The following is a 115,343-nucleotide window of genomic DNA, read 5'->3' on the forward strand; positions in this document are numbered from 1 at the left end:
GCGGCGGTCGCCGGCGCCGCTGATGACCACCGAGCGGCGCTTGGCCGGCATGCTTTCCACGGCCTGCACCAGCGCCAGGATGGCGTCCGGATTGTGGCCGTAGTCGGCGATCAGGGTGGCTCCACGATAATCGAAGACGTTGAAGCGGCCCGGCGCGTTGTCGGCTTCATTGGCGAAGGTTTTCAGGCCCAGCGCGATGGTTTTCCAGTCCAGGCCCACGGCCCAGGCGGCGGCCAGCGACGCCATGACGTTGTCGACCTGGAAGCCGATGGCGCCGTTGCGCGTGATCGGCACTTGCGACAGGGCGATTTCGTGGCGCTCGTTGCCCTGCGCCGCGACCAGCTTACCGTCTTCCACGTACACCACGCGGTTGCCTTGCGCGCGGTGCGTGGCCATCACGGGATGCGTCTTGTCGGCGGCGAAGAAGGTCACCGTGCCACTGCAATTCTTGGCCATGCGCGCCACGGCAGGGTCGGTGGCGTTCAGCACGGCCACGCCGCTGTCGGCCACGTTTTGCACGATCACGCGTTTCAGGACCGCCAGGTCTTCCACGGTGGTGATGTAATTCAGGCCCAGGTGGTCGCCCGCGCCGATATTCGTCACCACGGCGACCTGGCAGCGGTCGAAGGCCAGGCCTTCGCGCAGCATGCCGCCGCGCGCCGTCTCGAACACGGCCGCGTCCACGTCCGGATGCAGCAGCACGTTGCGCGCGCTGCGCGGGCCGCTGCAGTCGCCGCTGTCGATCTGGCGCCCTTCGATGTACACGCCATCCGTGTTCGTCATGCCCGTGCGCAGGCCGGAAGCCGTCAGCAGGTGGGCGATCAGGCGCACGGTGGTGGTCTTGCCGTTGGTGCCGGTGACGGCGACGACGGGAATGCGGCCATCGTCGCCTTCGGCGAACATGGCGGCGATGATGGCCTCGCCCACGGGGCGCGGCTTGCCGAACGACGGCGCCAGGTGCATGCGCAAGCCCGGCGCGGCGTTCACTTCCACGATGCCGGCGTTCTGCTCTTCCAGCGGTTTCAAAATGCTTTCGGAGACGACGTCGACGCCGCAGATGTCCAGGCCCACCATGTGCGCGGCCGCGACGGCGCGCGCCGCCACTTCCGGGTGCACGTCGACGGTGACGTCGGTGGCCGAGCCGCCCGTCGACAGGTTGGCGTTATTGCGCAAGATCACGCGCTGGCCCACGGGCGGCACGGATTCGGCCACGTAGCCCTGCTTGGCCAGGCTGGCCAGGGCGATGTCGTCGAAGCGGATTTTCGTCAGCGAGGTGGCGTGGCCGCTGCCGCGGCGCGGGTCCAGGTTGACCTGGTCGACCAGTTCGCGCACCGTGTGCTGACCGTCGCCCACCACTTGCGGCGGGTCGCGGCGGGCCGCCGCCACCATCTTGTTGCCGATGACGAGCAAACGGAAATCGTGGCCCGGCAGGTAGCGTTCGACGAGGATGTCGTCGCGGAATTCCTGCGCCGCGAGGAAGCCGGCCGTCAGCTGTTCGCGCGTGGTGACGTTGACGGTGACGCCCTTGCCCTGGTTGCCGTCCTTCGGCTTGACGACGACGGGCAGCCCGATCTCGCAGGCGGCGGCCCAGGCGTCGTCCGCGTCGATGGCGACACGGCCGTGCGGCACCGGCACGCCGGCAGAATCGAGCAGTTTTTTCGTCAGCTCCTTGTCTTGCGCGATGGCTTCCGCGATGGCGCTGGTGCCGTCCATTTCGGCGGCCTGGATCTTGCGCTGCTTGCTGCCCCAGCCGAACGTCACCAGGCTGCCTTCGGTCAGGCGGCGGAACGGGATGTTGCGGGCCACGGCGGCGTTGACGATGGCGCCCGTCGAGGGGCCCAGGCGCACGTCTTCATCGAGTTCCTGCAGCTGGTGCAGGGCGCCGGCCAGGTCGAACGGCGCATCGGCCAGGGCGGCCTGGCACAGCTGCTGCGCCAGTTCCAGGGCCAGGCGGCCGACGGCTTCTTCCGAATATTCGACGACGACCTGGAAGATGCCCGTTTCCAGGGTTGGCGTGGTGCGGCTGAAGGTGACGGGGCAGCCGGCTTGCGCCTGCAGGCCCAGCGCCGCCAGTTCCAGCACCTGCGCCATCGGCGCGGCGTTGTAGTTGCCCAGCGGTTGCAGCGGGCTCAGTTGCGGGAAGAGCGCGCGCAGGCGGGCTTCGAAGCCGGGCAGCTGGGCGATGTCGAGTTCCTGCGTGGTGCAGGAAACAATGGCTTCCACGGCGGTGTCGTGGCTCCAGAGGTTAGGGCCCCGCAAGGCCCGTACGCGAGATACTTCCATAATTAAACCGTAATCCTGTTGTGTTCTTGTGGGCCCGGCCGTGCTGGCCGGGCTTGAGTGCTGCTTTGCCTGTGCTGTCAGTTCCCGATGCAGCCGGGGGCCGCGTCGAAGGTGCGCAGACCTGCGCAAATGAGGTCGACGGGCAGGTTCAGGGCCCAGGCGGCGGCCGCGACGGCCAGCACGCTGTCGACATTGCCGGCCGTGGCCGGTTTCAGCAAGTCCAGGCACAGCAAGACCGTTTCGATGCTGCCTTCGGCCAGCACGATGTGGTTGCCGCGCACGAATACGGCGCGCTGGCCGGCGGCCAGTTGCGCCGCGATGGCTGCCAGGCCGCCGTCCTGCGCATACAGGATCACGCTGCCGTCGCACAGCTCGGCCAGTTCCAGCACGTGCGCGTTGGCGGCGTTGAGCACGGCCACGCCCGTCGGCACCACCACGTCGACCTGGCTGCGCACGGCCTTGTACAGGCCCGCTTCGTCCAGCACGTCGAAATCCTTGACGCTATCGAGGCTGCCCATGTCCGTGACGACGCCGATCTGGCACTTGTCGTAGGCCAGGCCTTCGGCCAGGATCATGCGCGGATTGCTTTCGAACAGGGCTGTCTGCACGGTGCGGTTGAGCAGCAGGCGCTGGCCCGCGTCCCAGTTCACGCAATCGCTGCTGACGACGCGGCGCTGGTCCAGGTACATGCCTTCGCTGCAGACGGCGCCCGTGTGCAGGCCCGACAGGTTGAGCAGCTTGCACAGCATGCGCACGATCAGGCTGGCGCCGCGCGTGCCCGTCACGCCGATCAGCGGAATGCGGCCCGTTTCCTCGGCGGCGAACAGGTGGTCGACGATGGCCGCGCCGACAGGGCGGGGCTGGCCCACGCCCGGCTTGATGTGCGCCAGCAGGCCGGGGCTGGCATTGACTTCGATGATGGCGCCGCGCTGTTCTTCCAGCGGACGCGTGATGTCGGTGGTGACCAGGTCGATGCCGGCGATATCCAGGCCCACCACGCGCGCGGCCAGCAGGGCCGCATGCACGACGGAGGGATGCACGTCGTCCGTGACGTCGATGGCCACGTTGCCGTTCGGCTGGATCAGCACTTTCTGGCCCGCCTGCGGCACGGACAGGGCGGTCATGCCCTGGCGCTGCAGTTCCAGCACGATTTCGCCCGATTCATGCGGCTTGACGGTACCCAATGGGAAATCCTCGCCTTCGCCGCGGCGCGGGTCGGTATTGATCTGCGTGTTCACCAGTTCCAGCACGGTGGAAACGCCGTCGCCGTCGACCCACAGCGATTCGCCCTTGGCGGCCGCGATCAGCTTGTTGCCGACCACGAGCAGACGGTGTTCGTCGCCCGTGATGAAGCTTTCCACCAGCACGGCCGAGCTGTCGCCCTTGCGCGCGGCCAGGTCGTAGGCCGCCTTCACGTCCGCTTCCGTCATCAGGTTGAGCGACACGCCGCGGCCATGGTTGCCGTCATACGGTTTTACCACGACAGGCACGCCGATGTCCTGCGCTTCTTCCCAGGCCGCCTCGGCGCTGCGCACCAGGCTGCCTTCGGGGACGCGCACGCCGCACGATTTGAGCAGGAATTTGGTGAGATCCTTGTCGCTGGCGATGCCTTCGGCAATCGCGCTGGTGCGGTCCGTTTCGGCCGTCCAGATGCGGCGCTGCGCGGCGCCGTGGCCCAGCTGCACCAGGTTGCCGTCGTTCAGGCGCAAGGAAGGGATGCGGCGCTCGGTGGCGGCATCGACGATGCTGGCCGTGCTCGGACCCAGGCAGCGCGAATCGACCATGTCGCGCAGGGGCGCCAGGGCCGCTTCCAGGTCATAGGCTTCATCGTTGATGGCGGCCATCAGCAGTTCGCGCGCGGCGGCCAGGGCGGCGCGGCCCACGTGCTCTTCGCGCGTGCGGAAGGCCATCTTGTAGACGCCGCGCTGACTGGTCGAGCGCGTCTGGCCGAAGCCCGTGCGCATGCCTGCCAGGTTTTGCAACTCCAGTACCACGTGTTCGAGGATGTGGGCCGACCACGTGCCTTCGCGCAGGCGCTCGAAAAAGCCGCCCCGTTCGCCCACGCCGCAGCGGTGCTCGATCATGCCGGGCAGCCACGCCACCAGGCGTTCGTACAGGCCGGGCAGGGTATTGGATGGATAGTCTTCCAGTTCGCCGATATCGACCCAGGCTTCAATCACCGGGCGGTAAGTCCAGATGTTGGGGCCGCGCAAGTGGGTGACGCGGGCAAATTCGATGTTCTTCTTCTTGATCATGTAAGTGGTTTCTTGATAACAAGCCAGGCGTCTGGGCGCCAGATACTTTATGTTGGCTCTACAGAGTCTTTTCAGGCTCGTGCTTGGTTCTTTATCCCGGGTATGCGCAGTGTGCCACTTTTAGCGGTCTCTTGTCGCGTTTGCTTCTCGTATTCTGCTGGTGTTGTCATTCTAATTGTTACTAATTGTTGCCATACTTGTTATAAAGATACCGACTCTGGGCTAAGCTGGAGCATTTGCGCAACAGCGGGCTGTTGTATACTTGCTCCCGTAATCGCGGCCGCGTTGCAAAAGCGCCGCGCCTGCCTGGCACTTCCTGCGACAGCCGTGCATTTTTTTTGCGCCGTTTTGCCATCATTCCTTACCGGCAGGCATCCATTCGATACAATACAGGAAATTGCCACTGGTGCATCCACCTCGCCATCGCGCAGTACACAAACATTGATCGGGCGTCTGCCCCATCCCCCAAATCCCGCCCTGAAGGGCTTGGCCTCGAGCCGGAGTATGCTTTACGATGACAACTGAACTGAGTGTTCCTGCAACAACTATTCCCCTCACCTCGCTGCCGGAACACTGGCTGGCGGAAGTCGAGAGCAACCTTTCTCCAGGGGAGAACGTTTTAAGTAGCGTTGAGGTTGACCTCGATGCGCGATTACGTTTCACAAAAGGCATAATTGTTGTCACCGAGAAGCGTTTACTGGCACGTTCGCCCGGCGATACCGCCTGGAAAAGCTGGTCTTTCCGCCCAGGATTGCGCCTGACGCACCACGACCACGCCGGTGTCGGCCACCTGGAACTGTTCGACGATCACGGCCGCCTGGCCTCGTGGCGCTTCACTTTGGGCCAGAACCTGCACGCCATCCGCGTGCTGGAACAGTTCGTCGAGCGCCTCGACAGCCACCTGACGGGCCAGCCCGTGCTGGAAGCGGAGCAGGAAGTGTGTCCTAGCTGCAAGGCCCCGCTCGAGCCGGAGCAGGAAGAATGCCCGATCTGCGCCAAGGTGCTGTACACGCCGCCATCGACCTGGACCCTGTTCCGCCTGTGGCGCTTCGCCCATCCCTACCGCGGCCAGCTGGCCCTGGGCTTCCTGCTGATGCTGCTGAGTACGGCCGCGCACATGATTCCGCCCTACCTGACGGCGCCGCTGATGGACAATGTGCTGATCCCGTATCAGAACGGCAAGCATATCGACCCGTGGCTGGTGGTGTACTACATGAGCGGCTTGCTCGGTTCGGCCCTGCTGGCCTGGCTGCTGGGCTGGGGCAAGACGTATGTGCTGGCCCTGGTGTCCGAACGCATGGGCGCCGATTTGCGCTCGGCCACGTATGAACATCTGATGAAACTGTCGCTGGAATTTTTCGGCGGCAAGCGCACGGGCGACCTGATGGCGCGTATCGGCAGCGGCAGCGACCGCATCTGCGTCTTCCTGTCGCTGCATTTGCTCGACTTCGCGTCCGACGTGTTGATGATTATCATGACCGGTGTCATTTTGTGGTCGATGAACCCGTGGCTGGCCATCATGACGCTGGCGCCATTGCCCTTCATCGCCTGGATGATCCACCTGGTGCGCGACCGCCTGCGCACGGGCTTTGAAAAGATCGACCGCGTGTGGAGCGAAGTGACCAACGTGCTGGCCGATACCATCCCCGGCATCCGCGTGGTCAAGGCGTTTGCGCAGGAAAAACGCGAAGCGGCCCGCTTCCGCGACGCCAACGCGCATAACCTGGCCGTCAACGACAAGTTGAACAAGGTCTGGTCGCTGTTCTCGCCCACCGTGTCCTTCCTGACGGAGATGGGCTTGCTGGTCATCTGGTGCTTCGGCATCTGGCAGCTGTCGCGCGGCGAAATCACCGTCGGCGTGCTGACCGCCTTCATCGCCTACAGCACGCGCTTCTATGGCCGCCTCGATTCCATGAGCCGCATCGTCTCCGTGACGCAGAAATCGGCGTCCGCCGCCAAGCGCATCTTCGACATCCTCGACCACGTGTCGAGCGTGCCGGAACCGGCGCAACCGGTGAAACTGGACAAAATCGAAGGACGCATCGATTTGCGCGAAGTCGGTTTCCGTTACGGCAACCGTGCCGTCAACCGCAGCATCACCCTGAACATCAAGGCGGGCGAGATGATCGGCCTGGTGGGCCACAGCGGTTCGGGCAAGAGCACCCTGGTCAACCTGATCTGCCGTTTCTACGACGTCTCGGAAGGGGCGATCTTGCTCGACGGCGTCGATATCCGCTCGTTCGCCGTGTCCGACTACCGCCGCAATATCGGCCTGGTGCTGCAGGAGCCGTTCCTGTTCTTCGGGACCATCGCGGAAAATATCGCCTACGGCAAGCCGCACGCGACGCGCCAGGAAATCATCGCCGCCGCGCGCGCCGCGCATGCGCACGAATTCATCCTGCGCCTGCCGCAAGGCTACGATTCGATGGTGGGCGAGCGTGGCCAGGGCCTGTCCGGCGGCGAACGCCAGCGCATCTCCATCGCCCGCGCGCTGCTGATCGATCCGCGCATCCTGATCATGGATGAAGCGACATCGTCGGTGGACTCGGAAACGGAAAAAGAAATCCAGAAGGCGCTGGACAACCTGGTGCAGGGCCGCACGACGATCGCCATCGCGCACAGGCTGTCGACCTTGCACCGCGCCGACCGCCTGGTGGTGCTGGACCGTGGCCAGGTCGTCGAAGTGGGCAGCCACGATGAATTGATGGCGAAAGAGGGCGCCTATTTCCGCCTCTACGAAGCACAGGCGCGCAACAACGAACTCGCCCTGGATGACAAGGAATAAGCATGGCCAGTACAACTTTTACATTACACCGCGACACCTTCGGCAAGCTGGTGATGACGGATGCGGACGGCCAGGTCTTTGAAGGCGTGGCGCCCGTGCGCGCCTTTCCCATCCAGTCGCCCGACGAAGGCATTTCGCTGGTGCTGGGCAATGGCAAGGAAGTGGCGTGGATCGACCATGTCGACACCTTGCCCGAGCCAGCGCGCAGCCTGCTGCAGGAAGAGCTGGAAGGGCGCGAATTCATGCCCGAAATCGCGCGCGTGAAAAGCGTCTCCAGTTTCGCCACGCCGTGCACCTGGTACGTCGACACGGACCGGGGCGAGACGCAGTTCGTGCTGAAGGGCGAGGAAGACATCCGCCGCATCGGCGCCGCGTCGCTCTTGATCGCCGATAACCACGGCATCCACTTTTTGATTCGCGACATGTTCAATATCGACAAGACGACGCGCAAGATCCTCGACCGCTTCCTGTAGGTGATGCAACAATCAAAAACGGCGCCTTCACGGCGCCGTTTTTTTTATTGGAAGGCCACCTCGGCAAAACTGCGCAGCTTGCGGCTGTGCAGCCGGTCCACGCCCTGGCGGCGCAGCAGTTCCACGGCGCGGATGCCGATGCGCAGGTGCTGGTCGACGCGTTCGCGGTAGAAGTGATTGGCCATGCCGGGCAGCTTGATTTCGCCGTGCAGCGGCTTGTCGCTGACGCACAGCAGGGTGCCGTACGGGACGCGGAAACGGAAGCCGTTGGCGGCGATCGTCGCGCTTTCCATGTCCAGCGCGATGGCGCGGCTCTGGCTGAAACGACGCTCCGGCGTACGCTGCGGCAGCAGTTCCCAGTTGCGGTTGTCCGTGCTGGCCACGGTCCCCGTGCGCATGATGTGCTTTAAATCATGCCCCGTCAGCTGTGTGATTTCCGCCACGGCCGTTTGCAGCGCCTGCTGGATTTCCGCCAGCGGCGGGATCGGCACCCATAGCGGCAAGTCTTCGTCGAGCACATGGTCTTCGCGCACATACGCATGCGCCAGCACGTAGTCGCCCAGGCTTTGCGTGGTGCGCAGGCCGGCGCAATGGCCCAGCATCAGCCAGGCGTGCGGGCGCAGCACGGCGATATGGTCGGTGATGGTCTTCGCATTCGCCGGTCCCACGCCGATATTGACCATGGTGATGCCGCTGCCGTCCGCGCGCAGCAGGTGGTAGGCGGGCATCTGTGGCAGGCGCGGCGGCGCGGCGCCCAGCGCATCCTCGCTTTCCACCGTCTGTCCCACGCGGCGCGTGACCACGTTGCCCGGTTCGACGAAGGCGACGTAGCCGTCGTCGTCCGAGGGCGCGGCGGCGTCGGGGGCGCGGTCCATCAGGGCGTGGCCCAGGCGGATGAATTCATCGATGTAGAACTGGTAATTGGTAAACAGGACGAAGTTCTGGAAATGCTGCGGCGAGGTGCCGCTGTAGTGGCGCAGGCGCTGCAGCGAGTAATCCACGCGCGGCCCCGTGAACAGCGACAGCGGTTGCGCTTCGCCATGCGCCGGTTCGTGCGTGCCGTTGGCGATGCCGTCGTCCATGGCCGACAGGTCGGGCAGGTCGAACAGGTCGCGCATGGCCAGGCGGCGGCCTGCATCCATATTGCCTTCGATATGGTCATGCTCGGCGAACGAAAAATGCACGGGGATGGGCTGGGCGCTCACGCCCACTTCCAGGTGCACCTTCTGGCCACTGTTATGGTTTTTCAGCAGCAGGGTGAACTGGTCGAGGTAATAATCGCCGAACAGGTCGGGGCGCGTCAGGGTGGTTTCAAACACGCCGGGGCCGGCGACAAAACCGTAGGCCAGCGGCGAGTCGGCGCGCGCCACGGTGTCCGTCTGGATGCGCACGAAGGGGTAGCAGGCGCGCACCCGTTCGTGCATGTCTTCGCCGGCGACAAAGCGCTGCAGCGCATCGCGCAAGTGTTCGATGCTGCTGCGGTAAATGGCTTGCACTTGGGCCAAAGCCATGCGTGGATCGTCGAAGCGGGAGGAGGCGATGAAGGGGGGCGTAAGCAAGCGGATTCTCCTTGTAGCGGTTCGTGCATACCATTGTAAGGCAGCGGGGCAACTCTTGTCGGAGCATATGGGGCCGCTTGACGGATTCAAATAGAATCTGTATTCTATTTGAATGGTCAGACTAGCCAAATTCAACGAAAACAACTTCATCGACAGCGCGATCGCCGTCGCCGCCCAGTGCGGCGTGGGCGCCGTCTCGATGGCCGCCATCGCCGTCAAGGCCGGTGCGCCCATCGGCTCCGTGTATCACCGCTTCGATTCGCGCAACGCCATCCTGGCGCGCGCCTGGCTGCGCGTGAAAAGCGACTTCCGCGAGGAAGTGGCCAGCCGCTGGCTCGGCGGCGATACGTGGGCCGGCGTGCACGGCTTGCTGGACTGGTGCCGGCGCAAGCCCGTGTATGCACGCTTCCTGCTGCAATGCGCGGACAGCCCCGATTTCAGCAGTGGCCTCAGCGAGGAATTGCTGGCCGCCGTCGAAGAGGAGCAGGCGGCACTCGATGCCTGCTTTGTCCGCTGCGCCGAAGCCATGCCCGCCACCACGGAGCTTGACCTGGATCACATGCTGCTCAAATTCGTGCTGATCGACGCGCCCGTGGCCGTCGTCAAGCCTTACCTGACCCAGGAGCGGCCGATCCCCGCCAGCGTCGACGCCATGCTGCGCGCCTCGCACGACGCCGTGCGCGGCTGGGCCGCCCACACCACACACTAACCAAGAAGAAAACCATGCGCTATTCCACCCAGCTTGAACACGGCAAGAAAATACCCCTGCACGACGAAGAAGGCTTCATCGGCATGCGCGCGGCCGGCCGCATCGCCGCCGACACGCTCGACTACATCGCGCCCTTCGTCAAGCCTGGCGTCTCGACGGCCAAGCTCGACGCCCTGTGCGAGGAATTCATGCGCGCCGCCGGCGCCATCCCCGGCACCATCGATTACCACGGCTACAAGCACGCCAGCTGCATCTCCGTCAATCACGTGGTCACGCACGGCATCCCGTCCGAGACCAAGATCCTGAAAGTGGGCGACATCCTCAACATCGACGTCACGCCGAAGTTCCAGGGCTGGTTCGGCGACACCAGCCGCACCTTCAAGGTGGGCGCCGTCTCCATCCTGGCCAACCGCCTCGTCAACACGGCGTATGAGGCCATGATGGCCGGCATCCACACCGTGCGTCCGGGCGCCACCCTGGGCGACGTGGGCGCCGCCATCGAGGCGGTGGCCAAGGCGCAGGGTTTTTCCTCCGTGCGCGATTTCTGCGGCCATGGCGTGGGCCAGGTGTTCCACGACACGCCGCAAGTGCTGCACTATGGCCGCGCCGGCACGGGTATCGTGCTCGAACCGGGCATGATCTTCACGATCGAACCGATGCTCAACGTGGGCAGCTACCAGGTCAAGGTCTTGCCCGACAAATGGACGACGGTGACGAAAGACCGTTCGCTGTCGGCGCAGTTCGAGCACTCGCTGGCCGTGACGGAAACGGGTTTCGAGATTTTCACCCTGACCGGCTCGACCGACCCGCTGGTGTAAGCATGGATGACGCGCGCCGGCGGCAGCTCACCGATATCGTCGCCGCGAAAGCGGGCGTGGATGTCGCTTGCGCGGCGCGCCACCTGGCGCTGCACGACGACGACGTGGCGGCCGCGATGCGCGGCATCGACATCGAACGTTTTACGCTCACGCAGCGCCTGCTGAACAAGTACCGGCGCGATCCGGAAGACGCGCTGCAGCACGTGGCGCTGGCCGTGCTGCAGCACGAAGATATCCGCAGCGACAGCGTGCTGCGCCTGGAGCGCATCGCGGCCCTGGCGCCGCCCGTCGCCGGCGTGGTGATGCTGGCCGAGTGGCTGGCCTACGTGGACTGGGAAGGCTTCGACAGCGCCCTGTACGCGAATATCGATGCGGTGGCGGCGTTCATCGGCGGTGCACTGGACTTGCCCGAGGTGGCCGCCAACCTGCTGCAAGCGCGCGATGCAGACGTGTTTGAAACGCGGCGCCCCGCGCTGGCTGCCGCGGCCCTGCTGTTCATCGAGCGCCACACTACGCAGTTTCCCTGACGGCTGGCGCTTTGCCGCCGGCGGGCGCGCGTCTTACAATGGCGGCAAGCACTGTTGCCCCATTTTGAAGACTTCCGCATGAGCGATTTTCCCGAAGATATCTACACCGAGCCGTCCGCCGACGTGCATACCCTGAACAACCTGGGCCCCCTGACCGGCATGGCCGGCATCTGGACGGGCACGCGCGGCCTGGACGTCAAGCCGAAGGCCGACGGCCCGCGCAAGCAGGCCTTCGTCGAGCGCATCGAGCTGCAGCCGATCGACCCCGTCACCAACGGCCCGCAACTGTTCTACGGCCTGCGCTACTACATCCACATCACCAAGCCGGACCAGGTCAAAACGTATCATGAGCAGGTGGGCTACTGGCTGTGGGAACCGGCCACGGGCGCCGTGATCCAGACCCTGGCCATCCCGCGCGGCCAGATCGCCATGGCGTCCGGCACGACGACGGCGGACGCCACCAGTTTCGAACTGGTGGCCAAGCGCGATTCGACGGCGTACGGCATCTGCTCGAACCCCTTCCTCGAACACGCGTTCACCACCGTCGAATACCGCATCAAGGTCGATATCCACGCCGACGGCACCTGGGGCTACGACGAGGACACGGTCATGTTGATCCGCGGCAAGGACGAGCCGTTCCACCACACGGACCGCAACCTGCTGACCAAGGTCGGCGAGCCGACGCCGAACCCGATGGCCCTGCAGGCGCTGGCCGCAACCGCCTAAGGTTTTCCTTGCGCCACCGCCTTGACCGCGCGCTCCTCGCCCATGGCGGCGGCGATCTTCCAGCGCTGCATGGCGCTGGCGCGGTCCGGGCGTTTCAGGCCCGCGCCTTCCCAGTCCATCAGGCCCAGGTTGTAGATGTCGCCCGCGCTGCCCTTGTCGGCGGCCAGGGTGAACCATTTGCGCGCTTCCTTGTGGTTGACGGGAATCTGGTAGCCGCGCACGTGGTACAGGCCCAATAAGTGCATGGCTTGCGCATTGCCCTTGTTCGCGGCCTGTTTCAGCAGGTCCAGGCCGCGCGCCATGTTGCGCGGCTCTTGCCAGCCTTCGGCCAGCATCACGCCCTTCGCCGTCAGCGCATAGCTGTCGTTCTTTACCAGGCCCTTGCCGATCAGGGGCTTGGCGGCCACCTGGCGCGCTTCGCGCTGCTGCGCCGTTGGCGCGGTGATAGGGCCGGGCTTGCCTTCGCCCATCAGCAGCATCCAGCCATACAGGCCGTACGCGCCCGCGTCGCCCTTGCCGACCAGGCTTTCCAGCATGGCCAGCGCCTGCGCCTTGTCGCCATTTTCATACAGCTTGACGGCCTTGGCGCTGCTCGCGTCCTGCGGCACGGCGGCCGGCGCATGGGGCGCGACGGGCGCCGACGCCATGGCCGTTTGCTGTGGCGCGGAAACCGGGTGCACGCGCGTCGGCAAGCCATAGCTGGCGGCCAGCACGGCCAGGCTGGCGGGGGCGAGGATCAGCACTTGCGCCAGCTGGTTGCGGCGGCCCTTGCCGGCGATGCCCATGGCCCGTTCGGCCTGCCGTTCGCCGCCCAGCGCCTCGCTGAGTACCGTCTTGACCTTGCGGTTGAACAGCCAGTAACCGGCGCCCGTGACGAGCAGTCCGGCCACGGCAGCGGCACCGCGGCCGGCGAAGAACCAGGCGGCGATGGCGGCGGCCAGCGCGGCCAGCGCGCTTTTCCACCAGAACTGCTTGGCCAGCCGCGTGTAGACCTGGCGCAGGGCGCCCAGCACGCAGGTGCGCACATTCTGCGCATAGTCGGCGGAGACGACATCGACGTGCGCATGGTCCGCGTCGCCGCTGAGGACGGACTCGATCACGTCCGCATTCAGTTCCGAGGCGGCCACGTCGCGCAGCGGCGTCAATAAGCCCTGGACGTGGGCCGAGAACAGGCCGTCGTCGGCGCTGCCGGCCAGCGCGTCGCTGAGCGCCTTGAGGTCGCCGCGCAGCAGCTTTTCCACGATGTCATCGAGCGTCAGCCAGCGCAAGTCCGTGCCGTACGCCACCAGGTGATGTTTTTCCGCGTTGCACGATGCGTCCAGGCGCACGATGCGCAGCTTGCCGCCATACAAGGCGTCGACTTCCTGCGGCTGGTCTTCATTGTAAATGCTCACTTTCGCCAGGGCCAGGCTGCTGGCGATGGCTGCCAGTGAGTGCACGCTCTCCTTGTCGCGGATGCGGCGCGCGTCGTCCTGCGCCTGCTTGGGCAGGCTGACGCTGTAGCCGGGCGCCACGTGCACGTCGACCCAGGCCGCCTTGCCCACCTTGCCGGAACCGTCGCAGGGGTTGCAGCGCAAGTCGCCCACGCCGCTGCAGGTGCGGCACGTAACCTTGCCGCTGGCGCGGCAGGTGCCGCAATTGATGTTGCCGGAACCGTGGCACGTGTTGCAGCTGACCTTGCCGAAGCTGCAATGGTAGCAAGAGCGATATTCCGTGCGGTATTGCGTGCGCGTTTCGCTGTGGTAGCTGGTGTGCGAGCTGCCGTTGCTGTAGGTGGTAGTGGGCACTTGCACCGTGACGTAATCGGTGACTTGCTCGGACACCGTGCCGCTGCCGCTGCAATACGAGCACGACACCTTGCCGCTGCCGTAGCAGCCATAGGCGTCGCAGCTGACGGTGCGCCCGCCGTGGCAATTCCAGCACGTTTCCGTCGTCGCGCCATAACAGGTGTGGCAGCCGATGCGGCCGCGGCCGGTGCAGTTGCTGCAGGTATCGAGGTGCCAGTACTTGACGGCGTGCGGCAGGTAGACGCCCGCCTCGACGCCGTTGTAGGCCTGGCCCGCCTGGCGCAAGGCATTGTCGAGCTTGCCCGCCGCGCGGCGCAGCCGTTCCTTTTCCTGCGCGTGAGCGAGTGCTCCCACTTCGTGCGAGCCACAGCGGCAGTCATTGCCCGCCGGCGCGAAATAGCCATTGATGACGCGCTGCTCGAAGCGCGCTTCCAGTGCGTAATTGGCTTGCAGGGAAAAATCCTGCAGCACGTCTTCCTCGCCCAGCGGCGTGATGTCGTGCGGCTCGAAGCGCGTCTTGTCCTGCACCAGGGTGCGCAGCTTGCCCAGCACGGTGGGCATGTCTTCCTTGTCGAGCTTGATGGGCGCAGGCGCCGTCACGGCCGTTGCTGATGCCTGGGGCATGTCCTCGCTGCCTTGGGTATCGGTGGCCGTGTCGGTGCTGGGGTTCATGCGCGTCCTTTTGCTCTCTGGAAAGATGTTTGAATTTTAGCATCCCCATATGACAAGGCGGCTACCCCTGGCTTCCTTTTTCAGCGCAGGCCGCGGCGGAACTGGTCCGGCGTGCCGCCGCCTTGACGGCGAAACATGGCGATGAAGGCCGAGGCCGTGCTGTAGCCCAGTTCCAGCGCGATCGCTTGCACGGTTGCTCCCTGTTCCAGCAGGGGCAGGGCGGCCAGGAAGCGCTGGCGCTGGCGCCATTCGCCGAACGGCATGCCCAGTTCGCGCTGGCAGCGCCGGGCCAGCGTGCGCTCGGTCACATGCAATTGCGCGGCCCACTCGGCCAGTGAGCGGTTACTGCCGGGATCAAGCTGCAGGGCGGCCAGCAGCGCCGCGATGACGGGTTCGTCGCTGCCGGGCAAATAGTTGCGGCTGCAGGGCGCCAGCTGCAACTGGTCGACCAGTACTTGCGCCAGGCGCTGGTCGGCTGCCGTGGCGGGCGTGGTGACGCCCCGTTCGGCAAAGTCGCCGAGGATGGCCTTGAGCAGTGGACTGAGCACCAGCGCGCACGGCTGCGCCGGCAACTGCGCGCACAGGCTGGCGTCGATGTAGGCGGAGTGAAAGGTCACATCCTGGCGGATATAGCCGTCGTGCAAGGTTTCGGGCGGTATCCACACGGCGTACTGGGGCGGCGACAGGTAGCGCTGTCCCGCCACCATGATTTCCATCACGCCCGTGGAACAATACGTGAGCTGGCCCCACGGATGGCTCTGGTAATCGAATTGCTGGTGCGCGTGGTAATCGTCGAGGCGAAAGTACACGGGATAGGGCAGGGTGTCGGAAACGGCGGGAAAGTGCTGGTTGCTGGCCATCGGATCTCCTGTTTTGTCCTGTTCTTTGCATCGTTTGTCCGATATGCATTATATCCATGGAATCGGACCATGCGAAAATGGTGCTCGTTGAATAGTGGAGTTCCTGCATGAAAGCCAAGCATTATCTGTTTCCCGTGATCGCCGTGCTGATCTGGGCCATCAATACCATCGTCAGCAAGATGGCCGTGGGCGTGATCGATCCGGCCGCCATCTCGTTCTACCGCTGGCTGCTGGCCGGCGTGCTGCTGGCGCTCGTGTTTGGCCGCGCCGTGTGGAAGCAGCGTGTCGTGGTGAAACCATATCTTGGGAAACTGTTTGTGCTGGGCATGTTGGGCATGGTCATGTACCAATGCCTCGCCTACATCGCGGCGCAAACGACGACGGCCACCAACATGGGTATCCTCGCATCGCTGATGCCGCTGCTGGCCGTGGGCCTGTCCGTCTTGTTGTTGAAAGAAGCGCCCACCGTGGGCGGCGTGTTTGGCGGTTTCGTGTCGCTGCTGGGGCTCGGCTACTTGCTCAGCCATGGCGACCCGGCCGCCCTGATCGCCCATGGCGCGGCCGTGGGCGACGCCCTGATGCTGCTGGCGTGCCTGTCGTATGCGGGCTATGGCGTGCTGCTCAAGCGCTGGAAGATTCCCCTGAATAACTGGCACTCCCTGCTGATCCAGGTGTGGTGCGCCGTGCCCGTGCTGTTCGTGTATTACCTGAGCCAGTCCGCGCCGCCCGTCACCGGCGCCGGCTTGCCGTTGGTGCTGTTTGCCGGCATTCCCGCGTCCATCATCGCGCCGTTCTTGTGGATGCATGGCCTGGCCAAGCTGGGCCCGAGCCGCGCCACCACTTTGATGAATCTGCTGCCCGTGTTTACGGTAGTCATCGCCATGCTGTTCCTCGGTGAAACCTTGCACAGCTACGATGTGATCGGCGGCGGCGTGACCCTGCTGGGCGTGGTGATGGTGCAGTACCTGAAACGCCCATTGAAGCGCGCACAAGCGTAGTATTTTTGCTATGCTGATGTTTTGCACAAGGAGGCGGCATGCACAGCATCGATACCCTCGATACCCTGTTAAGCGAACTGGAAGCATTCGGTAACACCAATGACGCGGCGCATACGGAGCGTGCCAGCCGCATGCTCAATATCACGCGCGATACGGGCGAATTGCTGGCCGTGCTGGTGCACGCGCGCGGTGCGCGGCGGGTGCTGGAAATCGGCACCTCGAACGGCTATTCCACCCTGTGGCTGGCGCGCGCGGTACAGCCGCTGGGCGGCAGCGTGGTGACGGTGGAAAAGGCGCAGGACAAGTTCGACATGGCGCATGCCAACTTTGTGCGCGCGCAACTGCAAGGCGTGATTGGCCAGTTGCTGGCGGACGCGGGCGACGTGCTGCGCGATGCGGCTGACGGTGCCTACGATTTCATCTTCCTCGATTCCGCGCGCCAGCAATATGAGTCCTGGTGGCCGCAGCTGGACCGCGTGCTGGCGGCGGGCGGCGTGCTGGTGGTCGACAACGCCAGTTCGCACTACGCGGACATGGCCGGTTTTATCGACGCCATCCGCGCCGACAGCCGCTACACGGCGTGCCTGGCGACGGTCGGCAAGGGCGAATTCATCGCCGTCAAGGCGGGCAACTGATTATTCGGCAACGATAGCCGCTTCCAGCACGCGCACCAGCGATTCGACGCCTTGCGCGTCGACGTCGTCGAAGCGGCAGACCAGCGGGCTGTCGAGGTCGAACACGCCGATGATTTGACCCTGCGCAAACAAGGGCACCACCAGTTCCGAGCGGGAATTGACGTCGCAGGCGATGTGGCCAGGAAACGCGTGCACATCTTGCACAACGATCGATTTGCCTTCGACCACGGTGGTGCCGCACACGCCGCGGCCCTTCTTGATGCGGATGCAGGCTGGCTTGCCCTGGAACGGTCCCAGCACCAGTTCCTCGCCTTTCAGGAAGTAAAAGCCGGCCCAGTTGAGGCCCGGCATCGTGTTGAAGACCAGCGAACTGAAGTTGGCCGTATTGGCGATAAAATCGCTCTCGCCGGCCAGCAAGCCTTGCAGCTGCGAGCGCAGGTCCGCATACATGGCGTGCTTGGCTGCGGGGGTATCGGTGCCGTAGGCGGCGTCGCTGATGGTAAACGTCATGGTCGTGGTGGCGCTGAAAAATGGGGAAGGCGCCATGGTAGCGTGTCTGGCGCATCCGTGCGCGGCCTTCACTTTTTCAAATGTTCTTGCGCCAGCTGGCGCAGCAGGGGCAGGGCCGCATGGCCGTGGTCTTCCCGCCAGGCCAGGCCGATGCCGGCCGCCAATTCCTCACCTTCCACCAATGGCCGGTAGACCACGCCAGCCAGGCGCAGCGCGCGGAACGAGTCGGCCAGCAGGGCCATGCCCTTGCCGGCCGCCACGTCGCCGAGCAGCACATGGTGGTCGGGCGCTTCGCGCAGGAAGACGGGCGCGAAACCATGCCGGCGGAAAACTATCTGGCAATGGTCGAAGAAGGCGGGCTGGCGCGCCCGTTCGAACCAGTAGACGGATTCCTGGGCGATGTCAAACAGGCTGAGCTTGCGCTTTTTCGCCAGCCGGTGCCCGGCGGGCAGGGCCAGCATCATGGGTTGGTGCGCCAGCGGCTGCACGGCCAGCTCGAAGGTGGCGCTGGGCAAGGCCAGCAGGGCCGCATCGAGCTGGCCCTTGCGCACGCCGGCTACCAGGCGCGGCGAGGGAGCGGACGTCAGTTCCAGGCTGATACTGCCCAGTTGCCCTTCCAGCGCTGCCAGCAAGGGCCGGAACAGGCCGGCCGCCACGGAACTGGTCAAGCCCAGGCGCAGGCGCGCGGGCGCGCTGTCTTGCCGCAGCGACGTTTGCGCAATATCAAGCAAATCGAGGATGTGCAGCGCCTGCGGCAACAAGGTATGCCCCGCCTGCGTCAAGGCCACGCCCTGCGTGTCGCGCTCGAACAATCGCGCGCCCAGCCGCTCTTCCAGCGTCTTGATGGCGCGCGACAGGGGCGGCTGGGTCATGTGCAATTGCTCCGCCGCCTGGCGGAAGTTCAGGCAGCGGGCGACGGCGCAAAACAGGGTCAAGGCATGGGTATCGAGGGCTCTCATACCAGAAAGGTATCACGAAATCGCCCATTCCCCCGCCGGCCGGCACGGCCTAGACTGGCTGCATCGAGTCAACACGTGAGGAGAGCAGCATGCAACAACGACGCATCGGCAATAGCGGCTTGACCAGCTCGGCACTGGGCCTGGGCTGCATGGGCATGTCGGAATTTTATGGCGCCACGGACGAGGCGCAATCGCTGGCCACCCTGGAAGCGGCCTTGGCGGCGGGCGTGACCCTGTTCGACACGGCCGACGCCTACGGCTTTGGCCACAACGAGCAATTGCTGGGACGATTTCTGGGCAACCATCGCGGCCAGGCCCTGGTCGCCACCAAGTGCGGCCTGGCGCGCGAGGCGGGCAGTTATGCGCGCCGCGTCGACAATTCCCCCGCCTACATCCGCCAGGCGTGCGAAGCGTCGCTGGCGCGCCTGGGCGTGGATGCCATCGACCTGTTCTACCTGCACCGCCTGAACCTGGAGACGCCGCTGGAGGAATCGATGGGTGCGCTGGCGCAGCTGCTGCAAGAGGGCAAGATCCGCGCCGTGGGCCTGTGCGAAGTGAGCGCCGCCACCTTGCGGCGCGCGGCGGCGCTTTGCCCCGTGGCGGCCGTGCAGAGCGAATACTCGCTGTGGACGCGCGAACCGGAGCAGGGCGTGCTGGCCGCCTGCCGCGACGTGGGCGCCAGCTTCTTTGCCTACAGCCCGCTGGGGCGCGGTTTCCTGACGGGCGCCATCGCCGATGCGGCCAGTCTCGACGCGGGAGATTTCCGCCAGTTCAATCCCCGTTTTTCATCCGACAACCTGGCGCGCAACCAGGCCATCGTCGCGCAGGTCCGGGACCTCGCGCGCGCAAAAGGCTGCACGCCGGCCCAGTTGGCGCTGGCCTGGCTGCTGGCGCAAGGGGACGACCTCATTCCCATCCCCGGCACCAAGCGCATCGCGTATTTGCACGACAACCTGGGCGCGCTGGCCGTGCGGCTGGACGGCGTGGAACTGGCGGCGATGAATGCCGCCTTTCCCTTGGGCATGGCGGCGGGCGCGCGTTACACGGAGGAAGGCATGAAGGGCGTGAATGCCTGAAAAAGATGGCGCAGTGTACGCCAGCGTACCTAACTGACACTTTCCTTGCGGGATAATCGCCGGCGATCTGCTAGCATTTGGCAGTGACTGCATGGTGTGTGTTGCACTGTGTTCAACGCTCAGGTATCCGATGAGGTGGATGTTGTTAGATGACGATATTTTCGATATAGAACTGAAATTGTTGCTTGAGGGAATCTTGTTGAGATATCAGCACGATTTCCGCGATTATTCGGTGGCGTCGCTGCGCCGGCGCATGCGCCAGGCCATGGAGCGCTTCGGCTGCGCCAGCCTGTCGCAGTTGCAGGACCGCATCTTGCACGAGCCGGCCATGTTCGCGCAGATGCTGCAGTTTTTCACGGTGCAAGTGAGCGAGATGTTCCGCGATCCTGCATATTTTCGCGCCTTGCGCGAAAAAGTCGTGCCCATCCTGCATACCTATCCTTCCATCAAGATCTGGGTGGCTGGCTGCAGCAGCGGGGAAGAGGTGTGGTCGCTGGCCATCTTGCTGGAAGAGGAAGGCTTGCTTGAACGCAGCATGATTTACGCGACCGACATCAATGTGGAAGCGCTGGCCGCCGCCGAAGCGGGCATTTATCCGATCGAGCGCATCGCCCAGTTCAGCGAGAATTACCAGTTGGCGGGCGGCAAGCGCTCGCTGTCCGACTATTACACGGCGGCCTACAAGGGCGCCATCTTTGAGCGGCGCTTGCGGCGCCAGTTCGTCTTCGCCGACCACAGCCTGGCGACGGACAGCGTGTTTTCGGAGGTGCACATGGTTTCCTGCCGTAACGTCATGATTTATTTCAATAAAGACTTGCAAGACCGCAGCCTGGGCCTGTTCCACGAAGCGCTGGTGAACCGGGGCTTCCTGGGCCTGGGCATGAAGGAAAGCCTGCATTTCAGCCGCCATGCGGCCAGCTTCAACGAGCTGAGCCCGGCTGAACGCATCTTCCAGCGTGCCTGACATGTTGCCGACCTGCGACGTCGCGCCGCCGCCCGCCGGCCTGCGCTTGATCGCCATCGGCGCCTCGGCCGGCGGCGTGGAAGCGCTGGGCATCGTGCTGCGCGCCTTGCCCGCCACCTGCCGCGCGGCCGTGGTGGTGGTGCTGCACCTGGCGCCGGGCCGCTCGAGCCAGTTGCCGCAGCTGTATGCGGAACGTTGCCAGCTGCCCTTGCGCGAAGCGCAGGACAAGGAACCCTTGCAGGGCGGCACCGTGTATTTCGCGCCGCCCGATTACCATTTGCAAGTCGAACCCGATGGCAGCTTTTCCCTGTCGCAGGAAGCGCCCGTGTATTTTTCGCGTCCATCCATCGATGTCTTGCTGGAAACAGCCGCGTACGCCTACCGGCGCGCCATGCTGGCCATCATCCTGACGGGCGCCTCGGCCGACGGCGCGGCGGGCCTGGCGCGCGTGCGGCAGCTGGGCGGTAGTGCCTGGGTGCAAGACCCGCAGTTGGCCAGTTGTGGCATCATGCCGGCCGCCGCGCTCAAGCGGGCCGGCGCCGACCGCGTGCTCGATTTGCCGCAGATGGCTGCCAGCCTGGCCTTGCTCGGCGATGGTGAACACAAGTGAATGGGAATGGTGTAGTGCGTGTAATATATGTGAGAATTGAAACAATGTTTATGTCCATATCGAAACACGATGGCATCTTGCCGTTGCGATGCCTGAAGATGATTCCGTGACCGCCCCTATCCATATCCTCGTCGTTGACGACATCGCGCAAAACCTGGTCGCCGCCGAAGCCGTGCTGGCGCGGCCCGGTATTGTCATCCTGAAGGCCGGCTCGGGCGCCGAGGCGCTGGAATTACTGTTGACGCATGACGTGGCGCTGGCCCTGATCGACGTGCAGATGCCGCAGATGGATGGTTTCGAGCTGGCCGAGCTGATACGCGGCAGCGAGCGCACGCGCAGCATTCCCTTGATTTTTCTCACGGCCGCGTCGCGCGAACCGAGCTACAGTTTCCGTGGCTACGAGGCGGGCGCCGTCGATTTCCTGTACAAACCCATCGACGTGAAAGCCTTGCAAAGCAAGGTGGCCGTGCTGGTCCAGCTGTACCAGCAGAAACGCGAGTTGTCGGCCCAGCTCGACGAGCTCAAGCATGCGCTGCACCTGAATGAACTGTTCACGGCCGTGCTGGGCCACGACTTGCGCACGCCCCTGTCGGTGGTGATGAACGGCGCCATGCTGTTGCCGATGATGAGCGACCACCCGAAGGTGATCGTCACGGCGCAGCGCATCGAAAGCAGCGCCAAACGCATGGCGCGCATGGTCGACCAGTTGCTGGACCTGGCGCGCATCCGTTCCGGCACGATGGAGTTGCGCAGCAGCACGCACGATTACCTGGCGCTGGCGCGCGCCATCGTCGAGGAATTCGAGACGGCCGGCCAGGCGCCCCTTGTCGAGCTCAGCAGTGTTGGCGAGCTGCACGGGCAATGCGACGCGGGCTTGCTGTCGCAAGTCATCTCGAATCTGCTATGCAACGCCCTCACGCATGGCGAGGCGGGCGCGCCGGTGCAGCTGGCCCTCGACGGACGCGACGCCGACAGCATTGAATTGCGCATCGCCAATCGCGGCGTCATTCCCGCCGCCTTGCTGCCGACCCTGTTCGAGCCGTTCCAGCAGGCGGGCGAAAAGCGCAGGACGGGGCAGGGCCTGGGGCTGGGCCTGTACACGGTGAACATGTTCGTCAAGGCCCATGGCGGCACGGTCGAGCTCAGTTCGACGGACGCGCAGGGCACGCTGGCGACGGTGCGCATCCCGCGCCAGTGCCAGGTGCGCGTGCAAGCGGGATTGGCCACATGAGCGCGCCAGCCTGGCCGCGCGGCGGCGGCAGCATGGGCGAGCTGGTGCGCCAGCGCGACTGGTCCGCCACCAGCCTGGGCGCCCTCGATGGCTGGCCCGCCAATTTGCGCACCAGCGTCGACATCGTCCTCAATTCGCCGATGGCGATGGTGCTGATGTGGGGCCCGCAGCATGTGATGATTTACAACGACGACTACATCCAGATCGCCGGGGCGCGCCATCCGGCGGCGCTGGGCGGTACGGTGCCGGCCGTCTGGCCCGAAATCTGGGACTGGAACGCGCGCATCCTCGACGCGGGATTGCGCGGCGAGACGCAGGTGCACCGCGAATGCTGCCTGCCGCTGTTGCGCGGCGGACAGCACGCGGATGTCTGCTTCGACCTGTTTTACACGCCCGTGCATGGCGCCGGCGGCCAGGTCGATGGCGTGCTGTGCACGGCGCTGGAATTGACGGCGCGCATGGAGGAGGGGCGCCAGCTGAAACTGGCCACGGCCGAACTGGGCGAGCTCAATACCACCTTGCAAGCCGAGAGCGAGGCCGTGCGCGCGGCCAACCGCCGCCTGGGCGAGGAACGCGCGCTGCTGCGCGCCCTGTTCCAGCAGGCGCCCAGCTTCATGGCCATGTTGCGCGGGCCGCAGCACGTGTTCGAATTGGCGAATGAACATTATCTGCGCCTGGTCGGACGCCCCGAACTTGAGCTGCTGGGCAAGACAGTCGAAGTGGCCTTGCCCGAAGTCAAGGCGCAAGGTTTCATCGCGCTGCTCGACCAGGTCTACCGCACGGGCGAACCTTACGAAGGGCGCCAGGTCAAAGTGGATTTGCAGACGGCGGACGGGCAGACGGGCCAGCGCCACATCGATTTCGTCTACCAGCCCATCAAGGATGACGAGGGCGCGGTCACGGGCATCCTCGTCGAAGGCATTGATGTCACCGAGCGCATGGAAGGCGAGGAGCGGTTGCGCCTGGCCCAGCAGGCGGGCGGCATCGGCACCTTCGAGTGGTTCCCCGAGACGGGCGCGATGCTGGTGTCGCCCACCTTCCGCCGCCTGTGGGGCATTGCCGACGAGACGGAAGTGACGGAGCGCCTGCTGGTGAGCCTGGTCGATGCGCGCGACCAGCAAAAGGTCGGACCCAGCAAGCTGGATTTGGCGCCCAATCCCCTCGAATACGTGGAATACCGCATCCGCCGTCCCGCCGATGGCGCGCTGCGCTGGATCGCGCGCCAGGGCGAGGTAGTGGCCGGCCGCGTGCCGGGCCAGCGCCGCTACGTGGGCGTGTCGTTCGACGTGACGGAGCGGCGCCAGATCGAGGATGAACTCAACGCCAGCCAGGAGCGCATGGCGGCCATTTTCGGGCAGGCTTCCGTGGGCTTGTCCGAGCTGGGCCTCGATGGTCGTTTCCAGCGTGTCAACGGCGCCCTGTGCCGCATGCTGGGACGTTCCGCCGAAGAACTGCTGAGCCTAAACATGAACGACATCATGCATCCGGCGGACGTGCCTGGCAACGGCGTGCTGTTCCAGCGCCTGGTGGAAACGGGCGAATCGTTCTCGCTGGAAAAGCGCTACCTGAAGCCAGATGGCTCGCAAGTGTGGGTGTCGAGCAATGTCAGCCGCCTGGTCGATGAGCAGGGTCATACGCGTTCCTTGATCGCCGTCAAGACGGACATCACGGACCGGCGCCGCGTGGAAAAAGCGCTGCATGAATTGAACGAAACGCTGGAACACCGGGTCGAACAGGAAGTGAACGAGCGCACCAAGGCCGAAGACGCTTTGCGCCAGGCGCAAAAGATGGAAGCCGTGGGCCAGTTGACGGGCGGCATCGCACACGACTTTAATAATGTGCTGCAAATCATTTCCGGTAATTTGCATTTGTTGCAGCACCTGGCGGGCACGGATGGCCTCATGCGCCAGCGCCTGGACACGGCGATCGCCGCCGTCGAGCGGGGTGCCAAGCTGTCGTCGCACCTGCTGGCGTTTGCGCGGCGCCAGCCCTTGCAACCGGTGGTGGCCGACCTGACGCGCGTGGTGCGCAACATGGATGCGTTGCTGCGGCGCGCCCTGGGCGAAGCGATCGACATCGTGCTGGTGGGCGGCGGCGGACTGTGGAATACCCTGGTCGACCGCAGCCAGATCGAGAACGTCATCCTCAACCTGGCCATCAATGCGCGCGACGCCATGGATGGCGTGGGCAAGCTGACCATCGAACTGGGCAACGTCGTGCTCGACGAACAGTATGTGCACAACCTGGTCGACGTGCCGGCGGGCCAGTACGTGATGCTGTCGGTGACCGATACGGGCCGCGGCATGAGCGGGCCCGTGCTGCAGCGCGCCTTCGAACCGTTCTTCACGACCAAGCCGGAAGGCGCGGGCACGGGCCTGGGCCTGTCGATGGCGTACGGCTTCGTCACGCAAAGCCGTGGCCATATCCGCATCTACAGTGAACCTGGCGTGGGCACGGGAGTCAAAATCTATTTGCCCCGATCCCTGATGGCCGAAGCGGACGAGGAACTGGAATTGAGCGGCGTCGTCACGGGCGGCACGGAAACGGTGCTGGTGGTGGAGGACGACGTGGGCGTGCGCACCACCGTGGTCGACATGCTGGGCGCGCTCGGCTACAAGGTGCTCAAGGCCGAGGATGGCGAAAGCGCGCTGGCCGTGCTGCACAGCGGTGCGCAGATCGATGTGCTGTTTACGGACGTGATCATGCCCGGTCCCGTCAGCAGCACGGAGATGGCGCGCCAGGCGCGCGAGCTGCAGCCCGATATCGCCGTCTTGTTTACCTCGGGCTATGCGCAGGATGTCATCGTGCACGAAGGCCGGCTCGATGCGGGGGTGGAATTGCTCAGCAAGCCATACCGGCGCGAAGAGCTGGCGCGCAAGCTGCGCCATGTGCTGGCCAACCGCCAGCAGCAAATGCGCGCGCGCCAGTTCGAACGGTCCGGCGCACCCGTGGCCGGCACGCTGGCAAGCGGCAGCACGGCGGCCAGCGTGCTGGGAGGCGGCACACCGGGGCTGGACTTGACGGGCCATGCTTTGGTGCCGCAGGGGGACATGCCGACTTCGATGAAGATACTCGTGGTGGAAGACAATCTCGATTCCCAGCTGATGGTGTGCGAGCTGGTGGGCATGCTGGGCCACACGGTCAGCGGCGTGTCCGATGGCGAGGCGGCGTGGGAGTTGCTCAACGAGCAAGACTTCGATATCCTGTTTACGGATGTCAGCCTGCCCGGCATGTCCGGCATCGCGCTGGCACGCATGGTGCTGCGCGATAAACCGGACATGCGCATCATCTTTTCCACCGGCTATGGCAAGGAATCGATGGATGAGCTGGGCTTTTCCGCCAGCGTCTTGCGCAAGCCCTATGATTTGATGGAGTTGCAAGCGGCACTCGACCAACCCTGACGGGCATGCGCCGGCATGGCCAGCCTGTCCCACCCTGCAGAGGTAAGGCATGACTCCTGAACTGACGATGCTGGCCTGTACCCTCGTGCTGGCGCTGGTGCAAATTTTGCTGCCCGCACTGTTTCGCACGCGCGAGACGGGCACGGCGTATAACGTGAGCGCGCGCGACGGCGAAGGCCCGCCCGTGGGCAAGATCACGGGCCGCTTGCAGCGGGCCCAGGCGAACCTGTTCGAAACCCTGCCCCTGTTCGCCGCCGCCGTGCTGATCGCCCACGTGACGGCGCAGGAAAGCGCGCTGACCCTGTATGGCGCCGCCCTGTACCTGGCCGCGCGCGTGTTGTATTTGCCCCTGTATGCGTTTGGCGTGCCCGTCGTGCGCACGCTCGTGTGGTGCGTATCGATTGCCGGCTTGCTGATGCTGTTCTGGGCCATCCTCTTCGCTTCCTGAATTCCCCGCCGCTGGCGTCCCGCGGCCGCGCGCCCGAGGCGATGCGCGGCAAGTTCCGATGCCGCCGTTCTCCGGCCGCCCTGGCGGCTGGCCGCGTGCGCTGCCTTGCGCACGGCGCGTGCGGCGCCCGCTAAGCTACCTACTACCCGCTAACTGCTGAGTATCTGGTACTTTTGGTGGAAAACTGAAAGTAACTGCGCCACCACGGGCGGGACTCATCCTACATGCGCTCTTGGCATCCTCCTATTTCTTGCACCCCATGCGCGCACTAAGATGACGGTTCCCTTGCCATGCGAGGGGAAAGAATTGCATGGTTTGCACTGTTTCTGATTCCATCGATCAAGGAGATCATCATGGCCACATCGAGCGACAATAAACAGCAAGGTAGTAAAACCAGTAGCAGCAGTAGCGGCGGCAGCAAGCAAAGCGATACCAGCAAACGGGGTTTCGCTTCCATGGACCCCGCCCAGCAGCGCGAAATCGCCAGCGAAGGCGGACGTGCCGCGCATGAAAAGGGCACGGCGCATGAATTCACGTCGGAAGAGGCGCGCCGCGCAGGCAGCCAAAGCCACAAGAACGATGCCAGCCGGCAAAGCGCCTCCAGCTCCAGCGGTACGCGCGACAATGCCAGCATGAACCAGGAGGGCAACCGCGACAGTGGCAACAAGCAAAGCGGCGGCGCAGGGTCGGGTTCGGGGTCCGCGGGGTCGCGCAACAAGTAGCAGCAAGTGGTAATGAGCGGTAGCGGTGACCATGGCCAGCGGCAGGCACGCCGCTGGCCATGGCCGCATCTGTCCGGTCGCCGCAAAATTTTGATGCAATGCAGCAGGCATGGACTATGATGAAATAGCTGCGCTGGCAAGGTGCAATCGCCTGGCAATCGCCGCGCAGTCAACTCGCATTGATGATCAGGGAGAAGATAATGGGCAACGCGAATACGCCGCAACCGGGCAATAGCCAGGGCGGCACGCCATCCACGGCGGGCAGCAAGCAAAGCACGGCCGACTCGGCCGAAAACTTTGTACTGGTCGATAGCGAGCAAGGCCTCGATATCGGCGACGATCTGTTTTCCATCGGCGAAGTGCGGCGCGCCGACCGCTTGCCGCATCACCAGTCCGGCTCCGCCGGGCAAAGCCGGCAGAGCGCCGACGATGCGCCCGACACCACGGGCAGTACGGGCGTCTGAGCTTCCCTTCCTGACTGTCTGATAATTTCCGCAGGGCCAGCCGCCGGGCGTGTTCGCGCACGGCGGCTGGCCGTTTCCCCTTGCGCGTGGACAATGTCGCCTGCTTGCCGCCGGGGGTGAGACTGGCGACCCGGCTACAGGTCGACCCGTCCGTGTTCGCCCAGATCCTTTGGCGGTTCGCCCGTGATGGCGGCCTTGGCCATTTCATAGAATTGCATCATCTTGCTGGCGCTGCTATCCCAGTATTCGGCTGACTGTATCGTTACCTTGATCAGCGACAGCTTCGGATCGTCGAGTCCGCCCGGAAACCAGGCTTTTAGCAGCGGGTTCCACAATTCTTCCGCCTTGGCGCGGTCCTTCAGCAACTGCGCGTGACCGCAGACGGATACATACAGGCTGTCGCCCGTGTCGACAAAGCTGACGTTGACTTGTGGATTGTTCAGCAAGTCGCGCGTGTAGGCGGCTTCGTCCGAGACAAAGAACCAGATGTGCCCTTCGCTGTCCACCTGCTGCTGCGTCAGTGGCCGGCTGGTGAGAGTGCGCATGTCATCGCTGGTGGTCAGCATGCCGAATTTGACGTCCTTGATCCTGGCCGCGATGCTGGCCAGTTGTTCGCTGGAATATGCTTGCATGGGTGCTCCCTTGATGGTTGTCCTGAACAACAGCATAGGCGGGCGCGGCAGGCGGCTCTGTACGGCAGCTTACGTAGTGGCGACTGCCTGCCTCGCGCCATGTTTCAAAGCTGTTACAAAACGCTGGCCCGGCGGGGCGCCCCATGTATTGACTTAATAAATGATAATCATTATCATTTGTTTGAAAATGAGGCATGAACTTTGATTGAAGGATGGGAATGAAGCACACTGACTTGTCGCGCCACCTGGCCCGCTCCTTGCCGGGAGCGCTCGATGGGTAATGCGGGCGCAGCAGACAAGGCCAAGAACAACGCCAGCCGCGCCGTCTGGCTGAAGAACTTGCATCAATGGCACTGGATCAGCTCAGCGCTTTGCCTGCTGGGCATGTTTCTGTTCGCCATTACCGGCATCACCTTGAACCACGCCGGCCAGATCGAAGCCAAGCCGGCGATCACGCGCCAGAAGGCGGCGTTGCCGGCACCCCTCGTCACGCAACTGGCCGCGTATGCCGCCAAGCACGATGGCGCCAATGCGCCCATGCCGGCCGACGCCGAAGCCTGGCTCAAGCAGCAGTGGTCGCTCAATGCGGGCGGCCGTCCCGCCGAATGGTCGATCGACGAAGTCTACCTGCCGCTGCCGAGGGCGGGTGGCGACGCCTGGGTGCGCATCGGCCTGGAAGACGGGGCCGCCGAATACGAATTAACGGACCGGGGCTGGGTCTCCTGGCTCAACGATGTCCACAAGGGCCGCAACACGGGCGTGGCCTGGAGCTGGTTCATCGACATCTTTGCCGGCGCCTGCATCGTGTTTTGCCTGACGGGCTTATTGATTTTGAAGTTCCACGCGGCCAACCGGCCATTTACCTGGCCGATGGTTGGCCTCGGTATCTTGATACCCTGCGCGATCGCCTTGCTGTTTATTCACTGATCGTTTTTACTCTTACTTTTTTACAGGCACACCATGAAATTACGCTACACCCTGGCGCTTGGCCTTCCCCTGATCGGTACGTCGGCGATGGCGGCCGACCTGTCCCTCAAGCTTGAACTCCCGCAATTGAACGTGGCGGAATACCACCGTCCCTACGTGGCGGCGTGGCTGGAAACGGCGGACCAGAAGGTGGTTGGCAACCTGGCCGTGCTGTACGACGTGAAAAAGAAAGACAAGGCCGGCGAGAAGTGGCTGAAGGACATGCGCCAATGGTGGCGCAAGAGCGGCCGTGACCTGGCCATGCCCGTGGACGGCGTCAGCGGCGCCACGCGTGCGCCGGGCGAACATACCTTGACCTTCCCTGGCGCCAAGGCCTTGCTTGACAAGTTGCCGGCCGGCGAATACCAGGTGGTGGTGGAAGCGGCGCGCGAAGCGGGCGGACGCGAACTGGTGCGCGTGCCGTTCCAGTGGCCGCTGAAATCGGCCCAGTCCGTGCCTGCCAAAGGCAAGGAAGAACTCGGTAATGTCGTCGTCCAACTCAAACCATAAGGCGCACCCCATGTTCAAGCAATTCAACAAACCCCTGATCGCCCTGGCCCTGGCTGGCCTGGCCATGAACGCCCACGCCCACCGCGGCTGGATGGTGCCATCGAGCACGATGGTGGAAAGCAAGGACGCCTGGGTGACGGTGGATGCCGCCGTCTCCGACGGCCTGTTCGAGATCGACCACCAGCCGCTGCGGCTGGATGCGCTGCAAGTCATCGGCCCGGACGGTGCCAAGGTCGCGCCAGCAAATACGCTGACGGGCCGTTTGCGCAGCGTCTTCGACGTGAAAATGGAAAAGCCGGGCACGTACAAGGCGGCCATCGTGTCGCAAAACGTGATGGGCAGCTACACCGTGAACGGCGAGCAGAAGCGATTCCGCGGCAACGAGGAAACCTTCAAGAAAGACGTGCCGGCCGACGCGAAAGACGTGAAAATCACGCGCACGGCGGCGCGCCTGGAAACTTTCTTCAGCAATGGCGAAACCAGCACGGAAGTATTCAAACCGACGGGCGTGGGCCTGGAATTCGTGCCGGTGACGCACCCGAACGACTTGCGCGCGGGCGAGAAAGCCACCTGGCGTTTCTTGATCGATGGCAAGCCGGCGGCGAACCAGGCGTTCAGCCTGGTGCCAGGCGGCGTGCGCTATCGTGGCGTGCTGGGTGAAATCCGCCAGAGCACGGATGCCAAGGGCGAGATCACGTTCACCGTGCCGGCCGCCGGCATGTATTACCTGAGCAGCACCTGGCCAGCGGCCGCGCCAGCCGTGGCCGGCCAGCCGCCCGTGATGCCGGAGCGCCGCGCCACCTACGCGGCTTCCGTGGAAGTACTGCCGCAGTAAGCGGCGGCACCTTCGCGAGCGAGAGCGCCGATGCGCCGGGTCCTGCTGCCGCAGCATATTTCCGATCAGGTCGCGCCGCCCGGCGCCGCGATCCGGGACTTGCGCGGCCTGTCGATGGGCACCAGCTGGTCGGTGCGCTTGCTGGAACCCGCCATGCCGGGACGCGCGGGCAGCGCCGACCTGCAGCAGGGCTTGCAGCAGCAGCTGGATCTTGTTGTAGCGCAAATGAGCCACTGGGACGAGGACTCGGACCTGGGCCGCTTCAACCGGGCCGAGCCCGGCAGCTGGCACAGCCTGCCCGCCGCCTTTTGCGAGGTGCTGGGCTTTGCCATGCACGTGTCGCAGGCGTCCGGCGGCGCGTATGACCCGTGCGCCGGTACCCTCGTCAACCTGTGGGGCTTCGGCCCCCGCAAGCGCTACGATGAGCCCGGCTTCCTGCCGCCGAAAGACGATACCGTGGCGCTGCTGCTGGCGCAGCGCCAGCGCCGCCGCCTGGAACTGGACTTGCCGGCCCGCCGCGCGCGCCAGCCGGGCGGCTTGCAGCTGGATTTGTCCGCCGTGGCCAAGGGCTATGGCGTGGACCGCCTGGCCCGCTACCTGGACAGCCAGGGCATCCACCATTACCTGGTCGAAGTGGGCGGCGAGCTGCGCGGCGCCGGCAGCAAGCCCGACGGCCAGCCGTGGTGGGTGATGCTGGAGCAGGTCGATGGCGTTGCCGATAATGCGCAGCATCCGCCGGAAATGCTGCTGGCGCTGCACGGCTTGTCCGTGGCGACATCGGGCGATTACCGGCGTTTCTTCGAGGATGGCACGGTGCGTTTCTCGCACACCATCGATCCGCGCAGCGGCATGCCGATTGCAAATCAACTCGCTTCCGTCACCGTCGTGCACACCGAATGCATGGCGGCCGATGCCTGGTCGACGGCCTTGACGGTGCTGGGCCCGGAAGCCGGCATGGCGCTGGCCGACGAGCAGGGCCTGGCCGCGCGCTTCCTGCAGCGCGACGGCGATGGCTACCATGAAACGCTGAGCAGCCACATGCTGGCCATGCTCGACGAATGAACGATTGATTCCATGATTTTTACGCACGATACGACGCGGCTGGCCTTGCTGGCCGCCCTGTCCCTCAGTTATGCGGGCGTGTGCCTGGCTCCCTGGCTGCGCGCGCGCGCCAGGCGCCGCGCGTCCGACGCCGCGAAGGCGGCGCTGGCCAACAGTCCCGCCTGGCTGGTGGCGTATGCGAGCCAGACGGGCAATGCCGAGGAACTGGCCACGCAAACGGCGCAGAGCCTGCAACTGGCCGGCATTCCCGTGCGCCTGTGCGCGCTGGCCGACCTCACGGCCATGGATCTGCAACAAGCGGAACGGGCCTTGTTTTTGGTCAGCACGTATGGCGAAGGCGATGCGCCCGACAATGCGGCCGCCTTCATGGGCCGTTTGATGACGGGAGAGCTGGCGCTGCCGCAATTGCACTACGCCGTGCTGGCCCTGGGCGACCGCAGCTATGGCCAGTTCTGCGGCTTCGGCCGCGCGCTCGATGCCTGGCTGGCGGAGCAGGGCGCCTCGCGCCTGTTCGAGCGCATCGAAGTCGACCGCAGCGCCAGCGCCACCATCGAGCAATGGTTCCAGCACCTGAGCCACCTGGCCGGCACCAGCGACGCGCCCGACTGGAGCGCGCCCGCATTCGGCGACTGGCGCCTGATGCGTCGGCAGTTGCTCAATCCCGGCAGCGCCGGCGGCCCCATCTATCACGTGGAACTGGCGCCCTTGGCGGGCAGCCTGCCTGACTGGCAGTCGGGCGACCTGGTGCAGGTGGCCGCGCCGCTTGATCCTGCGCAACCGCGCGAATATTCGATCGCCTCGATTCCGCACGACGGCGGCGTGCACTTGCTGGTGCGCCAGCATGCGCATCCCGACGGCAGCCTGGGCCTGGCCTCGGGCTGGCTGACGGCGCAGGCCGCTGTCGGTGACGTGGTGCAACTGCGCTTGCGCCAGCACCGGCGTTTCCGCCTGGAAGACAATGCCCAGCGTCCCCTGATTTTAATTGGCAACGGCAGCGGCATCGCCGGCTTGCGCGGCCATTTGAAAAGCCGCGTGCTGGCAGGGCAGCGGCGCAATTGGCTGATCTTTGGCGAACGCAATGCGGCCCATGATTTCCATTATCGCGAGGAAATTGAGCACTGGCATGCCAGCGGCGACTTGCCGCGCCTGGACCTGGCGTTTTCGCGCGACCAGGCGGAGCGGACCTACGTGCAGGACCGCTTGCGCGGCAATGCCGATGAAGTCAAATTGTGGCTGCAGCAGGGCGCGGCCATCTATATTTGCGGCAGCCTGGCCGGCATGGCGGGCGGCGTCGACCAGGCCCTGCAGGAGATGCTGGGACGGCCCGCGCTCGACGCGCTGGCAGCGGAAGGGCGCTACCGGCGCGACGTCTACTGAGTTGTTGACGCCGCCAGCGCGTTCGCGCACACACGGCTATCATGATTGTTTGATCCGCCGAGGAGACACATCATGAGCGACAGTATTTACGACATTCCCTTGCGCCGCATCAATGGCGAACCCACCAGCCTGGATGCCTATCGCGGCAAGGTCGTGCTGGTGGTCAATGTCGCCTCCGCCTGCGGCTTGACGCCGCAATACGAAGGACTGGAAAAGCTCTACGCCGACAAGCAGGCCGAGGGCCTGGTGGTGGCCGGTTTTCCCGCGAATGAATTTGGCGCGCAGGAACCGGGCAGCAATGCCGAGATCGCCGACTTTTGCCGCGGCACCTTTGGCGTGCAATTTCCCATGTTTGAAAAGATCGTCGTCAAGGGGCCGGGCCAGCATCCGCTGTACCAGCGCCTGGTGCAGGAGCAGCCGCGGGCGCAGGAAAAGCCGGGCAGCGATTTCCGCGCCAAGCTGGCCGGCTACGGCATCACGCAGGAGCAGCCGAGCGACGTGCTGTGGAATTTCGAGAAGTTTTTGATCAGCAAGGACGGCAAGGTGGTGGGGCGTTTCGCGCCCGACACCACGGTCGATGATGCGCTCTTGCGCGAAGCGATCGCGCGCGAGTTGCAGGCCTAAGTTTAGGCCCGGCTTAGTCGGCGGCGTCCAGCGCGGCCGGCTCCATCTCGCCACTGACTTCCTGCAAGCCCCGTGCCAGGCTGGAGATGCTGGGGTTGTCGATGAAGACGCAGCGCTTGCCCGTGCGCTTGCAATAATCCTTCACGCGCCAGTAGGCGCTGTGGCTGATGCAGCCCGTCTGGCAAATCACCAGGTCGGCCGCCGCCAGGCTCGAATCGAGCAGGTTGGCATTGTCTTCCAGGCCGCCGTCGTGGTGGGCGAATTGCGCGCCGACCCGCTCGATCAGGGCGCGGTAGGTGGCGACATTGCCGCTGCGCCCGCCCACGCACAGCACGCTTTGATCGACGAGGCGGATCGGCATTTTCAGCTTGCCGCCCGTGGGCACTTCCAGCTTCGGCGCCGGTGGCGGCACGGCCGCGGTCGGACGTGGCTGGGCTTGCTTCAAATCCGCGATTTGCTGGCGCAATTCCTTTTCGCGCTCATCCATTTGCGCCAGGCGTTCGACCAGGCGCGTGCGCGATTCCAGCGCCGGGATGGCCGCCTGCAATTGCGCCAGTTCCGCGCGCAAACCGTCGATCACGCTGTCCTTGCCGATCGCTTCGGCACGCGTGCGCAGCAGCACGGCTTCCTGGCGTTCCAGTTCGCCCGTTTTTTCCATCAGTGCGGCCTGGCTGCGCTGCTGCAGCTTGGCCAGTTCGTGCGTCAGGCGCGCATTTTCTTCCTGCAAGGCCGTAAACTTGCCCATGTCGGCGCGCACGCAGGCGCCGGCCTGGTGCTGGATCATGTGCAAGTCTCTGCACATCTGCTCTTCCAGCTCGGCGTCGCAGCGCGGGTGCGTCAGGCCGGCCCAGAAAGCGCCCGACACGTCGCCGTTGGCGACGGCCGTGCGCCACAGCTCGGCCACTTGCTCCGTCGTCTTGGCGCCGCGAAAGCGCAGGATCACGGGGGCGTAGCGGCGTTCGAGTTCCTTTTGCAGCGCTTCGGACAGGCGGTTGCGCGCGCCGCACTCCGTCACGGCGCCCACGTGCACTTCGTAATCGTCGGCCAGCACGCGCCCGCCCGTCATCTTGCCCACCAGCTTGCGCAGGTATCCCAGGGGCAAGCCCACGCCGACCAGCGGGCAATGACAGGTATGCGACAGTTCCCACAGGCGGCGGCGGCGGGAAGCGAGCGCGGCCGGTTCGGCCCCGCCGCTGGAACAATTGCTGATGACGGGCAGGGACTGGTCTTTGTCACACATGGCGATATCCTGTTGGGCGATGGGGGATGGAAAAGAAATTATTGCGGCAGGGGCGAGGCGGGGCGCTTGGCGCTCAGCATGCGTGCCAGGCGCTCAAGCCAGCTGGTGCTGGGCGGCGCGGGCCGGTGCAGCGCCACGAGGGCAGCCCATTGCTGCGACAGTTGCTGGCAGGTCGCTTGCAGCACGGGGCCCAGGCCGGGCGAGTTTGACAGCACTTGCAGATGGCGTTCGATGACACCCGCCAGTTTCTCGCAGGGACTGCCCGCATGGTAGTGCGACATCAGGTGCAGCACGGCCGACAGCAGCAATTCAGGCTGTTGGCCTTGCGGAGGAGGAAACATCGGGGAAGGTCGGTCGTTCGCCATCAAACACTCCTGTGCGGTGGTTTGGCTGGCTGCGCGCACGGGGCGCGACTGGCTGGCGAGTGTGGTGACTGGCTGCCGTGCTGCTTCAGGCAGTCAGGATCAGCTTGTTCAATTGGGTGACGCGCAGGCGATAGATCTTGCCGCTGTGCTCAATCTCCACTTCGCGGCCCTGCTGCAGCAGCGCTTCGCTGGTGATGCGGCGCGCCGGCTGGGCCATGCTGACGGGAGGACGGACGTGGGCGGTAGCGGCATCCTGGATCAAGGCTGGTTTTGAGCTTTGCATGTTGGGCTTTCTTTGTCTCAGTTGAGAATGATTCGTATTTGCATTATTGTTGAATGTGGCCCGAAAAGCAAGGCTTATTTGTGCGGAATCCGCGCTTTTTTACGGTGGGACGGCAGCGTGGGAGAGAGTGCTGCGCAAAGGCGGCCGCTGGCGCGGCGCGGAAGGGGGCGGCAGCAAAAAAGACCCGGCAAGGCAGTGCGCCTTGGCCGGGTCAAGCCTGTGCCAAGCTTGAGGAAATCGGGATGGGGCTAGATGGTGGCCAGCAATTGCGCCGAGGCGCTGGCGGCCGCGGTGGTGTCGGCCTTGAGCTTGGCGGCGGCCAGCTGCTTGGCGCGCGAACGCGACGGCGGCAGGCGGCGCAGGGTTTTCAGGGCGTCCGGATCCTTGATGCCGATGGTGCGCTGGTCAACCGTGATCAGGCCGATTTCATTGAAGGCGGACAAGGTGCGGCTGACCGTTTCCAGGGTCAGGCCCAGGTAGCTGCCGATTTCGTGGCGCGTCATGCGCAGGTTGAACAGCTTGCTCGAATAGCCCATCTGCGCAAAGCGGTCGGCCAGCGAGACGAGGAAGCGCGCCACGCGGGCTTCGGCGCTGAGGGCGCCCAGCATGCCGATCATGGCTTGCTCGCGCACCAGTTCGCGGCTCATCACGCCGTACATGACATTTTCCAGTTCCAGGTGGACACGACCCAGCGCCGTGAGTTTCTTGAACGGCAGCAGGATCAGGTCGCAGTCGGACAGGGCCACCGCTTCCGAGGAATAGTGGCGCGAATGGATGCCGTCGACGCCCAGCATGTCGCCCTTCATGGGAAAGCTGAGCACCTGCTCATTGCCGAATTCATCGATGAGCACGGTTTTCAGGAAGCCCGAATTGACGATGTACAGGGTGTCGAACGGCTGGCCGATCGTGTGCACGCGCTGGCCCGTCTTGAATTGCACGTGCTGGAACAGCAGTTCGTCGGCGGCGATGGTGCAGGCGCTGGAGATATGCAGCAGGTCGCACACCTCCTTCAGGTTCGACCAGAGCCGGCCCTGGCGCTGGCGTCCCGCTTCCATCGGAGCGGAGGGGGCCAGCGATGGTGAGGCGGCGCGGGTGTCGGGCATTTGCGTGGACAGCATGTTCATCTCCTGGTGACAGGTAGTTCAGAGTTGAATGACGGGGTGCACGGGACGGCGGGCAGGCGTGGGCCGGCGGCGCGCGTTCGGGCAGGTAATGCTCAATTCGCTGAAGACTTGCTGTGTGATGAAATAACTTTCCAGCAACTTGATTACTGGTTTCAGTATGCCAACAAGCGTATGCAATTAATATCAGCAGTGGCTGAATATGGCAGTAGGAGCTGTGGTAGATGAAGTAGGATTGTTCCTACAGTCGACGCGCGGGCGCGCGTCGCCGTATTCAGGTCTTGAAGGGGGAGAGCAGGCGGTGCGCCACGGCATACTGGACCATTTCAGACAGCGAACTCATGCCCATCTTTTGCATGATGCGCGTCTTGTGCGTACTCACCGTCTTGACGCTCAGATGCAGGTTGTTGGCAATTTCCGTGATCGACTTGCCTGCCACCAGCAGGGAAAAGACTTCGAATTCGCGGTCCGACAACTGTTTATGCAGCAAGCTTTCATTCGGCATCATGATGTTGAGCACGAGCTGCTCCGCCACCTCGGCGCTGATGTAGGGACGACCCGACGCCACCTTGTGGATGGCGCCCACGAGCTGGGTGCCCGCGCTTTCCTTGGTCAGATAGCCTTGCGCGCCGGCGCGGATGGCGCGCACCGCATACTGCTCTTCCTCGTGCATGGTGAGGATCAGGATGGACAGCTTGGGCGCCTCGCTGCGGATTTGCCGGATCAGGTCGACGCCGCTGCGGCCCGGCATCGACAGGTCGAGCAGCAACAGGTCGAAGCCGCCCTGGCGCACATGGTTGAGTACTTCAAAACCGTCGATGGCTTCACCCACGATGTCGATATCCGGCGCGCCGTCAAGGATGCGCTTCAATCCTTCACGCATGATGGTGTGGTCGTCGGCAATCACAATACGTATCATAGGCGGGCAATCTGGTGGCGTGTAATCTGCTCTGTCCGTCACCGGACAATCAAATGTTGAGAAACGAGAAACGTTGTCATTTTAACCGAAGCGGCCGCACTGTGCCTTTTCTTGCGATGTGCCGGTGCGGCGGCCCCCGTGGCCATGTGACCCCTTATTTTGTCGGGGGTTCCTTGATCAGCCTGTGTACCAGCACGGGCAATTTCGAGTGCGACAGCACCTTGTTGGTCACGCTGCCCAGCAGCAACTGACCCCAGCCGCTGCGGCCATGCGAACCCATGAAAATCAGGTCGCATTGCTGCAATTGCGCCACTTCCACGATTTTCAGGGCGGGGCTGTCGGAAAAGGCCGTCAATCCCGTCGCTTGCAAGCCCCGCTTGGCAGCCGCGTCGAGCACGGGTTGCCAGTGGTCGGCGCCCGCCTTGCGCATGGCGACGCGGTATTCCTCTTCGCTGGGATAGCTCGGCGGAATGATTTCGATGTACACCGGGTACTGGTACTCGGGCGCCACATACACGGCAAGGATGTCGGCGTGCATTTGTTCGGCAAAGGCAACGCCGGCACAGGCCGTCAAGTTGGAGACGGTTGAGCCGTCCGTGGCGATCAGAATTTTCTTATACATGGCAGGTCCTTTGGCAGTGACTCAGCGCGCGCAACGCCTCTTATTGTAGACGTGGCGGCAGCATTGTATTCATGTAAAGACTTGATAATTATCAATACTACTGCACCTTCAGTATAGACAACATTGGCAGAAAGATCGTGTTTAGCTGCGGCAGGGTCCGTCTGGCGCCGTTGCGCAGGCGCTTGAGGGCAGGATTTCTTGTGTCGCGCGTGGTCTTGCACGCACGCCAATGGTAGTATTTCAAAATACAACAGCAGGAACACTTATTTCCTGGCGGAAAAGCTCTTGCGGACCCGCTTTGCACCAGGAAGCGCGTTTTGAGATTTACCAACAGGGCGGCGCCCTGCTACACTCGCACCATCGCAGCGGTATTGCCTCAAATCATCTTAATCGAGAAATTGTGGGTATCAGTCTGTAAAACGCACAGTTCAGGCGGAATTTTGACAAATTATGGAGAAGCAGGGATATGACCAACGCCGCTGATGATTTCGATGCATTATTCGATGAAGTATCCGCGCAAAGCGCGGCCGCAGCCACGCCGGCGCCTGCCGCCGCGCCCGCTCCCGCCGTGATCGCGGATGACGATTTTGACGCGCTGTTCGACTCCGTGTCGGCCAGCGCCGCCATACCGGCAGCCGCAGCGGCGCCGGTGGCTGCCGCGCCAGCCGCAGCGGAAGCGGCCCCCGTGGCCGGCGCCGACGCGCCTGGCGAAGCGGCCGACCCGGTCGACCAGTCCGACAAGCCGATGTTCGAGCGCCTGGGCGGCATCGTGCGCCTGCTGCACGATTCGCTGCGCGAACTGGGCTACGACAAGGCGTTGACGGAAGCGTCGTCGCAGATCGTCGACGCCCAGGATCGCCTGGAATATGTCGCCACCCTGACGGAACAGGCCGCCAACAAGGTCTTGAACACGCTCGACGAAGGCATGCCGGCACAGGACGTGCTGTCGAAGAAGGCCAAGGACATGGACGGCCGCTGGACGGCGCTGTTCGACGGCAAGCTGAGCCTGGAAGAATTCAAGGCCCTGGCCGGCGATTCGCGCCAGTTCGCGCAAGCCGTTGCCGAAGCGACGGAAGCGGAAAAAGCCCGCTTGCTGGAAATCATGATGGCCCAGGACTTCCAGGACATCACGGGCCAGTTGATCAAAAAAGTGGTCAACATCACCAAGACGGTGGAAAACGAGCTGGCTCAGCTGCTGCGCGACAACGCGCCGGCCGAGGTGCGCGAAAAACTGGCGCAAAAGCCGGTGCCGCTGATGCAGGGCCCGTCCGTGCCGTCGGTGGCGCTGGACCAGGATAATGTAGACGACCTTCTTGCGGATTTGGGATTCTAATGGACGATATGCTCAAGGATTTCGTCGTTGAGGCGATGGATCTTGCGGTTAATGTTGAAGAGCACTTATTGCGCCTCGAGCGTGATCCTGACAACAAGGAAACACTGAATGCCGTGTTTCGTTCCTTCCACACCATCAAGGGTGGCGCCGGTTTCATGGGCCTGCCTGCGCTGGTGGCGGCCTGCCACCTGACGGAAAATCTGTTCGACGCCTTGCGCACGGGCGCCGCGCCCGTGACGCCGATCGCCATCGAGGCGGCGCTGCAAGCGTCCGGTTTCGTGGCCGACCAGCTGACGGAACTGGCGAACGGCGCCGCGCCGGAAAGCTTGCCGGCCATGCCGGAAGAGCTGGAACACATCCTGACGAACGCCATCGAAGGCAAGGGCATGGACGCGCCTGCGCCTGCCGCCGCCGTGGCGGCGGAAGCGGCCGCGCCCGTTGCCGAGGTCGCTGAAGTGCTTGCAGCCGCGCCTGCCGCTGTCGCGGTCACTGCCGGCGCCGATGGCCTGGACTGGGAAGGCATGTATAACGCCGTCGTGCCCGAGGGCAGCCGCGTGGCTGCCGCACCGGTGTCCGCCGTCGCCGCTGCGCCTGCCGTCGTGGCCGCCGCGCCTGCCGCTGCTGCCGCCGCCAAACCGGCCGCCAAGGCCTGGGATGGCGCCGAACGCCGCGAAGAGCGCCCGGAAGTGCGCCATGCCGCGCCCGTCAAGGAAGACAGCATCCGCGTCGACGCCGTCAAGCTCGACGCCTTGCTGGAAGTGGCCGGCGAATCCGTGCAGGCCGCCAACCAGGCTGCCGTGTTGCTCGAGCGCTTGCTGCAATTCAAATTCGAAGGCCAGGCCGCCACCTTGATGGCGACCCTGGCGGAAACCCTGGAACGCGCTTCGCGTTACTCGACGGAACTGCAGCGGGCCACCCTGGCCACGCGCATGCAGCCCGTCGGCCGCCTGTTCCAGAAATTCCCGCGCCTGGTGCGCGAACTGGCCAAGGATCTGGGCAAGGATGTCGAACTGACCATCGAAGGCGCGGAGACGGAAGTCGACCGCGTGGTGGTCGACAGCCTGTACGATCCGCTCGTGCACATGCTGCGCAACTCGCTCGACCATGGCGTCGAATCGCCGGAAGCGCGCCTGGCTGCCGGCAAGCCCGCCAAATCGTATATTTCACTGAAGGCATGGCAGGAAGCCAACAGTGTCATGATCGTGCTGCAGGATGACGGCAAGGGCATGGACCCGGCCTTCCTGCGCAGCAAGGCCCAGCAAAAGGGCTTGATCAGCGAAAACGCGCAGTTGAGCAACGACGAATGCTTCCAGCTGGTGTTCCTGCCGGGCTTCTCGACCAAGGAAGTGGCCTCCAGCGTCTCCGGGCGCGGCGTCGGCATGGACGTGGTGAAAACGGCCGTGGAGAAAAACCGCGGCGCCATCCACATCGAGTCGGCGCTGGGCAAGGGCACCAAATTTGCCATCCGCCTGCCGATCGAACTGTCGATCGTGCCGACCATGCTCGTGTCGACCTCGGGCGCCGCGCTGGCGCTGCCGATGGCCGTGGTGCAGCGCGTCGTCGAATTGCCGGAAACCTTCATGGAAGTGGGCGGCGCGCCCGTGCTGAAAGACCAGGGCCGTCCATTGCCCGTGCGGTCGCTGGCCGGTTCGCTGGGCTACGAGTCGTGCAGCGAGCGCGTCGGCATTGTTGTCGCTGCGCCACAGCCGTACATTCTCGCCGTGGAAGCCGTCGATGGCACGGCCGACCTCGTGATCAAGCCGATGACGGCCATCACCGTGGAAGGCATCACGGGCACGGCCCGCTCGGCCGAGGGCGAGCTGGTGCTAGTCGTGGGCCTATCTTTCCTGATGGATGGTTGCAGGGGAAGTGTGCGCATGGCTGCCTAACAACACAGGCCAGTTCACATCCAGCCCGCTGCAGACCTCTGCAGCGGGCTTTTTTTTCGGCTTTTTTCGATTTTTATTCGCCCCGCCGGCATTTTGGCGGATTTTCGTATCAGCAATTTTTTCGTCATATCCGCAAAGCGCGCCAAATTTTGTATCGCCCATCCCACGCTGGGGCGGCTTTTGGTTCTGCAATGCACAATATATGGCATAATCATTGCCGATCCCTCCGATCAGTAGACAGATCACTTAAACACAGGCTGTGGCAACGCTGCATAAATCATGATGAAGACGCTTTACGACAAACTTTGGGAATCCCACGTTGTTCGGGCCGAAGATGATGGCACGACAATTCTGTACATCGACCGGCACCTGCTGCACGAAGTCACCAGCCCGCAAGCCTTCGATGGTCTCAGCGTGGCGGGCCGCCAGCCGTGGCGCATTTCCGCCAACCTGGCCGTGGCCGACCATAACGTGCCCACCACCAGCCGGGTCGACGGCATTGCCGACCCGGTCTCGCGCCTGCAGGTGGAAACCCTGGACAAGAACGCCCGGCACTATGGCTTGACCTACTTCAACATGAACGACAAGCGTCAGGGTATCGTGCATGTGATCGGCCCCGAGCAGGGCGCGACCCTGCCCGGCATGACGGTCGTCTGCGGCGATTCGCACACGTCCACGCACGGCGCGTTCGGCGCGCTGGCGCACGGCATCGGCACGTCCGAAGTGGAACATGTGCTGGCCACGCAAACCTTGCTGCAAAAGAAATCCAAATCCATGCTGGTGCAGGTCGACGGCGCCTTGCCTGCCGGCGTGACGGCGAAAGATATCGTGCTGGCCATCATCGGCAAGATTGGCACGGCCGGCGGCACGGGTTACTGTATCGAGTTCGGCGGCTCGGCCATCCGCGCCCTGTCGATGGAAGGCCGCATGACGGTGTGCAACATGGCCATTGAGGCGGGCGCGCGCGCCGGCATCATCGGCGTGGACGACACCACCATCAATTACGTCAAGGGCCGCCCGTTTTCGCCGGCCGGTCCGCACTGGGAACGTGCCGTGGCCTATTGGCGCACCCTGCATTCGGACCCGGGCGCCCGCTTCGACCTCGTCGTCACCCTGAACGCGCAAGACATCGTGCCGCAAGTGACCTGGGGCACGTCGCCCGAGATGGTGATCGGCGTCGATGGCCGCGTACCGGACCCCGACCTGGAAAAAGACAGCGTCAAGCGCGATGCGATGGAAAAGGCGCTCGTCTACATGAACCTCAAGCCGAACACGGCCATCGAAGACATCCGCATCGACAAGGTCTTCATCGGTTCCTGCACCAATTCGCGCATCGAGGATTTGCGCGCGGCAGCGGCCGTGGTGCGCGGCAAGTACCGCGCCTCGAACGTCTCGCTGGCGCTGGTGGTGCCCGGTTCCGGCCTGGTCAAGGACCAGGCGGAGCGCGAGGGACTCGACCGCATCTTCAAGGATGCCGGTTTCGAGTGGCGCGAGCCGGGCTGCTCCATGTGCCTGGCCATGAATGCGGACCGCCTGGAACCGGGCGAACGCTGCGCGTCCACGTCGAACCGCAACTTCGAAGGCCGGCAAGGGCAGGGCGGGCGTACCCACCTGGTGTCGCCCGCGATGGCGGCCGCGGCAGGTATCGCCGGCCACTTTGTCGACGTGCGGGGCTTGCGATGAATTAAGGGAACTGCGTGGTAACGCAGCCAAATTCCGGGGTCAGACCCGCCGGGTCTGACCCCAGCTTTCAGCTGCTGGTTTACACTAGCGCCATTCATTTCCCTGAAACAAACGAGATCATCATGAAAAAACTCTTCGCCCTCCTCATCGCCACCGTCATCTTGTCTGGCTGCAACACCGTCTCCGGCATCGGCCGCGATGTGCAGAAAGTCGGCCAGGTTGTCACTGGCGCCGGCGGAAAATAAACCGCGACGTGCCGGCGCCCTGCGCCGCGCGTCTTACCGAGTAGAAACAGCATGGATAAATTTACGATTTACGAAGGCCTGGTCGCCCCGCTGGACCGTGCCAACGTCGACACCGACGCGATTATCCCGAAGCAATTCCTGAAATCGATCCACCGCAGCGGTTTCGGCCCGAACCTGTTCGACGAATGGCGCTACCTCGACCATGGCGAACCGGGCCAGGACAACAGCCGCCGCCCGCTGAACCGGGAGTTCGTGCTCAACGAGCCGCGCTACCAGGGTGCCTCGATCTTGCTGACGCGCAAGAATTTCGGCTGCGGTTCCTCGCGCGAACACGCGCCGTGGGCGCTCGATCAATATGGCTTCCGCGCCATCATCGCGCCCTCGTTCGCCGACATCTTCTTCAATAATTGCTACAAGAACGGCTTGCTGCCCATCGTGTTGTCGGAAAGCCAGGTCGAGCACCTGTTCAATGAAGTCAAGGCCTTCCCCGGCTTCAAGCTGGTGGTGGACCTGGAACAGCAATGCGTGCGCACCAGCAATGGTTCCGTATCGTATCCGTTCGAGATCGACGCCTTCCGCAAATATTGCCTGATGAATGGGCTCGACGATATCGGCCTGACCCTGCGCCACGCGGACGATATCCGCGCCTTCGAAGAGCGTCATTTGAACAATCAGCCTTGGCTCGCCAACGTCATCTAATCGATAAAAATATGAAAATTGCAATCTTACCCGGCGACGGCATCGGTCCTGAAATCGTCGCGCAAGCCGTCAAGGTCTTGAATGTGCTGGGCGAATCGTTCGAGCTGGAAAGCGCGCCCGTGGGCGGCGCCGGCTATGCGGCCCATGGCCACCCCTTGCCGGAAGGCACGCTGGCCCTGGCCAAGGCGGCCGATGCCGTGCTGTTCGGCGCCGTGGGCGACTACCAGTACGACAACCTGGAGCGCCAGTTCCGTCCCGAGCAGGCGATTTTGGGCCTGCGCAAGAACCTGGGCCTGTTCGCCAACCTGCGTCCGGCCATTCTGTACCCGGAACTGGCGGGCGCCTCGACCCTGAAACCGGAAGTGGTGTCCGGCCTGGACATTTTGATCATCCGCGAATTGACGGGCGACATTTATTTCGGCCAGCCCCGCGGCGTGCGCGAGTGCCCGGACGGCCCGTTCAAGGGTCAGCGCGAAGGCTTCGACACCATGCGCTATGCGGAAGGCGAAATCCGCCGCATCGCCCACGTGGCCTTCCAGGCCGCGCAAAAGCGCGACAAGCGCCTCACCAGCGTGGACAAGGCGAACGTGCTGGAAACCTTCCAGTTCTGGAAAGACATCGTCATCGACGTGCACAAGGAATACCCGGATGTTGCGCTCGATCATATGTATGTCGATAACGCGGCCATGCAGCTGGTGCGGGCGCCGAAGAAATTCGACGTCATGGTGACCGGCAACATGTTCGGCGACATTCTGTCGGACGCGGCCGCCATGCTGACGGGTTCGATCGGCATGCTGCCGTCGGCCTCGCTGGACGCCAACAACAAGGGCTTGTACGAGCCATCGCACGGTTCGGCGCCCGATATCGCGGGCAAGGGCATCGCCAATCCGCTGGCGACGATCTTGTCGGCCGCCATGATGCTGCGCTATTCGCTCAACCGCGAAGAGCAGGCAAACCGCATCGAAACGGCCGTGAAGCAGGTGCTGGCGCAGGGCTTGCGCACGGCCGACATCCATGAAGCGGGCACGACTTTGGTCGGTACCGAGGCCATGGGTGATGCAGTTGTAAAAGCACTGGGATAAAATAGTCTAATGACGGCAGTCGCCGTCTCATCTTGAGGAATGGTAATGAAATTAGTTGGCTTGGTAGGTTGGCGCGGTATGGTCGGTTCGGTCCTGATGCAGCGCATGCAGGAAGAGGGCGATTTCGCCCACATCGAACCGGTGTTTTTCACCACCTCGAACACGGGCGGCGCGGCGCCGGCCATGGCGAAGAATGAAACCATCCTCAAGGATGCCAACAACATCGCCGAACTGTCCAAGTGCGACATCATCATTTCCTGCCAGGGCGGCGACTACACGAGCGCCGTCTTCCCGCAGCTGCGCGCAGCGGGCTGGAATGGCTACTGGATCGATGCGGCCTCGACCTTGCGCATGGAAAAGGACGCCGTCATCGTGCTCGACCCCGTCAACCTGCACGTCATCAAGGATGCGCTGGGCAAGGGCGTCAAGAACTACATCGGCGGCAATTGCACCGTGTCGTGCATGATGATGGGCCTGGGCGGCCTGTTCCAGCACGACCTGATCGACTGGATGACGTCGATGACCTACCAGGCGGCATCGGGCGGCGGCGCGCAGCACATGCGCGAACTGCTGACGCAATTCGGCACCATCAACGGTTCCGTCAAGGCGCTGCTGGACAACCCGGCTTCCGCCATCCTGGAAATCGACCGCCAGGTGCTGGCCACCCAGCACGGCTATTCCCCGGATGAAATCAAGCAATTCGGCGCGCCGCTGGCCGGCAACCTGATCCCGTGGATCGACAAGGACCTGGGCAACGGCCAGTCGAAGGAAGAGTGGAAGGCCGGCGCGGAAACGAACAAGATCCTGGGCCGCGGCATCGATTTCGGCACGAAGGAAATCCCGGTCGACGGCCTGTGCGTGCGCATCGGCGCCATGCGCTGCCATTCGCAAGCCTTGACCATCAAGCTGAAGAAAGACGTGCCGCTCGATGAAATCAACGACATCATCGCCAGCAATAATCAATGGGTCAAGCTGGTCCCGAACACGCGCGAAGCGTCCGTGCGCGACCTGTCGCCGGCCGCCGTCACGGGCAGCCTGACGATTCCCGTCGGCCGCGTGCGCAAGATGAGCATGGGCGGCGAATACCTGTCCGCGTTCACCGTGGGCGACCAATTGCTGTGGGGCGCGGCCGAGCCGCTGCGCCGCATGCTGCGTATTTTGTTGGACGCATAACGGCAATTAATTGCTGATCCAGATCAAGCCGGGGCTGTTTTCCCGGCTTTTTTTTCGCCCTGAGCCCGTCAAGGCTCAACCATGCGGAGCTTGCATAGCTCTGGGCATGATGATATGTTGATACCTCTGGAAAAGTAACAGTTTTCCCATGTCAACTAAGATGCCGCCAACTATGCCTGTACACACTCGTCCCCGGGTCGCCTCCCTTGCCATTAAAACACTCAGCGGCGCTGTCGCCTGTGCGGTGTTATTGTCACCGGCGGTATCCGCAGCCGAGCTGGGCAAGATCACGGTGCTGTCCGCCGCCGGCCAGCCGCTGCGCGCCGAGGTCGAATTATCGGCCGTCAAGCCAGGCGAGGCTTCGAGCCTGCTGGCCAAGCTGGCGCCGCCGGACGCCTACCGCCAGGCCAACGTGGAATTCAATCCCGCCCTGAACGCCTTGACGTTTGCCGTGGAAAACCGCAACGGCAAGTCCTTCATCCGCATCAGCTCGGCGCAACCGGTGGCCGAACCCATGGTCGACCTGCTGCTGGAGCTGAGCAGCAAGAGCGGCCGCCAGGTGCGCGAATATGCGTTCGTGCTCGACACGCCCGAAGCGCGCCAGACGCGCGGCGCGCAAGTGACGGCGCCAGTCGAGCCTGGCAAGGCCAAGCCGGCCGCCGCCGATGCTGCGCCACCAGCCGCGAAAAAGGCGGCAGGCGAATACAAGGTCAAGGCGGGCGACACCCTGAGCCGCATCGCCAGCGAACTGAAGCCATCGGGCGTGTCGCTCGACATGATGCTCGTCGCCCTGTACCGCGCCAATCCCGACGCCTTCAAGGGCGAGAACATGAACCGCATGCAGGCCGGGCGCATCCTGGCCGTGCCGGGTGCGGACACCGTGCGCGCCACCGGCGCGGCTGAAGCGAAGGGCATCGTGACGGCGCACGCCATCGATTTCGACGCCTACCGCAACAAGCTGGCAGGCCAGGTGTCGCAAAGCAAGCCGGCCAAGGCCGCGCAAGCGACGCAAAGCACGGCCGGCAAGATCGGCCCGACCAAGGTGCAGGAAAAACCGACGGCCGTGAGCGAGTCGCAAGACAAGCTGAAACTGTCGAAAGCGGAGCCGGCAGCCAAGTCGGCCGGCAAGAGCGCCGTCGCCAGCGAAGAAGACAAGATCGCCAAGGCGAAGCAGGTCGATGAAGCAGCCGCCCGCGTCAAGGAACTGGAAAAGAACGTCAGCGACCTGGAAAAGTTGATGGCGGTCAAGAGTAAGGCCATGGCCGACAAGAGCGCCCCAGCGCCCGCCAAGCCGGCCGAGGCCGCTGCCAGCGCAGCGGTAAACGCATCGGCCAGCGCCGTTGCCAGCGCCGTCGCCAGCGCACCTGCCGAAGCCCAGCCGCCCGTGCCGAAGGCGAAACCGGTGCCGCTGGTGAAAAAGCCATCGCCGCTGGAACCGACCTTCGCCGACAAGATCAGCGACCACCTGGGCGCCATCGGCATCGGCCTGGCCGCGCTGCTGGCCGCCGTGGCCGCGCTGGTGATCGCGCGCCGCCGCAAGGAGACGCCGCCGCCCGCCGAAGAGATCGCCCCCGTGTTCGAGCCGGAAGCGCCAGTGGCGCCGCCGGCCGGCCTGGCGCCGGAAGATCAGCAATCCGAAGCGAGCAACCACCTGTTCGGCACGGGCGCCGCCGCTGCCGGCGTGGCCGCCGCAGCGGGCGCCAGCATGCTCGACGCGAATGAAACGGACCCCGTCGCCGAAGCGGACGTGTATATCGCCTACGGCCGCGATGGCCAGGCGGAAGATATCCTCAAGGAAGCCTTGCGCATCCACCCCGAGCGCCATGCCGCCCGCTTGAAGTTGCTGGAAATCTATTCGGCCCGCAACGACGTGCGCGCGTTTGAAGACCAGGCCAGCGAGCTGTACAGCCTGACGCGTGGCCAGGGCGAAGAGTGGCCGCAGGCGGCCGCGCTGGGTCTGGCGCTCGACCCTTCCAATCCCCTGTATGGCGATACGGAAGACGACGCCGTCGTCAGCCTGAGCAAGGCTGCCGGCGACGACTTGCATGGCCAGAGCATGGATCTGCCGGACGATTTGTCTACTCCTGCGCCGCTGGCCGACCTGGCGCCGGCCGAACCGGTGTCCTCCGTGGCGGCCCGCGATGCGCGCGATCCGCTCGATTTCGACCTCGACAGCCTCGATTTCGAACCCGTTTCCACCAGCGACCCGATCGTCATGCCGGGGCCGGACAGCAAGCCTGTTTCTGCCGCGCAGGATGCGCACGATGTGCACTATGACGCCAGCATGGATTTCGGCCTGGACCTGGAGCCGCCAGCCGGTCCCGTGAACGGCGTGGGCGCCGGCTTGACGCCGTTGCCGGATCCGTTGAAGGATGTCGACCTGGCCCATTTCGACCTTGACGAGCCTGTCGCGCCCGCTGCCGCGCCGGTGGTGGCGGCCGAGCCTTCCATCGACAGCCTGTTTGACGATGCGCAAACGCCCGCCACCTTGCCGGAAGCCATACCGCCGGCGCAGGAATTCGACCTGTCCGGCATCGACCTGGACCTCAACGATGGCAAGACGGCCAGCGTGGGCGTGGACGACCCGTTGTCGGCCATCCACATGGAAATGGATACCAAGCTGGACCTGGCGATCGCTTACCAGGAAATCGGCGACAAGGAAGGCGCGCGCGAGCTGATCGATGAGGTCATCAAGGGTGGCAGCGAAGAGCAGGTGAAGAAAGCTAACACGATGCGCGCCCTGCTCAGTTAGCAATACCCGCCGGCGCGGCAGGCTGCTGCGCCGGTATAATGCTTCGATGCAAAATATTACGACAGCAACGCCATTGAAGCGTATCGTCCTCGGCCTGCAGTACGACGGCACGGCCTGGCACGGATACCAGAAGCAGGAAGACGGGCAGACGGTGCAGGACCAGCTGGAAAACGCGCTGGAACAGTTTGCCCGTGTGCGCCTGGCCACCACCTGCGCCGGCCGCACGGATACGGGCGTGCATGCGCTCGAGCAAGTCGTGCATTTCGATACGGAATTGAACCGCGACGTGCACTCGTGGGTGCGCGGCGTCAACGCCTTCCTGCCGAAATCCATCGCCGTGCGCTGGGCCAAGGAACTCGAAGGCGATCCGACGGTCAATGACTTCTTCCACGCCCGTTTCAGCGCGCGCGCGCGTACCTATCATTATGTGTTGTATAACAACGCTACCCGTTCGCCGCTGGTGGAAGGGCGTGCCGGTTTCTTTTTCCGTCCGCTGGACGTGGAACTGATGCGGCAAGCCGTGCAGCCGCTGCTGGGCTGGCACGATTTCACGGCCTTCCGTGCCGCGCAATGCCAGGCCAAGTCGCCTGTCAAGCTGATGCATGACATCCGCATCGAGCGGCGCGGCGATTGCGTGATTTTTACGATTACGGCCAATGCCTTCCTGCACCACATGGTGCGCAACCTGGTCGGTTCGCTCGTCTACATCGGCACGGGACGCGAAAAACCGGACTGGCTCGGGCACTTGCTTGAAAGCCGTGACCGTCATGCGGCAGCGCCCACGTTCATGCCGGACGGCTTGTACCTGGCGCAGATCGATTACGATCCGAAATGGGCCTTGCCGCAAGACAGCAGCAGCGCCTTGCCCTGGTTTTGATCTGCATCAATAAAGGATAACCATGCCTCGCACACGCATCAAGATCTGCGGCCTGACCCGCGCCGAAGACATCCAGGCCGTCGTGGCGGCGGGTGCCGACGCCATCGGCTTCGTGTTTTATCCGAAAAGCCCCCGTTACGTCACGCCGCAGCAGGCGGCCAGCCTGATCGCCGCCATGCCGCCGTACGTGACGACAGTGGGCCTGTTCGTCAATGCCACGCTGGAAGAAGTGCAGGCAACAAAGGCCGTGGCGCCATTGTCTCTGCTGCAATTTCATGGCGACGAGACGCCCGAACACAGCGCCGCGCTCGCTGGCGCCGTGAATACGCCGTTTACGCAAGTGTTCCGCGTCAAACCCGACACCTCCTTTGAAGATTTGCTAGAATACGAACAGCGCTATCGCGCCGCCAGTCCCTTGTTTTCGAGTCTCTTGCTCGATACCTATGTGGATGCCTACGGTGGTGCAGGAAAGGTATTTGATTGGTCCCTCATTCCAAAAGAACTCGCGCCTCGGGTCGTTTTAAGTGGTGGCTTGAGCGTACAAAACGCGACTGACGCAGTGGTGCGCGTGCGCCCTTACGCCGTCGACATCAGCAGTGGTGTCGAAGCGTCCAAGGGCATCAAGGACGCGTCCCGTGTCCGCGCGTTTATCGCCGCGGTGCAGGATGCCGATGCCATCATTGCCAGAGGAAACAACCATGAATGACCACACCACCGCGCCCGGCGCAGCCGCCGCATTGTTCCACGCCACCGATTACCCGTTTCCCGACCTGCGCGGCCACTTCGGCCCGTACGGCGGTTCCTTCGTTGCCGAAACGCTCACGCATGCGCTGGCGGAACTGAAGGAAGCGTATGCACGCTACAGCGTCGATCCGGAATTCCTCGAAGAATTCCGCTACGAGCTCAAGCATTTCGTCGGCCGTCCGTCGCCGATCTACCACGCCAAGCGCTGGTCCGAACTGGCGGGTGGCGCGCAAATCTATTTCAAGCGCGAAGACTTGAACCACACGGGCGCGCACAAGATCAATAACGTCATCGGCCAGGCCCTGCTGGCCAAGCGCATGGGCAAGCCGCGCATCATCGCCGAGACGGGCGCCGGCCAGCATGGCGTGGCCACGGCCACCATCTGCGCCCGCTTCGGCCTCGAATGCGTGGTCTACATGGGCAGCGAAGACGTCAAGCGCCAGGCGCAGAACGTGTACCGCATGAAATTGCTGGGCGCCACCGTCGTGCCCGTCGAATCCGGCTCCAAGACCCTCAAGGATGCGCTGAACGAAGCCATGCGCGACTGGGTCACGAATATCGAAAACACTTTTTATATCATCGGCACCGTGGCCGGCCCCCATCCATATCCGATGATGGTGCGCGACTTCCAGTCCGTGATCGGCGAGGAATGCCTGGTGCAGATGCCGGAAATGACGGGCCGCCAGCCCGACTACGTGCTGGCCTGCATCGGCGGCGGCTCGAACGCCATGGGTATCTTTTACCCGTATATCGACCAGAAAGACGTCAAGCTGATCGGCGTGGAAGCGGCCGGCGAAGGCCTGGACACGGGCAAGCACTCGGCCTCGCTGACAGCCGGTTTTCCGGGCGTGCTGCACGGCAACCGCACCTATCTGCTGCAGGATGAAAACGGCCAGATCATCGAGACGCATTCCGTCTCGGCCGGCCTCGACTATCCCGGCGTAGGTCCGGAACATGCATGGTTGAAAGATTCTGGCCGCGCGCAGTATGTCTCGATCACGGATGAGGAAGCGCTGCAGGCGTTCCACGACTGCTGCCATATCGAAGGCATCATCCCGGCCCTGGAATCGTCGCATGCGCTGGCCTACGCGGCCAAGCTGGCGGCCACCTTGCCGAAAGATGAAATTGTACTGGCCAACCTGTCGGGCCGCGGCGACAAGGACATGCATACCGTGGCGGAACGCATGGGACTCAATTTCAGCTAAACAGCTGAAAAATCCCGCGCAGGTCGGATGAGCGCACAGCGCGCCATCCGACATCTCTCACCGATAACACGAAAGCTCGCCATGTCCCGTATCTCCGCCACTTTTGCCAACTTAAAATCCAACAACAAGACCGCCCTGGTCACCTTCATCACCGCCGGCGACCCCGGCCCCGACGCCACCGTGCCCCTGATGCACGCGCTCGTCGAGGGCGGCGCCGACGTGCTGGAACTGGGCGTGCCATTTTCCGACCCCATGGCCGAAGGCCCCGTCATCCAGCGCGCCTGCGAGCGGGCCTTGAAATTCAATGTCGGCATCCACGACGTGTTCGGCTATGTGCGCCAATTCCGCGAAACGAACCAGACGACGCCCGTGGTGCTGATGGGCTACGCGAATCCCATCGAGCGCATCGGCAGCGCCGCATTTATTGATGCAGCGCAAGCGTCCGGCGCGGATGGCGCCATCGTCGTCGACTATCCGCCGGAAGAGTGCGAGGAATTCGCGGCCGCCATGCGCGCGGCGGGCCTGGACCTGATCTTCCTGCTGGCGCCCACCTCGACCGAAGAGCGCATCGCGCAAGTGGCCAAGGTTGGCGGCGGCTTCAGCTATTATGTGTCGCTGAAAGGCGTCACGGGTGCCGGCAACATTGATACGGAACAGGTGGCAGAGCGCCTCGCGGCCATCCGCCAGCATGTAAAATTGCCTATCGGCGTGGGCTTCGGCATCCGCGATGGGGCCACGGCCAAGGCCGTCGCCAAGGTGGCCGACGCCGTCGTGATCGGCAGCCGCATCATCCAGGAGATTGAAAATGCCCCGGAAGGCGGCGCCGTCGACGCCGTGCGCAGCTTTACGGCAGGCATCCGCGCCGCACTGGACGCCTGAGCAAGCTTGCCGTTTACGCAATATGCGTTGGCGGCAAAGTTCGACAGCCCGGCGATAAACGGCTACACTTCGGCCACTGATTTGCCTGTTATTGTGCAATAGATAAAATTTTTGGTGGCGCCCTGCGGGGCGTCGCCGTTTACCGTCTGCCGGGGGCGTCCACCGACGCTACCCCTACAAGGGCCCAAGGAGAAAATATGAGTTGGTTGGAAAAACTGCTGCCACCGCGCATACAGCGTTCTGATGCTGCCGCGCGCAAGACCATGCCGGAAGGCCTGTGGGTCAAATGCCCGTCGTGCGAAGCCGTGCTGTACCGTACGGACTTGGAATCGAATTTGCACGTGTGCCCGAAATGCGATCACCACATGCGCATCCGCGCGCGTGAACGCCTCGACAGCCTGCTCGACGCTGGCGGCCGCTATGAAATCGGCCAGGAAATCCTGCCTGTCGATACCTTGAAGTTCAAGGACAGCAAGAAATACCCGGACCGCCTGAAATCCGCCATGGAAGCGACGGGCGAGACGGATGCGATGGTCGTCATGGGCGGCGCCATCATGAGCCTGCCGGTTGTCGTGGCGTGCTTCGAATTCGAATTCATGGGCGGCTCCATGGGCTCCGTCGTGGGCGAGCGCTTCGTGCGCGGCGCGCAAATCGCGCTGGAACAGAAAGTGCCGTTCATTTGCATCACCGCCACCGGTGGCGCGCGCATGCAGGAAGGCTTGCTGTCCCTGATGCAGATGGCGAAAACCACGGCCATGCTGACCAAGCTGTCGGAAAAGAAATTGCCATTCATCAGCGTGCTGACCGACCCGACCATGGGCGGCGTGTCCGCCTCGTTCGCCTTCATGGGCGACGTGGTCATTGCCGAACCGAAAGCGCTGATCGGCTTTGCCGGCCCCCGCGTGATTGAAAACACCGTGCGCGAAAAACTGCCGGAAGGCTTCCAGCGCGCCGAGTTCCTCGTCACCAAGGGTGCCGTCGACATGATCGTCGACCGCCGCAAGATGCGCGAAGAAATCGCCCGTCTGCTGGCCTTGTTGCAAAACCAGGCCGTCGAAGTCTTGGCGTAACGCCAATGTAACAGGCCGGGCGGCGTCCGCAGGACGCGCCCGGTTGCCACGCCACACCATCTCCGCGCCTCGCGCACTGTCTCCTCATCAAGAAGTCTCCCATGCACAAGCTCCCCACCACCTTGCCGGACTGGCTCGCCATGCTGGAAACCCGCCATTCGGAAACCCAGATCAATATGGGCCTGGACCGCGTGCAAGCCGTCAAGGCGCGCATGCAGCTGGCGTTTACTTGCCCCGTGATCATGGTGGCGGGCACGAATGGCAAGGGTTCCACCTGCGCCATGCTGGAATCCGTGCTGTTGCGTGCCGGCTACAAAGTGGGGCTGTACATCAAGCCGCACTTTCTCGATTTTAACGAGCGTGCCCGCGTGCTGGGCGAGATGGCCAGCGACGAACAGATCGTCGCCAGCTTCAATGCCGTCGAAGCCGTGCGGGGCGACACGCCGCTGACGTATTTCGAATTCACCACGCTGGCGATCCTGCACCTGCTGTCGCAGGCCAAGCTGGACGTGGCCATCCTGGAAGTGGGCCTGGGCGGGCGCCTCGACGCCGTCAACGTGATCGATGCGGACGTGGCCATCGTCACCAGCGTCGATATCGACCACACGGATTACCTGGGCGACACGCGCGAAGCGATCGGCTTTGAAAAGGCGGGCATCTTCCGCCCGGGCAAGGCGGCCATCTGCAGCGACCCCGTGCCGCCGCAATCCCTGATCGACCATGCGGAGGCCATCGGCGCCGACCTGTGGCTGATGGGCCGCGATTTCAATTATTCGGGCGACAAGCAGCAGTGGAACTACGGCGGGCGCGAGCAGCGCCGCAATTCGCTCGCGTATCCAAGCTTGCGCGGCGCCAACCAGATCCTCAACGCGACGGCTGTGCTGGCCGCCCTGGAAGTGCTGAAGCTGAAACTGCCCGTGGGCGCGCAGGAAGTGCGCACGGGCCTGGTGACGGTGGAGCTGCCGGGCCGCTTCCAGGTCTTGCCTGGCCGCCCCAGCGTGATCCTTGATGTGGCGCATAACCCCCACGCGGCGTCGGCGCTGAACCAGAACCTGGGCAATATGGGTTTCCACCCGTACACCTATGCCGTGTTTGGCTCCATGCAGGACAAGGATATCGATGGCGTATTGGCCGCGATGAGCGAACACGTCGACCATTGGTGCCTGACGGGCTTGCCTTCGCCGCGCGCGGCCACGGCGTCCGAGCTGGCCGCCAAGGTGCAGATCATGCTGGAAGATAAGCCCGACAGCAGCGAGCATACTGTATCTATTTTCGATGATCCGGCACAAGCTTTTGCAAATGCAATGAGCCGGGCCGGTGAGAATGATAGAATTGTGGTCTTTGGTTCTTTCCTCACCGTTGCCGGCGTGATGAAGGCCCGAAAATCCTCACTTCACTGAAACGCACTCGACTGAAAATCACGCATGGGCTTGTTCTCGAAACTGTTTAAAAACAAGCAAGAATCCTCTGGCGAAGACAGCGGCTTTTATGTCCCTGGCGAAGCACAGTCGCCGACCCGCAAACGCGCCGCCAACACCTCCGGTGGCGGCGGATCGCGCCGTGGCGGCAAGGAAGCGCCGGATCCGGTCTTGCCTGAAAAAAAGCGCGCACGCCGCCGCCTGGTCGGGGCCATCGCCCTGGCCCTGGGCGTAGCTGTCGGCTTGCCGATGCTGCTCGATTCCGAGCCGAAGGCGCCGTTCAACGATATCGCCATCGATATTCCGTCGAAGGAAAAGGCCGTAGCGCCTGCACCGGCGCCCGTGCCGGCCGTTCCGGCCCGGGCCGCATCGAATGGCCTGGACCAGTCCGAGGAGATCGTCGACGCGCCGCTGCCGCCTGCGGCCAAGCCGACGCCTGCACCGGCACCCGTGCTGGCCGCCGTCCAGCCTGCGCCGGTCAAGCCAGCCTACGTGGAACCGAAACCCGAGCCCAAGCCGGTCAAGGTGGAGCCAAAACCGGAACCGAAGCACGAAACCAAGCCGGAACCCAAGGCCGAGCCGAAACACGAGTCCAAGCCGGAACCCAAGCATGAAGTAAAAGCGGAAGCCAAGCCTGAGACTAAGCCTGCCAAGCCGGCGCAATCGGCCGACGATGCCGCGCGCGCGCTGGCCATCCTGGAAGGCAAGCCGCAGGACAAGCCGCAAGAGAAGGTGCAGGACAAGGCGCACGACGCCGGCAGCGGCAAGTTCGTGGTGCAGGTGGCGGCGCTGGCGACGCAGGACAAGGTTGACGAATTGCAGGACAAGCTGCGCGAAGCGGGCATCAAGTCGTACACGCAGAAAGTCTCCAGCCCGGCGGGCGAACGCATCCGCGTGCGCGTGGGACCGTTCGGCAGTCGCGAAGACGCCGAAAAGACCCGCGCCAAGCTGCAAAAGCTGGGCCTGGGCGGCAGCCTGGTACCGGCGTGATGTTGCAAGGCTGAACGGGCGTGACGATTTTCGATTACCTGGTGCTGTTCGTGCTGGTGACGTCCGTGCTGATCAGCATGATGCGCGGCCTGGTCAAGGAAATACTGTCATTGGTCAGCTGGATCGTGGCTTTTGTCATTGCCAATGCCTATGGCGCCACGCTGGCGAAATTCCTGCCGGAAGCCGTGCCGGGCGAAGCCATCCGATTGTTGCTGGCCTTCGTGGTGCTGTTCATCGGTGTGCGCATTTTGATGGGATTGCTGTCCATGACGGTCGACGCGCTGGTCAAGGTGACGGGCCTGAGCCTGGCCGACCGCACTCTGGGCAGCCTGTTCGGCGTGGCGCGGGGCCTTGTGATCGTGCTGACCGCCGTCATCTTGTGTGGCATGACGTCCATACCGCAGCAGCCATTCTGGAAAAACGCGCAGCTCAGCCCGCTCGCGGAACAGGGCGCGCGCGCCATCAAGCCTTATCTGCCTGCCGCTTACGCGCAGCATGTGAAATTTTGAATTTTTTTTAAAATCAGTAGCACAGTTTAGGAGCACACCATGTGTGGCATCGTCGGCGTCGTTTCCCATCAACCTGTCAATCAATTGCTCTATGATGCATTGTTGCTCTTGCAACATCGCGGTCAGGACGCGGCAGGGATTGCGACCAATCACAGCAGTATGTTTTCCATGCACAAGGCCAATGGCCTCGTGCGTGACGTCTTCCGTACGCGCAACATGCGTTCGCTGCAAGGCACGACGGGCATCGGCCATTGCCGCTACCCGACGGCCGGTTCGTCGAGCGAAGAGGAAGCACAACCGTTTTATGTGAATGCGCCGTTCGGCATCACGCTGGCGCACAATGGCAACCTGACCAACTGGGAACAGTTGAAGCTGGAAATGTTCAAGAACGACCGCCGCCACATCAATACCGATTCCGATTCGGAAGTGCTGCTCAACGTGCTGGCGCATGAAATCCAGGAAGCGACGACGGGCCTGAACCTGGACCCGGAAGCCATCTTCAAGGCTGTCACCGTGCTGAACCGCCGCGTCAAGGGTGGCTACGCTGCCGTGGCGCAAATCGCCGGCGTGGGCTTGCTGGCCTTCCGCGACCCGCACGGCATCCGTCCGCTGTGCCTGGGCATCAATGAAACGGAGCAAGGTCCCGAATACCTGATCGCTTCCGAATCCGTGGCCCTGGAAGGCATGGGCTTCCGCTTCGTGCGCGATATCGGTCCCGGCGAAGCCGTCTTCATCGATGCTGACAAGCAATTGCACAGCGCCCAATGCGCCGACAATGCCAGCCTGAACCCGTGCGTATTCGAGTTCGTCTACCTGGCCCGTCCCGATTCCGTCATCGACGGCGCCTCCGTGTACGCCACGCGCCTGAAAATGGGCGAGTACCTGGCCGAAAAGATCCGCGCTGAATTGCCTGGCGTACATATCGACGTGGTCATGCCGATTCCCGATTCCTCGCGTCCGGCCGCCATCCAGCTGGCCATGGCGCTGAACATCGAGTACCGCGAAGGCTTCATCAAGAACCGCTATATCGGCCGCACCTTCATCATGCCGGGCCAGGCGGCGCGCAAGAAATCCGTGCGCCAGAAGCTCAACGCGATTCCGTCCGAATTCAAGGATAAAGTGGTGCTGCTGGTCGACGATTCCATCGTGCGCGGCACCACCAGCCGTGAAATCGTGCAGATGGCGCGTGAAGCGGGCGCGACGAAGGTCATCTTCGCCTCGGCAGCGCCACCGGTGATCTACCCGAACGTGTACGGCATCGACATGCCGACGCGCGACGAACTGATCGCCTACGGCCGCACGACGGAAGAAGTGTGCCGCGAAATCACGGCCGATTACCTCGTGTACCAGGATATCGGCGCGCTGAAGCAGGCCATCGCCGACGTCAACCCGGCCCTGACCAACTTCGAGGCTTCGTGCTTCGATGGCGTGTACGTGACGGGCGACGTGTCGCAGGAATACCTGGACCGCCTGGAATATGCGCGCCACCATCCGAAGGCGGCAGCGCCCGAAGATACGCCGCGTTCCCAGCTGAACCTGAACCTGGCGACAACAGAAGCATAAGTAAGCTGCCCGGCCGATGCCGGGCATTTTTTTCTCCGCGATCATGAACGATAAAAAAAACTACGGCTTTACCACCACCATCCTGCATAACGACCGCCGCAAGGGCATCGAACATGGCTCCCTGCACAAGCCCGTGCACACTTCCGTGGCCTTTGGTTACGCCGATGCGCGCCAGCTCGCTTCCGTATTCCAGGGCAAGGAGCCGGGTTTCCGCTATGGCCGCCAGGGCAATCCGACCGTTTCCGCGCTGGAAGACAAGGTCAACAAGATGGAAGACGGCGTGGCCACCCTGTGCTTCGCCACCGGCATGGGCGCCATCGGCGCCGTGGTGCAATCCTTGCTGCGCGCGGGCGACCATGTCGTGTCGTCGGCCTTTTTGTTTGGCAACACCAACAGCCTGTGGCAAACGGTGACGGGGCAGGGCATCGGCGTGTCGTTCGTCGACGCCACCGACGTGGCCAATGTGGCGGCCGCCATCACGCCGGCCACGCGGATTGTTTTCGTAGAAACTATTGCCAATCCGCGCACGCAGATCGCCGACCTGAAGAAGATCGGTGACTTGTGCCGCGAGAAGGGCATCCTGTACATCGTCGACAATACGATGACGACGCCATACCTGTTCCGTCCGAAAGCCGTGGGCGCGGGCCTGGTGGTCAATGCCTTGACGAAATCTATCGGCGGTCACGGCAATGCGCTGGGCGGCAGCTTGACGGATACGGGCGTGTTCGACTGGACGCAGTATCCGAACATTTTCGAGAATTACAAGAAGGCGGCGCCCGCACAGTGGGGCATCGCGCAAATCCGCGCCAAGGCCTTGCGCGACTTCGGCGCCTCCCTGGGGCCGGAAGCGGCGCACCATATCGCCGTCGGCGCGGAAACCATGGCCTTGCGCATGGACCGCACCTGTTCGAACGCCCTGGCGCTGGCGACCATGCTGGCCGCCGATCCGAGAGTGGCGGCCGTGCATTACCCGGGCCTGGCGTCGCACCCGCAGCATGCGCTGGCGACGGACTTGTTCCGCAGCTATGGCTCGCTGTTCAGCTTTGAATTGAAGGATGGCATCGACTGCTTCGATTTCCTCAATCGTCTTAATCTTGCCATTCCCGCCAGTAACCTCGGCGACACGCGCACCCTCGTCATTCCCGTCGCCCACACGATTTTCTACGAGATGGGTGCCGAGCGGCGCGCCAGCATGGGCATCGCCGAGTCGCTGATCCGTGTGTCGGTGGGTATCGAGGATGAGGTGGATCTGCTGGAAGACTTCAAGCACGCATTGGAAGAAGAATAAGGTTTCACTTTTTTGAGAAAAAGATTACATTTAAGTGTAATTAAAGCATATGTATCTTTTTCTCAATTGGAGAGTGGGAATGAAAAAAATTGTATTTAGTGTTTTTTTATTGTTTTCTTGCGCTGTCTATGCTGATGACCTGACGGATGCGAATAAATTCCTGCAATCCAAGGCTTACCCGCAAGCCTTGGATTTGTACAAGAAGCTGGCTCAGGCCGGGAATGCCGAGGCTCAATTTCATTTGGGCGAGATGTATTTGTATGGTGAAGGAGTGGCTGTCGATGCCGCGCAAGCCGGACAATGGTTTGGGCAGGCCTCCAAGGCGGGTAACAAGAATGCCGAAGCCGCGCTTGTCCTTATGGCTAACCGTGTCGCGCGAAAAGGTGACATTGATTACTATGTCAACTCATATGCTGGCGAGGATGTTGCCTTGAGTAAGGTCAAGTGCGTTACCCCGGTGATTCCTGCATTCTCCCAAACCAAGCGTCAAATCAGAGATGTGGCCGATAGTGTTGATGCCTGGATGGCGTGCTATAACAGCTTCGTCAGTAATTTGAATGCTTCTTTGCCGCCTGGCAAAGCCATTCCTTCTGATATTGAATCGTTGATGAATGAGCAGGAATTTGAAAAGGCCAAGCTGCGCATGGATGCCGCCTATGCGCGGGTGAGTGCCGAAGGGCGTGAGCTGGCAAAAAATATCTTGGCGCAGCGCGATGAGTGGCACTCCAAAACAGAGGCGTATCTCTTGGCGGAGAATAAAAAAATTCAGACAGAAAATGAAATGAGTGAATTGAATCGCTCACGTACCGCGAACACGCCGCAATGGGTGACCAGTCCTTTGCCAAGCAAATAAGTCAGTCTTGCCGATGTGCTCAATTGGATGGGAATTAAGCGCTCGCAGGTATGCTGCAAGCGCTTTCCCTCTTAATGCCAACTGCGCATGAGTCCGACGGCCAAACCTTCCAATGCAAACTCATCGTCCGGCGACACGGTAATCACCTTGAAGTCCGGATTTTCCGGCAGCAATTCGATGACGGAACCCGTCTTCTTGTAGCGCTTGACGGTGACTTCGTCGCCGATGCGGGCCACGACGATCTGGCCATTCTTGGCGCTGTCGACTTTCTTGACGGCCAATAAATCGCCATCCATGATGCCGGCGTCGCGCATGGACCAGCCGCGCACCTTCAGCAGGAAGTCAGGCTTGGCCGAAAACAGGGCCGGATCGACGTTGTAGCTCGCTTCCAGGTTTTCCTGCGCCAGGATGGGCGAACCGGCCGCTACCCGGCCGATCAGCGGCAGCGACATCAGCAGCGCTGCCGGCACCTTCGATGGCAGCGCTTCGGCGGCGGCGCCGATCAGGCGGATGCCGCGCGAGGTGCCGGGAGAAATCTCGATCGCGCCCTTGCGGGCCAGGGCCTGCAAATGCTCTTCGGCCGCGTTGGCCGATTTGAAACCCAGTTCATTGGCGATTTCGGCACGGGTGGGAGGAAAGCCCGTGTTTTCAATCGCGTCCTTGATCAGGTTCAGGATTTGTTCTTGTCGTGCTGTCAGCTTGATCATGAGCGGTGGGTGCATACTAAAATGCTGTCTATATGAACAGTCTGTATTTTTGTACAGTATCGTTCACTATGCAAGGGGATTTCCGTGTTTTGGGCGAATTTCGCAAGAAATACTTGTCCATGGACGGAAAGCGCGGCGGCGCGCGGGCTTTTCGGGCCCATGTGGAAGGAATGATTGAAACGTTTGCAAAAGGCGGTTATAATCTTCGGCTGACCTTCCCACACCCGTCTTGACGCCGGGGTGGGCGATTATCAATCCGACCTGAAGGAGTTTGCATGCGTCATTATGAAATAGTCTTTATCGTCCATCCGGACCAAAGCGAGCAAGTGCCCGCGATGATCGAACGCTACAAAGCCAGCGTAACCACCCGCGGCGGTTCGGTTCACCGCGTGGAAGATTGGGGCCGCCGTCAAATGGCTTACTCGATCCAAAAGCTGCCTAAAGCACACTACATCTGCCTGAACATCGAATGCGACAACGAGACCCTGGTCGAGTTGGAAACAGCATTCAAATTCAATGATGCCGTGTTGCGTCACCTGACCGTTAAAATGAAGAAAGCTGAAACAGCTCCTTCGCCGATGATGAAATCGGTACAACGCGAAGACGCGGCCAAAAGCCACCGCACCGAAGCACCAGCAGCCGCTCCAGCCGCAGCAGCAGCTTAATTCTTGACCAGGATCGTGCGCTGAACCAGCTACAAGTAACCGCCATCATTGCCGAGCGCGAAATATTGCGCTATACCCCGGCAGGGCTGCCGATTGTGAATGCAGTATTGCAACACAGTTCGCAGCAGATGGAAGCAGGAATTGCCCGTTTGACCGAGTTTGATGTTGCCGCGCTAGCCGCTGGCGAAATCTCAGGCCGGTTCAGCCAGGCAAGCTTGGGCGGGGTGTATCAGTTCACGGGTTTCCTGGCAAGGAAGAGCCGCAACAGCAAGAGTTTGGTGTTTCACATCATTGATTTTAGTGCAGTCAATTCTGACTAGCGCATTTTAGATACAGGAGCCTGACATGGCATTCGGTAAAAAGTTCGACAAAAATAAGCTCAAGCTTAAAGAAAAACGCAAACAGCAAAACCCGTTGTTCAAACGCAAGAAGTTCTGCCGCTTCACCGCAGCTCACGTTGAGCAAGTCGACTACAAAGACGTCGACACGCTGAAAGACTTCGTCCAAGAAAACGGCAAGATCATGCCAGCACGCCTGACCGGTACCAAAGCGCACTACCAGCGCCAAGTTGACACCGCAATCAAGCGCGCTCGCTTCCTCGCGCTGCTGCCATACACCGATCTGCACCACGCTTAATCGGTCAGATATTCCTGGAGAAGAACTATGCAAATCATTCTGTTAGAAAAAGTTGTTAACGTCGGTAACCTCGGCGAAGTCGTCAAAGTCAAAGACGGTTACGCACGTAACTTCCTGATCCCGCAACGCCTGGCACGTCGTGCTACGGCAACCGCTGTGGCTGAATTCGAAGTCAAGCGCGCCGAACTGGAAAAAGCTGCTGCCGCTAAACTGGCCGCATCGCAAGCCCAGGGCGAAAAACTGAGCGGCCTGACCGTTCAAGTTGCTCAAAAAGCTGGTGTTGATGGCCGTCTGTTCGGTTCCGTCACCAACTTCGACATCGCTGAAGCGCTGACCAAGCAAGGTTTTGCTGTTGAAAAAGCACAAATCCGTATGCCTACCGGCCCGCTGAAGATCGTTGGCGAGCACAACGTTTCGGTTGCTCTGCATACCGACGTGGTTGTGGAAGTTGTTATCGCTGTCGTTCCAGACGCGAACGCGTAATCGTCTGCGGGCCTGGCCCGCAAGCGTTGCCGCACTATGAAAAGCCGGGTTCGCCCGGCTTTTTTGTGGCCTTTTTTTCGCTCAATTTCAGCCCTTTATTTTTGCCAGCACGCCGAAGCGGGTATAATTCGCGCCATGAACGCCCCCTCTGATCCGCAACTGGATTCCCTCCGTATTCCGCCGCATTCGATCGAAGCAGAACAATCCGTTATCGGTGGTCTGCTGCGCGACAATGCCGCATATGACCGCATCGCCGACTTCATGCATGCGGAGGATTTCTATCGCTATGACCATCGCATCATCTTCGAGCAAATCGTCAAGATGGTTAACGCTTCCAAGCCAGCCGATGTCATTACTGTTTTTGAAACCCTGACCCAGCTCGGCAAGGCCGATGATGTGGGCGGACTCGCTTACCTGAACGCCATGGCGCAAAATACGCCATCGGCCGCGAACATCCGGCGCTACGCCGAGATCGTGCGCGACCGCGGCGTGCTGCGTAAACTCATTACCGTCGCCGACGACATCTCCGGCACGGCCTTCAGCCCGCAGGGCAAGGAAGTCAAGCAGATGCTTGACGAGGCCGAATCGAAGATTTTCGCCATCGCCGAAGAGGGCGCGCGCGGCGCCCAGGGCTGGACCGCCATCCAGCCCCTGCTGACGCAGGTGGTCGAGCGCATCGACGAACTGTACAGCCGCGACAACCAGAGTGAAATCACGGGCGTGCCCACCGGTTTCATCGACCTCGACCGCATGACCTCCGGTCTGCAGCCGGGCGACCTGGTGATCGTGGCGGGACGTCCATCGATGGGCAAGACGGCGTTTTCCGTCAACATCGGCGAAAACGTGGCCATCGACAGCGGCTTGCCCGTGGCTGTGTTCTCGATGGAGATGGGCGGCGCCCAGCTGGCCATGCGTATGCTGGGCTCCGTCGGACAGCTCGACCAGCACCGCCTGCGCACGGGCCGCCTGAATGACGAAGACTGGCCGCGCCTGACGAATGCGATCCAGAAGATGAACGACGCGCAGTTGTACATCGATGAAACGCCGGCGCTCAACTCGATCGAATTGCGCGCCCGCTCGCGCCGCCTGTCGCGTCAATGCGGCAAGCTGGGCCTGATCATCGTCGATTACTTGCAGCTGATGTCGGCCAATACGCCGGGCGACAACCGCGCCACGGAGATTTCCGAGATTTCACGGGGCTTGAAAGGCCTGGCGAAAGAACTCGGTTGCCCCGTGATTGCGCTGTCCCAGCTGAACCGCTCGCTGGAGCAACGCCCGAACAAACGTCCTGTCATGTCCGACTTGCGCGAATCGGGCGCTATTGAGCAGGATGCCGACGTGATCCTGTTCATTTACCGCGACGAGGTGTATAACCCCGACTCGCCGGACAAGGGAACGGCCGAAATCATCATCGGTAAACAACGTAACGGTCCAATCGGCAGCATCCGCCTCACCTTCATGGGGCAGTACACCAAATTTGGCAATTACAGTGGTGGCCTGGCGCTTTACCAAGGCGACTAACACAGCAGCACTGATATTCCATTGGCCGCCCCTTCATCAAAAGGGGCGGCTTTCTGTAGTAAATAACACGACTCAATGCTTAACGGAGAATGACATGTTTGGACGCTTGATGCCCACTGAGGGCAAGTTTTTTGAATTGTTTAACCAGCACGCGGAATTGTGCGTCAAGGGCGCCAAAGAGATGCTCGGCCTGATGACCAATTTCGATGACCTGGAAAACCGCGTGCATGCGATCGAAAGCATCGAGAAACAGGCGGACAAAGTCACCTACGCCACCGTGGAAATGCTGCACAAGACCTTCATCACGCCGATCGACCGCGATGACATCCATCAGCTGATCACGCGCCAGGACGACATCCTCGACCTGCTGGAAGATGCGGCGCAAACCGTCTCGCTGTACGACCTGAAGGCCGTCACGCCGGAAGCCAAGCGCCTGGCCGAGCTGGTGCTGGCCTGTACCGAAAAAGTGCGCGACGCCGTCGCCATGCTGCACAACATGGATAACTCGCGCAAGATCGTCGCCATCTGCGAAGAGATCGACCGCCTGGAATCGGACGCCGACCACGTGATGCGCGCCGCCATGTCCAAGCTGTTCCGCGACGAGCCGGACGTGCGCAACCTGATCAAGCTGAAAGCGATCTACGAAATTCTGGAAACCGTGACCGACCGTTGCGAAGATGTGTCCAATATTATCGAAGGCATCATCGTCGAAAACGCGTAAGCGTTGGGCCTGTCCTGAACCAGAATCAGAAAAGAAACTACAATGACCATACAAATCAGCATCTACGTGCTAGGCCTGTTGATCGTCCTCGCACTGCTGTTTGACTTCATGAACGGCTTCCACGATGCCGCCAACGCGATCGCCACGGTGGTCTCGACGGGCGTATTGAAACCGCAGACCGCGGTTGCCATGGCCGCCACGTTCAACTTCGTCGCCATCTTCGTGTTCCACCAGCTGACCGTGGCCGCCACGGTGGGAAAGGGAACCATCGACCCGGCGGTGATCGACCAGTACGTGATCTTCGGCGCGCTGATGGGCGCCATCTTCTGGAATTTGTTTACCTGGTACTACGGGATTCCTTCGTCGTCCTCGCACGCGCTGATCGGCGGCCTGGTGGGCGCCGCCGTCGCGAAGTCCGGCACGGGCGCGCTGGTCGCGGCCGGCCTGTGGAAAACGGTGGCCTTCATCGTGATCGCACCGGTGCTGGGCTTTGTGTTCGGTTCCATCATGATGCTGCTCGTGTCGTGGATCTTCGTGCGTTCGACGCCGCGCAAGGTCGACAAGTGGTTCCGCCGCCTGCAACTGGTATCGGCGGCCGCCTACAGCCTGGGCCACGGCGGCAACGATGCGCAAAAAACCATCGGCATCATCTGGATGCTGCTGATCGCCGCCGGTTACTCGAGCGCGGCCGATGCCATGCCGCCGATGTGGGTCATCATCTCGTGCTACACGGCCATCAGCTTCGGCACCCTGTTCGGTGGCTGGCGCATCGTCAAGACCATGGGTCAGAAGATCACCAAGTTGAAACCGGTCGGCGGCTTCTGCGCCGAAACGGGCGGCGCGATCACCCTGTTCGTCTCGACGGCGCTGGGCATTCCCGTGTCGACCACGCACACCATCACGGGCGCCATCGTCGGCGTCGGCTCGTCGCAAAAAATGTCGGCCGTACGCTGGGGCGTGGCGGGCAATATCGTCTGGGCCTGGATCTTCACGATTCCCGCGTCGGCCTTCGTCGCAGCAGTCGCGTGGTGGATTGGCCACCACATCATGTAATGGATAGCCAACGCCAGTAAAAAGGGAGCCTCGCGGCTCCCTTTTTTTATGCGCCGGCCAGTTCCACCGTCAGCCCTTCGTAGGCAAGGAACACTTGCAGGCCATTGAGGCGGCTGCTGTAGCGCCCCATCACGTCGGCAAACACGGCTTCGAGCTGCTCGTCGCTGCGGGTCGGTTCGTGGTGGGTGCAGTACAGGCGCCGCGCGCCGCAGCGCAGGGCGAGGTCGAAGGCGGCGTCGAAGGTGCCGTGGCCCCAGCCCTGCTTGCCCGGGTATTCCTCGCGCGTGTACGAGCAATCCATGATCAGCGCATCGACGCCGGCGACCAGCGCGTCGATGCCGGCCTGGCGCTGCGCATTGCGCGCCGCGCAGGCCATGTGCTCGGCATGGCCGGGCGGATGCAGGTTGTAGAACGGTTCATGGTCGCCGCTGAAAAACAGCGCGACGCCGCCGCAGTCGATGCGGTAGCCGAGATTGACGACAGGGTGGTTCATTTCCGCGCCGCGCACGCGCGCGCCCCCCACCTCGACGGCTTCGCCGGGCGCCAGGGTGCGGTACTCGATGCTGGCCGCCATGGCCGCTTCGCTGACAGGAAAATAGCTGCCTTGCAGCTGCACCGCCATCACGTGCTCGATGCCGCGTCCGCTGATGGCGTCAAAGGCGCCATGCAGACGCATGCGGTTGCCGGCCACGAACAGGGGCGAAAACATGGGCAGGCCGTGGATGTGGTCCCAGTGGCTGTGCGTGATGAAGACGTGCGCGTCGACGGGCTCGCCCGGCGGCAGTTGCTGCGCCAGCGAGAAGATGCCGCTGCCCGCATCGAGGATGATCAGGCTATCGTTGTCGGTGCGTACTTCGATGCACGTGGTGTTGCCGCCATAGCGCGCCGTGCGCGGGCCGGGGGAGGGGATGGAGCCGCGCACGCCCCTGAACGTGAATTTCATTCAGTACCTTGTTACGGTGTAATTATTGTTGATTCTATTCTAATTAATGAGATTGGCGGCAACATTTATACGTGTTGCAATACGGCAAGTTATTTCATTTTGTTGCAACTAAGTAATGTACAGTGCGCAGGGTGGCCGTTACACTGGCGCTTGCCGACTTCCCCTTTTTTGCTTGCCCATTACCTGATTGCCACCAACATGCCTCAGTTGCACCCTGAGAAAATCGCCCACAGACTGGAGCAATTGACCGAACTCAGTGTCGCGCTTGGCCATGGCCTGGGCGGCGAAGGGCACGATATCGGCGCGCTGTTGCAGCGCATCGTGCTGCTGGCAAAAAGCATGAGCGGCGCCGATGGCGCCACCCTGTACCGGCCCATGGCCGGGGGGCGCCAGCTGGCGTTCGACATCAGCGTCAACGACAGCTTAGGCATCGCGCAGGGCGCCGACATGGGTTTGCCTGGCGTGCCCCTGTTCGACGAGGCGGGCCAGCCCAACCTGGCATCGGTGGCCGCGTATGCGGCGAACCTGCGCCGCAGCGTGAATATCGCCGACGTGTATCGCGACGAGGGCTTCAATTTTTCCGGCATGCGCGACTTCGACCGCCACCACGGCTACCACACGCAATCGATCCTGACGGTGCCCATGAGCGACCACGAGGGCGACCTGATCGGCGTGCTGCAACTGGTCAATGCCAAGGATGGCGAGACGGGCCAGGTGCGCGCCTTTTCCTCCACCGACCAGCGCTTCATCGAGGCGCTGGCCGCGCAGGCGGGTGTGGCGCTGACGAATCAGCTGCTCATTTCGCAGTTGGAAGAGCTGCTCGAATCGCTCGTTACCCTGATCAATATCGGCATCGATGAAAAATCGCCGTACACGGGCCGCCACTGCCAGTTCGTGCCCGAGCTGACGATGCTGCTGGCCGACGCCGCGCACGCCACGCAAACGGGGCCGCTGGCCGATTTCCGGCTCAGCGACAACGAGCGCAAGCAGCTGTGGCTGGCCGGCTTGCTGCACGACTGCGGCAAGATCACCACGCCCGTGCACGTGGTCGACAAGGCCACCAAGCTGGAAACCATTTTTGATCGCATCGCCCTGATCGACACGCGCTACGAAGTGCTGCTGCGCGACGCCGAGATCGCGGCCTTGCGCCAGCAGGCGGCGCAGCCGCAGCAAAAGGACGCCATCGCCCGCGCGCTGGCACAGGAGCAGGCGGCGCTGCGCGAAGAGCGCGACTTCATCCGCACGGTCAACGTCGGCGGCGAGAGCATGGCGCAAGCCGACCAGGAGCGCGTGCGGCAGATCGCCAGGCGCCGCTGGCGCGCGGCCGACGGCGAACTGCGCGATTTCCTCGACGCCGACGAGACGGAAAACCTGACCATCCGCGCCGGCACCCTGACGGCGGCCGAGCGAGCCATCGTCAACAACCATATCAGCGTGTCGATCCGCATGCTCGAAGCGCTGCCGTGGCCCAAGCACCTGCAGAAGGTGCCGGAATACGCTGGCGGCCACCACGAGCGCATGGATGGCAAGGGCTATCCGCGCGGGCTGACGAAAGAGCAGATGTCGGTGCCGGCGCGGCTGATGGCGATTGCCGACATTTTCGAGGCGCTGACTGCGCGCGACCGGCCCTATAAAAAGGGCAAGCCGCTGTCCGAATCGCTGCGCATCCTCGGCAACTTCAGCCTGAACGGGCATATCGACCCGGAGCTGTTCGACGTTTTCATCCGCAGCAAAGTCTATCTGACCTTCGCTGAAAAGCACATGCATCCGAGCCAGATCGATGCCGTCGACGAGGCGGCCATTCCGGGTTATACCCCTTGAAGCTGTCGCAGGCCTTGCGCAAGCATGGGGCGCGGTCGCTGCTGGGCATACTGCTGACCTTGGCGGCGGCCGTCCTTTGCGTGGCCGGCAACGACACTGTCGCGCGGCTGGACGCCATGCTGGGCGACTGGCGCATGCGTCTTGAGGCGCCGCAGCTGGACCGCCGCATCGTCATCGTCGACATCGACGAGCAAAGCCTGGCCCGGGTGGGCCGTTTCCCCTGGAGCCGCGACATCCAGGCGCGCCTGGTGCGCCAGCTCACCGGCCATTACGGCGTGGCCGCGCTGGGCTTCGATATCTCGTTTCCCGAAGCGGACACCAGTTCCGGCTACGCCGTGCTGCAGGGCCTGGCGCGGGGCGAACTGGCGGGCGTGGCCGGCTTGCCGGCGCAGCTGGAAAAACTGCGCCCGGCGATGGATTACGATGGTCTGTTCGCCGAGGCCATGCGCGGCCAGCCCGTGGTGCTGGGCTACAGCGTGTCGGAGCAGCAAAGGAAGGGCGTGCTGCCCAAGCCGGCTTTTACCGTCGCCGATTTGAACGGGCGCAGCGTCACGGCCTACGTGGCACGCGGCTACGAAGCCAATATCGCGCCCCTGCAGGCGGCCGCGCAGGGCGCCGGTATCTTCACGGCGCTGATCGATGCCGATGGCGTGGTGCGCTCCTCGACCCTGTTGCAGCGCATCGGCGACGGCTATTATCCTTCGCTGTCGCTGGCCACGGTGGCCGCCTACCTGCAGGCGCGCGCCATCGCCCCCCGTTTCACGGGCACGGCCGATACCCTGTCGGCGCGCGAACTGGCCAGCGGCGGACTCGAACACATCATGTTGTTTACGCCGCGCGGCGCGCTGGCGATCCCCGTGGGCGAAGCCTTGACCACCACGGTGCAGTACCGCGGCGCGGGCGGCCCCGATGGCGGCGCCTTCCGTTACGTCTCGGCGTCCGACGTGCTGGCCGGCACGGTGCCGCCCGCGCTGCTCAAGGGCGCCCTCGTGCTGGTGGGGACCACGGCGCCCGGCTTGAACGATATCCGCGCCACGCCCGTGAATGCGGAATACCCGGGGGTGGAAGTGCACGCCAACCTGATCAAGTCCATGCTCGACGGGCGCTTCAAGGCGCGGCCCGACTATGCGCTGGCATTCGAACTGGTGCAGATCGTGCTGTTTGGCCTGCTGCTGGCGGGCGCCCTGGCCGTGCTGCCGCCGGCCGGCGTGATGCTGGCGACCGTGGGCGCGCTGGCGGCCGTCATCGCCATCAATCTGTACCTGTACGCCGTGCACGACCTGGTGCTGGGCGGCGCCGTGCTGCTGTTGCTGATCGTCGCGCTGTTCATGGCCAACCTGGCGTGGGGCTATTTTTTCGAGGTGCGCAAGGGACGCGCGCTGGTGGCCCGTTTCGGCGAATATGTGGCGCCCGAACTGGTGGCCGAGATGGCCGACGATCCGCAGCGCTACACCATGGAGGGGGAGAACCGCGAACTGACGGTGCTGTTTGCCGACGTGCGCGGTTTCACGGCCATCTCCGAGCAGCTGGCGCCGGCCGCGCTGCGCGAATACATCAACGAATACCTGACGGCCATGTCGGAAGATATCCGCGACAGCCATGGCGGCACCCTCGATAAATACATCGGCGACGCCGTGATGGCGTTCTGGGGCGCGCCCGTCGCCTTTGGCGATCACGCCAGCCGGGCCGTGGCCAGCGCCCTGCTGATGCAGGGCAGCGCGGCGCGGCTGAACCAGCAGTTTTGCGCACACGGCTGGCCGGCGCTGCGCATCGGCATCGGCCTCAATACGGGACCCATGCATGTGGGCGACATGGGTTCGCGTATCCGTCGCGCCTATACCGTCATGGGCGACAGCGTCAACCTGGCAGCGCGCCTGGAAGGCGCCAGCAAGCTGTATGGCGTGGGCATCGTGGTGGGCGAGGCCACGCGCGGGGCCGCCGCCGCATTCCTGTACCGCGAGCTGGATCGGGTCAGAGTGCAGGGCAAGCAGGAAGCGGTGGCCATCTTCGAGCCGCGCGGCCTGCTGGCTGATGCTACGGCCGCGGAACTGGCGCAGCTGGAACGCTGGCACGCGGTGCTGGCCTTGTTGCGCGCGCGCGACTGGGCGGCGGCTGGAGCGCAGCTGGCCCGCTTGCAGGCGGACTTTCCCGATGACGGCTTGTACCGGCTGTACGCGGCGCGCCTGGAGCGCTATCGCAGCCTGCCGCCGCCAGCCGACTGGGATGGCGTGACAGAATTGCACAGTAAATAAGGCTGCCGGCGCGCCGGAAAATGCCCGTTATTGCGGCATTTTTATCACTGTGCGCGCACTGTTTGTTGCGTTGCGATAAAAAACGGGGAGAAATGTTAGAAATTTCTGACTGGAAACAAAAAGCCGTCTAAAATTTGTCTTCAATCCATTGCCGGACACGCTGGCGCCTGCGGGCCGCGCTTGTCCGGTTACACAAGAAATCCTTCACATGACATATCGTTTGGTGCACCTGCTTGCGGGTTCCGCGCTGCTGTTCGCCGTCGGCGCCGCCGGCGCTGCCGTTTCCATGGATGACGCTGCTCCTGCCCTGCAGGAAGATGGCGTGCCGCGCTTCGAGATCCGCCGCTTCGACGTCCAGGGCAATACCCTGCTCACGTCGGCGCAGGTGCAAGCCTTGCTGGCGCCCTTTACGGGAATGCAGCGCGATTTTTCCGACATCGCGCGCGCCATCGAGGCGCTGGAGGCGGCTTACCGCGAGCGCGGTTACAGCGCCGTCCAGGTGCAACTGCCGGAACAGGAACTGGAACGGGGCGTGGTGCGCCTGAGCGTGCTGCAAACACCGCTGGGCAAGCTCGCCATCAGCGGTAACACGCATGTCGACGAGGCCAACGTGCGGCGCGCCTTGCCGTCCCTGCGCGAAGGCGAGACGCCGAACTTGCCTGCCCTGTCGCAAAGCCTGAAGCTGGCCAATGAAAATCCGGCGCGCAAGATCGAAGTGCGCCTGCAGGCCGACGAGCCGGCGGGCGCCATCGACGCCATCGTCACGGTGGCCGATGAGCAGCCCTGGAAAGCCATGCTCAACGTGGACAATACGGGCAATGCGCAAACGGGCAAGACGCACGTGGGCGTGGTGCTGCAGCATGCCAACCTGTTCGGCCGCGACCATGTGGCCAGCCTGCAATACACGAGCAGCCTGGAAAAGCCGGACAAGGTGGGCGTGTATGGCGCCGGCTACCACTTGCCGCTGTACGCGCTGGGCGACTCGATGGATTTTTTCGCCAGCTATTCGAACGTCGATTCGGGCAGCGTCTCGGCCGGCATCTTCGACCTGGCCGTCAGCGGCCAGGGCAGCATGGCCGGCATCCGCTATAACCAGAATTTTGCCCGCAGCGGCGATTTCGAACCCAAGCTCGTGTACGGCATCGATTACAAGGCGTATCGCAACAGCGTGCAACTGTTCGGCATGGAGCTGGGCGCCGACGTCACCGTGCACCCGCTCAGCGTCAGCTACATCGGCGCCTGGACCTTGCCCACGGGCGAGACCAGCGTGGCCGTCACGTTCGCGCATAACATTCCTGGCGGCAAGCATGGCGCGCAAGCCGATTTCGACCGCGTGCGCGCGCATGCGAAGGCCGCCTACAACACGGTGCGCCTGAGCGCCAGCTCGGGACGCGTGTTGGCCGGCGACTGGCAATGGCGCGCGCTCGTCAATGCGCAAGTCACGCCGGACGCGCTGGTGCCGGGCGAGCAGTTCGGCGCCGGCGGCGCCGCGTCCGTGCGCGGCTTTGCCGAGCGCGAGGTGTCGAATGACTCGGGCGCCAGCCTGAACCTGGAGCTATACACGCCGAACTGGTGCGGCCAGGCCCTCGGTTACCAATGCCGCGCGCTGGCCTTCTATGACACGGCCTGGCTGCGCCGCAACCATGCGCTGCCCGGCGAAAGCGCTTCGCAAGGCATAGCCAGCGGCGGACTCGGCCTGCGTTTGCTGCTGAGCCGCTATGCCAATCTGCAACTCGATTACGCCCATGTCGTCAATGGCGGCGACACGGGACAGCGGGGCGCCAACCGCCTGCATTTCCGCCTCGCCTTGGCCTACTAGTATCAGGATGAACACCATGCAAAACCACGCCCAGCACGCCTCCGTTTTCATCCTGACGCCATCATTTGCTCCACCTCGTGCGCTGCCCCTGCGCCGCACGGCGCTGGCGCTGCTGCTGGCCGGCTGCTTCGGCGCGGCGCAGGCCAACCCCGCCTTGCCGCAGGTGGTCCATGGACAGGCGACGTTCAACCAGCAGGGCAATGTGTTCTCGATCACGAACACGCCCAACACCATCATCAACTGGCAGAGTTTTTCCATCCATGCCGGTGAAATCACGCGCTTCATCCAGCAAAACGGCAATAGCGCCGTACTCAACCGCATCACGGGACAAGACCCCAGCAAGATCCTGGGCGCGCTCGAATCGAACGGCAAGGTGTTCCTGATCAATCCGAACGGCATCGTCTTCGGTCAGGGCGCGAAAGTGGACGTGAATGGCCTGGTGGCGTCCAGCCTGGGCATGACGAACGAGGATTTCCTGGCCGGCAAGCGCCAGTTCACGGCGGGCGGCGTGGCCGGTGCCGTCGGCAATGCGGGCACCATCAACGCGGGCAAGGGCGGACAAGTGCTGCTGATCGCGCCGAACGTGGAAAACACGGGCCTCATCACGGCGCCGAACGGCGAAGTGATCCTGGCGGCCGGGCGCAGCGTGCAGCTGGCCGACCCCGGCAATCCGCAATTGCGCGTGCTGGTGTCGGCGCCCGCCGACCAGGCGCTGAACCTGGGCCAGATCATCGCCCAGGGCGGCAGCATCGGCATGGCCGGCGCGCTGGTCAGCCAGCGCGGCGTGCTTAGCGCGAACAGCGCCGTCGTCGGCGACAACGGCAGGATCGTCCTCAAGGCCAGCGGCAAGGTGCTGCTCGACGCGGGCAGCGTCACCAGCGCCACGGGCGCGGCAGGTAAAGGCGGCGACATCCAGGTGCTGGGCGAGCAGGTGGGCTTGCTGGGCAATGCGGCGATCGACGCCAGCGGCGCCACGGGCGGCGGCACGGTCTTGCTGGGCGGCGATTACCAGGGCAAGAACGCGGCCGTGCAGAATGCGCGGCAAGTGCTCGTCGGCAAGGACGCCAGCGTCAAGGCCGATGCCATCGACAGCGGCAACGGCGGCAAGGTCATCGCCTGGGGCAATGAATCGGCGCAGGTGCACGGCAGCATTTCCGCGCGCGGCGGCGCGCAAGGCGGCGACGGCGGTTTCGTGGAAACCTCGGGCCATTCCCTGGCCGTGGGCGGCATCCGCGTCGATACGAGCGCACGCCGCGGCAAGCGCGGTACCTGGCTGCTCGACCCCTACGATATCGATGTGGTGCAGGGCGGCGGCGGCAGCCTCGGTGACGTGGACGAGTTTGCCGAAGGTCCGCCCTCCAGCAGCACCAGCATCGGCGCCGACGTGATTTCCAACGCCAACAGCAACGTGACCTTGCAGGCCCAGCACCGCATCAATTTCAGCAGCGCCGTCAATATGCTCCATCCCGGCATCGGCCTGAGCGCCACGGCGGGCGAGACGATCAATGTGTATGCGGCCATCAGCACCAACGGCGGCAATGTGACCTTGTCGGCCAACGACGCCAGCAGCGGCGCCGCGTATGGTTCCAGCGCGAATATCCACCTGAACGCGCCGATCACGACGAACGGCGGCAGCGTGTCGCTGTCCGGCGCCAGCGTGGCGGGCAGCGGCGTGGTCAGCGTCGGCAGCGGCAACCTGTCCCTGCGCGCCAATTTCTCGGGCGGCGAAATCAACCTGACGGGCGGCGGCGCGCGGCTGACGGGCAGCGGCACCGGCGGCCAGACGGTGACCTTGCAGGCCGACAGCATCAGCATCGGCGGCACGCTGGATTTCGGCGGCACCGGCGGGCGCGCCAGCGTGGCGATCAAGCCCCTGAGCAGCTCGCGCCTCATCGACCTGGGCAGCAAGTCCGGCGGCGCCCTGGGCCTGGACGCGGCCGAACTGGCCGGCATCTCGGCATCCTCGCTGACCATCGGCGACGGCAGCAACACGGGCGGCATGCGCATCTCGAATGCGATCAATCTGGCGGGCGACCTGCGCCTCAATTCAGCTTCCCCCATCACGGCCACGGGCGCCGTCACGGTCGGCGGCCTGTTTGCCCTCGACGGCGGCGCGTGGATGCAAAATGCGCCTGGCCTGGCCGCTTTCTCGGCCAGCCGCTTCGCCATCGCGCCGGGCGCCAGCTTCCTGCGCGTGAGCGGCGGCGACGGCAGCACGGCCGCGTCTTACCAGATCGTCGATATCTACGGCTTGCAAGGCATCGGCAGCCTGGGGCTGGGCAACAACTACCGGCTGATGGGCAATATTGACGCCAGCGGCACGACCAGCTGGAACCAGGGCGCCGGTTTTGCACCCATCGCCGGCGGCGATGGCGCAGGGTATGCGGGCATGTTCGACGGCGGCGGTTTTGCCATCAATGGCCTGTACATCAATGCCCTGAACCCGACCGTCAGCTCCGGCGTGGGCCTGTTCGGCAAGGTGCAGGGGGGGACGGTACGCAAGCTGGCCCTGCAAAATGGCAGCGTGGCGGGGGTGAACAATGTCGGGGCCCTGGTCGGCCTGAATATCGGCGGGATGCTGGACAGCGTGCGCAGCAGCACCGCGGTCAGCGGCGCCAGCGCCGTCGGCGGTCTGGTCGGCAGCAACGGCGGCACGCTGCGCAATGCCAGCGCCAGCGGCAACGTCGCGGGCATCAATGCGGCCAATGGCGGCAGCATTGGCGGGCTGGTGGGGGCAAACCTGGCCGGCGCCAGTATCGATGCCGCCTACGCCACGGGCGACGTGACGGGAGCGCGCGACAAGGTCGGCGGCCTGGTGGGGAACAATGACGGCGCCATTTCGCAGTCCTACGCCACGGGCGCGGCCCGCGGCGCGGCCAATATCGGTGGCCTGGCGGGACGCAATGGCGGCAGCATCAGCGACGCCTACGCCACCGGTGCCGTCGGCGTGTCGGCCGATGGCGACGTGGCGGTGCCCCGCGCAAACCTGGGCGGGCTGATCGGCTGGAGCGTGGCGGGCAGCAGCGCCAGCCACGTCTACAGCAGCGGCGCCGTGGCCGGCAGCGGCTTTGCGGGCGGCACGGTGGGCGGCCTGGTGGGCCGCGCCGATGTGGGCGCGGGCATCGCGTTCGGTTTCTGGAACTATGAGACGGCCGGCATCCTGATGGACCAGGGCGGCGCCAGCGGCCGCACCACGGCGCAGATGCAGCAGCAGGGCAGCTTCAACGATTTCAATTTCAGCAGCGTCTGGCGCATCTACGATGGCTATACGACGCCGATGCTGAAGGCGCTCCTGAAACCGCTGCAGGTGAATGTCACGGACAATGCCAGCGGCAAGGTCTACGATGGCCAGCTGGCCGCCTTCCTGGGCACGATAGGCTACGTGGGACTGCTCGACGGCGACGCGGGCGTGAATGGCAGCCTCGGCTATGGGAGCAATGCACGCAATGTGGGCACCTACGGCTTGACGGGGCTGTGGTCGACCAAGTACGACATCAGCCTGGGCGGCACGACCACCTATGCCATCACGCCGCGCATCCTGACGGTCGGCATCGGCGGCAATGGCAAGGTATATGACGGCAACCTGAGCTATGACGGTGCCACCTTCGTGCTGGGCAATGTGGTAACGGGCGACAATATCAGCATCAGCGGCAGCGCCGCCTTCCTCGACAAGAACGCGGGCGGCAGCAAGGCCGTGCACGCCAGCGGCCTGACCCTGGACGGCAATGAGCTGGGCAACTACAGCCTGGCCGCGACAACGGCGGACGGCACGGCGGCCATCACGGCGCGCATCCTGAATTATGGCGTCTCGGGCGCGCAAAGCCGCGTCTACGACGGCACGCTGCAAGCGGCACTGAATGGCTATTTCGAAGGCCTGGTGGCGGGCGACCAGGTCGGCATGGCCGGCTTGCTGGGCAGCTTCCGCGACAAGAATGCCGGTACAGGCAAGGTGGTCGATTACCAGGTGGCGACGGGCCACCTGACGGGCGCCGATGCGGGCAACTATGTGCTCAATGGAAATGCGGGCAGCACCACGGCCGACATCGGCGCACGTGCGCTGAACCTGTCCGGCGTGGTGGGTAACAAGGTCTACGATGGCACGACGGGCGCCAGCCTGGTCCTGGGCGATGACCGTCTCGCCGGCGACAGTTTGACGGCCTCGGCAGTGGCCAACTTTGCGGACAAGAACGTGGGCGCGGCCAAGGCGGTGCAGCTGAGCGGCGCGACCCTGGCAGGCGCCGATGCGGGCAATTATTTTATCGTCTTGCCGACAGGCTTGCTGGCCAGCATTACGCCCGCCAGCCTGACCCTGGCCAGCCTGAGCGCGGCCGGCAAGGTGTATGACGGCACCACGAATGCGGCCGTCAGCGCGTCGGCGAACGGCGTGCTGGGCCAGGATGTGGTCAGCGTGGTGGGCGGCAGCGGCAGCTTTGCCGACAAGAATGTGGGCGCGGGCAAGCTGGTGACAGCCAGCGGCTTCCGCCTGGCGGGCGCCGATGCGGGCAATTACACACTGGAAACGACGGGCGGCACGGCGCAGGCAACGATTGCGCAAAAACAATTGTCAATATGGGTCGGCAGCGGCAGCGGCTTGTGGAGCGACGCCGCCAACTGGGACGGCGGCGTGGTGCCGGAAGGCGCGAACGTGCTGGCTGTCGACTTCAGCAACAGCAAGGGCATCGTCACCTACAGCGCGGCGGCCGGCAGCACCATCCTGAAAAACCTGCATTCGGCGACGGGCTTGCTGTTGACGGGCGGCAGCCTGACGCTCGGTGAAAGCGCGCTGGACTTCTCCGTGCTGGCCGGCCTGGCCGGCCTGGAAATCAACGGCGGCAGCTTGCTGCTGAACGGCAGCCTGTCGGCGGACCGTTATGCGCAAGGCGGCGGTGTGCTGAGCGGCAACGGTAACTTGCTCGTCGCCAACAGTTTTAATCAGACGGCCGGCGCCATCCGGCTGGCGGGCCAGCTGGCCATCACGCAAGCGGCGGGCGATATGCGCTTCGCCAGCCTGGCGGCCAACGAGGTGAAACTGAGCGCCCTGAACGGCGCTATCGGTCAGGATGGTGCCTTGCTTGCCGGCAGCCTGGCTGCGCAGGCGCGCGATGGCATCGTGCTGGGCCATGCGGGCAACCAGGTGGGCAGTTTTGCCGCCAGCAATAGCGCAGGGGGCGGCATTGCGCTGAACAATACCTCGGCGCCGGGCACCTTGTTCCTGGGAACCTTGGTCACGGGCGCAGGTAACATTGCCATCGACAACACGGGCGGCGTCACGGCCGGCAACATCAATGCGAATGGCGGCAACGTCAGCGTGACGGCGCACAGCCCCGTCACCGTCAACGGCAAGATCGAGGGCAAGGACATTGCGCTCAATGCCAGCACGGATGTGTTGCTGGGCAATGGTGCGCAGCTGGCATCGGCGCGCGACATCAGCCTGGCGGCTGGCGGCGACATTCGTATCGAGGGCAATGCCCAGGTTCTCGGCGGCGGCAATTTCAGCGCCAGCGCTGGGGGCAATGTGCGCTTTGCGGACACGGCAAGCTTCGCCTTGCCGGCTGCGGCCAGCATGAGCGTGCTGGCGAAAGCGGGCAGCATCACGGGCGACTCGGGCGTGCGCATCAACCGCCAGCGCGCCAACGTCAGCTTGCTGGCGCCGAATGGCGCGGTGAACATGGCGGACGCCATCTTCTTGCCTGCCACGACCGTCGACAAGCCCGCCATCGATGCCAGCGCCAGCGCAGCCATCGATGAAGCCTTGCGTATCATCAAGCAGGCCGACCGTGCCAACGCCCCGCTCGCTTCTGCGTCGCCAGCCAAGGATGATGACAAGAAGAAAGACAGCAAGGATGTTGCCGATGCCACAGATAAACCCACAGGATACAAATACGATGATGCCGCAAAAAAAATGTACTGCAATTAAGGCCTTGCTGTGGCTGGCCCTGATGTGCGTGGGCGCGCACGCCTGGGCCGGCCAGGTGGCGGGCACGGTGATGCAGTTGAGCGGTCCGCTGATGGCCAAGAAGGCGGATGGCAAGATGAAAATCCTGGCCATCAAGTCCGAAGTCGAGCAGGGCGATACCTTGCTGACGGAAAAGGAAACCTATGCCTTGATCAAGCTGATCGACAATAGCGAAATCACCTTGAAACCGAATACCAGTTTCGTGATCGAGCAATTCAGCTACACGGCCGAGCAGCCTGACGGCGACCACGCCATCTTCAGCCTGCTCAAGGGCGGCTTGCGTTCCGTCACGGGCCTGCTGGGCAAGCGCAACAAGGAGCGTTTCGAGATGAAGACGCCGGCCGCCACCATCGGCATCCGCGGCACGACGTTTGTCGCCACCTATGTGCCGGCCTCGGCGCAGGCGGTGCCAACGGTGCCGACACCAAGCGGGGGGGCGAGGGCGCCGGGCCTGTATGTCCAGGTGCTCGATGGCTTGATTCACGTGACCAATCCTGCCGGGACGCAGAATTTTGCCGCCGGGCAATTTGGTTTTACGCCCAGCTTCAAGCAGCCGCCCGTGATGCTGCCTGTCAATCCCGGCATCCCGTTCACGCCGCCGCCGGTCTTTTCATCGTCGTCATCGGGCCCGGGCAGCGCGGCAGGCGGCAGCAAGCCGGCCGCAATCGACTGCGTCGTGCGCTAAGCGTCGTCAAACAAGCCCGGCACATCGTGCAAATAGGGCTTGACCTTCCCATCATGGGATAGCAGATCCTGTCCGTATTCGTTACTCTTTCGTACAGGATCTGCCATGCACCAGGCTGCACTCGCCCCGACTCCCCCCAATTCCGTCGCCGCGCACGCGCAGGCGCTGGCCATCGAAGGCATGAGCTGCGCCTCGTGCGTGGGCCGCGTGGAAAAGGCCCTGGCCGCCGTGCCCGGCGTGACCCAGGCCAGCGTCAATCTGGCCACCGAAGTGGCCAAGGTCACGTCCGACACGCCGATTCCCCTGGCCACCTTGCAGGCGGCCGTGGAAAAGGCTGGCTACAGCGTGGCGCAGCGCGAAATCGACCTGAACGTCGCCGGCATGACGTGCGCCTCTTGCGTGGGCCGGGTGGAAAAAGCCTTGCTGAAGGTGCCGGGCGTGCTGGCCGCCAGCGTCAACCTGGCCACGGAAAGCGCGCGCATCAAGGTGACGGGCGAGGCCGATGCGGCCACCCTGATCGCCGCCATCGGCAAGGCCGGCTATGAAGCCACGGTGCCCGCCGCCAGCCGGGCCAGCGCGCCCCTTGCCGCGCCGAATCGCGACGGCCTGAAAGTGGCGTCCGCGGCCGTGCTGGCTTTCCCCCTGATGCTGCCCATGCTGCTGGAGTGGGCCGGCATCCATCTGATGCTGCCCGGCTGGCTGCAATTTTCCCTGGCGACACCTGTGCAATTCTATTTTGGCGCGCGCTTCTACAAGGCGGGCTGGAAGGCGGCCCGCGCCGGCAGCGGCAACATGGACTTGCTGGTGGCGCTGGGCACGAGCGCCGCGTATGGCTTATCCGTCTACCAGTGGCTGACGGCGGGCGAGATGCTGCCGCACCTGTATTTCGAAGCGTCGGCCGTCGTCATCACCCTGGTGCTGCTGGGCAAATGGCTGGAAAGCCGCGCCAAGCGCCAGACAGCCTCTGCCATCCGTGCGCTGCAAGTCCTGCGTCCGGAATCGGCCCGCGTGCGCCGCGACGGCGTGGAAATCGACTTGCCCGTGGAACAAGTCAAAGTGGGCGACCTGGTGGTCATCCGTCCCGGCGAGCGGGTAGCCGTCGATGGCGTGGTGGTGGAAGGCGCCAGCCAGATCAACGAATCCCTGATCACGGGCGAAAGCTTGCCGGTCGATAAGCATCCGGGCGACAAGGTCACGGGCGGCGCCATCAATGCGGATGGCTTGTTGCTGGTGCGCACGCAGGCCGTGGGCGGCGAGACGACTTTGTCGCGCATCATCCGTCTGGTGGAAGATGCGCAGGCGGCCAAGGCGCCGATCCAGCACCTGGTGGACAAGGTCAGCGCCATCTTTGTTCCCGTGGTGCTGGTGCTGGCGCTGCTGACCATGCTGGGCTGGTGGTTCGCCACGGGCGAGCTGGAAAACGCCATCATCAATGCCGTGGCCGTGCTGGTGATCGCCTGCCCGTGCGCGCTGGGCCTGGCCACGCCGACGGCCATCATGGCCGGCACGGGCGTCGCTGCCCGTTACGGCATCCTGATCAAGGATGCGGAAGCGCTGGAAGTGGCGCACGCCGTCAATACCGTCGTGTTCGACAAGACGGGCACCCTGACGGTGGGTAAACCTGCGCTGGCGGCCCTGCATGCGCATGGCATCGACGATGCCCGGCTGCTGCAACTGGCGGCCAGCATCCAGCGCGGCAGCGAGCACAGCCTGGCGACGGCCGTGCTGGATGCGGCGGCCGCGCGCCACCTCGAACCCTTGCCAGTCACGGGCCTGTCGGCCTTGCCGGGGCGCGGCCTGGCGGCCCAGGTCGATGGCCTGGAGTTGAAACTGGGCAGCACGCGGCTGATGCAGGAGTTGCATGTAGACATGACGCCGCTGGCGGAACAGGCCTTGTCCCTGGAAGCCACGGGCAACACAATCTCGTGGCTGGCGTCGGGAACGGAACTGCTGGGCCTGTTCGCCTTTTCCGACCAGGTCAAGCCGAACGCGCAGGCGGCCATTGCCCATCTGCACAGCCTGGGCATCCGCACGGTGATGTTGACGGGAGATAACCAGGGCAGCGCGGACGCCGTCGGCAGGCTGCTGGGTATCGACACGGTGGCGGCGAAAATGCTGCCGGCCGATAAAACCGCTAAAATTGTCGCGCTGAAAGGCGAAGGGGCGAAGGTGGCCATGGTGGGTGACGGCATCAACGATGCGCCCGCGCTGGCGGCCGCCGACGTGGGCATCGCCATGTCGACAGGCACGGACGTGGCCATGCATGCGGCCGGCATCACGCTGATGCGCGGCGATCCGGCCCTGGTGGCGGACGCCATCGATATCTCGCGCCGCACCTACAGCAAGATACGGCAAAATCTGTTCTGGGCCTTCATTTATAACCTGATCGGCATTCCGCTGGCCGCCTTCGGCTTGCTCAACCCCATGGTGGCGGGCGCGGCGATGGCCTTCAGTTCCGTCAGCGTGATCAGCAATGCCCTGTTGCTGCGCCGCTGGAAAGCCCGCAGTCATACAGGTAGCGCGCATACCAAGGAGCAACAAGGATGAATATCGGCCAGGCGGCAAGCGAGACGGGCGTATCGGCAAAAATGATACGCTATTACGAAAGCATTACCTTACTAAAACCCAGCGCGCGCAGCGACGCCGGTTACCGCATCTACACGCCGAACGATTTGCACGCCTTGCGCTTCATCAAACGCGCGCGGGGCCTGGGTTTTTCGCTGGAACAGATCCGCGAACTGCTGTCGCTGTGGCAAAACGACCAGCGCGCCAGCGCGGACGTGAAAGGCATCGCCCTGGCCCACGTGGCCGACTTGAATCAGCGCATCGCCGAACTGACGGAAATGCGCGATACCCTGGCCCACCTGGCGCAATCGTGCCACGGCGACGACAAGCCCGATTGCCCCATCCTGCAAAGCCTGGGACTGGCCGGCGATCCGGAAGCGAAACCATGTTGCCATTGATGTAAATCAACGGAGGTGTGCATGGCCTATGAACTGTACTACTGGCCCACGATACAGGGACGCGGAGAATTCATTCGCCTGGCGCTGGAAGAGGCGGGCGCCGAGTACCGCGACATCGCCCGCTTGCCCGAACACAAGGGGCAGGGCGTGCCCACCATGCTGGCCTGCCTCGATGGCGACAGCACGCCACAGGCCGCCTACGCGCCGCCCGTGCTGCGCGACGGCGACTTGCTGATCGGCCAGACGAGCAATATCCTGCTGTACCTGGGCCGGCGCCTGGGCCTGGCGCCGCGCGCGCAAAGCGGCCGTTTGTGGCTGAACCAGCTGCAACTGACGATGGCCGACTGGCTGACGGAAGTGCACGACACGCACCATCCGCTGTCGATGAATCAATATTACGAAGAGCAACAGCAGGCGGCCATGCTGCGCAGTGCGGATTTCCGCGCAACACGCTTGCCGAAATTCCTATCCTACTTCACGCAAGTGTTGCTGAGCCGCCGCGGCCCGTATCTGCTGGGTACAAAGCTCACGTATGGCGACCTGTCGCTGTTTCAGATGCTGGCTGGTTTGCACTATGCGTTTCCGCAAGCCATGGCGCGCCTGGCGCCCGAATATCCTGCCTTGTCTGACCTGCATGACGCCGTGGCGGCGCGGCCGAATATTGCCCGTTACCTGAAGTCGAAGCGCAGGATTCCGTTCAATGAAGAAGGCATCTTCCGCCATTACTCTGAACTGGACGGGTAAACAAAAACAGCCGGCGCATTGGCCGGCTGTCGTATCCTTGCTGTTTATTGCGCGCTGGTAACGGGGTAGCCCGCCTCCACGATGGCCGCGCTGATGGCGCCCAGTTCGGCCGGTGACTCCACCGTGACGCGCTTGCTGGCCAGGTCGATCTGCACCTGGGCTTGCGGATCGACGCCTTGCACCGCTTTCGTGACCGAGCCGACGCAATGGCCGCAGCTCATGTTTTCAACTTGTAACTGATACATGGCAAGCACTCCTTGAATGATTAAGTGCTGCCACTGTAATCCTTGCCCCGGTGGGAAGGTCAAGCGGAAGCGTGATCAATGACTTCAGTGCAGCAGAAAATCGATGGCTTGCATGGGCGGAGGCACATTGTCATCCTGCAAGGATTCGCGCAGGCTGATTTCAATGCTGCGGCACATGGCCGACAGCGGCAGGTCGTTGGCATCTTCGCCGAACGGTTCCTCGATCTCGTCGCCCAGGGCATCGAGGCCAAAGAAGGTGTAGGCGACGATGGCGACGACGAACGGCGTCATGAAACCGAGCGAATCGACGAGGCCGAAGGGCAGCAGGAAACAGTACAGGTAGGCCGTGCGGTGCAGCAGCAGCGAGTAGGAGAAGGGAATCGGCGTGCTGCGGATGCGTTCGCACGAAGCGCCCGCGCCCACCATGGCCGAGACCGTGTTGTCGATCTGCGTGGCAAGGATGCTGTCGATGCGGCCTTGCCGGACGCAATCGGCCAGGTCGTGACCCATCTGCAGCATCAGGTAGTCGGACGGGTTCGTGGCCCTGCAGGCCGCTTCCCATTCGGCCGGGCGCAGCAGCGGCTGTAAGTCGGCCGGTCCGCGCGTGTCGCGCAGCTGGTGGCGCAGCGCGTGGCAAAAGGCGATGGTGCGGTAAATCATGCGCACGCGCACGTCCTCCAGGCCCAGCTTGGCGTGGGCCGGGATGTCGCCGCGTATCATGGTCTGGCACTGGCGCGAGAAATTTCGGCTGCGCAAGACCAGTTCGCCCCACAGCTTGCGCGCTTCCCAGTAGCGGTCGTAGGCGGCCGTGTTACGAAAGCCCAGGAAGATGGCCAGCGGCAAGCCGATCAGGGTAAACGGGATGGTGGTAAGGATGACCTTGTGGTCGAACAAGGTGCCGTGGCACCACGTGACGAGGGTGGCGATCAGGGTATTGACGATGAGCGTGGTGCGGATGCGCGGCAGGACGGAGCCGCGCACCACCAGGAACAGCCGCAGCGCCGAAGGACGCTCGCGCACGATCATGATGGGCTCCCTGTCGGGTGCTGGGCTGGCGGTGAAAGCCGTGCCCTGTTCTTGTTATTGAAAAACCATTGTGTGGAATGGCAGAGTGGCAAATGCCGGGAACAAAAAGCCCGCAGTGTGTGCGGGCTGAGCTGGGTGTGCATGGGACGCAGTGTAGGGGAGACGGCATGAGTATAGGCCGCCGTCCCGCTTCCCGCCAATTCACAGTGATAATGGATATTATTCATTTCATGAATGAATATTTCATTTGTAAGTTAATGTGTGAATCTCAGTTGCCTGCATCCCGCCCTTGCCGCAGCTTCTTGCGGTGTTCCTCTTGCTGTCGTTTCAATGCGGCACTGGCTGCATAGTCGTTGCGGAACCACTTCGGGTTCTTGCTGCGGCTTGGCCATGTGCAATCGGCCAGGTTGGCGATATCGGCGCAGTCGCAGGCACAGTCGCCGCAATCGGGGACCTGGAGATCGCAATACCCTGCCTGCGCCCGATGGCGCGCACTGCGGCCCCTGGCGTGCTGGGGCTGCGCCTGGTGCAGGCGGTGGTGTGCGCTGCAGCTGTGCAAGCGGCGCCGCAGCAGGGACAGTCCCGGCCGCAAGCCATGGCGGGCGATGACCCTGTGGCCATACGCGGAACAGCTGTCGCGTCCCGTGAGCACGCGGTAGGCGCAGGAAAACCCTTTATGGGGCGACAGATAGCGCTGGTAGGCACCGATCGCCCACAGGGCCAGCTGCGTGCCGCAGGTGTCGAATGAGAAAATGCGCTCTCCTTGGCCAGTCGCGTTTATTGGATGGGATAGTGGTGCGAGCATACGACAGGTCTGCAAAAAAGAATAGCGCCAGCGCACTACATCCCCATGCTTTTCCAGTCATGCCAGGCAAACGCCACCAGCCACGCCAGCAAGATCGCCAGACCCGGCAGCAACAGCCATTTTGCCGCCGTCTCTTCCCACGCCACAAAAGGTCGTCCACCTCGGGCGATGGCCAGCAGCGCCTGTCCCCCGTTCAAGCCGGCAAACGGCAGCAGGTTGAAGGCGCACAGTTTCAACGAGAACAGGGCGAACACCAGCGCAAAGCCGTGCGTGCGAGCAAAGGTTTCCCCTTCACCCAGCAATTCCTGCGCCGTTGACAACGGCGCCAGCGCGCCATGGACGATTTGTCCGAAGGCCGCGACAAAGCGCTCCCAGCCTTGTGGCCCCATGAGCCAGAGCGCCACGGCCAGCAGCACCGCCACGCCGCTCAGGGGCAGCAGCACCTGTTTCCACAGCGGCTGGAAGTTGTAGGCATCGCGGCAGGGATCGTCGTCGTACAGCGTTTCCTCGCGCGTATCTTTCAGCACCACGTTGCCGGCCAGGGGCAGCAGCTTGATGTGGACTTTTCCCCAGGCCAGCAGGGTCGGTCCCACGCCATAACTGATTTGGCGCACGCTGATGCCCAAGGCATGGGCGCACAGGGCCATGATGGAAATGTGGAGGAACATGAAAAGGATGAAGCAGAGCAGCAACTGCAGGGCGGGATGCATCGGGTGAGGTGTCCTGGTGGAATGGAGCGGTATTAGAACATGTCGCAGGGAAAAGTCGCGCACATGAAAAAAGCCCCGCCTGCATCGCTGCAGCCGGGGCTTTCGAATGACCGGGCAGCTTGCGCCGCCCGCTGGAACTTATAGCACTTCGCTGGCGTGGTCGGCCAGGCGCGAACGCTCGCCGCGCGCCAGGGTGACGTGGCCGCTGTGGGTCCAGCCCTTGAAGCGGTCGACCACGTAGGTCAGGCCGCTCGAGCCTTCCGTCAGGTACGGCGTGTCGATCTGGGCGATGTTGCCCAGGCACAGGATCTTCGTACCGGGACCGGCGCGCGTGACCAAGGTCTTGACTTGTTTCGGCGTCAAGTTTTGCGCTTCATCAATGATGAGGAACTTGTTGACGAAGGTGCGGCCGCGCATGAAGTTGAGCGACTTGATCTTGATGCGCGAGCGGATCAGGTCTTGCGTTGCCGCACGGCCCCATTCGCCGCCATCGGAGTCGGACTTGTTCAGCACTTCCAGGTTGTCGTCGAAGGCGCCCATCCATGGCGACATCTTTTCCTCTTCCGTGCCTGGCAGGAAACCGATGTCTTCGCCCACCGGCACCGTCACGCGGGTCACGATGATTTCATTGTAGAGCTTGGTTTCCAGCACTTGCGCCAGACCGGCGGCCAGGGCCAGCAGGGTCTTGCCGGTGCCGGCCTGGCCCAGCAGAGTGACGAAGTCGCACTCTGGATTCATCAGCAAGTTCAGCGCGAAATTCTGCTCGCGGTTGCGCGCCGTCACGCCCCATACATTGTTCTTCGTGTGGCTGAAGTCGCGCAGGGTTTGCAGCACGGCCGTCTTGCCGTTGATCTGTTTCACCTGGCCATAGAACGGCGTTTCGCCGTTTTTCGGTTCCAGGTAGATGAACTGGTTGACCAGCAACGATGGAATGAACGGGCCCGTCACGCGGTAGAAGGTGGAGCTGTAGCCGTTCTTGCTTTCCTGCCACGATTCCATGTCCTTGCCGTGCTTGTTCCAGAAGTCGTCCGGCAATTGCACGATGCCCGAGTACAGCAAGTCCGTGTCTTCCAGCACATGGTCGTTGAAGTAATCTTCGGCTGGCAAGCCCAGGGCGCGCGCCTTGATGCGCATGTTGATGTCCTTCGACACCAGCACGACGGGGCGGCCATCCTGTTCCGACTCGAGCGAGCGCACGACGGCCAGGATCTGGTTGTCGGCCTTGCCTACTGGCAAGCCAGCCGGCAAGTCGGCGCTTTGCAGGCGCGTCTGGAAGAACAGACGGCCCTTGGCATCCTTGTTGCCCAGCTTGGACAGCAGGATGCCGTGCTCGATGGCGTCGTCATCCGTGTTGCTGATCAGGGCGTCCAGGGTGCGGGAGACCTGGCGCGCATTGCGCGCCACTTCCGTCATGCCCTTTTTATGGTTGTCCAGCTCTTCCAGGGTCATCATCGGCAGGTACACATCGTGTTCCTCGAAGCGGAACAGCGACGATGGATCGTGCATCAGCACGTTCGTGTCGAGCACGAACAGCTTGCTGATGCCGCGCTGGTCGGCGGCGCGGCTGGCGGACGACTTGAGCTGGACTTCGACCGCCTTGTGCTTGGCCGGATGTGGCTGCTCGACTTGCTTGACGGATTTCAGCGGCGTGACCTTGCCCTTGGCTGCCGGCTTGGTTTTCGCGGCAGGAGCAGGGGCTGCGGCCACTGGCGCCGGTGCGGGCGCCTGTACCGGCTTGGCGACCATCAGGGCCGCCACTTGCTTGATCTTCGTGGCCGCATTGCGGACCGGCTTGGCAACTTCGGCGATCGCCGCTTCAATGATCGGTGCAGCCACTTTCTTGGCTGCCGGGGTTTTGGTGGCCGGGCGCGCTGCGCCTGCGGTTGGGTAATCTTGGGTGGCCAGGATGGTGGCTGGCTTGCTCGGTAATTTTGGCAGTGGCATCAGGATCTCAATCAAAAAATTTCTGGAATGAATCGCCCATGGGCAGCCAGCTTCTGGCGGCACTTCTCATGGGGTGGATGCGGGGGGAACAACAATGCTACAGGACGAGTAACTGCCGGAAGGCCGGCAGCATGGCCGGTCATGGACGCCATCGGCGGGCTGCAGGCCCGCCTGGCGGAGTGGATGGAGGCGCTTCGTTGACTCAAAATGGCGATAGGTACCGTGAACTGAACTGCGGTTGAACTAAGCTCGCTGGAAGCCGGCAACGCGCATTGGATCAAAATGGACGATCAATTCAGATGCGCTACGAATTCCAGCACTTCTTCCACGTGAGTTGCGACCTTCACGCCTCTCCATTCTTTCACCAATCGGCCCTGGGCGTCAATCACAAACGTACTGCGCTCGACGCCACGGACCGTCTTGCCGTACATCTGTTTCATCTTCATGACGTTAAACAGCAGGCAAACGGCTTCGTCCGGGTCGGAAATGAGCTCGAATGGCAGCTCCAGCTTGGCTTTGAAGCTTTCGTGCGAACGCAGGGAATCGCGGCTGACGCCGTAGATTTCCACGCCGGCGGCGACGAATTGCGAATACGCATCGCGAAAGGCGATGTTTTCCGTGGTGCAACCAGGGGTGTTGTCCTTCGGATAGAAAAACAGCACCGTGGCCTTGGCCGGGCGGCCCAGCAACTGAAAGGTCTTGCCGCTGGTCATCGCGGCGCTAAAGTCGGGTATGCTAACGAGGGATTGGCTATCAGCCACAGGTTCTCTCCTGAACGGTGATCATCAGCGCTGTTTTTAATCTGGCAACGCATCCAGGTGCAACAATACAGCATTCAGGCCGCTTTGCCCTGCACAATCAGGCGTCCCGAACGGCCTGGCAACTCATCCCAGGTGACGGGACAAACGGGCAAGTCCGTATTTTTTATCTTTTCATAATAATCGCCCATCGCTGCAAACTGGTAGCCCTGGGCTTTCCAGCCAGCCAGCAGTTGTTCGAAAATGGGGGCGAGTTTCTGTCCTTCAAGTTCCGCATGCAAGGTATATACGTGATCGCGAGGATTGTCGGCCGTCAATGACAGGATATGCGCGGCAACATTGCCGGTCGTGATCAGTTTGCCGTCGATTTCGCAGCCCAGCAATTCATCCAGGGTGGGCAGGGTGGTGGGCAATTGCACGCATTGCAGGATCGTGTTGCCGTTGCGCACGCGGTGCGGGCCATTGCTTGGATGCACCATGGCGCCGCGCGCGTCGAGCATGGCGCGGCCATCGGAGGCATAGCGGTAGCCGGCCGTGTCGTGTTCGACAAAGGCGCTGACATTCATTTGCCAGCCGGCCGCGCCGTGCGTGTGCGGCTTTGTTCCAAACACTTGTTCGTAGCGGTTGGCGGCCTTGCGCATCATGTTGATGGTCCAGGCGGCGTTGCGCTTGGCCACGTTGTCTTGCCACAGGGTGTGATCCCAGGTGTGGATGCCGCACTCGAAACCGGCATCGCGCACGGCGCGCAATTGCGCCGCGCATTGCTTGCCGATATCGGGTCCCGGCAGCAAAGTGCCGTACATCAATGTTTTCAAGCCGTAGTGCTCGACCACCGAGGTGCGCGATACCTTGCTGAAAAAGCCGGGTTTCAAGGCGCGCCGCAGGGCCCAGCCCGTGTGGTCGGGGCCCAGCGAGAACAGAAAGGTGGCCTTGGCCTGGTGCGCGGCCAGCATGCGCACCAGATTGCCCATGCCTTCACGGGTGCCGCGATAGGTATCGACGTCGATTTTCAGGGTCAGGAACGGCTTGCTCAACATTAATCCATCAGTGCTTTGGCTTGGGCTACCTGGCTGCGGTAGGCGTCGAAAATGTTGCGCAGGGAATCGGCCATGGTGGTGGTCGGCGCCCAGCCCAGCTCTTCGCAGGTATTCGTGATTTTCGGCACGCGGTTTTGCACGTCCTGGTAGCCGGCGCCGTAGTAGGCACCCGAGGTCGTTTCCACGATTTTCACGTGTTTCGCGCCTTCGGCGTATTCCGGGTATTCGGCGGCCAGGGTCAGCATCATGCCGGCCAGGTCGCGGATCGAATAGTTATTGGTCGGATTGCCAATGTTGTAGATCTTGCCGCTGGCGATGCCGTTCTTGTTGGCGATGATGCGGATCAGCGCATCGATGCCGTCGTCGATGTAGGTGAACGCGCGTTTCTGCGCGCCGCCATCGACCAGCGAGATGTTCTCGCCGCGCACGATGTGGCCGAAGAATTGCGTCACCACGCGCGAGGAACCTTCTTTTGGCGTGTGGATCGAGTCCAGGCCGGCGCCGATCCAGTTGAACGGACGGAACAGGGTGAAGTTCAAGCCTTCCATGCCGTAGCCCCAGATTACGCGGTCCATCAGCTGCTTGGCGTTCGAATAGATCCAGCGCGGCTTGTTGATCGGGCCGCAGATCAGTTCCGAGTTTTCCGGGTCGAATTCCTCGTCATGGCACATGCCATACACTTCCGAGGTCGACGGGAAGACCAGGTGCTTGCCGTACTTGGCGGCCGAGCGCACGATCGGCAGGTTGGCTTCGAAGTCCAGTTCGAAGACGCGCAGCGGCTGCTTGACGTAGGTTGATGGCGTGGCGATGGCGACCAGGGGCAGGATGACGTCGCATTTCTTGACGTGGTATTCGACCCATTCCTTGTTGATCGTGATGTCGCCTTCGAAGAAGTGCATGCGCGACTTGTAGTTGTCATCTTCCAGCAATTCCGTGATGCGGTCCGTGTTCATGTCCATGCCGTAGACATGCCAGTCGGTGGTTTCCAGGATGCGCTTGGACAGGTGGTGGCCGATGAAGCCGTTGACGCCTAAGATGAGGACTTTTTTCATGTGAGATTCTCTTGAGTTAAATCAGTGTGTGCTGACGCGGGTGGTCAGACTTGCTTGCAATTGTTGAGCCGAAATCGGCTCCCCGGCAGCCCTCAGCGCGGAAATGGCCAGCATGCGGCCGTCTCCGCAGACGCCAAAGATGCAATTATCCACTACCGCCAAGCCCGGTGGCAAACTTCCTGCGGAAAGCTTGCTCAAACGGGCTTTTTCGATAATGTAAATGACATCATTGACTTCGGTGAAGGCGCCGGGATAGGGGGGCGCGACGGCCCGGTGCAGGTTGTAAACCTGCTGCGCGGGTAACTTCCAGTCGATCTTGCCATCTTCGGGCTTGCGGCCGCCAAAGTAGCCGCCCTGGCGCAAATCGTTGAGCTGGCGCGGCGCCGTGCCGTCCAGCAAGGCCGGCAGCACGTTCCACAGGGTTTGTTCCGCCGCCACGGTGACCTTGCCGAAGACTTCGAAGGCCGTGTCGTCGGGCAGGATGGGCACGGCCGTTTGCGCGACGATGGCGCCGGCATCGGGCTTGACCGTCATTTCATGCAGGGTGGCACCCGTTTGCGGGGCGCCATGCAGCACGGCCCAGTTGACGGGCGCGCGGCCGCGGAACGCCGGCAGCAGCGAGCCGTGCATATTGTAGGCGGGCGCGACTTCCAAGATGCTAGCCGGCAACATGTAGCGGTAGTAAAAACTGAACAGCATGTCCGGTGTTGCCGCCTGCACCTGCGCCAGCAACTCGGGCGCGCGGGCGTCCGATGGCGTGATGTACGGAATGCCTTCCGCCTGGCACAGGCTGGCGACGGATTCGAACCACAGGTTTTCCGTGGGGCTGTCTTCGTGCGTGACGACGAGGGCGATGTCGACGCCGCCGGCCAGCAGCACCTTGATGCAGCGCACGCCTACATTGTGGTAGCCGAAGACGACGGCGCGCGGGGCGCCCATCAGCGGCCCACCTGGCGCTTTTCCAGGCGCACGTACGATGGCGCCTCGGCTTCCGCCTGCGTCATGCCGTCCTGCAAGATGGTTTGCACCACGTAGCGGGGACGGGCGCGCACTTGCTGGAAGATGCGTCCCACGTATTCGCCCACCAGGCCGATGCCGAACAGGATCACGCCCATGAAGAAGAAGGCGATGGCGAACAGGGTGAACACGCCTTCGGCTTCCGCGCCCAGCAGGAAGCGGCGTACCAGCAGGAAGACCACCAGCAATGCCGAGCCCAGCGACAGCGCCATGCCCAGCATGGAAAAGATTTGCAGGGGAATCAGCGAAAAGCCCGTGACCAGGTCGAAATTGAGGCGGATCAGGCTGTACAGCGAGTATTTCGATTCGCCGGCCGCCCGTTCCTCGTGTTCGACGATGATTTCCGTGGGCTTGCGGGCAAAGGTGTAGGCCAGTGCCGGCACGAAGGTATTGACTTCGGCGCATTGGTTGACGAGGTCGATCACGTTGCGGCCATACGCGCGCAGCATGTTGCCCTGGTCGGTGATCTTGATATTCGTGATTTTTTCGCGCAGGCGGTTCATCATCTTCGAGGCCAGCGTGCGCCAGGCGGAATCTTGCCGCTTGCGCCGGATCGAGCCCACGTAATCGTAGCCTTCGCGCATCTTCGCCACCAGGTTGCCGATTTCCTCGGGCGGATTCTGCAGGTCGGCGTCGAGCGTGATCATGATCTGTCCGCGCGATGCCTCGAAGCCGGCCAGGATGGCCATGTGCTGGCCATAATTGCCGTTGAACAAGATTACGCGCGTGACGTCCGGGCGCTGGCGGAACTGTTCCGCCAGGAGGGGTACCGAATTGTCGCGGCTGCCATCGTTGATGAAGATGATCTCGTAGCTCGTCTGGAGGGCGTCGAGGGCCGGATACAGGCGGGCGAACAGGCTGGCCAGGCCATCTTGCTCGTTGTAGATCGGAATGATAATGGACAGTTCAGGTTTCATCGGCGCGCTGCTCATTTGATGAGAATGGATTTGACGGTGGCGACGGCGCGTTCCACGTCCTGTGTCGTCATGGCGTAGAACATCGGCAAGGTCACGGTCAGGCGGCCGATCTTTTCCGAGACGGGGAACATGCCCTCGGTAAAGCCGCGTTCGCGATACATGGTAAACAGGTGGATCGGTGCGTAATGATAGCCCGTTCCCACGTTTTGCTGCGCCATTTGCTGCATGAAGGCGGCGCGCGTGCCGGGGCCATTGTCGGGCAGGATGATCTGGAACAAATGCCAGTTGCTGTTTTCAAAGTCCTGCACGGGCAGCTGGGCGCCGCTCAGCGCTTCGAAATCGCTGCCGAATTGCGCGAAATAGTGGCGTGCCAGTGCGCGGCGGTGGGCCGTGATGGCCTCGATATTGGCGAACTGGCCCAGGCCGATGGCGGCCATGATGTCGCTCATGTTGTACTTGCCGCCCAGCACATCGACGTCGATGCCGTCGACGCCGCTGCGCGTCACGCCCTGCAGCCGGTATTTCTCGGCCAGCTTGGCTTCTTCCAGGTTGTTGAGGACGAGGCAGCCGCCTTCGCCCGTGGTGATGTTCTTGTTGGCCTGGAAGCTGAACGAGACGAAGTCGCCAAACGCGCCGATGCGCTTGCCCTTCCACGTGGAACCGAACGCTTGCGCCGCGTCTTCCACGACCCGTAAATTGTACTTTTCAGCAATTGCGTACAGGCGGTCCATGTCGACGGGCAAGCCGGACAGGTAGACGGGGATGATGGCCTTGGTACGCGGGGTGATGGCCGCTTCCAGTTTGTCGAGGTCGATATTCCGCGTGACGGGATCGATGTCGGCGAACACTGGCGTGGCGCCCACTTCGATGATGACGTTGGCCGTCGCGACCCACGACACGGGCGTGGTGATGACTTCGTCGCCGGGGCCTATGCCAGCGATGCGCAGCGCGATTTCCATGGTGCACGTGCCCGAATTGAAGGTGCGCACGGGGCGCCCGCCGAAATACTCGGACAGCTGGGCTTCGAAAGCCTGCACTTTCGGGCCGCTGGTGATCCAGCCCGAGCGCAGCACTTCGCCGACGGCGGCGATGGTCGCTTCATCGATGGTGGGTTTGGAAAAGGGCAAAAAGGGCAGGGTAGAGGTCATGGGGCGCAGTTCTTGGATCTGTATTGTGTCAGGGTATCGGTATCGCCGAGGCTGCCAGTGCCGTCAAAAGGCGCCGGCAGGCATGGCTATTTTATATCGTCAGTATGGCGGCGCAGCCTTTCAGCGGTGAAAAATCCTGCTGATGCAGGGGCGGGGCAAGCTGGCCGGGGGCGCGATCCGTGCAGCCTCGCGCCCCAGTTAAATATTTACTTGTTGGCAACGACCATGCGGCGTGCATCTTCGGCAATCACACGCATGGGCACGCCACGCCCCTGCAATTCCTTGTAGCGGTACAGGCTGATAATCGCCATGTCGTGCACGCCGGCATTGGCATCGTTCGTCCATTGCGTGATGAAAGGCTCGATGTTCGGGATGGACAGTTCGGGCTGCTGTTTCAGGCCAAACGTAAACTCATCCCAGTAATCGACGAGGATCACGGGCCGCTGCAGGTAATACGTCAGCGATTGTTCGTAGATGCCGACCGAATAGAGCTTGGTATCGGCTGTCAGTTCGGCCTGGATCTGCGGCAGCATGTCGGTGCCTGCGCGGTTCTGGCCATACAGCTCGGAGCCGGCCAGGATGCAGTGCGTGGCCAGGAAGCCGGCGCCGGCGATGGTCAGCACCGTCATGTCGCGGCGCAACTGGCGCGCATGCAGCAAGGCCAGGGCGCCGCCGGCCAGGGCGAAGAAGCCGGCCGCCATCAGCCATGGCTGGTAACCCTTCAGCGCGACCAGGGCTTCCGCGTCGCGTGCGCTGGCCTTGCTGAAGGCGATCGGTCCGCCGATCAGGATGGCAGCGCCCAGCACGCACAGCAGGCCGGCGGCGAACAGGCGCTGGCGGCGCGAGGCCGATTCCAGGTACAGCGCCACCAGCAGGGCCAGCGCCGGGAAGATGGGCACGATATAGCCAGGCAGCTTCGAGGTCGAATAGCTGAAGAAGAAGAAAATGAAGACGGCCCAGACGAGCAGCATCAAGCGGGGCTGGAAGGCGCCTTCCTGGCGCTTGAAGGCGGCGGCCAGGCTTTGCGGCAGCACGCCTATCCATGGCAGGATGCCGGGAATGAGCAGCACCAGGAAGTAATACCAGGCGCCTTCGCGCTTGTGGCCCTTCATCAGGAAGCGCTGGAAATGCTCGTGGATGAAGAAGAAATGCGGCTGTTCCGGATTGCGCAGGGCGACCAGCACGAACCACGGCGTGGCGATGGCAAAGAACAGCAGCAAGCCCTTGACCAGGTGCAGCCGCGTCCAGATGCGCCAGTCGCGCGCGCACAGCGAATACAGCACCAGCACGGCGCCCGGCAGCACGATGCCGATCAAGCCCTTGGCCAGCACGGCCAGCGCCATGGCTGCCCAGCAGGCCAGCATCCAGTTGCGGCGCTCGAACTCCGTGGCGTCGTCGCGCTGGGCGATCAGCAGGCTGCCCAGGGTGAGGGTCATCATGCCAGACAGGCCCATGTCCAGCGAATTGATCTGGCCGGAAGCGAGCCAGAACAGGCTCGATGCCAGCACCAGGCCCGCATACAGGCCCACGCGCGGGCCGAACACTTTCTTGCCCGCGTAAGCCGTCATGCATACGCCGATGATGCCGCACAGGCCAGTCCACAGGCGCGCCTGCCATTCGCCCAGGCCGAAGGCGGCGAAGGTCAGCGCATTCATCCAGGTTTGCAGCGGCGGCTTTTCAAAGTACTTGATGCCGTTCAGGCGCGTGGTGATCCAGTCGCCCGTGACGAACATTTCGCGCGCCATCTCGGCGTAGCGGCCCTCGTCGGGCGGTACCAGGGTGCGCACGCCCAGCGCATACAGGGTGACGACGATGAAGATGCCCAGCAGGGACCACATCAGCACCCGCGACGAGTGCAGTTCGTTGACATTGATTTTCATGCGGGCGTGCCTGCGGCCGGGGCCAGGATCAGGGCCAGCGTGACCTTGCGGCCTTCGCCCATGAGGATATTGTAGGTGCGGCAGGCAGCCTGGCTATCCATGCATTCGACGCCGATGCGGCGCATGGTCAGCGCGGCCGTCAGCTTTGGATGCACGAAACGCTGGCGCTCGCCCGTGCCGAGGATGACCACGTCGGGCGCATCGGCCAGGATTTGCGCGAAATGCGCCTCGTTCAATTGCTCGAAACTGTCCACTTCCCACGCCCGCGGTGGCATTTCCGGCATGACGATCAGGCTGTAGTTGTAGGGCTGGGCATTGATCTCCACGCCGTTTTCGTCATAGCCGGTGACAGTCTGGTATTGTTGGGTGCTGCTGGCATGGAGTTTCATGGCGATATCGGGGGCTGGTCGTGTCGGTTGATCGGTGCGCGCGCGGCCAAACTGCGTGCCGCGGCCAAGGGCGTAAGCATGCCATAAATGACAGAAAAGAGCGACTGAAAAGCAAGATCCTTTCCAAATTGCAATCTTCGGCGCCACAGAGGGACTGCCTGCTTGCGCCATGGTAATGCTGCCAGATTAAGGGAAGATGAAGATGGCGCGTGCCGGATTGCCGTCCGGAGGCGCCGGCGTGGCAGAATCGGCGTCAAATGCTGGGGTTGGCCATGTTTAATTTGATAAAATGGCCTGTTTTCGGCGAGAATGGTTGTTTTCGCCTTGCAGTCTTTCGCATCGCAGTTTCACGGGTTCATAGTTCTGGCGCGGCTATCATGCTGCAAGTTCTGCTTACCGCGCCGCATCACGACAGGGATTTATTTTGCGACCGATTCAGAAATCGAATAAATTGGCGGATGTCTGCTATGACATCCGCGGCCCGGTCCTGGAAAAATCCAGGCAAATGGAAGAAGAAGGCCACAAGATCACCAAGCTCAATATCGGCAACCTGGCCGTATTCGGCTTCGATCCGCCGGACGAGATCGTGCGCGACATGATGCTCAACCTGCAAAATGCCGCCGGCTATACGGATTCGAAGGGCATGTTCGCGCCGCGCAAGGCCGTCATGCACTATACGCAGGGCAAGAATATCGCCGGCGTGACCATCGATGACATTTATTTAGGCAATGGCGCTTCCGAACTGATCGTCATGTCGATGAACGCCCTGCTCAACAGCGGCGACGAAGTGCTGGTGCCGGCGCCCGATTACCCGCTGTGGACGGCCGCCGTCAGCCTGTCGGGCGGCAATCCCGTGCATTATGTGTGCGACGAGCAGAACGAGTGGTATCCCGACATCGAGGACATGCGCCGCAAGATCACGCCGCACACCAAGGCTATCGTCGTCATCAACCCGAACAATCCCACGGGCGCGCTGTATCCGGTGGAAGTGCTGCTGCAGATCGTCGAACTGGCGCGCCAGCACCAATTGATCATTTTCGCCGACGAGATCTACGACAAGGTGCTGTACGACGAAGCCGAGCACGTGTCGATCGCCTCGCTGGCCGACGACGTGCTGTTCATCACCATGAACGGCTTGTCGAAGAATTACCGCTCCTGCGGCTACCGTTCCGGCTGGATGGTGGTCTCGGGCGAAAAGCGCCACGCAAAAGATTACATCGAGGGCCTCAACATGCTGGCCTCGATGCGGCTATGCGCCAACGCGCCGGGGCAGTTTGCCATCCAGACGGCGCTTGGCGGCTACCAGAGCATACAAGACCTGGTGGGGCCCGGCGGGCGCCTGTTGAAACAGCGCGACCTGGCGCACAAGCTGCTGACCGATATTCCGGGCGTCACCTGTGTCAAGCCAAAGGCCGCGCTGTACATGTTCCCGCGCCTGGACCCGGAGATCTACCCGATCGCCGACGACCAGCAGTTTGCCTATGAATTACTGGCCGAAGCGAAGGTCCTGATCGTGCAGGGCACGGGCTTCAACTGGATCGCGCCCGACCATTTCCGCGTCGTCTTCCTGCCCAACTCCGATGACCTGACCGAGGCCATGGGCCGCATTGCGCGCTTCCTCGAAGGTTACCGCAAGCGCCATAGCCGGGGCTGAGCCAGACAGTAGCAATACCGATCAACCTGGCGCCGCCCAAGGGGGCGCCACTTATGAGCAGTCAAGCACACTATGAAATCCATCAAGATCGGCCTGCTGGGCCTGGGCAATGTCGGTTACGGCACGTTCAGCGTCCTGAAGCGCAACCAGGAAGAAATCAAGCGCCGCGCGGGCCGCGGCATTGAAGTCGTCGCCGTCGCCGTGCGCGACGTGGCGCGCGCCGAAACGCTCGTCGCCGGCGGCTGCAAGGTCGTCAATGACCCCTACCTGATCGTCAACGATCCCGAGATCGACATCGTCGTCGAACTGATCGGCGGCTACGACCTGTCGAAAACCCTGGTGATGCAGGCCATTGCCAACGGCAAGCACGTGGTCACGGCCAACAAGGCCCTGCTGGCCGTGCACGGCAATGAAATCTTCGCCGCCGCCCAGGACAAGGGCGTGATGGTAGCCTTCGAAGCGGCCGTCGCCGGCGGCATCCCCATCATCAAGGCGTTGCGCGAAGGCTTGACGGCCAACCGCATCGAATGGATCGCCGGCATCATCAACGGCACCACCAATTTCATCCTGTCCGAGATGCGCGACAAGGGCCTCGATTTCGCCACCGTGCTGAAACAGGCGCAGGAACTGGGCTACGCGGAAGCCGACCCCACCTTCGACATCGAAGGCGTCGACGCCGCGCACAAGGCCACCATCATGTCGGCCATCGCCTTCGGCATCCCGGTGCAGTTCGACAAGGCCTACGTGGAAGGCATCAGCAACCTCAATGCCGTCGACATCCGCTACGCCGAGCAGCTGGGCTACCGCATCAAGCTGCTGGGCATCACCAAGCGCGCCACCGTCAATGGCGTGGAAGGCATCGAGCTGCGCGTGCATCCGACCCTGATCCCGGCCAAGCGCCTGATCGCCAACGTGGAAGGCGCCATGAACGCGGTGCTGGTGCATGGCGACGCCGTCGGCGCCAGCCTGTACTCGGGCCGCGGCGCGGGCGCCGAGCCGACCGCGTCGTCGGTGATCGCCGACCTGGTCGACATCACCCGCCTGGCCACGGCCGACCCGGAACACCGCGTGCCGCACCTGGCGTTCCAGCCGAACGCGATGACCGACATCGCCATCTTGCCGATGTCGGAAATCACCACCAGCTACTACCTGCGCATGCACGTGGCCGACCAGCCGGGCGTGCTGGCCGACCTGACGCGCATCCTGGCCGAACGCAGCATCTCGATCGACGCCATGCTGCAGAAAGAGCCGGCCGAGGGCGAAACGCACACGGACATCATCATGCTGACGCACCAGACGCAGGAAAAGAATGTCACGGCCGCCATCGAGAAGATGGAAGCGTTAAATAGCGTGGTGGGCACGGTCACCAAGATTCGCCTGGAAAACCTCAGCTGAGCGTTTTCAAGCGATCCATGCAAAACGGCGCCCGCGGGCGCCGTTTTTTCATCCGATGACTGTCTTAATGCTGCGGTACGTCGGGCGCGCCGACGGGGCCCACATCCATGCCGTCATAGCTGGCCAGCTGGTTTTCCTGCGCGAACTGCATCAGTTCGCCATTGCGCGCGTGCAGGCTGTCGACGCCATGCACTTCGGCCTTTTCCACGTGCAGCACCCACACGGGTGGCGCCGCCGGATCGTCGAGTTCCGGCTGGTACAGTTCCACGGGGCGGTAGCCCTGCAGCGCCAGCACGGTGGCGGCCTGCTCCAGCGGCTCGGAAGTGGGGTTGGTGAAGTAATAGCCCCACAGCAGCGGCTGGGACAGGTCCCAGGGCGCGTTCTCGGCGATGTTGGCGAACAGTTCGCTTACGTCTTCTTTGGTCATCATGGCGGAATCTTTCAGTCAATTTCAGGGCGAGATCTTAACATCGGCGCCCGTGGCGCGCCATGCGCCCATAAAAAAACCGGCTGTGCAGCCGGTTTTTCTTATCCGCCATGAAATCGGCTGGACATTCATTCACGCAAGCGCGAATCAGAACTTGTAGCGCAGGCCGATAGACAGCAGGTCGGCTTTCAGCTTGGCGCCGTCTTCGCTCGCTACCTTGCCGAAGTTTTCGTATTCCGCTACCAGCGACAGTTTTTTGTCGAAGTGGTAAGCAGCGCCGATGCCGAAGATGGCGGAGGTTTTGTTGATCGATTTGTCATCGGCTGGCTTGGTGCGGTTTTGCGCGGCGCCAGCCTTGGCGAACAGCGAGAACTGTTCGTTCAGCGGCAGGGTGCCGGTGGCGGCGACGTAGAATGCGTGGTTTTTCACGTCCAGTTTTTCGCCGTCGATGTCGAAAGTCCGCTTGCCGAAGTCGATGTAACCGGCTTCTGCGCCGAAGTTTTGCGTGAAGTCGTAGCCGGCGTAGGCTTTGTAGCCGGTATCGCTCTTTTTGGACGAACCTGCTTCATCGATGGACAGTTTCATTTCCGAACGACCGACGTTGGCGCCGACGTAGTAGCCTTCAGCCTGGGCGAACAATGGGAATGCCAGGGCGGCGCCTACGACTGCTGCAAACAATTGCTTTTTCATATTGATCCTAGATAATTAATGCGGAGAGACTGTCTCGCCGCTTAATGGGAGCCGAATTGTATAGGGATGAATATGTTTATGTAAGGCAATTATTTAAAAAATATTAGAAATAAGCTACGTGTTGTTTTTGGGCAACACTTCGTGTCGAATGACTATCTGTGCAGGCCATCATGCGGCGCCGCCGAAATGCACGCTGACTTTCAATCCGTGGCCATTTTCCGCCGTCGCCAGTTCCAGGCGTGCGCCGTGCAGGGCGGCGATGTCGCGCACGATGGCCAAACCTAGCCCCGCGCCGCCTGGATTGCTCTCGAGCGCCGTGCCGACGCGGTAGAACGGCGTGAATACGCGTTCGCGCTCGGCCGGCGGGATGCCCTTGCCGCTGTCTTCCACCTCCAGCACGGCGCCGTGTTCGTGGCCGTTCCCCGTTTGCGCCGCGCGCACGCGCAGGATCACGCTGCCGCCCTGCGGCGTGTAGCGCAGGGCGTTGTCGACCAGGTTGGCCACCAGTTCATGCAGCAGCAGGGCCTGGCCATGCACGGGCGCCTCGTCGGGTGCTTCCAGCGACAGGTCGATTTGCCTGCCGACGGCGGCCATGGCCATTTCCAGTCCCACCTGCTGCGCCACGTCGCGCAAGGGGACGGTGTCCATCGCCAGGCTGTCGCCGCCATGCTCGATGCGCGCCAGGGTCAGGAGCCGGTTGGCCAGCAGCACGGTCGAATCGGTGGTGGCGGCGATCGAGCGCACGATGTCGCGCAGGGCGGCGATGTCCGGCGGGGCGCCCGCCTGGCGGTCGCATTCGCGCATGGCCAGTTCGGCCTGGGTTTTCAGCACCGTCAGCGGCGTGCGCAACTGGTGCGAGGCGTCGGCGATGAAGCGGCGCTGGCTGGCGATCAGCTGCTGCAGGCGCGACATGGAGCCGTTCATGGCGCTCACCAGAGGGCGCATTTCCTTGTGCACCAGCGTGGGGTCGACGTCGGACAGGTCGGACAGGGTGCGCGTCTCGACTTCCGTTTTCAAGCGCATCAGCGGGCGCAGCACCAGGCGCACGGCAAACCACACGAGGGCGCCCATCACCAGTATCATCGCCGCCTGCCAGCTCAGGGTGTCGAACAGGATCTGGTTCGACAGGCCGCGCCGCGCGTCCAGCGTTTCGGCCACCTGGATCAGGGCGATGCCGCGCATCGAGTCGTCATACACGGGTTGCAGCAGGGCGGCGATGCGGATCGGCTTGCCGTGGTAGTCGGCGTGGTAGAAGCGCACCAGGGCGGGATAATTCTGCGAGCGGGGCACGTTTTTCGGCACGGGCGGCAAGTCGCCATAGCCCGACACCAGTTCTCCATTGATGCCCGTCACCTTGTAGTAGATGCGGCCCAGGGTGTCGGTTTCGAAGCTGTCGAGCGCCACGTAGGGTACTTCGGCCACCACCTTGCCGCCCACGATGGAGACGCGCTCGGCCAGCGCCCGCGTCGACGCCAGCAAGGAGCGGTCGTAGGCCATGTCGGCCGCGTCGAGCGCGTTGCGGTAGACAAAGACGGCATCGAGCAGCACCAGCATCACCAGGGGGATGAGCAGCCAGCGCAGCAGCTGGCTGCGCAGGCTGCCCAGCGGCCGGCCCTGCGCCCAGCGCCGGCGCAAGCGTTCGAGCATGGGCGGGCGTGGGGGGCGCACGGTCATTTCGGCGCGGCCGGCGCCATGGCGCTGCGCGGCTGCAGCAGGTAGCCGATGCCGCGCAGGGTGGTGATGACGGCGCCGTCGGGCGAGCCGCTTTCCACGCCGCTTTCCAGCTTCTTGCGCACGCGGTGGATGTACAGTTCGATGGCGTCCAGGTTGGCGTCGTCGGCCAGCGCAAAGACTTCGTCGAACAGTTTTTCCTTCGACACGGCGCGTCCCGAGCGCGTGATCAGCGCTTCGAGCACCGCGTGTTCGCGCGGCGTCAGGGGAAACGGGGCGCCGGCATAGCTGAACATGCGCGTGACGGTGTCGAAACTGAGGGCGCCGCAGGTGTGCACGAGGGCTTCATTGCCCTGGCTGCGGCGCAGCAGGGCCTTCACGCGCGCTTCCAGTTCGGCCAGTTCGAACGGCTTGGCCATGTAGTCGTCGGCGCCCAGGTTCAGGCCCTGCACTTTTTCATCCAGGCCGCCGCGCGCAGTGAGTATCATGACGGGAGTCTTGCCGCGCGTGCCGCCGCGCGCGCGCAGGCGGCGCAGCACGTCCAGGCCATCCATCTTCGGCAGGGTCAGGTCGAGCAGCACCAGCGAGTATTCCTGCGTGTGCAGCAGGGCGTCGGCATCGGCGCCGTTGTGGGCGGTCTCCACCGTCAGGTGCGCGTCGCGCAGGGCCTTTGCCAGCCAGTGCGACAGCTCCAGATGGTCTTCCACTAATAATATGCGCATGGTCTCCGCCATTCGTTGAAATGGATGCAGTGTAAGCCTGCCGGCGCCGCGCCGACAGGGGCGGCAATGAATATGTTTGCCCCCTTTGTGGCTGGCTGGCGACACCTGTCAGTCTGAAAGCGAATTGAAAGGATCGCGCTCATATAGTGTGATCCTGATTCATGAAATTGATCAGGCATATCACTAATAACTATATCTAAGGGAGATACTCTACATGAAGAAGACCGCATACTCGCTGGCCGCTCTGGCTGTCCTGGCCGCCGCTGGCAGCGCCCAGGCACAATCGAACGTCACGCTGTACGGCCGCCTGGACGCCGGCGTCAGCACCACCAGCAACGCCGGTCCGAACAAAAGCTCGATGACGCAAGTGAGCTCCGGCGGCATGAACACTTCGCGCTGGGGCATCCTGGGCAGCGAAGACCTGGGCGGCGGCCTGAAAGCTGTCTTCAACCTGGAAGGCGGCATCCTGGTCGACACGGGCGCGGCCGACGGCGCGCTGTTCAAGCGCCAGGCCAATGTGGGCCTGGAAGGCGCGTTTGGCCGCGTCGTGCTGGGCCGTTCGTTCACCACCGTGTATGACTTCGTGCTGCCGTTCGATCCAATGGCCTATGCGCCGTTCTATTCGTGGGCCACTTCGGCCAACGCGACGGGCCCGAGCAAATACGGCATGACGACGGCCTTCGACAACATGGTCAAATACTCGGGCAAGACGGGCGACTTCAGCTACGGCGCATCGTACGGCTTCGGCGAGCAGTCGACGGGCAACTCGGACAGCGCCAAGCTGTCGACGGCCGTCACCTACAAGACCGGTCCTGTCAGCCTGCTGGCCACGTATGAGCAGGTGAACGGCAATGCCATCGCCGGCGGCGCGCGCGACAAGACCACCGTGTACCACCTGGGCGCCATGTATGACGACGGCCCGTGGAAAGTGCAGGCGGCGGCGCGCGACTACAAGCTCGATCCGGCTGCCTCCGGCAAGGCCGACGTGCGCGGCACCCTGTACTGGGGCGGCGTCAGCTACAAGACCACGCCGGTGATCACCCTGACGGGCGTGATCTACTACCAGGACGTGAAAAACGTGGCCGCCAACCTCAATGCCGATCCGATCATGTACGTGGCGCGCGTGCGCTATGCCCTGTCCAAGCGCACCGACCTGTACGTGGCCGGCGCCTACGCCAAGGCCAAGCACAACCAGCTGGTCAGCCTGTCGCGTGACGATGCCGGTTTCGGCGACACGCAGCGCGGCCTGATCGCCGGCATCCAGCACCGCTTCTAAGGCATGACGATGCTGCGCTCCCTGTTCCTGTCCTTGCTGTGCCTGCTGCCTGCCCTCGCGGGGGCGCAGGCGTCGGCGCCGGCCGAGTGCGTGGTGCCGTCCAAGCCGGGCGGCGCCATGGACCTGACCTGCAAGCTGGCGAAAAAAGGCCTGGCGCAGGAGGGCGCGGCAGCCGCCATGGCGCCGATGCGCATCAGTTATCTGCCCGGCGGCATCGGCGCCGTGGCCTGGCACTCGATGGGTTCGCAGCGCCGCCGCGCGGAGCCGAACACCCTGGTGGCCTTTTCGGGCGGTTCGCTGCTGAATCTGGCGCAGGGCAAGTTCGGCAATGCCAAGGCGGGCGACGTGCGCTGGGTGGCGGCGCTGGGCGCCGACTACGGCATGATCGCCGTGCGCAGCGATTCGCCCTACAAGACGCTGGGCGACCTGATCGCGGCATTGCGGCAGCATCCGGACAAGGTGCTGATCGGCGTCTCCGGCACCATCGGCAGCCAGGACTGGCTGAAGATGGCGCTGGTGGCGCGCCACGCCGGCATCGATCCGAAAGTGTTGCGTTTTGTCGCGCTCGAAGGCGGCGGCGAAGTGTTTACGGCGATGCAGGCCGATTATGTGCAGGTGGTTTCGGGCGACACGTCCGAAGCCACCCTGAACGCCAGCGCCAACCACGCGCGCGTGCTGGCCGTGCTGGCGGAGAAGCGCCTGCCCGGCGTGCTGGCCGGCGTGCCGACGGCGCGCGAGCAAGGCGTCGACGTGGTCTGGCCCATCATCCGCGGCGTGTGGATGGGGCCCCAGGTGCCGGAGGCGGACTACCAGCGCTGGGTGGCCACCTTTGACCGCGTCATGGCCACGCCGCAGTTCGCGGAATGGCGCGCGCAGGCCGGCCTGTATCCATTCGCCCTGACGGGGCCGAAGCTGACGGCGTATGTCAGGAAGGCGGTCGACGAGTATGCCAGGCAGGCGAATGAGCTTGGCCTGATGCGCTGAACGACATCCCATTAAATAAAAAACCTATTCATAGACGGAGACAACCCCATGCAAACCAAGACCCTGCTTCAAGCCGCCCTTGCCACCGCGTTTGCCAGCCTGGCCGGCGCCGCTTTCGCCCAGGTACCGGCAGGTTATCCGGCCGACTACCAGAAGATCATCGACGCGGCCAAGAAGGAAGGCAAGGTGGTGATCTACAGCGCCACCGACAGCAAGGCCGCCGCGCCGCTGATCAAGGATTTCAGCGCCCTGTATCCTGGCATCTCGGTCGAATACAACGACATGAATTCCACCGAAGTGTATAACCGCTTCATTTCCGAAGTGGCCGCCGGCGGCAACACGGCCGACGTGATGTGGTCTTCGGCGATGGACTTGCAGATGCGCCTGGCCTCCGATGGCTACGCCCTGAAATACAAGTCGGTCGAAGCGGCCAAGATCCCCGGCTGGGCCATGTGGGACGACCAGGCCTACGGCACCACGTTCGAGCCGGCCGCCATCGTCTATAACAAGCGTTTGCTCGACCCGAAGGAAGTGCCGAAGAACCACGACGACTTCGTCAAGCTGATCGCCACGCCGAAGTTCAAGGACAAGGTCACCACCTACGACATCGAGAAATCGGGCGTGGGCTTCATGTTCATGGCGCAGGATGCGAAGGAATATCCGCAATTCCTGGCGCTGCAAAACGCGTTCGGCACGGCCAAGGTGCGCGTGCAGTCGTCGACGGGCACCATGATGGAGCGTATCTCGTCCGGTGAAAACCTGATCGGCTACAACGTGCTGGGTTCCTACGCGCTGGTGCGCGCCAAGACCGACCCGTCGATCGGCGTGGTGCTGCCCAAGGATTACACCCTGATCCTGTCGCGCGTGCAGTTCATCAACAAGAACGCGAAGAACGTCAACGCCAGCAAGCTGTGGCTCGATTACATCCTGTCGCACCGCGGCCAGACCATCATCGCCAACGGCGCCAAGCTGTTCGCCATCCGCGCCGACGTCACGGGCGAGACCACCTCGGCGGAGCTGATCAAGGAAATCGGTACGGCCAACGTCAAGCCGATTCCCGTGCATCCGATCATCCTGCAATTCCTGGGGCCAGCAAAGCGCATGGCCTTCCTGAAGCAATGGAAAGAAACAGCCGGCAAAAAATAACGCCGACTTAGCCGCCCGCGAGCCTTGCTTGCGGGCGCACGCCGTACCCTTCATTCATTGGATTCATCATGCAAACTGCTATCTTGCCGCTGCCTGCACGGTCGCGCTCTCCCTTGTCGCGCCTGAACTGGCCGCGCGGCGTGGTCGTGGCGATTACCCTGGTCGCCATTTTCCTGCCGCTGTTCCTGATTTTTTACCAGAGCTTTTTGAACGCGCCCTTCTTCATGCCGGTGCGCGAATTCGGCTTTGATTCCTACCGTTTCATCTTCGATGATCCCGATTTCGCCATGGCCTTCAAGAATGGCCTGATGCTGGCCTTCGGCCTGACCGTCATCGCCGTGCCGCTGGGCGGCATGCTGGCCTTCCTGATGGTGCGCACGGATTTGCCGGGCCGCGGCTGGGTGGCGCCCATGCTGCTGGTGCCGATCTTTGTCTCGCCGATGGTGATGGGCTTTGGCTACGTCGTCTCGATGGGACCCGTGGGCTTCTATTCGATCTGGGCCAAGGAGCTGCTGGGCTTCGTGCCCTGGAATATCTATTCCTTCACCAGCATCGTCATCATCGCCGGCCTGACGCACGTGCCGCACGTCTACCTGTATGCCTCGTCGGCCCTGAAAAGCCTGGGCTCGGACGTGGAAGAAGCGGCCCGCGTGGCCGGCGCTTCGCCGATCCAGGTGATGCTCAATGTGTCGCTGCCGATGATCATGCCTGCGCTGGCGTATGCGGGCGTGCTGGTGTTCTTCCTCGGCTTCGAAGTATTCGGCCTGGTGCTGGTGCTCGGTGATCCGGAAGGCCATCTGGTGCTGCCGACCTATCTGTACAAGCTGACGAACAAACTGGGCACGCCGTCGTACCATCTGATGGCCGCCGTCGCCGTCTGCCTGGTGATGGTGACCATGCCGCTGGTGATGATACAGCGCTGGCTGCTCAAATCCGCCAACAAATACGTGTCGATCAAGGGCAAGGGCGCGCGCAGCAAGGCCATGCCGCTGGGCCGCTGGAAGTGGCTGGCGTTTGCCTTGCTGGCCGGCTGGCTGATCTTCACCATCATCCTGCCGCTGACGGGCATCGTGCTGCGCTCCTTCGTGCAGTACTGGGGCGAAGGCGTGCACCTGGCCGACGTGCTGACGTTGCAGCATTTCCGCGACATTTTCGACCAGCCTTCGCTGGTGCGCGGCATCGTCAACACCATCCTGATCGGCGTCGTCGGCGGCGCGCTGGCCGTGGGCTGCTACAGCTTCATCGCGCTGGCCATGCACCGCAAGCAGGACGGCATCACGCGCCTGCTCGATTACAGCGTGCTGGTGCCGCGCGCCGTGCCAGGCCTCTTGGCCGGCCTGTCGTTCCTGTGGGTGTTCCTGTTCGTGCCGGCCTGGCTCGACGGCATATTGAAAGGCATGGACAACGGCGTGGCCCTGTGGCTGAGCGGCCATGTGATTCCCGTGCTGCGCGAAGTACGCTCGACGATCTTCGCCCTGTGGCTCGCGTATTCGGTGGTGTGGATGGCCTACGGCATGCGCCTCATTTCGACGGCGCTGCTGCAGGTGGGACCGGAGCTGGAAGAGGCGGCGCGCGCCGTCGGCGCCAGCCGCGGCCAGGTGACGCGCGACGTGACCCTGCCGCTGATCAAATACGGCTTGCTGGGCGCCTGGCTGATGGTGTTCCTGATCTTCGAGCGCGAATATTCGACGGGCGTGTACCTGCTCTCGCCGGGGACGGAAGTGATCGGCGCCATGCTGGTGTCGCTGTGGGCGGGCGGCTCGACCGACCTGGTGGCGGCGCTGTCCTTCATCAATATCACCCTGGTGGCCATCGGCCTGGGCATCGCGCTGCGCTTTGGCGTGAAGTTACATAACTGAGCTGCATAACTAAGAATAGACTGAGACCACATCATGAATGAATTGACCGTCAATGAGCTGTACCTGGACTACGGCACCGGCGCTGCCGCCAACCAGATCCTGAAAGGTGTCTCGATGCACCTGCAAAAAGGCGAAGTGGTCGCCCTGCTGGGGCCTTCGGGCAGCGGCAAGACCACCTTGCTGCGCGCCGTCGCCGGGCTGGAAAGCCCGAAGGCGGGCACCATCCAGATCGGCGAGCGCAATGTCTTCGACGGCGCGAAGCATTTCGAGATGCCGGCCGAGCATCGCAACCTGGGACTGGTGTTCCAGTCGTACGCGCTGTGGCCGCACAAGACCGTGTTCGACAACGTCGCCTACGGCCTCAAATTGCGCAAGATGGGCAGCACGGAAATCGCCGCGCGCATCAAGGAAGTGCTGACGCAGCTGGGACTCGGACACCTGGGCGAGCGCTATCCGCACCAGCTGTCCGGTGGCCAGCAGCAGCGCGTGGCGATCGCCCGCGCGCTGGTGTACAACCCGCCCGTGATCCTGCTCGACGAACCGCTGTCGAACCTGGACGCCAAGCTGCGCGAGGAAGCGCGCGCCTTCCTGCGCGAACTGATCGTGCGCCTGGGCCTGTCGGCCCTGATGGTGACGCATGACCAGGGCGAGGCGATGGCCATTTCCGACCGTATCCTGCTGCTCAATAACGGCAAGATCGAGCAGCAGGGCACGCCGCAAAGCATGTATGAAACGCCGGACACCCTGTTCACGGCCGAATTCATGGGCAGTAACAACCGCCTGCCCGGCAAGGTCGTGCAGCGCGAAGGCAAGCAGGTGCGCTTGCTGGTCGATGGCGCCTCCATGCAGGGCGTGGCGCGCGGCGCCAACGCGGGCACGGAAGTGACCACCATGATCCGCGTCGAGGAAGTGAAGATCAGCGCCACGCAGGTGGAGAACGCCATCGAACTGCCGCTGCTGACCTGCATGTATCTGGGCGACCGCTGGGAGTGTCTGTTCGAGCGCGGCGGCGCCGAGAACATCAGCCTGCGCGCGTATTCACGCCACAAGCTCGAGGCGGGCAAGTACTGGCTGCACATGCCGGCCGATAAGCTCTGGGTGTTTTAACGGTGCCGTGGTGGCCGCGCTGGCGCGCCGTCGGCGCAGCGCTGGCCACGGGTTTGCTGGGCGCCGCCATCTGCCTGTGGCTGCACACGCCGCTGCCGTGGATGATCGGCCCCCTGTTTGCCACGGCCGCGCTGCGCCTGGCGGGGCGCGAACTGGCTTGCCCCGTGCGCGTGCGGGAAGCGGGACAGTGGGCCATCGGCACGGCCTTGGGTCTGTATTTCACGGCGCCCGTGCTGGCCGTGCTCACCGTCTATACGCCATGGATCGCCGGCGCCGTGCTGTTCGCGCTGGCGCTGGGCGCGTCCGGCGCCATGCTGCTGCGGCGCCTCTCCGGCGTCGACCATGCCACCGCTTTCTTTGCCATGGCCGTGGGTGGCGCATCCGAGATGGCGGTGCAGAGCGAGCGCCATGGCGCCGACGTGGGCAAGGTGGCCGCCGCGCACAGCCTGCGCATGATGCTGGTGGTGGCGACCATCCCGTTCGGCGTGCGCTACTGGGGCAGCCATGGCCTGGCAGAAGGGCATGAGACTTTCGTGCCCGGCGCCGCGCTGGTCGACTATGGCGGGCTGGCGCTGCTGGTCGGCATCACGGTGCTGGCGGCCCTCGCATTAAAACGGGGCCGGCTGCCCAACGCGTGGGTCATCGGCCCGCTGCTGGCCGCGCTGCTGCTGACGGCCTGCGGCATCCATCTGTCGCGCCTGCCCGAATGGATGATACGCGCGGGCCAGCTGTTCATCGGCATCGCCCTGGGCACGCGCTTCACTCCCGCCTTCCTGCATGCTGCTCCCCGCTACCTGGCCGGCGTGGCTCTGTGCAGTTTCCTGATGCTGCTGCTGGCGGCCGCCTTCGGACTGGGCCTGTCGCACTGGCTGGGCATCCACCCCGGCACGGCCATCCTGGCCACGTCGCCCGGCGGCATCGCGGAAATGTCGTTGACGGCCAAGGCCCTGCATCTGGGCGTCCCCATCGTCACGGCCTTCCACGTGGCGCGCATGGTGGTGCTGGTATTGCTGATCGGACCGCTGTTTCGCCTGCTGCCGCGTCCTTAATTTCCCCGCACGACGATTTCCTGCACCTGGGGTTCGCGCTGGCGCATGAAGCGCACGATGGAGTCCACCGTGACGACGTCGATCTGGCGCGTCATGCGGCGCTCGAACGGGTGATCGTCGAAAGCGATATTGGCGCGGAACATGCGCGCGCCCAGGCGCGTGGCGGCCGGTATGCTGAGCGTTTGCGGCACGTAGCTGGCGCTGCGCAGCCAGCCTTGCGCTTCGGCGCGCGTTTCGATCTTGCCCGGCTCGTTGCTGGCAGCGGCCAGGGTTTCCAGCACCCACTGGTTCGAGTTCTGGTACTTGGTGGAAAACGGATAGGCCAGCATATTGTAGTGCGCCTCATGCAGGCGCTTGGGCGTGTTCGACGTCAGCAGTCGCACCAACTGCTGCTGCGTATCCTGGCCGGGAATCAGGATCAGGCTTTCATACATGAATACGTCATCCATGAAGAAATTACCCAAGCCTTCGTTGTACAGCGACGATTGCGCCGTGCCGCATTCATTGAGTTCATGCACCACCAGCCAGCGGCCCTTCGGGTGGTCGCGCCAGGCCAGCGCCATGTGCGAATAGCGCAAATTGTACTTCGACAGGTCTTGCCCGGCGCGTGCCACCAGCGCCACTTGCGCGCCCGAACCATCGAGCGCCTGCAGGGTCTTTTGCGCCAGGTCCATCGATTTGACGAGGGTGGTCGCATCCGTTGGCTTTTCCTCGCACGAGCGTCCCGCATGGGCGGCGCCGGCCAGGGCCAGGCTGATGATCATGACAGTCAGGCGTTTCATGGGTTCACGCTTTCGAATGGTGGAGGATGGCATTGCCGGCCGCATCCGGCACATAGGCGATGGCCTTGCCCGACAGTACCAGCATGTGGCCCGTCGAGACGGCCACTACCTGGATGGCCGTGCCGGCCGCCAGCGACAGCCCTTGCGTGGCTTTCTGGCTCAGTTTGACGGAGGCCGTGGCCGCCTGCGAGGCGCCCCTGGCTGCGCTCTTCAGTACGAGGACGCTGCCGTCGGCCACGTCTTCCACCTTGTCGATGACGATTTCACCGGCGGCGGCCAGCACCGACATGGAGCCGACGAGCACGATGGCCGACGCCATGCTGGCGTTGTCGGATGCGTTGGTGGTGTCGGAATTGGCGGCCTGGGCCAGCGGCGCCATGGTGGCGGCGCACAGCAGGGCGGTGGCGAGCAGATGTTTCATGGGATTTCCGTTCTTCATTGGTGGTTACACTTTGGAGTGGTGCAGCAGCGCCTTGCCCAGTTCGTTCGGGATGAAGGCGATGGCCTTGCCGGAAAGAACCAGCATGTGGCCGGTGGACAGCGCCACCACGTTGACCACGGTGCCGGCCGCCAGCGACAGGCCCTTGGCCGCTTGCGTGCTCATCTGGATGGAAGCGCCGCCCGCTTCGGACGCGCCTTTCAGCACGATGACGATGCCTTCGCCCACCGTTTCCACGCTGGCGACCACCACCTGGCCGGAGGCGACCAGCATCGACATGGAGCCGGCGACGACGATGGCGGAACCCTGGCTGAGGTTTTGCGAGCCTTTCGACAGGTTCTCCGAGGCGGCGGCGTGGACCAGGCCGGGAGCGGCCATGGAGAGCGTCAACAGCGACAGGGACAGGCAGAGGGGCAGCAGGCGTTTCATGTGTTTCTCCTTCAAGTGTGCCAAGTGGCAACGCCATCATTGTAGACTGTGGGCAATTGGTCAATGAAAACGCTACTCGTAGCGGGCAGGCATACCGCAGGTAGCGTATTGCGCTACTTTTTTGCCGCCAGAACCGATGCTATTTTTATAAAGGAAATGCATGCCGCAAACCCACGCCTTGATCGAAGCCTTGAAACGCCTGTTGAAAGCGCGCGCCGTCACATATGCCGAGCTGGCCCAGCGCATCGGCGTATCCGAAGCCAGCGTCAAGCGGATGTTTTCGCAGAAGCAATTTACCCTGCAGCGCCTGGACCAGATCCTGGTGGCCATCGGCAGCGATTTCCAGCAGCTGGCGCTGGCCGTGCAGTCAGCCCAGGCCGCGCCCACCCTGATCACGGGACTGACATATGCGCAGGAAAAGGAAATCATCGAGGACACCCGGTTGTTCGTGGTGGCCGTGTCTGCCCTGAACCTGCTGCCGCTGGAACAGATCGTCGCCATCTACGACATCAGCGAGGCGCAAGCCGTGAAATACCTGCTGCGCCTCGACAAGATCGGTTTTCTGGAACTGCTGCCGAATAACCGGGTCAAACTGCTGGTGGCGCGCACATTTGCGTGGATACCGAACGGTCCCATCCACACGTATTTCAAAAAGGAAGCCTATGGTGACTATTTGAATTCCCAATTCGATGGCGAGACGGAATTGTTGCGCCTGGTGAACGTGATGTTGTCGAAAAAATCCACGGCGGCCTTGCTGGAACGCCTGAAGCAAGTGGCGGTGGAATTCTCGCAGCAACACCAGGAAGACGCGCGCCTGCCCGGCGATGAGCGCCTGGCCATCAGCTTCATGCTGGCGGCGCGTCCCTGGATGCCGCAGACGTTCAAGGCGTTGCTGCGGCAGTAAGTGTGCAAGCCGGTCGATAAGCAAGCCTGCTAGCCTGTAAGCAAGCCAGCCGCCAGCAAGCCAGCAAGCAAGCAGTGAAGCCAGCAAGTCAGTACGCCGAATAAAGCCATTTGTGTAAAGCCATTCGTGGCGCCTGGTCTTTCTGGTCGCTAGTCTGGCCGCTGGCCGCTGGCCGCGCCTGTTTGCGCCATCCTCCATTGCTTGCCGGCCCATTGCTTGCGGGTCCATCTATTGCTGGCCCGTTTGCTGTGGGCCTGATTTCTGCTGCCCCGTTTGTTCCTCTTGTTCCTGTTGTTCCTGTTTCATTTGCGACAGCAAGCGCCAGGCAAAAAAGCCCAGCACGCCCACGCCCAGCAGCAGTGCGCCCCACAGCGCGGCCAGGCGCCACGGTGCCCCGTCTTTTGTGGCGCGTGCTGGTGCCGCCGCGCCCCCGTTGGGGTGGAGCGGGCCGGCGCTGGCCGTCTTGAGTGCCAGCAATTCGTCCGTCTTGAAGCCGGGCGCCACCTGCGACAGCGGTTGCGCCACGGCGGCGGCGTTGCTGTTGCCGAATGCCAGCTGATAAGGCAGCTTGCCGCTGGCCAGGAAAACGACGGTGGCCGGTGTCCAGCCCAGGCGCAGGGCGGGCGCATCGCTGGCGTCGAGCTGGAGTTCCGTGGCCGTCTGCAGTACCCATTCGCCCGTTTGCGTCACGGGCATGGCCAGGTCGCCCGAGATCCTCTCCTTGCCATCGAGGCCGATGCGGTAAAACGTCGTGCTCAGCAGGGGATCGAAATACGCGCCTTGCGCGGGACGCGCCTGGTGGCGCAGGGGCAGCCGGTGCCGGGGAACATAGCTGTTCTGGCGATACACGCCCAGGGTCACGGGCAGCACCACATTGTTGCGCGTCAATTGCAGGGCGATGCTGTCGGCGGGAATGGCGAGGGGCGTGGCGTAGCGCCATTCATTCGCCTGCTTGCCGGGCAAGCCTTGCAGCACGATGGAGGCGCGCGCTGGGGCGATCTCCGTTTCGCTGACGGCTTGCGCCGTGATCGCCGCAAAGGCCAGCGGTTCGCCCGCTTGCCAGCTCAGGCGCGCATAGCGGAAGGCGCGCGGCGCAAAGGCGATGCTGTCGTTGGCCAGGGTCTGCGTGTCGCTGTTGCTGAGCCAATTCAGGGTGGTGGTGCCGATGGCGTCCCATTGCTTCAGGTCATCGCTCACTTCCAGCAGCACTTGCGCACTGTAATTGTCCGTGCGGGTAGGCGGCGTGAAGCGCAAGGCGGCGATGCGCTTGTCTTGCGTCTGCTTGCCCAGGTCGAGGATCAGCGCCTGCAGCATCGCCGTGGTCGCCGCCGTGCCGGCGCGCGTGCTGACCGACAGCAAACGGCCATCGTCCGCCGTGCGGATATCGATGCCTTGCAAGCCATCGCCAGTTGCCGGCGCGCCCGTCACGGGGAAAATGCGGGCGGGAATGGCAGTCCGTTGCGTGGCCGATTGCGCGGGCGGCGCGCCGATGGCGTAGGCCAGGCGCTTGCCGTCCGCGTCGAACAGGCGCAGGTCGGCCAGGCTGGCCGAGCTGGCGTGCAGGTAGACGTCCCTGGGCAATATCAGCTGGACGATGCCGGCGCCGGCCGGCACCTGCACGGGCATGCTCCAGGCATAGTCCTGTGGCCGGTCCTGGCCGGGCGCGGCCAGCGCGGCGCCTGCCACCAGCAGGCTGCAGCAGATCAATGAGGGCTTCATGCGGCTCCTTGTTGCGGTTCGGCTGAAGCGGGCGCGGCAGCCTTGGGGAAGGGCGCCAGGTAGCCGATCAAGACCATCAGCAAGCCGACACCCACGAAGGAGACGATGCGCTCGATGCCGCCCACGTTGGACAGGTCGATCAGGAACAGTTTCAGGACGACCAGACCCAGCAGCACGGCGCCCAGGCTCCATTGCTGGCGCCGCTGCTGGCGCGCCGCGTGGCGCATCAGCAGCAGGGCCGTCACGCTCCACACCAGCGACAGCATCGCTTGCACGAACTGCGAGGCCAGCATGGCGTCAAAGGTGTAGGGCACGCCCAGGTACTGCGACACCGTGCGCAGCAGCATCAGGTTGAACCAGCCATACAGCAGGCACGCGGCCACGACGGGCAAGCGCGCCTGCCACACGGCGGGCAGCGGCAACTGGCCCGTCGGCAGCAAGCGGTAGCTGGCAATGGCCAGCAGGACGGCAAAACCCGTGCTCAGGTCCAGCGGATTGAGCAATGGCAAGTACGGCAGCGGTGCCATGGCGCCGTCGTCGAAGATGTTCCATGCGGCGATCAGCAGCAGCGACCATGCCGCCGCCAGCGGTATCAGATAACGCTGGTACCACGCCGCAATCGGCGCCACCGGCCAGGCGCCAGCGCGGCAGCGGCGGATCAGCCAGGCCAGCACCAGCATCATGGCCCAGGCCGGCAAGTAGCGGGCCCAGGCAGGGCTGACGCTGCCTTCATACTGTGCCAGCCAGGCGCTGACCTGCATGGCGCCAAGCGGCCACAGCATCAGCCAGGGCGCGGCCGTGCGCAGCGTATGCAGCAGGCGCAGCGCACGCGCGTCGAGTTGCCAGCCCGCTTGCGGCCAGGCCAGCAGCAGGTATTCTCCTGCCGCCAGGGCACTGGCCAAAGCCAGCCAGC

At 63.3% G+C, this 115,343-nt stretch carries 103 protein-coding genes (2 of these 103 running past the window's edge); 65 read left to right on the forward strand and 38 right to left on the reverse strand.

The genetic code is table 11. From position 1 onward, the window contains the following. Positions 1-2,283, reverse strand: the 5' portion of a protein-coding gene (gene cphA / locus CLU94_RS20375) for a cyanophycin synthetase (RefSeq protein WP_099666962.1). It extends 288 nt beyond the left edge of the window; 2,283 of the gene's 2,571 nt are visible here — the first part of the coding sequence; the start codon lies at positions 2,281-2,283; the stop codon falls past the left edge of the window. A gap of 77 nt (positions 2,284-2,360) precedes the next feature. Next, positions 2,361-4,538, reverse strand: a complete 2,178-nt coding sequence (locus tag CLU94_RS20380) for a cyanophycin synthetase (RefSeq protein WP_099666963.1) — start codon at positions 4,536-4,538, stop codon at positions 2,361-2,363. 514 nt (positions 4,539-5,052) lie between these two features. Here CLU94_RS20380 and CLU94_RS20385 point away from each other — a divergent pair. Next, the gene (locus tag CLU94_RS20385; protein ID WP_099666964.1) at positions 5,053-7,323 is read left to right on the forward strand and encodes a cyanophycin metabolism-associated ABC transporter; all 2,271 of its coding nucleotides are present in this window, start codon (positions 5,053-5,055) and stop codon (positions 7,321-7,323) included. 2 nt (positions 7,324-7,325) lie between these two features. After that, a complete protein-coding gene (locus tag CLU94_RS20390) occupies positions 7,326-7,796 on the forward strand; it encodes a cyanophycin metabolism-associated DUF1854 family protein (RefSeq protein ID WP_099666965.1) in 471 nt (156 codons plus the stop codon). A gap of 44 nt (positions 7,797-7,840) precedes the next feature. Here CLU94_RS20390 and CLU94_RS20395 read toward each other — a convergent pair whose 3' ends face one another. Beyond that, positions 7,841-9,355: an AMP nucleosidase gene (locus tag CLU94_RS20395; RefSeq protein ID WP_099666966.1), complete on the reverse strand. Its 1,515-nt coding sequence runs from the start codon at positions 9,353-9,355 to the stop codon at positions 7,841-7,843. Positions 9,356-9,467: 112 nt separating this feature from the next. On the opposite strand from CLU94_RS20395, the gene CLU94_RS20400 reads away from it, so the two are divergent. The 4 genes from CLU94_RS20400 to CLU94_RS20415 all read left to right on the forward strand — a co-directional run bounded on the left by CLU94_RS20400 (position 9,468) and on the right by CLU94_RS20415 (position 12,135). After that, positions 9,468-10,064, forward strand: coding sequence for a TetR/AcrR family transcriptional regulator (locus CLU94_RS20400; RefSeq protein ID WP_034783384.1), 597 nt, complete (start codon positions 9,468-9,470; stop codon positions 10,062-10,064). A gap of 14 nt (positions 10,065-10,078) precedes the next feature. Further along, positions 10,079-10,882: a type I methionyl aminopeptidase gene (gene map / locus CLU94_RS20405; RefSeq protein WP_099666967.1), complete on the forward strand. Its 804-nt coding sequence runs from the start codon at positions 10,079-10,081 to the stop codon at positions 10,880-10,882. Positions 10,883-10,884: 2 nt separating this feature from the next. Continuing rightward, positions 10,885-11,409: a hypothetical protein gene (locus CLU94_RS20410; RefSeq protein ID WP_099666968.1), complete on the forward strand. Its 525-nt coding sequence runs from the start codon at positions 10,885-10,887 to the stop codon at positions 11,407-11,409. A 78-nt stretch (positions 11,410-11,487) separates the two neighbouring features. Continuing rightward, the gene (locus CLU94_RS20415) at positions 11,488-12,135 is read left to right on the forward strand and encodes an FABP family protein (RefSeq protein WP_099666969.1); all 648 of its coding nucleotides are present in this window, start codon (positions 11,488-11,490) and stop codon (positions 12,133-12,135) included. Here CLU94_RS20415 and CLU94_RS20420 read toward each other — a convergent pair. Beyond that, complete coding sequence (locus CLU94_RS20420) at positions 12,132-14,594, reverse strand: tetratricopeptide repeat protein (RefSeq protein WP_099666970.1); 2,463 nt, start codon at positions 14,592-14,594, stop codon at positions 12,132-12,134. The genes CLU94_RS20415 and CLU94_RS20420 overlap by 4 nt on opposite strands. 80 nt (positions 14,595-14,674) lie before the next feature. After that, positions 14,675-15,454, reverse strand: coding sequence for an AraC family transcriptional regulator (locus CLU94_RS20425; RefSeq protein WP_099666971.1), 780 nt, complete (start codon positions 15,452-15,454; stop codon positions 14,675-14,677). A gap of 107 nt (positions 15,455-15,561) precedes the next feature. Between CLU94_RS20425 and CLU94_RS20430 the strand changes: the two genes are divergently transcribed. Both CLU94_RS20430 and CLU94_RS20435 read left to right on the forward strand, forming a co-directional pair. Then, entirely contained in the window at positions 15,562-16,452 is an 891-nt protein-coding gene (locus CLU94_RS20430; protein ID WP_099666972.1) for a DMT family transporter, read from the forward strand. Positions 16,453-16,490: 38 nt separating this feature from the next. Next, a complete protein-coding gene (locus CLU94_RS20435; protein WP_180278714.1) occupies positions 16,491-17,087 on the forward strand; it encodes an O-methyltransferase in 597 nt (198 codons plus the stop codon). On the opposite strand, the gene CLU94_RS20440 is transcribed toward CLU94_RS20435, so the two are convergent. Both CLU94_RS20440 and CLU94_RS20445 read right to left on the reverse strand, forming a co-directional pair. Beyond that, the gene (locus tag CLU94_RS20440; protein ID WP_099668410.1) at positions 17,088-17,597 is read right to left on the reverse strand and encodes a GAF domain-containing protein; all 510 of its coding nucleotides are present in this window, start codon (positions 17,595-17,597) and stop codon (positions 17,088-17,090) included. It lies immediately after the preceding gene. A 68-nt stretch (positions 17,598-17,665) separates the two neighbouring features. Further along, positions 17,666-18,556, reverse strand: a complete 891-nt coding sequence (locus tag CLU94_RS20445) for a LysR family transcriptional regulator (protein WP_257218894.1) — start codon at positions 18,554-18,556, stop codon at positions 17,666-17,668. An 89-nt stretch (positions 18,557-18,645) separates the two neighbouring features. Between CLU94_RS20445 and CLU94_RS20450 the strand changes: the two genes are divergently transcribed. From CLU94_RS20450 to CLU94_RS20485, 8 genes are all read left to right on the forward strand, one after another. Beyond that, the gene (locus CLU94_RS20450) at positions 18,646-19,632 is read left to right on the forward strand and encodes an aldo/keto reductase (protein ID WP_099666974.1); all 987 of its coding nucleotides are present in this window, start codon (positions 18,646-18,648) and stop codon (positions 19,630-19,632) included. Between the two features lie 130 nt (positions 19,633-19,762). Next, positions 19,763-20,596: a CheR family methyltransferase gene (locus tag CLU94_RS20455; RefSeq protein ID WP_034783398.1), complete on the forward strand. Its 834-nt coding sequence runs from the start codon at positions 19,763-19,765 to the stop codon at positions 20,594-20,596. A gap of 1 nt (position 20,597) precedes the next feature. After that, positions 20,598-21,206 (forward strand): chemotaxis protein CheB, encoded by a 609-nt coding sequence (locus CLU94_RS20460; protein WP_099666975.1) that lies wholly within the window; start codon positions 20,598-20,600, stop codon positions 21,204-21,206. A 106-nt stretch (positions 21,207-21,312) separates the two neighbouring features. After that, positions 21,313-22,437, forward strand: a complete 1,125-nt coding sequence (locus CLU94_RS20465) for a hybrid sensor histidine kinase/response regulator (RefSeq protein WP_099668411.1) — start codon at positions 21,313-21,315, stop codon at positions 22,435-22,437. Next, positions 22,434-25,838, forward strand: coding sequence for a hybrid sensor histidine kinase/response regulator (locus CLU94_RS20470; RefSeq protein WP_099666976.1), 3,405 nt, complete (start codon positions 22,434-22,436; stop codon positions 25,836-25,838). Before CLU94_RS20465 ends, CLU94_RS20470 begins: the two co-directional genes overlap by 4 nt. A gap of 49 nt (positions 25,839-25,887) precedes the next feature. Continuing rightward, a complete protein-coding gene (locus CLU94_RS20475; RefSeq protein WP_099666977.1) occupies positions 25,888-26,286 on the forward strand; it encodes an MAPEG family protein in 399 nt (132 codons plus the stop codon). Between the two features lie 353 nt (positions 26,287-26,639). Beyond that, entirely contained in the window at positions 26,640-27,008 is a 369-nt protein-coding gene (locus CLU94_RS20480) for a KGG domain-containing protein (RefSeq protein WP_099666978.1), read from the forward strand. A 200-nt stretch (positions 27,009-27,208) separates the two neighbouring features. Beyond that, entirely contained in the window at positions 27,209-27,472 is a 264-nt protein-coding gene (locus CLU94_RS20485) for a hypothetical protein (protein WP_077407571.1), read from the forward strand. A 134-nt stretch (positions 27,473-27,606) separates the two neighbouring features. Here CLU94_RS20485 and CLU94_RS20490 read toward each other — a convergent pair whose 3' ends face one another. Then, positions 27,607-28,104 (reverse strand): pyridoxamine 5'-phosphate oxidase family protein, encoded by a 498-nt coding sequence (locus CLU94_RS20490; RefSeq protein ID WP_099666979.1) that lies wholly within the window; start codon positions 28,102-28,104, stop codon positions 27,607-27,609. 273 nt (positions 28,105-28,377) lie between these two features. On the opposite strand from CLU94_RS20490, the gene CLU94_RS20495 reads away from it, so the two are divergent. The 6 genes from CLU94_RS20495 (at position 28,378) to CLU94_RS20520 (ending at position 33,478) form a co-directional block, all read left to right on the forward strand. Continuing rightward, positions 28,378-29,031 (forward strand): PepSY-associated TM helix domain-containing protein, encoded by a 654-nt coding sequence (locus CLU94_RS20495; protein WP_077407567.1) that lies wholly within the window; start codon positions 28,378-28,380, stop codon positions 29,029-29,031. Positions 29,032-29,064: 33 nt separating this feature from the next. Further along, complete coding sequence (locus CLU94_RS20500; protein ID WP_099666980.1) at positions 29,065-29,580, forward strand: DUF2271 domain-containing protein; 516 nt, start codon at positions 29,065-29,067, stop codon at positions 29,578-29,580. Between the two features lie 10 nt (positions 29,581-29,590). After that, the gene (locus tag CLU94_RS20505; RefSeq protein ID WP_099666981.1) at positions 29,591-30,415 is read left to right on the forward strand and encodes a DUF4198 domain-containing protein; all 825 of its coding nucleotides are present in this window, start codon (positions 29,591-29,593) and stop codon (positions 30,413-30,415) included. 30 nt (positions 30,416-30,445) lie between these two features. After that, complete coding sequence (locus CLU94_RS20510) at positions 30,446-31,477, forward strand: FAD:protein FMN transferase (RefSeq protein WP_099666982.1); 1,032 nt, start codon at positions 30,446-30,448, stop codon at positions 31,475-31,477. Between the two features lie 12 nt (positions 31,478-31,489). Then, positions 31,490-32,854, forward strand: coding sequence for a sulfite reductase subunit alpha (locus tag CLU94_RS20515; protein ID WP_099666983.1), 1,365 nt, complete (start codon positions 31,490-31,492; stop codon positions 32,852-32,854). 72 nt (positions 32,855-32,926) lie between these two features. Further along, entirely contained in the window at positions 32,927-33,478 is a 552-nt protein-coding gene (locus CLU94_RS20520; RefSeq protein ID WP_099666984.1) for a glutathione peroxidase, read from the forward strand. Positions 33,479-33,491: 13 nt separating this feature from the next. On the opposite strand, the gene CLU94_RS20525 is transcribed toward CLU94_RS20520, so the two are convergent. The 6 genes from CLU94_RS20525 to CLU94_RS20550 form a co-directional block, all read right to left on the reverse strand. Beyond that, entirely contained in the window at positions 33,492-34,718 is a 1,227-nt protein-coding gene (locus tag CLU94_RS20525; protein ID WP_099666985.1) for a DUF2325 domain-containing protein, read from the reverse strand. Between the two features lie 38 nt (positions 34,719-34,756). After that, positions 34,757-35,083, reverse strand: coding sequence for a hypothetical protein (locus tag CLU94_RS20530; protein ID WP_099666986.1), 327 nt, complete (start codon positions 35,081-35,083; stop codon positions 34,757-34,759). An 85-nt stretch (positions 35,084-35,168) separates the two neighbouring features. After that, complete coding sequence (gene hemP / locus CLU94_RS20535) at positions 35,169-35,366, reverse strand: hemin uptake protein HemP (RefSeq protein WP_034750559.1); 198 nt, start codon at positions 35,364-35,366, stop codon at positions 35,169-35,171. 248 nt (positions 35,367-35,614) lie between these two features. Then, positions 35,615-36,421 (reverse strand): Crp/Fnr family transcriptional regulator, encoded by an 807-nt coding sequence (locus CLU94_RS20540; RefSeq protein WP_035821063.1) that lies wholly within the window; start codon positions 36,419-36,421, stop codon positions 35,615-35,617. 340 nt (positions 36,422-36,761) lie between these two features. Further along, on the reverse strand, positions 36,762-37,406 hold the full coding sequence (locus CLU94_RS20545; RefSeq protein WP_034783426.1) for a response regulator: 645 nt from the start codon (positions 37,404-37,406) through the stop codon (positions 36,762-36,764). A 154-nt stretch (positions 37,407-37,560) separates the two neighbouring features. Further along, complete coding sequence (locus tag CLU94_RS20550) at positions 37,561-38,028, reverse strand: universal stress protein (RefSeq protein WP_099666987.1); 468 nt, start codon at positions 38,026-38,028, stop codon at positions 37,561-37,563. A 466-nt stretch (positions 38,029-38,494) separates the two neighbouring features. Between CLU94_RS20550 and CLU94_RS20555 the strand changes: the two genes are divergently transcribed. From CLU94_RS20555 to CLU94_RS20645, 19 genes are all read left to right on the forward strand, one after another. Beyond that, on the forward strand, positions 38,495-39,361 hold the full coding sequence (locus tag CLU94_RS20555; RefSeq protein ID WP_099666988.1) for a protein phosphatase CheZ: 867 nt from the start codon (positions 38,495-38,497) through the stop codon (positions 39,359-39,361). Beyond that, positions 39,361-41,250, forward strand: coding sequence for a chemotaxis protein CheA (locus CLU94_RS20560; protein ID WP_099666989.1), 1,890 nt, complete (start codon positions 39,361-39,363; stop codon positions 41,248-41,250). Before CLU94_RS20555 ends, CLU94_RS20560 begins: the two co-directional genes overlap by 1 nt. 279 nt (positions 41,251-41,529) lie before the next feature. Further along, a complete protein-coding gene (gene leuC / locus CLU94_RS20565) occupies positions 41,530-42,933 on the forward strand; it encodes a 3-isopropylmalate dehydratase large subunit (protein WP_099666990.1) in 1,404 nt (467 codons plus the stop codon). A 122-nt stretch (positions 42,934-43,055) separates the two neighbouring features. Beyond that, entirely contained in the window at positions 43,056-43,178 is a 123-nt protein-coding gene (locus CLU94_RS20570) for a lipoprotein (protein WP_010400408.1), read from the forward strand. Between the two features lie 51 nt (positions 43,179-43,229). Next, positions 43,230-43,877 (forward strand): 3-isopropylmalate dehydratase small subunit, encoded by a 648-nt coding sequence (gene leuD / locus CLU94_RS20575; RefSeq protein WP_099666991.1) that lies wholly within the window; start codon positions 43,230-43,232, stop codon positions 43,875-43,877. Positions 43,878-43,888: 11 nt separating this feature from the next. After that, positions 43,889-44,959, forward strand: a complete 1,071-nt coding sequence (gene leuB / locus CLU94_RS20580) for a 3-isopropylmalate dehydrogenase (RefSeq protein ID WP_099666992.1) — start codon at positions 43,889-43,891, stop codon at positions 44,957-44,959. 45 nt (positions 44,960-45,004) lie between these two features. Beyond that, positions 45,005-46,132, forward strand: a complete 1,128-nt coding sequence (gene asd, locus CLU94_RS20585; RefSeq protein ID WP_099666993.1) for an aspartate-semialdehyde dehydrogenase — start codon at positions 45,005-45,007, stop codon at positions 46,130-46,132. 250 nt (positions 46,133-46,382) lie between these two features. Continuing rightward, positions 46,383-48,884: a FimV/HubP family polar landmark protein gene (locus CLU94_RS20590; RefSeq protein ID WP_441326507.1), complete on the forward strand. Its 2,502-nt coding sequence runs from the start codon at positions 46,383-46,385 to the stop codon at positions 48,882-48,884. 73 nt (positions 48,885-48,957) lie between these two features. Continuing rightward, complete coding sequence (truA, locus tag CLU94_RS20595; RefSeq protein ID WP_099666995.1) at positions 48,958-49,761, forward strand: tRNA pseudouridine(38-40) synthase TruA; 804 nt, start codon at positions 48,958-48,960, stop codon at positions 49,759-49,761. Between the two features lie 22 nt (positions 49,762-49,783). Next, a complete protein-coding gene (locus tag CLU94_RS20600; protein ID WP_099666996.1) occupies positions 49,784-50,467 on the forward strand; it encodes a phosphoribosylanthranilate isomerase in 684 nt (227 codons plus the stop codon). Next, positions 50,460-51,710, forward strand: coding sequence for a tryptophan synthase subunit beta (trpB, locus tag CLU94_RS20605; RefSeq protein ID WP_099666997.1), 1,251 nt, complete (start codon positions 50,460-50,462; stop codon positions 51,708-51,710). The genes CLU94_RS20600 and trpB overlap by 8 nt, the downstream gene beginning before the upstream one ends. An 81-nt stretch (positions 51,711-51,791) precedes the next feature. Then, positions 51,792-52,589, forward strand: a complete 798-nt coding sequence (trpA, locus tag CLU94_RS20610; RefSeq protein ID WP_099666998.1) for a tryptophan synthase subunit alpha — start codon at positions 51,792-51,794, stop codon at positions 52,587-52,589. 197 nt (positions 52,590-52,786) lie between these two features. Continuing rightward, positions 52,787-53,659, forward strand: coding sequence for an acetyl-CoA carboxylase, carboxyltransferase subunit beta (accD, locus tag CLU94_RS20615; RefSeq protein WP_010400390.1), 873 nt, complete (start codon positions 52,787-52,789; stop codon positions 53,657-53,659). Positions 53,660-53,760: 101 nt separating this feature from the next. Next, the gene (gene folC / locus CLU94_RS20620) at positions 53,761-55,059 is read left to right on the forward strand and encodes a bifunctional tetrahydrofolate synthase/dihydrofolate synthase (RefSeq protein WP_099666999.1); all 1,299 of its coding nucleotides are present in this window, start codon (positions 53,761-53,763) and stop codon (positions 55,057-55,059) included. A gap of 24 nt (positions 55,060-55,083) precedes the next feature. Beyond that, the gene (locus CLU94_RS20625) at positions 55,084-56,067 is read left to right on the forward strand and encodes an SPOR domain-containing protein (protein WP_099667000.1); all 984 of its coding nucleotides are present in this window, start codon (positions 55,084-55,086) and stop codon (positions 56,065-56,067) included. A 20-nt stretch (positions 56,068-56,087) separates the two neighbouring features. Beyond that, positions 56,088-56,576 (forward strand): CvpA family protein, encoded by a 489-nt coding sequence (locus CLU94_RS20630; RefSeq protein ID WP_077407525.1) that lies wholly within the window; start codon positions 56,088-56,090, stop codon positions 56,574-56,576. 39 nt (positions 56,577-56,615) lie between these two features. Further along, positions 56,616-58,139 carry an amidophosphoribosyltransferase gene (purF, locus tag CLU94_RS20635; RefSeq protein WP_034783451.1) on the forward strand — a complete coding sequence of 508 codons (1,524 nt, stop codon included), beginning with the start codon at positions 56,616-56,618 and terminating at the stop codon, positions 58,137-58,139. 43 nt (positions 58,140-58,182) lie between these two features. Beyond that, positions 58,183-59,427, forward strand: coding sequence for a cystathionine gamma-synthase family protein (locus CLU94_RS20640; protein ID WP_099668412.1), 1,245 nt, complete (start codon positions 58,183-58,185; stop codon positions 59,425-59,427). Between the two features lie 79 nt (positions 59,428-59,506). Then, positions 59,507-60,280 carry a tetratricopeptide repeat protein gene (locus CLU94_RS20645; RefSeq protein WP_099667001.1) on the forward strand — a complete coding sequence of 258 codons (774 nt, stop codon included), beginning with the start codon at positions 59,507-59,509 and terminating at the stop codon, positions 60,278-60,280. Between the two features lie 71 nt (positions 60,281-60,351). Here CLU94_RS20645 and lexA read toward each other — a convergent pair whose 3' ends face one another. Next, on the reverse strand, positions 60,352-60,987 hold the full coding sequence (lexA, locus tag CLU94_RS20650; RefSeq protein ID WP_099667002.1) for a transcriptional repressor LexA: 636 nt from the start codon (positions 60,985-60,987) through the stop codon (positions 60,352-60,354). 275 nt (positions 60,988-61,262) lie between these two features. On the opposite strand from lexA, the gene rpsF reads away from it, so the two are divergent. From rpsF to CLU94_RS20685, 7 genes are all read left to right on the forward strand, one after another. Then, positions 61,263-61,652, forward strand: coding sequence for a 30S ribosomal protein S6 (gene rpsF, locus CLU94_RS20655; RefSeq protein ID WP_034750499.1), 390 nt, complete (start codon positions 61,263-61,265; stop codon positions 61,650-61,652). A gap of 20 nt (positions 61,653-61,672) precedes the next feature. Beyond that, a complete protein-coding gene (gene priB, locus CLU94_RS20660; RefSeq protein WP_034783455.1) occupies positions 61,673-61,972 on the forward strand; it encodes a primosomal replication protein N in 300 nt (99 codons plus the stop codon). A 25-nt stretch (positions 61,973-61,997) separates the two neighbouring features. After that, positions 61,998-62,288, forward strand: coding sequence for a 30S ribosomal protein S18 (gene rpsR, locus CLU94_RS20665; protein ID WP_010400024.1), 291 nt, complete (start codon positions 61,998-62,000; stop codon positions 62,286-62,288). 27 nt (positions 62,289-62,315) lie between these two features. Further along, positions 62,316-62,771 (forward strand): 50S ribosomal protein L9, encoded by a 456-nt coding sequence (gene rplI / locus CLU94_RS20670; protein WP_034783456.1) that lies wholly within the window; start codon positions 62,316-62,318, stop codon positions 62,769-62,771. Between the two features lie 135 nt (positions 62,772-62,906). Then, on the forward strand, positions 62,907-64,292 hold the full coding sequence (locus CLU94_RS20675) for a replicative DNA helicase (protein WP_034750488.1): 1,386 nt from the start codon (positions 62,907-62,909) through the stop codon (positions 64,290-64,292). A gap of 94 nt (positions 64,293-64,386) precedes the next feature. Next, the gene (locus CLU94_RS20680) at positions 64,387-65,013 is read left to right on the forward strand and encodes a DUF47 domain-containing protein (protein WP_010400015.1); all 627 of its coding nucleotides are present in this window, start codon (positions 64,387-64,389) and stop codon (positions 65,011-65,013) included. A gap of 42 nt (positions 65,014-65,055) precedes the next feature. Beyond that, positions 65,056-66,066: an inorganic phosphate transporter gene (locus CLU94_RS20685; RefSeq protein WP_034783457.1), complete on the forward strand. Its 1,011-nt coding sequence runs from the start codon at positions 65,056-65,058 to the stop codon at positions 66,064-66,066. A gap of 46 nt (positions 66,067-66,112) precedes the next feature. On the opposite strand, the gene CLU94_RS20690 is transcribed toward CLU94_RS20685, so the two are convergent. Then, positions 66,113-67,009, reverse strand: coding sequence for an MBL fold metallo-hydrolase (locus CLU94_RS20690; protein ID WP_099667003.1), 897 nt, complete (start codon positions 67,007-67,009; stop codon positions 66,113-66,115). A gap of 198 nt (positions 67,010-67,207) precedes the next feature. Here CLU94_RS20690 and CLU94_RS20695 point away from each other — a divergent pair, with 198 nt between their 5' ends. The 8 genes from CLU94_RS20695 (at position 67,208) to CLU94_RS20730 (ending at position 83,249) form a co-directional block, all read left to right on the forward strand. Next, the gene (locus CLU94_RS20695) at positions 67,208-68,830 is read left to right on the forward strand and encodes a GAF and HD-GYP domain-containing protein (protein ID WP_099668413.1); all 1,623 of its coding nucleotides are present in this window, start codon (positions 67,208-67,210) and stop codon (positions 68,828-68,830) included. Continuing rightward, entirely contained in the window at positions 68,827-71,082 is a 2,256-nt protein-coding gene (locus CLU94_RS20700; protein WP_099667004.1) for a CHASE2 domain-containing protein, read from the forward strand. Before CLU94_RS20695 ends, CLU94_RS20700 begins: the two co-directional genes overlap by 4 nt. Positions 71,083-71,290: 208 nt before the next feature. Further along, complete coding sequence (locus CLU94_RS20705) at positions 71,291-72,901, forward strand: ShlB/FhaC/HecB family hemolysin secretion/activation protein (protein WP_099667005.1); 1,611 nt, start codon at positions 71,291-71,293, stop codon at positions 72,899-72,901. 16 nt (positions 72,902-72,917) lie between these two features. Further along, on the forward strand, positions 72,918-78,818 hold the full coding sequence (locus CLU94_RS28450) for a YDG domain-containing protein (RefSeq protein WP_180278716.1): 5,901 nt from the start codon (positions 72,918-72,920) through the stop codon (positions 78,816-78,818). Then, a complete protein-coding gene (locus CLU94_RS20715; RefSeq protein ID WP_257218896.1) occupies positions 78,787-79,542 on the forward strand; it encodes a FecR family protein in 756 nt (251 codons plus the stop codon). Before CLU94_RS28450 ends, CLU94_RS20715 begins: the two co-directional genes overlap by 32 nt. A gap of 105 nt (positions 79,543-79,647) precedes the next feature. Further along, positions 79,648-82,089: a heavy metal translocating P-type ATPase gene (locus tag CLU94_RS20720; protein WP_099667006.1), complete on the forward strand. Its 2,442-nt coding sequence runs from the start codon at positions 79,648-79,650 to the stop codon at positions 82,087-82,089. Next, positions 82,086-82,505, forward strand: a complete 420-nt coding sequence (gene cueR / locus CLU94_RS20725) for a Cu(I)-responsive transcriptional regulator (protein ID WP_099667007.1) — start codon at positions 82,086-82,088, stop codon at positions 82,503-82,505. Before CLU94_RS20720 ends, cueR begins: the two co-directional genes overlap by 4 nt. A gap of 21 nt (positions 82,506-82,526) precedes the next feature. After that, entirely contained in the window at positions 82,527-83,249 is a 723-nt protein-coding gene (locus CLU94_RS20730; RefSeq protein WP_180278717.1) for a glutathione S-transferase, read from the forward strand. Positions 83,250-83,293: 44 nt separating this feature from the next. Here the strand turns inward: CLU94_RS20730 and CLU94_RS20735 are convergent, their stop codons facing one another. From CLU94_RS20735 to CLU94_RS20795, 13 genes are all read right to left on the reverse strand, one after another. Further along, positions 83,294-83,494 carry a heavy-metal-associated domain-containing protein gene (locus tag CLU94_RS20735; RefSeq protein WP_077407505.1) on the reverse strand — a complete coding sequence of 67 codons (201 nt, stop codon included), beginning with the start codon at positions 83,492-83,494 and terminating at the stop codon, positions 83,294-83,296. 84 nt (positions 83,495-83,578) lie between these two features. After that, positions 83,579-84,520, reverse strand: coding sequence for a bestrophin family protein (locus tag CLU94_RS20740; RefSeq protein ID WP_099667009.1), 942 nt, complete (start codon positions 84,518-84,520; stop codon positions 83,579-83,581). Positions 84,521-84,788: 268 nt separating this feature from the next. After that, on the reverse strand, positions 84,789-85,325 hold the full coding sequence (gene yidD, locus CLU94_RS20745) for a membrane protein insertion efficiency factor YidD (protein ID WP_099667010.1): 537 nt from the start codon (positions 85,323-85,325) through the stop codon (positions 84,789-84,791). A 35-nt stretch (positions 85,326-85,360) separates the two neighbouring features. After that, positions 85,361-86,035: a site-2 protease family protein gene (locus tag CLU94_RS20750; protein WP_099667011.1), complete on the reverse strand. Its 675-nt coding sequence runs from the start codon at positions 86,033-86,035 to the stop codon at positions 85,361-85,363. A 138-nt stretch (positions 86,036-86,173) separates the two neighbouring features. Further along, entirely contained in the window at positions 86,174-87,979 is a 1,806-nt protein-coding gene (locus tag CLU94_RS20755) for a PhoH family protein (protein ID WP_099667012.1), read from the reverse strand. Positions 87,980-88,269: 290 nt separating this feature from the next. Next, on the reverse strand, positions 88,270-88,740 hold the full coding sequence (locus tag CLU94_RS20760; protein WP_257218897.1) for a peroxiredoxin: 471 nt from the start codon (positions 88,738-88,740) through the stop codon (positions 88,270-88,272). A 74-nt stretch (positions 88,741-88,814) separates the two neighbouring features. Beyond that, positions 88,815-89,774: a polysaccharide deacetylase family protein gene (locus tag CLU94_RS20765; RefSeq protein WP_099667013.1), complete on the reverse strand. Its 960-nt coding sequence runs from the start codon at positions 89,772-89,774 to the stop codon at positions 88,815-88,817. Beyond that, a complete protein-coding gene (locus CLU94_RS20770) occupies positions 89,774-90,826 on the reverse strand; it encodes a bifunctional UDP-4-keto-pentose/UDP-xylose synthase (RefSeq protein ID WP_070290550.1) in 1,053 nt (350 codons plus the stop codon). The genes CLU94_RS20765 and CLU94_RS20770 overlap by 1 nt, the downstream gene beginning before the upstream one ends. Before the next feature lie 21 nt (positions 90,827-90,847). Next, entirely contained in the window at positions 90,848-91,765 is a 918-nt protein-coding gene (locus tag CLU94_RS20775) for a formyltransferase (protein ID WP_099667014.1), read from the reverse strand. Next, on the reverse strand, positions 91,765-92,760 hold the full coding sequence (locus CLU94_RS20780) for a glycosyltransferase (RefSeq protein ID WP_099668416.1): 996 nt from the start codon (positions 92,758-92,760) through the stop codon (positions 91,765-91,767). Before CLU94_RS20780 ends, CLU94_RS20775 begins: the two co-directional genes overlap by 1 nt. A gap of 11 nt (positions 92,761-92,771) precedes the next feature. Beyond that, on the reverse strand, positions 92,772-93,908 hold the full coding sequence (locus CLU94_RS20785) for a DegT/DnrJ/EryC1/StrS family aminotransferase (RefSeq protein ID WP_099667015.1): 1,137 nt from the start codon (positions 93,906-93,908) through the stop codon (positions 92,772-92,774). A 206-nt stretch (positions 93,909-94,114) separates the two neighbouring features. Then, positions 94,115-95,788 carry a glycosyltransferase family 39 protein gene (locus CLU94_RS20790; RefSeq protein ID WP_099667016.1) on the reverse strand — a complete coding sequence of 558 codons (1,674 nt, stop codon included), beginning with the start codon at positions 95,786-95,788 and terminating at the stop codon, positions 94,115-94,117. Next, complete coding sequence (locus CLU94_RS20795; RefSeq protein ID WP_099667017.1) at positions 95,785-96,177, reverse strand: Mth938-like domain-containing protein; 393 nt, start codon at positions 96,175-96,177, stop codon at positions 95,785-95,787. The genes CLU94_RS20790 and CLU94_RS20795 overlap by 4 nt, the downstream gene beginning before the upstream one ends. 424 nt (positions 96,178-96,601) lie before the next feature. Here CLU94_RS20795 and CLU94_RS20800 point away from each other — a divergent pair, with 424 nt between their 5' ends. Beyond that, positions 96,602-97,831 (forward strand): pyridoxal phosphate-dependent aminotransferase, encoded by a 1,230-nt coding sequence (locus CLU94_RS20800; RefSeq protein ID WP_099667018.1) that lies wholly within the window; start codon positions 96,602-96,604, stop codon positions 97,829-97,831. 72 nt (positions 97,832-97,903) lie between these two features. After that, complete coding sequence (locus CLU94_RS20805; protein WP_099667019.1) at positions 97,904-99,226, forward strand: homoserine dehydrogenase; 1,323 nt, start codon at positions 97,904-97,906, stop codon at positions 99,224-99,226. 64 nt (positions 99,227-99,290) lie between these two features. On the opposite strand, the gene CLU94_RS20810 is transcribed toward CLU94_RS20805, so the two are convergent. The 4 genes from CLU94_RS20810 to CLU94_RS20825 form a co-directional block, all read right to left on the reverse strand. Beyond that, positions 99,291-99,656, reverse strand: coding sequence for a ribonuclease E inhibitor RraB (locus CLU94_RS20810; protein WP_099667020.1), 366 nt, complete (start codon positions 99,654-99,656; stop codon positions 99,291-99,293). Positions 99,657-99,800: 144 nt separating this feature from the next. Then, entirely contained in the window at positions 99,801-100,343 is a 543-nt protein-coding gene (locus CLU94_RS20815; RefSeq protein ID WP_099667021.1) for an outer membrane beta-barrel protein, read from the reverse strand. 168 nt (positions 100,344-100,511) lie between these two features. After that, positions 100,512-101,990 carry a sensor histidine kinase gene (locus CLU94_RS20820; RefSeq protein WP_099667022.1) on the reverse strand — a complete coding sequence of 493 codons (1,479 nt, stop codon included), beginning with the start codon at positions 101,988-101,990 and terminating at the stop codon, positions 100,512-100,514. 23 nt (positions 101,991-102,013) lie between these two features. Then, positions 102,014-102,736: a response regulator gene (locus CLU94_RS20825; RefSeq protein WP_077409227.1), complete on the reverse strand. Its 723-nt coding sequence runs from the start codon at positions 102,734-102,736 to the stop codon at positions 102,014-102,016. 214 nt (positions 102,737-102,950) lie between these two features. Between CLU94_RS20825 and CLU94_RS20830 the strand changes: the two genes are divergently transcribed. The 6 genes from CLU94_RS20830 to CLU94_RS20855 all read left to right on the forward strand — a co-directional run bounded on the left by CLU94_RS20830 (position 102,951) and on the right by CLU94_RS20855 (position 110,157). Then, positions 102,951-104,012, forward strand: coding sequence for a porin (locus CLU94_RS20830; protein WP_099667023.1), 1,062 nt, complete (start codon positions 102,951-102,953; stop codon positions 104,010-104,012). 3 nt (positions 104,013-104,015) lie between these two features. Beyond that, positions 104,016-104,996, forward strand: coding sequence for a Bug family tripartite tricarboxylate transporter substrate binding protein (locus tag CLU94_RS20835; RefSeq protein ID WP_180278718.1), 981 nt, complete (start codon positions 104,016-104,018; stop codon positions 104,994-104,996). Between the two features lie 48 nt (positions 104,997-105,044). Next, positions 105,045-106,142, forward strand: a complete 1,098-nt coding sequence (locus CLU94_RS20840) for an ABC transporter substrate-binding protein (protein ID WP_099667024.1) — start codon at positions 105,045-105,047, stop codon at positions 106,140-106,142. A 68-nt stretch (positions 106,143-106,210) separates the two neighbouring features. After that, the gene (locus CLU94_RS20845) at positions 106,211-108,001 is read left to right on the forward strand and encodes an ABC transporter permease (protein ID WP_070219148.1); all 1,791 of its coding nucleotides are present in this window, start codon (positions 106,211-106,213) and stop codon (positions 107,999-108,001) included. Between the two features lie 33 nt (positions 108,002-108,034). Next, positions 108,035-109,108, forward strand: coding sequence for an ABC transporter ATP-binding protein (locus tag CLU94_RS20850; protein ID WP_099667025.1), 1,074 nt, complete (start codon positions 108,035-108,037; stop codon positions 109,106-109,108). 2 nt (positions 109,109-109,110) lie between these two features. Further along, complete coding sequence (locus CLU94_RS20855) at positions 109,111-110,157, forward strand: AbrB family transcriptional regulator (protein ID WP_099667026.1); 1,047 nt, start codon at positions 109,111-109,113, stop codon at positions 110,155-110,157. Here CLU94_RS20855 and CLU94_RS20860 read toward each other — a convergent pair. From CLU94_RS20860 to CLU94_RS20870, 3 genes are read right to left on the reverse strand one after another with little or no spacing between them, the layout of a single operon-like run. After that, positions 110,154-110,939, reverse strand: a complete 786-nt coding sequence (locus CLU94_RS20860; protein WP_099667027.1) for a DUF2145 domain-containing protein — start codon at positions 110,937-110,939, stop codon at positions 110,154-110,156. The genes CLU94_RS20855 and CLU94_RS20860 overlap by 4 nt on opposite strands. 4 nt (positions 110,940-110,943) lie before the next feature. Further along, complete coding sequence (locus CLU94_RS20865; RefSeq protein ID WP_099667028.1) at positions 110,944-111,360, reverse strand: hypothetical protein; 417 nt, start codon at positions 111,358-111,360, stop codon at positions 110,944-110,946. A gap of 24 nt (positions 111,361-111,384) precedes the next feature. Continuing rightward, on the reverse strand, positions 111,385-111,807 hold the full coding sequence (locus tag CLU94_RS20870; protein ID WP_099667029.1) for a hypothetical protein: 423 nt from the start codon (positions 111,805-111,807) through the stop codon (positions 111,385-111,387). A 160-nt stretch (positions 111,808-111,967) separates the two neighbouring features. Here CLU94_RS20870 and CLU94_RS20875 point away from each other — a divergent pair, with 160 nt between their 5' ends. Further along, positions 111,968-112,711, forward strand: a complete 744-nt coding sequence (locus CLU94_RS20875; RefSeq protein ID WP_077407465.1) for a helix-turn-helix domain-containing protein — start codon at positions 111,968-111,970, stop codon at positions 112,709-112,711. Between the two features lie 228 nt (positions 112,712-112,939). On the opposite strand, the gene CLU94_RS20880 is transcribed toward CLU94_RS20875, so the two are convergent. Both CLU94_RS20880 and CLU94_RS20885 read right to left on the reverse strand, forming a co-directional pair. Then, positions 112,940-114,430, reverse strand: coding sequence for a DUF3999 family protein (locus tag CLU94_RS20880; RefSeq protein ID WP_099667030.1), 1,491 nt, complete (start codon positions 114,428-114,430; stop codon positions 112,940-112,942). Beyond that, positions 114,427-115,343: the end of a DUF2339 domain-containing protein gene (locus tag CLU94_RS20885; protein ID WP_099667031.1), read on the reverse strand. Its footprint extends 2,308 nt past the window's final position; 917 of the gene's 3,225 nt are visible here — the last part of the coding sequence; its start codon lies beyond the right edge, outside the window; it ends in the stop codon at positions 114,427-114,429. The genes CLU94_RS20880 and CLU94_RS20885 overlap by 4 nt, the downstream gene beginning before the upstream one ends.

The organism is Janthinobacterium sp. 13, from assembly GCF_002749695.1.
In the GTDB taxonomy this organism is placed as follows: Bacteria; Pseudomonadota; Gammaproteobacteria; order Burkholderiales; family Burkholderiaceae_D; genus Janthinobacterium; species Janthinobacterium kumbetense.

Bases quoted from the DNA above. Each gene is read 5' to 3' on its own strand.
- CLU94_RS20530 (WP_099666986.1), bottom strand. From the start codon at position 35,083: ATGGCGAACGACCGACCTTCCCCGATGTTTCCTCCTCCGCAAGGCCAA.
- CLU94_RS20440 (WP_099668410.1), bottom strand. From the start codon at position 17,597: ATGACGTTTACCATCAGCGACGCCGCCTACGGCACCGATACCCCCGCA.
- CLU94_RS20390 (WP_099666965.1), top strand. From the start codon at position 7,326: ATGGCCAGTACAACTTTTACATTACACCGCGACACCTTCGGCAAGCTG.
- CLU94_RS20680 (WP_010400015.1), top strand. From the start codon at position 64,387: ATGTTTGGACGCTTGATGCCCACTGAGGGCAAGTTTTTTGAATTGTTT.
- CLU94_RS20420 (WP_099666970.1), bottom strand. From the start codon at position 14,594: ATGAACCCCAGCACCGACACGGCCACCGATACCCAAGGCAGCGAGGAC.
- CLU94_RS28450 (WP_180278716.1), top strand. From the start codon at position 72,918: ATGCAAAACCACGCCCAGCACGCCTCCGTTTTCATCCTGACGCCATCA.
- CLU94_RS20475 (WP_099666977.1), top strand. From the start codon at position 25,888: ATGACTCCTGAACTGACGATGCTGGCCTGTACCCTCGTGCTGGCGCTG.
- CLU94_RS20765 (WP_099667013.1), bottom strand. From the start codon at position 89,774: ATGTTGAGCAAGCCGTTCCTGACCCTGAAAATCGACGTCGATACCTAT.
- CLU94_RS20545 (WP_034783426.1), bottom strand. From the start codon at position 37,406: ATGATACGTATTGTGATTGCCGACGACCACACCATCATGCGTGAAGGA.
- CLU94_RS20715 (WP_257218896.1), top strand. From the start codon at position 78,787: ATGATGCCGCAAAAAAAATGTACTGCAATTAAGGCCTTGCTGTGGCTG.
- CLU94_RS20730 (WP_180278717.1), top strand. From the start codon at position 82,527: ATGGCCTATGAACTGTACTACTGGCCCACGATACAGGGACGCGGAGAA.
- CLU94_RS20685 (WP_034783457.1), top strand. From the start codon at position 65,056: ATGACCATACAAATCAGCATCTACGTGCTAGGCCTGTTGATCGTCCTC.
- purF (WP_034783451.1), top strand. From the start codon at position 56,616: ATGTGTGGCATCGTCGGCGTCGTTTCCCATCAACCTGTCAATCAATTG.
- CLU94_RS20820 (WP_099667022.1), bottom strand. From the start codon at position 101,990: ATGCTCGAACGCTTGCGCCGGCGCTGGGCGCAGGGCCGGCCGCTGGGC.
- cueR (WP_099667007.1), top strand. From the start codon at position 82,086: ATGAATATCGGCCAGGCGGCAAGCGAGACGGGCGTATCGGCAAAAATG.
- CLU94_RS20840 (WP_099667024.1), top strand. From the start codon at position 105,045: ATGCAAACCAAGACCCTGCTTCAAGCCGCCCTTGCCACCGCGTTTGCC.
- CLU94_RS20825 (WP_077409227.1), bottom strand. From the start codon at position 102,736: ATGCGCATATTATTAGTGGAAGACCATCTGGAGCTGTCGCACTGGCTG.
- CLU94_RS20785 (WP_099667015.1), bottom strand. From the start codon at position 93,908: ATGACCTCTACCCTGCCCTTTTTGCCCTTTTCCAAACCCACCATCGAT.
- rpsR (WP_010400024.1), top strand. From the start codon at position 61,998: ATGGCATTCGGTAAAAAGTTCGACAAAAATAAGCTCAAGCTTAAAGAA.
- asd (WP_099666993.1), top strand. From the start codon at position 45,005: ATGAAATTAGTTGGCTTGGTAGGTTGGCGCGGTATGGTCGGTTCGGTC.
- CLU94_RS20720 (WP_099667006.1), top strand. From the start codon at position 79,648: ATGCACCAGGCTGCACTCGCCCCGACTCCCCCCAATTCCGTCGCCGCG.
- CLU94_RS20755 (WP_099667012.1), bottom strand. From the start codon at position 87,979: ATGCCACTGCCAAAATTACCGAGCAAGCCAGCCACCATCCTGGCCACC.
- CLU94_RS20540 (WP_035821063.1), bottom strand. From the start codon at position 36,421: ATGGAAGCGGGACGCCAGCGCCAGGGCCGGCTCTGGTCGAACCTGAAG.
- CLU94_RS20555 (WP_099666988.1), top strand. From the start codon at position 38,495: ATGACCAACGCCGCTGATGATTTCGATGCATTATTCGATGAAGTATCC.
- CLU94_RS20695 (WP_099668413.1), top strand. From the start codon at position 67,208: ATGCCTCAGTTGCACCCTGAGAAAATCGCCCACAGACTGGAGCAATTG.
- leuD (WP_099666991.1), top strand. From the start codon at position 43,230: ATGGATAAATTTACGATTTACGAAGGCCTGGTCGCCCCGCTGGACCGT.
- CLU94_RS20770 (WP_070290550.1), bottom strand. From the start codon at position 90,826: ATGAAAAAAGTCCTCATCTTAGGCGTCAACGGCTTCATCGGCCACCAC.
- CLU94_RS20735 (WP_077407505.1), bottom strand. From the start codon at position 83,494: ATGTATCAGTTACAAGTTGAAAACATGAGCTGCGGCCATTGCGTCGGC.
- trpA (WP_099666998.1), top strand. From the start codon at position 51,792: ATGTCCCGTATCTCCGCCACTTTTGCCAACTTAAAATCCAACAACAAG.
- trpB (WP_099666997.1), top strand. From the start codon at position 50,460: ATGAATGACCACACCACCGCGCCCGGCGCAGCCGCCGCATTGTTCCAC.
- CLU94_RS20385 (WP_099666964.1), top strand. From the start codon at position 5,053: ATGACAACTGAACTGAGTGTTCCTGCAACAACTATTCCCCTCACCTCG.
- leuB (WP_099666992.1), top strand. From the start codon at position 43,889: ATGAAAATTGCAATCTTACCCGGCGACGGCATCGGTCCTGAAATCGTC.
- CLU94_RS20490 (WP_099666979.1), bottom strand. From the start codon at position 28,104: ATGCAAGCATATTCCAGCGAACAACTGGCCAGCATCGCGGCCAGGATC.
- CLU94_RS20550 (WP_099666987.1), bottom strand. From the start codon at position 38,028: ATGTATAAGAAAATTCTGATCGCCACGGACGGCTCAACCGTCTCCAAC.
- CLU94_RS20865 (WP_099667028.1), bottom strand. From the start codon at position 111,360: ATGAAACATCTGCTCGCCACCGCCCTGCTGTGCGCCGCCACCATGGCG.
- CLU94_RS20810 (WP_099667020.1), bottom strand. From the start codon at position 99,656: ATGATGACCAAAGAAGACGTAAGCGAACTGTTCGCCAACATCGCCGAG.
- CLU94_RS20510 (WP_099666982.1), top strand. From the start codon at position 30,446: ATGCGCCGGGTCCTGCTGCCGCAGCATATTTCCGATCAGGTCGCGCCG.
- CLU94_RS20415 (WP_099666969.1), top strand. From the start codon at position 11,488: ATGAGCGATTTTCCCGAAGATATCTACACCGAGCCGTCCGCCGACGTG.
- CLU94_RS20740 (WP_099667009.1), bottom strand. From the start codon at position 84,520: ATGATCGTGCGCGAGCGTCCTTCGGCGCTGCGGCTGTTCCTGGTGGTG.
- CLU94_RS20455 (WP_034783398.1), top strand. From the start codon at position 19,763: ATGAGGTGGATGTTGTTAGATGACGATATTTTCGATATAGAACTGAAA.
- CLU94_RS20380 (WP_099666963.1), bottom strand. From the start codon at position 4,538: ATGATCAAGAAGAAGAACATCGAATTTGCCCGCGTCACCCACTTGCGC.
- CLU94_RS20600 (WP_099666996.1), top strand. From the start codon at position 49,784: ATGCCTCGCACACGCATCAAGATCTGCGGCCTGACCCGCGCCGAAGAC.
- CLU94_RS20450 (WP_099666974.1), top strand. From the start codon at position 18,646: ATGCAACAACGACGCATCGGCAATAGCGGCTTGACCAGCTCGGCACTG.
- CLU94_RS20790 (WP_099667016.1), bottom strand. From the start codon at position 95,788: ATGAAAATCAATGTCAACGAACTGCACTCGTCGCGGGTGCTGATGTGG.
- CLU94_RS20505 (WP_099666981.1), top strand. From the start codon at position 29,591: ATGTTCAAGCAATTCAACAAACCCCTGATCGCCCTGGCCCTGGCTGGC.
- CLU94_RS20435 (WP_180278714.1), top strand. From the start codon at position 16,491: ATGCACAGCATCGATACCCTCGATACCCTGTTAAGCGAACTGGAAGCA.
- CLU94_RS20870 (WP_099667029.1), bottom strand. From the start codon at position 111,807: ATGAAACGCCTGCTGCCCCTCTGCCTGTCCCTGTCGCTGTTGACGCTC.
- hemP (WP_034750559.1), bottom strand. From the start codon at position 35,366: ATGCAAAGCTCAAAACCAGCCTTGATCCAGGATGCCGCTACCGCCCAC.
- CLU94_RS20520 (WP_099666984.1), top strand. From the start codon at position 32,927: ATGAGCGACAGTATTTACGACATTCCCTTGCGCCGCATCAATGGCGAA.
- CLU94_RS20485 (WP_077407571.1), top strand. From the start codon at position 27,209: ATGGGCAACGCGAATACGCCGCAACCGGGCAATAGCCAGGGCGGCACG.
- CLU94_RS20850 (WP_099667025.1), top strand. From the start codon at position 108,035: ATGAATGAATTGACCGTCAATGAGCTGTACCTGGACTACGGCACCGGC.
- CLU94_RS20640 (WP_099668412.1), top strand. From the start codon at position 58,183: ATGAACGATAAAAAAAACTACGGCTTTACCACCACCATCCTGCATAAC.
- CLU94_RS20425 (WP_099666971.1), bottom strand. From the start codon at position 15,454: ATGGCCAGCAACCAGCACTTTCCCGCCGTTTCCGACACCCTGCCCTAT.
- CLU94_RS20460 (WP_099666975.1), top strand. From the start codon at position 20,598: ATGTTGCCGACCTGCGACGTCGCGCCGCCGCCCGCCGGCCTGCGCTTG.
- CLU94_RS20560 (WP_099666989.1), top strand. From the start codon at position 39,361: ATGGACGATATGCTCAAGGATTTCGTCGTTGAGGCGATGGATCTTGCG.
- yidD (WP_099667010.1), bottom strand. From the start codon at position 85,325: ATGCTCGCACCACTATCCCATCCAATAAACGCGACTGGCCAAGGAGAG.
- CLU94_RS20515 (WP_099666983.1), top strand. From the start codon at position 31,490: ATGATTTTTACGCACGATACGACGCGGCTGGCCTTGCTGGCCGCCCTG.
- CLU94_RS20495 (WP_077407567.1), top strand. From the start codon at position 28,378: ATGGGTAATGCGGGCGCAGCAGACAAGGCCAAGAACAACGCCAGCCGC.
- lexA (WP_099667002.1), bottom strand. From the start codon at position 60,987: ATGATCAAGCTGACAGCACGACAAGAACAAATCCTGAACCTGATCAAG.
- CLU94_RS20445 (WP_257218894.1), bottom strand. From the start codon at position 18,556: ATGAGAGCCCTCGATACCCATGCCTTGACCCTGTTTTGCGCCGTCGCC.
- CLU94_RS20400 (WP_034783384.1), top strand. From the start codon at position 9,468: ATGGTCAGACTAGCCAAATTCAACGAAAACAACTTCATCGACAGCGCG.
- CLU94_RS20795 (WP_099667017.1), bottom strand. From the start codon at position 96,177: ATGAAACTCCATGCCAGCAGCACCCAACAATACCAGACTGTCACCGGC.
- CLU94_RS20830 (WP_099667023.1), top strand. From the start codon at position 102,951: ATGAAGAAGACCGCATACTCGCTGGCCGCTCTGGCTGTCCTGGCCGCC.
- folC (WP_099666999.1), top strand. From the start codon at position 53,761: ATGCACAAGCTCCCCACCACCTTGCCGGACTGGCTCGCCATGCTGGAA.
- map (WP_099666967.1), top strand. From the start codon at position 10,079: ATGCGCTATTCCACCCAGCTTGAACACGGCAAGAAAATACCCCTGCAC.
- CLU94_RS20625 (WP_099667000.1), top strand. From the start codon at position 55,084: ATGGGCTTGTTCTCGAAACTGTTTAAAAACAAGCAAGAATCCTCTGGC.
- CLU94_RS20645 (WP_099667001.1), top strand. From the start codon at position 59,507: ATGAAAAAAATTGTATTTAGTGTTTTTTTATTGTTTTCTTGCGCTGTC.
- CLU94_RS20875 (WP_077407465.1), top strand. From the start codon at position 111,968: ATGCCGCAAACCCACGCCTTGATCGAAGCCTTGAAACGCCTGTTGAAA.
- CLU94_RS20805 (WP_099667019.1), top strand. From the start codon at position 97,904: ATGAAATCCATCAAGATCGGCCTGCTGGGCCTGGGCAATGTCGGTTAC.
- CLU94_RS20430 (WP_099666972.1), top strand. From the start codon at position 15,562: ATGAAAGCCAAGCATTATCTGTTTCCCGTGATCGCCGTGCTGATCTGG.
- CLU94_RS20860 (WP_099667027.1), bottom strand. From the start codon at position 110,939: ATGAAACGCCTGACTGTCATGATCATCAGCCTGGCCCTGGCCGGCGCC.
- CLU94_RS20570 (WP_010400408.1), top strand. From the start codon at position 43,056: ATGAAAAAACTCTTCGCCCTCCTCATCGCCACCGTCATCTTGTCTGGC.
- CLU94_RS20690 (WP_099667003.1), bottom strand. From the start codon at position 67,009: ATGAAATTCACGTTCAGGGGCGTGCGCGGCTCCATCCCCTCCCCCGGC.
- CLU94_RS20525 (WP_099666985.1), bottom strand. From the start codon at position 34,718: ATGTGTGACAAAGACCAGTCCCTGCCCGTCATCAGCAATTGTTCCAGC.
- CLU94_RS20775 (WP_099667014.1), bottom strand. From the start codon at position 91,765: ATGGGCGCCCCGCGCGCCGTCGTCTTCGGCTACCACAATGTAGGCGTG.
- CLU94_RS20880 (WP_099667030.1), bottom strand. From the start codon at position 114,430: ATGAAGCCCTCATTGATCTGCTGCAGCCTGCTGGTGGCAGGCGCCGCG.
- CLU94_RS20410 (WP_099666968.1), top strand. From the start codon at position 10,885: ATGGATGACGCGCGCCGGCGGCAGCTCACCGATATCGTCGCCGCGAAA.
- CLU94_RS20470 (WP_099666976.1), top strand. From the start codon at position 22,434: ATGAGCGCGCCAGCCTGGCCGCGCGGCGGCGGCAGCATGGGCGAGCTG.
- leuC (WP_099666990.1), top strand. From the start codon at position 41,530: ATGATGAAGACGCTTTACGACAAACTTTGGGAATCCCACGTTGTTCGG.
- accD (WP_010400390.1), top strand. From the start codon at position 52,787: ATGAGTTGGTTGGAAAAACTGCTGCCACCGCGCATACAGCGTTCTGAT.
- rpsF (WP_034750499.1), top strand. From the start codon at position 61,263: ATGCGTCATTATGAAATAGTCTTTATCGTCCATCCGGACCAAAGCGAG.
- CLU94_RS20750 (WP_099667011.1), bottom strand. From the start codon at position 86,035: ATGCATCCCGCCCTGCAGTTGCTGCTCTGCTTCATCCTTTTCATGTTC.
- rplI (WP_034783456.1), top strand. From the start codon at position 62,316: ATGCAAATCATTCTGTTAGAAAAAGTTGTTAACGTCGGTAACCTCGGC.
- CLU94_RS20815 (WP_099667021.1), bottom strand. From the start codon at position 100,343: ATGAAAAAGCAATTGTTTGCAGCAGTCGTAGGCGCCGCCCTGGCATTC.
- CLU94_RS20780 (WP_099668416.1), bottom strand. From the start codon at position 92,760: ATGAAACCTGAACTGTCCATTATCATTCCGATCTACAACGAGCAAGAT.
- CLU94_RS20845 (WP_070219148.1), top strand. From the start codon at position 106,211: ATGCAAACTGCTATCTTGCCGCTGCCTGCACGGTCGCGCTCTCCCTTG.
- CLU94_RS20705 (WP_099667005.1), top strand. From the start codon at position 71,291: ATGACATATCGTTTGGTGCACCTGCTTGCGGGTTCCGCGCTGCTGTTC.
- CLU94_RS20675 (WP_034750488.1), top strand. From the start codon at position 62,907: ATGAACGCCCCCTCTGATCCGCAACTGGATTCCCTCCGTATTCCGCCG.
- CLU94_RS20835 (WP_180278718.1), top strand. From the start codon at position 104,016: ATGACGATGCTGCGCTCCCTGTTCCTGTCCTTGCTGTGCCTGCTGCCT.
- CLU94_RS20500 (WP_099666980.1), top strand. From the start codon at position 29,065: ATGAAATTACGCTACACCCTGGCGCTTGGCCTTCCCCTGATCGGTACG.
- CLU94_RS20480 (WP_099666978.1), top strand. From the start codon at position 26,640: ATGGCCACATCGAGCGACAATAAACAGCAAGGTAGTAAAACCAGTAGC.